The sequence below is a fragment of the Duganella sp. AC237 genome (genome assembly GCF_979254035.1).
Window position 1 is genome coordinate 2,000,472 of sequence record NZ_CEEDEW010000003.1, and the last position, 114,786, is coordinate 2,115,257.

89 protein-coding genes, 6 tRNA genes, 6 rRNA genes and 2 pseudogenes (2 of these 103 running past the window's edge) are annotated in these 114,786 nt (G+C 62.6%); 41 read left to right on the forward strand and 62 right to left on the reverse strand.

Annotated features, from left to right (window positions below; all coding sequences use genetic code 11):
* The 8 genes in view from AC0IYS_RS09210 to AC0IYS_RS09245 are tightly spaced (at most 49 nt apart) and all read right to left on the reverse strand, a layout consistent with a single transcriptional unit that may run on beyond the window.
* Nucleotides 1-392, reverse strand: the 5' end (the start) of a protein-coding gene (locus AC0IYS_RS09210) for a glutaminyl-peptide cyclotransferase (protein WP_471704876.1). It extends 397 nt beyond the left edge of the window; the window shows 392 of its 789 coding nt (coding positions 1-392); its start codon is at nt 390-392; its stop codon lies off the left edge, out of view.
* 14 nt (nt 393-406) lie between these two features.
* Nucleotides 407-1,135: a hypothetical protein gene (locus tag AC0IYS_RS09215; RefSeq protein ID WP_471704877.1), complete on the reverse strand. Its 729-nt coding sequence runs from the start codon at nt 1,133-1,135 to the stop codon at nt 407-409.
* 49 nt (nt 1,136-1,184) lie between these two features.
* Nucleotides 1,185-1,946: a uroporphyrinogen-III C-methyltransferase gene (gene cobA / locus AC0IYS_RS09220; RefSeq protein WP_471704878.1), complete on the reverse strand. Its 762-nt coding sequence runs from the start codon at nt 1,944-1,946 to the stop codon at nt 1,185-1,187.
* 21 nt (nt 1,947-1,967) lie between these two features.
* The gene (locus AC0IYS_RS09225) at nt 1,968-3,284 is read right to left on the reverse strand and encodes a sulfate adenylyltransferase subunit 1 (protein WP_471704879.1); all 1,317 of its coding nucleotides are present in this window, start codon (nt 3,282-3,284) and stop codon (nt 1,968-1,970) included.
* Nucleotides 3,284-4,213 (reverse strand): sulfate adenylyltransferase subunit CysD, encoded by a 930-nt coding sequence (cysD, locus tag AC0IYS_RS09230; RefSeq protein ID WP_330918842.1) that lies wholly within the window; start codon nt 4,211-4,213, stop codon nt 3,284-3,286. The genes AC0IYS_RS09225 and cysD overlap by 1 nt, the downstream gene beginning before the upstream one ends.
* A gap of 4 nt (nt 4,214-4,217) precedes the next feature.
* Complete coding sequence (locus AC0IYS_RS09235; RefSeq protein WP_471704880.1) at nt 4,218-4,973, reverse strand: phosphoadenylyl-sulfate reductase; 756 nt, start codon at nt 4,971-4,973, stop codon at nt 4,218-4,220.
* 19 nt (nt 4,974-4,992) lie between these two features.
* Entirely contained in the window at nt 4,993-5,592 is a 600-nt protein-coding gene (locus AC0IYS_RS09240; protein WP_471704881.1) for a DUF934 domain-containing protein, read from the reverse strand.
* The gene (locus AC0IYS_RS09245; RefSeq protein ID WP_471704882.1) at nt 5,585-7,285 is read right to left on the reverse strand and encodes a nitrite/sulfite reductase; all 1,701 of its coding nucleotides are present in this window, start codon (nt 7,283-7,285) and stop codon (nt 5,585-5,587) included. The genes AC0IYS_RS09240 and AC0IYS_RS09245 overlap by 8 nt, the downstream gene beginning before the upstream one ends.
* Nucleotides 7,286-7,437: 152 nt before the next feature.
* On the opposite strand from AC0IYS_RS09245, the gene AC0IYS_RS09250 reads away from it, so the two are divergent.
* The 3 genes from AC0IYS_RS09250 to AC0IYS_RS09260 all read left to right on the forward strand — a co-directional run bounded on the left by AC0IYS_RS09250 (nt 7,438) and on the right by AC0IYS_RS09260 (nt 10,297).
* Nucleotides 7,438-8,379, forward strand: a complete 942-nt coding sequence (locus tag AC0IYS_RS09250; RefSeq protein WP_471704883.1) for a CysB family HTH-type transcriptional regulator — start codon at nt 7,438-7,440, stop codon at nt 8,377-8,379.
* Between the two features lie 15 nt (nt 8,380-8,394).
* Nucleotides 8,395-9,048 carry a class I SAM-dependent methyltransferase gene (locus AC0IYS_RS09255; protein ID WP_090315329.1) on the forward strand — a complete coding sequence of 218 codons (654 nt, stop codon included), beginning with the start codon at nt 8,395-8,397 and terminating at the stop codon, nt 9,046-9,048.
* A gap of 184 nt (nt 9,049-9,232) precedes the next feature.
* A complete protein-coding gene (locus tag AC0IYS_RS09260; protein WP_471708831.1) occupies nt 9,233-10,297 on the forward strand; it encodes a porin in 1,065 nt (354 codons plus the stop codon).
* Here the strand turns inward: AC0IYS_RS09260 and AC0IYS_RS09265 are convergent.
* The 3 genes from AC0IYS_RS09265 to AC0IYS_RS09275 all read right to left on the reverse strand — a co-directional run bounded on the left by AC0IYS_RS09265 (nt 10,294) and on the right by AC0IYS_RS09275 (nt 13,801).
* Nucleotides 10,294-11,484, reverse strand: coding sequence for a PAS domain-containing sensor histidine kinase (locus tag AC0IYS_RS09265; protein WP_471704884.1), 1,191 nt, complete (start codon nt 11,482-11,484; stop codon nt 10,294-10,296). The two genes, AC0IYS_RS09260 and AC0IYS_RS09265, sit on opposite strands and share 4 nt — an antisense overlap.
* Before the next feature lie 114 nt (nt 11,485-11,598).
* Nucleotides 11,599-12,360 (reverse strand): LytR/AlgR family response regulator transcription factor, encoded by a 762-nt coding sequence (locus AC0IYS_RS09270; protein ID WP_471704885.1) that lies wholly within the window; start codon nt 12,358-12,360, stop codon nt 11,599-11,601.
* Between the two features lie 76 nt (nt 12,361-12,436).
* Nucleotides 12,437-13,801, reverse strand: coding sequence for a sensor histidine kinase (locus AC0IYS_RS09275; protein WP_471704886.1), 1,365 nt, complete (start codon nt 13,799-13,801; stop codon nt 12,437-12,439).
* A 531-nt stretch (nt 13,802-14,332) separates the two neighbouring features.
* On the opposite strand from AC0IYS_RS09275, the gene AC0IYS_RS09280 reads away from it, so the two are divergent.
* From AC0IYS_RS09280 to rrf (AC0IYS_RS09300), 5 genes are all read left to right on the forward strand, one after another.
* Nucleotides 14,333-15,861 (forward strand): 16S ribosomal RNA (locus tag AC0IYS_RS09280).
* Between the two features lie 79 nt (nt 15,862-15,940).
* Nucleotides 15,941-16,017: transfer RNA gene (locus AC0IYS_RS09285), tRNA-Ile, on the forward strand.
* 24 nt (nt 16,018-16,041) lie between these two features.
* Nucleotides 16,042-16,117: transfer RNA gene (locus AC0IYS_RS09290), tRNA-Ala, on the forward strand.
* 230 nt (nt 16,118-16,347) lie between these two features.
* Nucleotides 16,348-19,220: ribosomal RNA gene (locus AC0IYS_RS09295) — 23S ribosomal RNA — on the forward strand.
* A 132-nt stretch (nt 19,221-19,352) separates the two neighbouring features.
* Nucleotides 19,353-19,465 (forward strand): 5S ribosomal RNA (gene rrf, locus AC0IYS_RS09300).
* The 16S, 23S and 5S rRNA genes sit together here with 2 tRNA genes alongside, the layout of an rRNA operon.
* A 70-nt stretch (nt 19,466-19,535) precedes the next feature.
* On the opposite strand, the pseudogene AC0IYS_RS09305 reads toward rrf (AC0IYS_RS09300), so the two are convergent.
* Nucleotides 19,536-20,158 (reverse strand): annotated as a pseudogene (locus AC0IYS_RS09305) (ABC transporter permease); the annotation flags it as partial.
* Between the two features lie 146 nt (nt 20,159-20,304).
* On the opposite strand from AC0IYS_RS09305, the gene AC0IYS_RS09310 reads away from it, so the two are divergent.
* Nucleotides 20,305-20,571, forward strand: coding sequence for a LysR substrate-binding domain-containing protein (locus AC0IYS_RS09310; protein WP_471708832.1), 267 nt, complete (start codon nt 20,305-20,307; stop codon nt 20,569-20,571).
* Here AC0IYS_RS09310 and AC0IYS_RS09315 read toward each other — a convergent pair.
* Nucleotides 20,568-21,086: a porin family protein gene (locus AC0IYS_RS09315; RefSeq protein ID WP_471704887.1), complete on the reverse strand. Its 519-nt coding sequence runs from the start codon at nt 21,084-21,086 to the stop codon at nt 20,568-20,570. The genes AC0IYS_RS09310 and AC0IYS_RS09315 overlap by 4 nt on opposite strands.
* A gap of 85 nt (nt 21,087-21,171) precedes the next feature.
* Entirely contained in the window at nt 21,172-22,068 is an 897-nt protein-coding gene (locus tag AC0IYS_RS09320; protein ID WP_471708833.1) for an AraC family transcriptional regulator, read from the reverse strand.
* Nucleotides 22,069-22,256: 188 nt separating this feature from the next.
* Between AC0IYS_RS09320 and AC0IYS_RS09325 the strand changes: the two genes are divergently transcribed.
* Entirely contained in the window at nt 22,257-22,538 is a 282-nt protein-coding gene (locus tag AC0IYS_RS09325; RefSeq protein WP_463451955.1) for an SDR family NAD(P)-dependent oxidoreductase, read from the forward strand.
* Between the two features lie 18 nt (nt 22,539-22,556).
* Here the strand turns inward: AC0IYS_RS09325 and AC0IYS_RS09330 are convergent, their stop codons facing one another.
* A complete protein-coding gene (locus AC0IYS_RS09330; protein ID WP_471704888.1) occupies nt 22,557-23,171 on the reverse strand; it encodes a TetR/AcrR family transcriptional regulator in 615 nt (204 codons plus the stop codon).
* 80 nt (nt 23,172-23,251) lie between these two features.
* On the opposite strand from AC0IYS_RS09330, the gene AC0IYS_RS09335 reads away from it, so the two are divergent.
* The 6 genes from AC0IYS_RS09335 to rrf (AC0IYS_RS09360) all read left to right on the forward strand — a co-directional run bounded on the left by AC0IYS_RS09335 (nt 23,252) and on the right by rrf (AC0IYS_RS09360) (nt 29,947).
* Nucleotides 23,252-24,460 carry a YbfB/YjiJ family MFS transporter gene (locus tag AC0IYS_RS09335; RefSeq protein WP_471704889.1) on the forward strand — a complete coding sequence of 403 codons (1,209 nt, stop codon included), beginning with the start codon at nt 23,252-23,254 and terminating at the stop codon, nt 24,458-24,460.
* Nucleotides 24,461-24,813: 353 nt separating this feature from the next.
* A 16S ribosomal RNA gene (locus tag AC0IYS_RS09340) occupies nt 24,814-26,342 on the forward strand.
* Nucleotides 26,343-26,422: 80 nt separating this feature from the next.
* A tRNA-Ile gene (locus tag AC0IYS_RS09345) sits at nt 26,423-26,499 on the forward strand.
* A 24-nt stretch (nt 26,500-26,523) separates the two neighbouring features.
* Nucleotides 26,524-26,599 (forward strand) — tRNA-Ala (locus AC0IYS_RS09350).
* 230 nt (nt 26,600-26,829) lie between these two features.
* Nucleotides 26,830-29,702 (forward strand): 23S ribosomal RNA (locus AC0IYS_RS09355).
* Nucleotides 29,703-29,834: 132 nt separating this feature from the next.
* Nucleotides 29,835-29,947 (forward strand): 5S ribosomal RNA (gene rrf / locus AC0IYS_RS09360).
* Between the two features lie 132 nt (nt 29,948-30,079).
* On the opposite strand, the gene AC0IYS_RS09365 is transcribed toward rrf (AC0IYS_RS09360), so the two are convergent.
* A complete protein-coding gene (locus tag AC0IYS_RS09365; protein ID WP_471704890.1) occupies nt 30,080-30,862 on the reverse strand; it encodes a trehalose-phosphatase in 783 nt (260 codons plus the stop codon).
* 308 nt (nt 30,863-31,170) lie between these two features.
* On the opposite strand from AC0IYS_RS09365, the gene AC0IYS_RS09370 reads away from it, so the two are divergent.
* Nucleotides 31,171-32,100: an exopolyphosphatase gene (locus tag AC0IYS_RS09370; RefSeq protein WP_471704891.1), complete on the forward strand. Its 930-nt coding sequence runs from the start codon at nt 31,171-31,173 to the stop codon at nt 32,098-32,100.
* 48 nt (nt 32,101-32,148) lie between these two features.
* Here the strand turns inward: AC0IYS_RS09370 and AC0IYS_RS09375 are convergent, their stop codons facing one another.
* Nucleotides 32,149-33,402 carry a nitronate monooxygenase gene (locus AC0IYS_RS09375; RefSeq protein ID WP_471704892.1) on the reverse strand — a complete coding sequence of 418 codons (1,254 nt, stop codon included), beginning with the start codon at nt 33,400-33,402 and terminating at the stop codon, nt 32,149-32,151.
* 147 nt (nt 33,403-33,549) lie between these two features.
* Entirely contained in the window at nt 33,550-34,035 is a 486-nt protein-coding gene (locus AC0IYS_RS09380) for a YajQ family cyclic di-GMP-binding protein (protein WP_209720217.1), read from the reverse strand.
* A 149-nt stretch (nt 34,036-34,184) separates the two neighbouring features.
* On the opposite strand from AC0IYS_RS09380, the gene murB reads away from it, so the two are divergent.
* On the forward strand, nt 34,185-35,213 hold the full coding sequence (murB, locus tag AC0IYS_RS09385; RefSeq protein ID WP_471704893.1) for a UDP-N-acetylmuramate dehydrogenase: 1,029 nt from the start codon (nt 34,185-34,187) through the stop codon (nt 35,211-35,213).
* Nucleotides 35,214-35,286: 73 nt separating this feature from the next.
* On the opposite strand, the gene ppnP is transcribed toward murB, so the two are convergent.
* The 15 genes from ppnP to AC0IYS_RS09460 all read right to left on the reverse strand — a co-directional run bounded on the left by ppnP (nt 35,287) and on the right by AC0IYS_RS09460 (nt 54,289).
* Nucleotides 35,287-35,601: a pyrimidine/purine nucleoside phosphorylase gene (gene ppnP / locus AC0IYS_RS09390; RefSeq protein WP_471704894.1), complete on the reverse strand. Its 315-nt coding sequence runs from the start codon at nt 35,599-35,601 to the stop codon at nt 35,287-35,289.
* Entirely contained in the window at nt 35,598-36,668 is a 1,071-nt protein-coding gene (locus AC0IYS_RS09395) for a diguanylate cyclase (protein ID WP_471704895.1), read from the reverse strand. Before AC0IYS_RS09395 ends, ppnP begins: the two co-directional genes overlap by 4 nt.
* 34 nt (nt 36,669-36,702) lie before the next feature.
* Complete coding sequence (gene cheB, locus AC0IYS_RS09400; RefSeq protein ID WP_471704896.1) at nt 36,703-37,767, reverse strand: chemotaxis-specific protein-glutamate methyltransferase CheB; 1,065 nt, start codon at nt 37,765-37,767, stop codon at nt 36,703-36,705.
* Entirely contained in the window at nt 37,764-40,115 is a 2,352-nt protein-coding gene (locus tag AC0IYS_RS09405; RefSeq protein ID WP_471704897.1) for a hybrid sensor histidine kinase/response regulator, read from the reverse strand. The genes cheB and AC0IYS_RS09405 overlap by 4 nt, the downstream gene beginning before the upstream one ends.
* Complete coding sequence (locus AC0IYS_RS09410; protein ID WP_471704898.1) at nt 40,112-40,807, reverse strand: chemotaxis protein CheW; 696 nt, start codon at nt 40,805-40,807, stop codon at nt 40,112-40,114. Before AC0IYS_RS09410 ends, AC0IYS_RS09405 begins: the two co-directional genes overlap by 4 nt.
* A 12-nt stretch (nt 40,808-40,819) precedes the next feature.
* The gene (locus AC0IYS_RS09415) at nt 40,820-42,070 is read right to left on the reverse strand and encodes a CheR family methyltransferase (RefSeq protein ID WP_471704899.1); all 1,251 of its coding nucleotides are present in this window, start codon (nt 42,068-42,070) and stop codon (nt 40,820-40,822) included.
* Nucleotides 42,067-42,528, reverse strand: coding sequence for a chemotaxis protein CheW (locus AC0IYS_RS09420; RefSeq protein ID WP_471704900.1), 462 nt, complete (start codon nt 42,526-42,528; stop codon nt 42,067-42,069). The genes AC0IYS_RS09415 and AC0IYS_RS09420 overlap by 4 nt, the downstream gene beginning before the upstream one ends.
* 15 nt (nt 42,529-42,543) lie before the next feature.
* The gene (locus AC0IYS_RS09425) at nt 42,544-44,358 is read right to left on the reverse strand and encodes a methyl-accepting chemotaxis protein (protein WP_471704901.1); all 1,815 of its coding nucleotides are present in this window, start codon (nt 44,356-44,358) and stop codon (nt 42,544-42,546) included.
* A 42-nt stretch (nt 44,359-44,400) separates the two neighbouring features.
* Complete coding sequence (locus AC0IYS_RS09430) at nt 44,401-46,215, reverse strand: methyl-accepting chemotaxis protein (protein WP_471704902.1); 1,815 nt, start codon at nt 46,213-46,215, stop codon at nt 44,401-44,403.
* Nucleotides 46,216-46,360: 145 nt separating this feature from the next.
* On the reverse strand, nt 46,361-47,593 hold the full coding sequence (locus tag AC0IYS_RS09435) for an argininosuccinate synthase (protein ID WP_315221499.1): 1,233 nt from the start codon (nt 47,591-47,593) through the stop codon (nt 46,361-46,363).
* A gap of 40 nt (nt 47,594-47,633) precedes the next feature.
* On the reverse strand, nt 47,634-48,560 hold the full coding sequence (argF, locus tag AC0IYS_RS09440) for an ornithine carbamoyltransferase (RefSeq protein ID WP_471704903.1): 927 nt from the start codon (nt 48,558-48,560) through the stop codon (nt 47,634-47,636).
* A gap of 123 nt (nt 48,561-48,683) precedes the next feature.
* Nucleotides 48,684-51,602: an ATP-binding protein gene (locus AC0IYS_RS09445; RefSeq protein ID WP_471704904.1), complete on the reverse strand. Its 2,919-nt coding sequence runs from the start codon at nt 51,600-51,602 to the stop codon at nt 48,684-48,686.
* Nucleotides 51,603-51,738: 136 nt separating this feature from the next.
* A complete protein-coding gene (gene rsgA, locus AC0IYS_RS09450) occupies nt 51,739-52,653 on the reverse strand; it encodes a ribosome small subunit-dependent GTPase A (RefSeq protein ID WP_471704905.1) in 915 nt (304 codons plus the stop codon).
* A complete protein-coding gene (locus tag AC0IYS_RS09455) occupies nt 52,650-53,021 on the reverse strand; it encodes a 4a-hydroxytetrahydrobiopterin dehydratase (protein ID WP_471704906.1) in 372 nt (123 codons plus the stop codon). Before AC0IYS_RS09455 ends, rsgA begins: the two co-directional genes overlap by 4 nt.
* Complete coding sequence (locus AC0IYS_RS09460) at nt 53,018-54,289, reverse strand: M48 family metallopeptidase (RefSeq protein ID WP_471704907.1); 1,272 nt, start codon at nt 54,287-54,289, stop codon at nt 53,018-53,020. Before AC0IYS_RS09460 ends, AC0IYS_RS09455 begins: the two co-directional genes overlap by 4 nt.
* Before the next feature lie 64 nt (nt 54,290-54,353).
* On the opposite strand from AC0IYS_RS09460, the gene orn reads away from it, so the two are divergent.
* The 3 genes from orn (at nt 54,354) to AC0IYS_RS09475 (ending at nt 57,045) form a co-directional block, all read left to right on the forward strand.
* A complete protein-coding gene (gene orn / locus AC0IYS_RS09465) occupies nt 54,354-54,950 on the forward strand; it encodes an oligoribonuclease (protein ID WP_471704908.1) in 597 nt (198 codons plus the stop codon).
* 65 nt (nt 54,951-55,015) lie between these two features.
* Entirely contained in the window at nt 55,016-55,999 is a 984-nt protein-coding gene (locus AC0IYS_RS09470; RefSeq protein WP_471704909.1) for a DUF1176 domain-containing protein, read from the forward strand.
* 131 nt (nt 56,000-56,130) lie between these two features.
* A complete protein-coding gene (locus AC0IYS_RS09475) occupies nt 56,131-57,045 on the forward strand; it encodes an alpha/beta hydrolase (RefSeq protein ID WP_471704910.1) in 915 nt (304 codons plus the stop codon).
* Nucleotides 57,046-57,214: 169 nt separating this feature from the next.
* Here the strand turns inward: AC0IYS_RS09475 and AC0IYS_RS09480 are convergent, their stop codons facing one another.
* Nucleotides 57,215-58,546, reverse strand: coding sequence for an Nramp family divalent metal transporter (locus AC0IYS_RS09480; protein WP_471704911.1), 1,332 nt, complete (start codon nt 58,544-58,546; stop codon nt 57,215-57,217).
* 100 nt (nt 58,547-58,646) lie between these two features.
* Nucleotides 58,647-59,354: a UPF0149 family protein gene (locus AC0IYS_RS09485; protein ID WP_471704912.1), complete on the reverse strand. Its 708-nt coding sequence runs from the start codon at nt 59,352-59,354 to the stop codon at nt 58,647-58,649.
* 135 nt (nt 59,355-59,489) lie between these two features.
* Here AC0IYS_RS09485 and AC0IYS_RS09490 point away from each other — a divergent pair, with 135 nt between their 5' ends.
* From AC0IYS_RS09490 to AC0IYS_RS09500, 3 genes are all read left to right on the forward strand, one after another.
* Entirely contained in the window at nt 59,490-60,539 is a 1,050-nt protein-coding gene (locus AC0IYS_RS09490; RefSeq protein ID WP_471708834.1) for a serine/threonine protein kinase, read from the forward strand.
* 57 nt (nt 60,540-60,596) lie between these two features.
* Complete coding sequence (locus AC0IYS_RS09495; RefSeq protein WP_471704913.1) at nt 60,597-62,516, forward strand: NPCBM/NEW2 domain-containing protein; 1,920 nt, start codon at nt 60,597-60,599, stop codon at nt 62,514-62,516.
* Nucleotides 62,517-62,660: 144 nt separating this feature from the next.
* Complete coding sequence (locus AC0IYS_RS09500; RefSeq protein ID WP_471704914.1) at nt 62,661-64,961, forward strand: coiled-coil domain-containing protein; 2,301 nt, start codon at nt 62,661-62,663, stop codon at nt 64,959-64,961.
* 50 nt (nt 64,962-65,011) lie between these two features.
* On the opposite strand, the gene AC0IYS_RS09505 is transcribed toward AC0IYS_RS09500, so the two are convergent.
* Entirely contained in the window at nt 65,012-65,383 is a 372-nt protein-coding gene (locus AC0IYS_RS09505; RefSeq protein ID WP_471704915.1) for a hypothetical protein, read from the reverse strand.
* Nucleotides 65,384-65,432: 49 nt separating this feature from the next.
* On the reverse strand, nt 65,433-66,491 hold the full coding sequence (locus tag AC0IYS_RS09510) for a DUF475 domain-containing protein (protein ID WP_471704916.1): 1,059 nt from the start codon (nt 66,489-66,491) through the stop codon (nt 65,433-65,435).
* A gap of 108 nt (nt 66,492-66,599) precedes the next feature.
* Here AC0IYS_RS09510 and AC0IYS_RS09515 point away from each other — a divergent pair, with 108 nt between their 5' ends.
* The 4 genes from AC0IYS_RS09515 (at nt 66,600) to AC0IYS_RS09530 (ending at nt 73,593) form a co-directional block, all read left to right on the forward strand.
* Nucleotides 66,600-67,043: a divergent PAP2 family protein gene (locus AC0IYS_RS09515; protein ID WP_471704917.1), complete on the forward strand. Its 444-nt coding sequence runs from the start codon at nt 66,600-66,602 to the stop codon at nt 67,041-67,043.
* 317 nt (nt 67,044-67,360) lie between these two features.
* Nucleotides 67,361-68,560, forward strand: coding sequence for an efflux RND transporter periplasmic adaptor subunit (locus tag AC0IYS_RS09520; RefSeq protein ID WP_471704918.1), 1,200 nt, complete (start codon nt 67,361-67,363; stop codon nt 68,558-68,560).
* A gap of 12 nt (nt 68,561-68,572) precedes the next feature.
* The gene (locus AC0IYS_RS09525) at nt 68,573-71,845 is read left to right on the forward strand and encodes an efflux RND transporter permease subunit (protein WP_471704919.1); all 3,273 of its coding nucleotides are present in this window, start codon (nt 68,573-68,575) and stop codon (nt 71,843-71,845) included.
* A 326-nt stretch (nt 71,846-72,171) separates the two neighbouring features.
* The gene (locus AC0IYS_RS09530) at nt 72,172-73,593 is read left to right on the forward strand and encodes an OmpP1/FadL family transporter (RefSeq protein ID WP_471704920.1); all 1,422 of its coding nucleotides are present in this window, start codon (nt 72,172-72,174) and stop codon (nt 73,591-73,593) included.
* Between the two features lie 116 nt (nt 73,594-73,709).
* Here the strand turns inward: AC0IYS_RS09530 and AC0IYS_RS09535 are convergent, their stop codons facing one another.
* From AC0IYS_RS09535 to AC0IYS_RS09550, 4 genes are all read right to left on the reverse strand, one after another.
* Nucleotides 73,710-74,174, reverse strand: a complete 465-nt coding sequence (locus AC0IYS_RS09535) for a hypothetical protein (protein ID WP_471704921.1) — start codon at nt 74,172-74,174, stop codon at nt 73,710-73,712.
* A 150-nt stretch (nt 74,175-74,324) separates the two neighbouring features.
* A complete protein-coding gene (locus tag AC0IYS_RS09540) occupies nt 74,325-74,687 on the reverse strand; it encodes a hypothetical protein (protein ID WP_471704922.1) in 363 nt (120 codons plus the stop codon).
* Between the two features lie 77 nt (nt 74,688-74,764).
* Nucleotides 74,765-76,171 (reverse strand): L-cystine transporter, encoded by a 1,407-nt coding sequence (locus tag AC0IYS_RS09545; protein ID WP_471704923.1) that lies wholly within the window; start codon nt 76,169-76,171, stop codon nt 74,765-74,767.
* A 259-nt stretch (nt 76,172-76,430) separates the two neighbouring features.
* Nucleotides 76,431-77,594 (reverse strand): sensor histidine kinase, encoded by a 1,164-nt coding sequence (locus AC0IYS_RS09550; protein WP_471704924.1) that lies wholly within the window; start codon nt 77,592-77,594, stop codon nt 76,431-76,433.
* 301 nt (nt 77,595-77,895) lie between these two features.
* Between AC0IYS_RS09550 and AC0IYS_RS09555 the strand changes: the two genes are divergently transcribed.
* On the forward strand, nt 77,896-78,681 hold the full coding sequence (locus AC0IYS_RS09555; protein WP_471704925.1) for a transporter: 786 nt from the start codon (nt 77,896-77,898) through the stop codon (nt 78,679-78,681).
* Nucleotides 78,682-78,693: 12 nt separating this feature from the next.
* On the forward strand, nt 78,694-80,238 hold the full coding sequence (locus tag AC0IYS_RS09560; RefSeq protein WP_471704926.1) for a methyl-accepting chemotaxis protein: 1,545 nt from the start codon (nt 78,694-78,696) through the stop codon (nt 80,236-80,238).
* Here the strand turns inward: AC0IYS_RS09560 and AC0IYS_RS09565 are convergent.
* The 3 genes from AC0IYS_RS09565 to AC0IYS_RS09575 all read right to left on the reverse strand — a co-directional run bounded on the left by AC0IYS_RS09565 (nt 80,235) and on the right by AC0IYS_RS09575 (nt 85,008).
* Nucleotides 80,235-80,813 (reverse strand): PEP-CTERM sorting domain-containing protein, encoded by a 579-nt coding sequence (locus tag AC0IYS_RS09565; protein WP_471704927.1) that lies wholly within the window; start codon nt 80,811-80,813, stop codon nt 80,235-80,237. The genes AC0IYS_RS09560 and AC0IYS_RS09565 overlap by 4 nt on opposite strands.
* 53 nt (nt 80,814-80,866) lie before the next feature.
* Nucleotides 80,867-83,110 (reverse strand): phosphocholine-specific phospholipase C, encoded by a 2,244-nt coding sequence (locus AC0IYS_RS09570; protein ID WP_471704928.1) that lies wholly within the window; start codon nt 83,108-83,110, stop codon nt 80,867-80,869.
* A gap of 233 nt (nt 83,111-83,343) precedes the next feature.
* The gene (locus AC0IYS_RS09575) at nt 83,344-85,008 is read right to left on the reverse strand and encodes a methyl-accepting chemotaxis protein (protein WP_471704929.1); all 1,665 of its coding nucleotides are present in this window, start codon (nt 85,006-85,008) and stop codon (nt 83,344-83,346) included.
* A 290-nt stretch (nt 85,009-85,298) separates the two neighbouring features.
* Here AC0IYS_RS09575 and AC0IYS_RS09580 point away from each other — a divergent pair, with 290 nt between their 5' ends.
* Entirely contained in the window at nt 85,299-86,459 is a 1,161-nt protein-coding gene (locus tag AC0IYS_RS09580) for a DUF418 domain-containing protein (RefSeq protein ID WP_471704930.1), read from the forward strand.
* Between the two features lie 77 nt (nt 86,460-86,536).
* Here the strand turns inward: AC0IYS_RS09580 and AC0IYS_RS09585 are convergent, their stop codons facing one another.
* Nucleotides 86,537-87,133 carry an IMPACT family protein gene (locus AC0IYS_RS09585; protein ID WP_471704931.1) on the reverse strand — a complete coding sequence of 199 codons (597 nt, stop codon included), beginning with the start codon at nt 87,131-87,133 and terminating at the stop codon, nt 86,537-86,539.
* Between the two features lie 135 nt (nt 87,134-87,268).
* Between AC0IYS_RS09585 and AC0IYS_RS09590 the strand changes: the two genes are divergently transcribed.
* A complete protein-coding gene (locus tag AC0IYS_RS09590; protein ID WP_471704932.1) occupies nt 87,269-89,221 on the forward strand; it encodes a helicase-related protein in 1,953 nt (650 codons plus the stop codon).
* On the opposite strand, the gene AC0IYS_RS09595 is transcribed toward AC0IYS_RS09590, so the two are convergent.
* Nucleotides 89,222-89,683, reverse strand: coding sequence for a hypothetical protein (locus AC0IYS_RS09595; RefSeq protein WP_471704933.1), 462 nt, complete (start codon nt 89,681-89,683; stop codon nt 89,222-89,224). It abuts the gene before it with no gap.
* Between the two features lie 5 nt (nt 89,684-89,688).
* A complete protein-coding gene (locus AC0IYS_RS09600) occupies nt 89,689-90,396 on the reverse strand; it encodes a hypothetical protein (RefSeq protein ID WP_471704934.1) in 708 nt (235 codons plus the stop codon).
* A gap of 147 nt (nt 90,397-90,543) precedes the next feature.
* On the opposite strand from AC0IYS_RS09600, the gene tssF reads away from it, so the two are divergent.
* From tssF to AC0IYS_RS09630, 6 genes are all read left to right on the forward strand, one after another.
* On the forward strand, nt 90,544-92,505 hold the full coding sequence (tssF, locus tag AC0IYS_RS09605; protein ID WP_471704935.1) for a type VI secretion system baseplate subunit TssF: 1,962 nt from the start codon (nt 90,544-90,546) through the stop codon (nt 92,503-92,505).
* Nucleotides 92,469-93,455, forward strand: a complete 987-nt coding sequence (gene tssG / locus AC0IYS_RS09610; RefSeq protein WP_471704936.1) for a type VI secretion system baseplate subunit TssG — start codon at nt 92,469-92,471, stop codon at nt 93,453-93,455. The genes tssF and tssG overlap by 37 nt, the downstream gene beginning before the upstream one ends.
* 236 nt (nt 93,456-93,691) lie before the next feature.
* Nucleotides 93,692-95,323, forward strand: coding sequence for a diguanylate cyclase domain-containing protein (locus tag AC0IYS_RS09615; protein WP_471704937.1), 1,632 nt, complete (start codon nt 93,692-93,694; stop codon nt 95,321-95,323).
* 62 nt (nt 95,324-95,385) lie between these two features.
* The gene (locus AC0IYS_RS09620; RefSeq protein WP_471704938.1) at nt 95,386-96,945 is read left to right on the forward strand and encodes a helicase HerA-like C-terminal domain-containing protein; all 1,560 of its coding nucleotides are present in this window, start codon (nt 95,386-95,388) and stop codon (nt 96,943-96,945) included.
* 138 nt (nt 96,946-97,083) lie between these two features.
* Entirely contained in the window at nt 97,084-98,211 is a 1,128-nt protein-coding gene (locus tag AC0IYS_RS09625) for an acyltransferase family protein (RefSeq protein WP_471704939.1), read from the forward strand.
* Nucleotides 98,212-98,469: 258 nt separating this feature from the next.
* On the forward strand, nt 98,470-101,202 hold the full coding sequence (locus AC0IYS_RS09630) for a TonB-dependent receptor (protein WP_471704940.1): 2,733 nt from the start codon (nt 98,470-98,472) through the stop codon (nt 101,200-101,202).
* Nucleotides 101,203-101,277: 75 nt separating this feature from the next.
* Here the strand turns inward: AC0IYS_RS09630 and AC0IYS_RS09635 are convergent, their stop codons facing one another.
* The 3 genes from AC0IYS_RS09635 to AC0IYS_RS09645 form a co-directional block, all read right to left on the reverse strand.
* Nucleotides 101,278-102,132, reverse strand: a complete 855-nt coding sequence (locus tag AC0IYS_RS09635) for a hypothetical protein (protein ID WP_471704941.1) — start codon at nt 102,130-102,132, stop codon at nt 101,278-101,280.
* Between the two features lie 104 nt (nt 102,133-102,236).
* The gene (locus AC0IYS_RS09640) at nt 102,237-103,166 is read right to left on the reverse strand and encodes a glycosyltransferase family 2 protein (RefSeq protein WP_471704942.1); all 930 of its coding nucleotides are present in this window, start codon (nt 103,164-103,166) and stop codon (nt 102,237-102,239) included.
* A 7-nt stretch (nt 103,167-103,173) separates the two neighbouring features.
* A complete protein-coding gene (locus AC0IYS_RS09645; protein WP_471704943.1) occupies nt 103,174-104,637 on the reverse strand; it encodes a lipopolysaccharide biosynthesis protein in 1,464 nt (487 codons plus the stop codon).
* Nucleotides 104,638-104,878: 241 nt separating this feature from the next.
* On the opposite strand from AC0IYS_RS09645, the gene AC0IYS_RS09650 reads away from it, so the two are divergent.
* Entirely contained in the window at nt 104,879-106,069 is a 1,191-nt protein-coding gene (locus tag AC0IYS_RS09650; protein ID WP_471704944.1) for a zinc-dependent alcohol dehydrogenase, read from the forward strand.
* Between the two features lie 8 nt (nt 106,070-106,077).
* A complete protein-coding gene (locus AC0IYS_RS09655; protein ID WP_471704945.1) occupies nt 106,078-106,647 on the forward strand; it encodes a hypothetical protein in 570 nt (189 codons plus the stop codon).
* A gap of 137 nt (nt 106,648-106,784) precedes the next feature.
* Here AC0IYS_RS09655 and AC0IYS_RS09660 read toward each other — a convergent pair whose 3' ends face one another.
* The 5 genes and pseudogenes from AC0IYS_RS09660 to AC0IYS_RS09680 form a co-directional block, all read right to left on the reverse strand.
* Nucleotides 106,785-107,114 carry a cupin domain-containing protein gene (locus AC0IYS_RS09660; protein ID WP_471704946.1) on the reverse strand — a complete coding sequence of 110 codons (330 nt, stop codon included), beginning with the start codon at nt 107,112-107,114 and terminating at the stop codon, nt 106,785-106,787.
* Nucleotides 107,115-107,136: 22 nt separating this feature from the next.
* Nucleotides 107,137-107,379 carry a hypothetical protein gene (locus tag AC0IYS_RS09665; protein ID WP_471704947.1) on the reverse strand — a complete coding sequence of 81 codons (243 nt, stop codon included), beginning with the start codon at nt 107,377-107,379 and terminating at the stop codon, nt 107,137-107,139.
* A 55-nt stretch (nt 107,380-107,434) separates the two neighbouring features.
* Entirely contained in the window at nt 107,435-107,710 is a 276-nt protein-coding gene (locus AC0IYS_RS09670) for a type II toxin-antitoxin system RelE/ParE family toxin (RefSeq protein WP_471704948.1), read from the reverse strand.
* Nucleotides 107,685-107,888 carry a type II toxin-antitoxin system RelB family antitoxin gene (gene relB / locus AC0IYS_RS09675; protein WP_471704949.1) on the reverse strand — a complete coding sequence of 68 codons (204 nt, stop codon included), beginning with the start codon at nt 107,886-107,888 and terminating at the stop codon, nt 107,685-107,687. The genes AC0IYS_RS09670 and relB overlap by 26 nt, the downstream gene beginning before the upstream one ends.
* A gap of 126 nt (nt 107,889-108,014) precedes the next feature.
* Nucleotides 108,015-108,253, reverse strand: a pseudogene (locus tag AC0IYS_RS09680) (NADPH:quinone oxidoreductase); the annotation flags it as partial.
* A gap of 152 nt (nt 108,254-108,405) precedes the next feature.
* Here AC0IYS_RS09680 and AC0IYS_RS09685 point away from each other — a divergent pair.
* Nucleotides 108,406-110,061 carry a YncE family protein gene (locus tag AC0IYS_RS09685; RefSeq protein WP_471704950.1) on the forward strand — a complete coding sequence of 552 codons (1,656 nt, stop codon included), beginning with the start codon at nt 108,406-108,408 and terminating at the stop codon, nt 110,059-110,061.
* 200 nt (nt 110,062-110,261) lie between these two features.
* Here AC0IYS_RS09685 and AC0IYS_RS09690 read toward each other — a convergent pair whose 3' ends face one another.
* The 7 genes from AC0IYS_RS09690 to tolB form a co-directional block, all read right to left on the reverse strand.
* Nucleotides 110,262-110,738, reverse strand: a complete 477-nt coding sequence (locus tag AC0IYS_RS09690; protein WP_471704951.1) for a hypothetical protein — start codon at nt 110,736-110,738, stop codon at nt 110,262-110,264.
* A 333-nt stretch (nt 110,739-111,071) separates the two neighbouring features.
* Nucleotides 111,072-111,554, reverse strand: a complete 483-nt coding sequence (locus AC0IYS_RS09695; protein WP_471704952.1) for a hypothetical protein — start codon at nt 111,552-111,554, stop codon at nt 111,072-111,074.
* A gap of 317 nt (nt 111,555-111,871) precedes the next feature.
* Nucleotides 111,872-111,947, reverse strand: a tRNA-Lys gene (locus AC0IYS_RS09700).
* 13 nt (nt 111,948-111,960) lie between these two features.
* Nucleotides 111,961-112,036: transfer RNA gene (locus tag AC0IYS_RS09705), tRNA-Lys, on the reverse strand.
* 57 nt (nt 112,037-112,093) lie between these two features.
* On the reverse strand, nt 112,094-112,849 hold the full coding sequence (gene ybgF, locus AC0IYS_RS09710) for a tol-pal system protein YbgF (RefSeq protein ID WP_463451892.1): 756 nt from the start codon (nt 112,847-112,849) through the stop codon (nt 112,094-112,096).
* Nucleotides 112,850-112,956: 107 nt separating this feature from the next.
* Nucleotides 112,957-113,487 carry a peptidoglycan-associated lipoprotein Pal gene (gene pal, locus AC0IYS_RS09715; protein WP_471704953.1) on the reverse strand — a complete coding sequence of 177 codons (531 nt, stop codon included), beginning with the start codon at nt 113,485-113,487 and terminating at the stop codon, nt 112,957-112,959.
* Between the two features lie 38 nt (nt 113,488-113,525).
* Nucleotides 113,526-114,786, reverse strand: the 3' portion of a protein-coding gene (gene tolB / locus AC0IYS_RS09720) for a Tol-Pal system beta propeller repeat protein TolB (protein ID WP_471704954.1). The gene runs 5 nt beyond the window's last position; 1,261 of the gene's 1,266 nt are visible here — the last part of the coding sequence; its start codon lies off the right edge, out of view; the stop codon is at nt 113,526-113,528.

Sequence of the window (114,786 nt, forward strand, 5' to 3'; positions counted from 1 at the left end):
CCCGGATAGGCGAACTGGTTGCGCAGGTCGAAGGTGGCGAGGTCGAACACGAAGCCGGTCTGCGATTGCCAGGTGATGCCGACCAGCGTGTCCTTCCAGACGGTCAGGCCTTCGCCGAAGTACTGCGGCGGGATGTCCTTGCTTTGCAGGACCTTGCCGGTCTCCAGATTCACCTTGCGGATCGATGATTTGCCGTTCAGGCCCGTACTCTCATACAGAAAACCGTCGCGGTACAGCAGGCCCTGGGTAAACGCCTGCGGGTCGTGAGGATAGCTGTGCACGACCTTGAAGTCATAGGTCGGTATCGAGGGCGCGGCTAGCGCGCCGGCGGCCGACACCAGGGAAAGCAGCAGGGAAAGCAGGAGCGGGGTTTTAATACTGTTTATTTGCACAATTCGTTTCACTATCAGGCTACCGTTGAACTCTGTAATTCGACCATCGCGTCGAGGGTGGTGCCGGGCGTTGCGAATTCCGCCTCGACGCAGGCGCGCGCCTCCGGCGAGACGATCATGTCGACCGCGTTGCGGCGCATCGCTTCCGCCGCGTCCACTTCCCCGCAACCGGCCAGCAGTTCGAGCAGCAGGCGCACTTCGGCCATGTAGTTGTAGACCGTCGCCAGCAGGTCGGACATGCCTTCGTCGGTGAGCAGCTGGAGCTGGGCGACGTGGGCGTTGACTTCGCCCGCGTAGGCCGCGAGGTGCTTTTCCGGTTCGGGCAGATAGCTGCGCGCCAGCGGATAGTCGCCGCAGGCCATCATCGATGTCAGCGCCGAGTTGGCGCATTCCGCCGCCAATTCGGCCGGCAGCTGCTTGAACAGCAGCCAGGTATTTTGCAAGTCACCCAGCTTGTCGTTGATGGCGCGGATGTCGTTGAAGAGGATAGCGTCGCCGCCGTCGGCCAACAGGCGGTCCGTGAGGCGCTGGCGCAGTTCGACCAGCGCTTGCCGCGCAGGCAGGTGTTCCTCGGCCAGTTTGGCCCAGGCGCTCAGCACATAGGACAGCCGCAGCGGAGCGACTTCCGTGTCGCGCACGGACGTGGCGTCGAACAGCCAGATATAGTCCTTCAGGGCCGCATCGAACTCGCCGGCGGAATGGGCACCCCAGGCGCGCTCCAGAACTTCATGAACATTATCCATTACTACCTCTTATGAGATGAATGGACATTCTATTACGGATTTCGGGGAATCAGGCGCCAAGCTGGGGGGCTATTGCGCCGCTGATCTCCGCTTCGAGGCGTTGGTGCGAGCGGCTTTGCATGGCATCCCCCAGCATCACCAGCACCGGACCGTGGGCTTCGCCCAGGCCCAGGGCCAGCGCTGCGATGGTCAGGCGGCGGATGCGCTGGTCCGGACGGCTGCAGTTTTCGATGACGACGACCGGGGTGTCGGGACGGTGTCCGTGCGCCAGCAGGCGTTCGGCGGTGGCAATGGCTTCGCGCCCGCCCATGTACTGCACCAGGGTGTCGGTGTCGGGGATGGCGTCGTGGTGCGCTTCGTCGGGCGCCGTCGACGAGGTGAAAAAGGCCACGCTGCGGGCCACGCCGCGCTTGGTCAGCGGTTGCTTGCTGGCGGCGGCGGCGGCGACGGCGGTGGTGATGCCGGGGACGATTTCGACCTCGATGCCGGCTTCCTCCAGCGCGCGCAATTCCTCGTCGGCGCGGCCGAACAGCATCGGATCGCCGCCTTTGAGGCGCACCACCAGCGCATGGCGTTGCGCGTTGTCGACCAACTGTTGGTTGATGACCTGCTGCGCGGTGGAGCGCTGGCCACTGCGTTTGCCGACCGAGATTTTCTCGGCCTGCGGGCATAGCTCGAGCATCTCCGGGGTCACCAGCGCGTCGTGCAGTACGACGTCGGCTTGCGCCAGCAGACGCGCGCCGCGCATGGTGATCAGGTCCTGGGCGCCGGGGCCGGCGCCGATCAAATAGACTTTTCCGAGAGATGCCATTGCCATACCGTTATTACCGCTTTATTCCGAAAGGCGAATCATACCCGCCGCGACGGTCTGGTGGGTCACTTCGTCGATCAGGATAAAGGCGCCGGTGGCACGGATGTCGGCGTAGGCATCGGCCGCCAGCGGCTGCTGGACGGTCAGGCCGATGCGGGCGATGTCGTTCAGCTTCAGGCCATCGGCGTCATGTCGCTGCTGCGTGTTGATGTCCAACAGCGACTCGATGCCGGTGATCTTGGCCGAGGTTTGCTTGGTGCCGTGTTTGATCCAGTACTTGCGGCGCTGGTCGAGCGGCTCGTCGGACATCCAGCAGACGTCCGCCTTCAAGGTCTTGAGCAGGGTCGCCGGCTGTTCGACATTGACCAGCAGGTCGCCGCGCGAGATGTCCAGGTACTCGTTCAGCAGCAAGGTGATCGACTGCCCGACCACCGCCGACTGGTGCGAGCCTTCCAGCGTGACGATGTCCTTGACGGTGGCGCTCTGTCCGGATGGTTGCACCACCAGCTTGTCGCCGACGCTGACCTTGCCGGCCTCGATGCGGCCCATGTAGCCGCGGAAGTCGTTGGCTTCGTGGCCGTTGTGGCGCGCCACCAGCTGCACCGGGAAGCGGAACGGCGCGTTGTGCGATTCATCGTAGACCGACAGCGATTCGAGCAGCTCGATCAGGGTAGGGCCTTTGTACCAGCTCAGTTTTTCGCTGGCGTCGACGACGTTGTCGCCGCTCAGGGCCGACAGCGGAATCGGCGTGATGTCCTTCAGGCCCAGGGTGGCGGCGAATTCGCCGTAGGCCTTGACGATGCGGTCGTAGATCGCCTGGTCGTAGTTCACCAGGTCCATCTTGTTGACGGCGACGACCACGTGCTCGATCTGCAGCAGGTGGGCGATGGTCGAGTGGCGCTTGGTCTGGATCAGAAGATCGACGCCGCCGTCCTCGCGCAGCTTCACTTTCGAGACGTCGATCAGGATGATGACGGCATCGGCGGTCGAGGCGCCCGTCACCATGTTGCGGGTGTACTGCTCGTGGCCCGGGGTGTCGGCGATGATGAACTTGCGCTTCGGCGTGGCGAAGTAGCGGTAGGCCACGTCGATGGTGATGCCTTGTTCGCGTTCGGCTTCCAGCCCGTCGGTCAGCAGCGACAGGTCGACGGCGTCGCCGACGGTGCGCTTGTGCTTGGAGCGCGACATCGCGTCCAGCTGGTCGGCGAAGATGCCTTTGCTGTCGAACAGCAGGCGGCCGATCAAGGTGGATTTGCCGTCGTCGACGGAACCGGCGGTGATGAAGCGTAAAAGTCCGCGCTCGGTCTGGGTTTCTACATTGGTGGTGCTAGCGTTCATCAGAAGTATCCTGCTTTTTTACGTTTTTCCATCGAAGCCTCGGAGGTCTGGTCGTCCATCCGGGTGGCGCCGCGTTCGGTGATCTGGGTGATGGCGGTTTCGGCGATGATCGCCTCGACCGTCGCCGCGTCCGACGATACGGGGCAGGTGCAGGAAATGTCGCCCACGGTGCGGAAGCGCACCACCTGGGTCTCGACGGTCTCGCCTTCGCGCGGCGGGGTCAGGTCGGTCAGCGGCACCAGCAGGCCGTTGCGCGGAATGACCTGGCGCTCGTGGGCGAAGTAGATCGGCGGCAGTTCCAGCTTTTCGCGGGCGATGTACTGCCACACATCGAGTTCGGTCCAATTCGAGATCGGGAACACGCGCATGTTTTCGCCCGGGTGCACGCGGGTGTTATACAGGTCCCACAGTTCCGGGCGCTGCGATTTCGGGTCCCACTGGCCGAATTCGTCGCGGAAGGAGAAGATGCGCTCCTTGGCGCGGGCCTTTTCCTCGTCGCGGCGCGCCCCGCCGATGCAGGCGTCGAAGCCATGTTCGGCGATCGTCTCGAGCAGGGTGACCGCTTGCGCGGCGTTGCGCGAATCGGTTTGCGGATTACGCAGGCGCACCGTGCCTTTTTTGATCGAGTCCTCGACCGAGCCGACGATCAGTCGCTCGCCCAGTTCGGCCACGCGCTTGTCGCGGAAGGTGATCACCTCGGCGAAATTGTGGCCGGTATCGACGTGCACCAGCGGGAACGGGAATTTACCGGGGCGGAAGGCCTTCTCCGCCAAACGCAGCAAGACCACCGAGTCTTTACCGCCCGAGAACAGCAGGGCGGGGTTGCTGCATTCGGCCGCCACTTCGCGCAGGATGTGGATCGCTTCCGATTCCAGGGCGTCGAGGTGGCGCGCATTCACGTGTACGTTGTTTTCAACTAAAGCGTTCATTGGACTAGCCTATTATTTTTGTGGCGCGCATGAAGTCATCTTCTGCTGCCACGGATTTAATACGTATGAGCTTACCATCGACCATATGCAGGCCGCATTCCTTGGAGTCCGGGTTTTCCCACCACCAGCGGCCGGCCCGCACGTCCTCGCCCGGTTCCACCGCGCGGGTGCATGGCGCGCAGCCGATCGACGGATAGCCTTGATCGTGCAGCGCATTGTACGGTACGCCGTTGTCGCGGATGTAGTTCCACACGTCTTCCTCCGACCAATCGGCCAGCGGATTGAACTTGGTCATGCCGTGCGCCGGATCGTCCTCCTGCACGTGCAGCTCGGCGCGGGTGGCCGACTGCGCGCGGCGCTGGCCGGTCACCCAGGCTTTTTTGCCGGCCAGGGCGCGGCCCAGCGGCTCGACCTTGCGGATGCGGCAGCACTCGCGGCGCATTTCAATGCTGTCGTAGAAGGCGTTGAGGCCATTCTGCGCGACGTAGGCATCGACCGCTTCCGGCTGCGGCTTGTACAGGGCGATCTCGTAGCCGTCATAGTGCGACTTCACCTTGTCGAGCATTGCCAGTGTTTCGTCATGCAGGCGGCCGGTTTCGAGCGAGAAGATCCCGATATCCAGTTTGGATTTCAGGATCAAATCGGTCAGCACCATGTCTTCGGCCGCCAGGCTGGAGGCGAAGACCGCCGGGGAAAAATCGCTGGCGATGCGCGACAGCGTGGCGCTGCTGTCGGCAATCAGCTTGCTCAGGTCAGACATTCAAACTCCAATCATGCAATCAGATACCGGCGCCGTCGTTGTTGGCCGCCGGCGCGGCGGCGCCCGAGGTACGGGCGTGGCGGCGGTACAGCGGCAGCTTCTGGTCCACGGACGCCTGGTAGGTTTCCGAGAAATCGGACAGGCCCTTGAGCGCATCGTGGATGCTGCGGTCCGGACGCGTGGCGTAGGCGTTGAAGCCGACGCGCTGCATCTGGAACAGCTGGTCGCGCAGCACGTCGCCGATGGCGCGCAGTTCGCCGGTCCAGCCCAGGCGGATGCGCAGGTTGTAGGCGATCGAGTAGCCGCGGCCGTCGGTGAATTTCGGGAAGTCGACGGCGATGACGGCGAACTGCGACAGGTCGTCCTTGATCGCTTCCGGACGTTCATCGCTGGCGATCCAGACGCCGATCTCGCCGGCGGCGGCGCGCGCGGCCAGCAGCTCGCGCTGCACCAGCCACAGGCTTTGCGGCACGATTATTTTGCCTGCCGGGACTTCCACGGTGGCCGGGTCGATCTGCGGCGCGCCTTCGACCGGCTCGGCCAGGCGCAGCACCAGCCAGTCGTCTTCCACGACTTCACGGCCCTTGATGATCAGATTTTTAGAAACAGCGTCAGACATATTCATCCTCTCCTACCAGGCGACCCGACTTTTCGGGGATCGGCGTGGCGTATACAAATTCCTTGAACGGTGCGACGCCCAGTCGCTGCGCGCAGGCGGCGAACGATTCGTCCTCGAAGCGCTCGCGCACATAGACCTGCAGCAGGCGGGCGATCACTTCCGGCATTTGCAGCGCAGAGAACGACGGTCCGATGATCTTGCCGATGGCCGAGTGGTTGCCCTGCGAGCCGCCGATCGACACCTGATACCATTCGCTGCCGTCCTTGTCGACACCGAGCACGCCGATGCTGCCAACGTGGTGGTGGCCGCAGGCGTTGATGCAGCCGGAGATATTCAGTTCGATCTCGCCGATGTCGTGCTGGTAGTCGATGTCGTCGAAGCGCTCGGCGATGGCGGCGGCGATCGGGATCGACTTGGCGTTGGCCAGCGAGCAGAAGTCGCCGCCCGGGCAGCAGATCATGTCGGTCAGCAGGCCGATGTTCGGCGTCGCCAGGCCCTTGGCCTTCACTTGCTGCCACAGGGTGAACAACTGCGACTGCTCGACGTCGGCCAGCACGATGTTCTGCTCGTGCGTGACGCGCAGTTCGCCGAAGCTGTATTTGTCCGACAGGTCGGCCATGAAGTCGATCTGTTCGGCGGTGGCGTCGCCAGGCGGAACGCCGGTCTTTTTCAGCGACAGCACCACGGCCGCGTAGCCGGGCTGCTTGTGCGGCTTGACGTTGCGGTTGACCCAGTTGGCGAAGGCCTTGTTGCCGGCCGCTTCCGGCGCGGCGGTGACGTCGCTGTCGTCCAGCTGCTTGTAGGCCGGCGGCTGGAAGTAGTCGATCACGCGCTGCATCTCTTCGACGGTCAAGGTTTCCGGACCGTCTTTGAGATCGACCCATTCGGCTTCGACCTGGCGCGTGAATTCCTCGACGCCGATGGCTTTCAGCAGGATCTTGATGCGGGCCTTGTACTTGTTGTCGCGGCGGCCGTACTGGTTATACACGCGCATCACGGCTTCGGTGTAGGTCAGCAGGTGCTGCCACGGCAGGAATTCGCGGATCACGCTGCCCAGAATCGGGGTGCGGCCCATGCCGCCGCCGGCCATGAACTTGAAGCCGATCTCGCCGGCCTCGTTGCGCACCACGGTCAGGCCGATGTCGTGCACGGCGATGGCGGCGCGGTCTTCGACGGCGCCGTTGATGGCGACCTTGAACTTACGGGGCAGGGCGATGAATTCGGGGTGGAAGGTCGACCACTGGCGCAGCACTTCCGCGTAGGGGCGCGGATCGATGATCTCGTCGGCGGCGACGCCGGCGTACGGATCGGACGTGGTGTTGCGGATGCAGTTGCCCGAGGTCTGGATGGCGTGCATCTCCACCGAGGCCAGGTCGCTGAGGATGTCCGGGGTCTGTTCCAGCTCGACCCAGTTAAACTGGATGTTCTGGCGGGTGGTGAAGTGGCCATAGCCGCGGTCGTACTTGCGGGCAATGTGGGCGAACATGCGCATTTGCTTGGACGACAACAAACCGTAAGGCACGGCGATGCGCAGCATGTAGGCGTGACGTTGCATGTACAGGCCGTTCTGCAGGCGCAGCGGCACGAATTCGGCTTCCGTCAGCTCATCGGAGAGGCGGCGCCGTACCTGGTCGCGGTACTGTGCGATGCGTTCACGCACGATAAGATGGTCGTACTGGTCGTATTGATACATATTCTTCCTAGATAGTAGCTTGCTAGAATCCCCACACTAGCGCTAATAGTAATAAACTTCGTCTTTATTCCAAACGACTTAGTCTTTATTTGCTTATATAAGGATTGGGCATAAGCATGGACGCTAATAATTTTAAGATGGGCCAAGACTAGATGAATCTCCACCAACTGCGCTTCGTGCGCGAGGCCGTGCGCCAGAACTACAACCTGACCGACGCCGCCAAGGCCCTTTTTACGTCGCAGCCGGGCGTCTCGAAGGCGATTATCGAACTGGAGGAGGAGCTCGGCGTCGATATCTTCACCCGCCACGGCAAGCGCATACGCGGCCTGACCGAGCCGGGAAGGCTGGTGTTGCAGTCGGTGGAGTTGATTATGCAGGAAATCGACAGCCTCAAGCGAATCGGCAAGGAATACGCGGCCCAGGACAGCGGCAGCTTCACCATCGCCACCACGCACACGCAGGCGCGCTACACCTTGCCGAAGGTGGTGCAAGCCTTCATGCTGAAGTTTCCCAAGGTGCGCTTGTCTTTATTGCAAGGCAATCCGCAGCAGATCGCCGAAATGGTCCAGCGCGACCAGGCCGACCTGGCGATCGCCACCGAATCCATCGCCGGCATTGCCGGCCTGATAACGTTGCCTTGTTATCAATGGGAGCACGTGGTGGTGGTGGCGCCGGACCATCCTTTGCTTAAATCGAAGCAGGTGACCCTGGAAGAAATTGCCGCATTCCCGATCATCACGTACGATGGCGCCTTCGCCGGCCGCAGCAAGATAGACCACGCGTTTTCCCTGCGCGGGCTGAAGCTGGACGTGTTGCTGGAAGCCATAGACGCCGATGTGATCAAGACCTATGTGGAGTTGGGCATGGGGATTGGTATCATAGCGGGGATGGCCTATGACGCCGAGCGCGACAAGAACCTGCGCGCCATCCCTGTCGGCCATCTGTTCGGCATGAATGTGTCGCGGGTGGCGGTCAAGCAGGGCGCCTATCTGCGCAGCTATATATATACCTTTATTGAACTGCTGGCCCCCACGCTCAACCGCAAGTTGATCGAGCAAGCCATGAGCGGTGAAAAAGAGCACTACGAACTGTAACTAGAAAGCACTACCATGATTACCAATCAGTTGGCACAATTCTATGCCGTCAATGCCGACAACTACGACCAGGTCTACGCGCGCGAAGAGCGCTTCGACGATCTGGACGACCTGCAGGAAATGGTCGCCGAGCTGTTCCAGGGTCACAAGGTGCTGGAACTGGCCTGCGGCACCGCCTATTGGACCGATTTGATCGCCGAGGTGGCCGATTCCGTCCACGCCACCGATCTGCTGCCGGAAATGATCGCGCTGGCCGAGACGCGCGGCCTGGACGAGGACGTCGTGACCTTCGGCGTGATGGACGCGTTCAATTTGCCCGACGACCTGGAAGGAAAATATACCGCCGTGTTCGCCGCCGGGCTGTGGACCCACGTCAAGCGCGAGGACCAGGAGAAGTACCTGAAGACCCTGCGCGCCAAGCTGGGCAAGGATGTGATGCTGGTATTGCTCGACGAATCGTATGTCGATGGCGATACGATGGTGTTCGCCCGCACCGACCTGGAAGGCAACACTTTCCAGATCCTGACGGCGGACGACGGCCAGCGCTACGAGGTGATGCACAATTACCTGACCGACAGCACCCTGCGCAAGCGCTTCGCGGCGTCGGCCAAGCAGATTCGCATCGAGCGTCTGCAGTACTACTACCTGCTGAGCTGCAAGCTAAAATAAGCGGTTCGAAGGTTGATAGAGGATCAACGCTGCCGCGTTACCTTTTTTCTCATGAGTGATGTTGATTTACAACAAATTGGTGTTGTCACATTGTTGAAGTAATTGATAGGCATGATTCGCCCCGTGCAGCTTTCTTTCAACCTTCAGTAGAGAACATCAAGTGAAAAAACTTACTCTGGCAGCAATGATCATCGGCGGTTTCGCAGCGCAGGCGCAAGCTCAATCGAACGTCACGATCTACGGTATCGTCGATGCCGGTATCGTCAGCGAGCGCGGCGGCTCGGCCGGCAGCGTGACCAAAGTCACCAGCGGTATCGGCAGCCAGTCGCGTCTGGGTTTCCGCGGCACCGAAGACCTGGGCAATGGCCTGTCGGCGATCTTCCAGATCGAAACCGGCCTGAAAGTCGATGATGGCACCCTGGACAATGCCAACAACGCACTGTTCAACCGTCAGGCCTTCGTCGGTCTGCGCAGCAAGGAAGCCGGTACCCTGACCCTGGGCCGCCAGTACACCATGCTGTACAACGCCATGAGCCAGGTGGCCGACCCGTTCGGCGCCGGCTACGCTGGCTCGATCAAGAACTTGTTCCCGGCCGCCGGCGCCAACACCCGCGTCAGCAACGCCGTCGTCTACGCCACCCCGGTGTTCGCGGGCTTCAGCGCCGAAGCGCTGTACGCGCTGGGCGAGCAGGCCGGCAGCAACGAAGCGGGCCGTCAGTTCGGTCTGGGCCTGAACTACGGACAAGGCCCGCTGAACGCGCGTCTGGTCTACAACAACCGTAACAACGACACCGTCGCCGTCGGCACCACCCCGGCAGCGAACCGCGACTCGGGCCGCAACACCCTGTTCGCCGCCAATTACGACTTCAAAGTCGTCAAGGCTTACTTCGCCTACGGCGCCGACAAGGGCCTGAACAGCGCCGCGCTGCCGGTGGCCAACGCCTATGGCTACGCTGTCGCGCCACGCGCCAGCCTGGACAGCAACGACATTCTGATCGGCGTACAAGTGCCGGTTGGCAGCGGCACCATCATGGCGTCGGCGATCCGCAAGAACGACAAGACCCGCTTCAACCAGGATGCCGATCAGTGGGCCGTGGGTTACCTGCATGCGCTGTCGAAGCGTACCGGCGCGTACATCGCCTACGCCAAGATCAAGAACAAGAACGGCGCCGGCTACACCGTGGGTAACAACAACGAAGCCGGTACGGGCGACAAAGCCTTCAACGTTGGCGTGCGTCACTCGTTCTAAGCAGGATCGAAGGCGCTTTCCTGAGACCGCAGCGGCAACCGGATGATGATCCGGGTGCCGCCGTCGCTGAGGATGGAAATGTCGCCTTGCAGTGCCCAGACCCGTTCGCGCATCCCGATCAGGCCGAAGGACGATGCCTTGTCCATGTCCTGTTCGGCGATGCCGCGACCGTCGTCGTGGATCGAAATTTGCAGCGACGAATCCGAGCGTCGCAGCGACAGCTCGACGTTTTGCGCCTCCGCGTGGCGCGTGATGTTGGTCAGCGCTTCCTGCGCGATGCGGAAGATGGCCGTGCTGTAGGCGTCATCGAGTATCAGATCCTCTTCATTCGCGTGCAACCGGCAAGAGATGCCGTAGCGCGACACGAATTCCTGGCGCAGGCTTTCGAGCGCAAAATACAAACCACCCTCGTCGAGCGCGCGCGGCCTTAGATTGCTGGCGATGCGCCGCAGCGATGTGATGGCCGACATCAGCAGATCGTCCATGCCCGCCTGCAGCTTGCGCGCGGCCGGATCGCCGCTCGACTTCTGTTGCAGCAGCGCCAGATCGACCCGCAACGTCGCCAGCAACTGGCCCAGATCGTCGTGCAGTTCGCGGGCGATGTGCTTGCGTTCCTCTTCCCGTATCGTTTGCAGCGCCGCCGACAGTTCGCGCAACTGCGAGTACGACTGTTCGAGCTGTTCTTGCACCTGCTTGCGCTCGGTGATGTCGCGCAGGATGATGGTGTAGATCTGGTGGCCGTTTTCCGACAGCGATGAGATCGAGCCCTCGAGCGGGAAGTGCTGGCCGTTGGCCTTCGTGCCGGTGACCGCGTAGTCGCTTGCGCGCCGCCCCTTCATGCGCAGGCGGATGCCGGTCGAGCCGAAGTAATGCGGGGATGCGTTGCCGCCGGTCTGGCGCTGGTCGCGCGGAATGAATTGCTGGAGCGGTACGCCTTCCATGGCTTGCACCGTGGTGCCGAACATGGCCGCGGCCGATGGGTTGGCCTGCAAAATGTGCTGGTGCTCGTCGGTGATGATGATGGCGTCGCTGGCGTGCTGGATAATGCCCCGGCTGCGCTTGTGCGCAGCGGAGGCGGCGCTGGAACAGAACCAGCCGAGGCGCCACGACAAGCGGGCGAACAAGGCTGCGCCGACGCTGATGGCGGGCAGCTTGAATAACGATCTGGCTTGGCCGGGCGTTTTCATGCGGCATCCCTCAGCCGGAGAGGGCGGCTGCAACCGATACAGTAGCGCAATCTCTTTTCAATCCTGTTGACGTGTCTCAAGCGGACGCCGGGCGCCGGCGTCCATGGATCGTCGTCACATCTGCTTGAACAAATGCAGGAAACTGCGGCTTACTTCAAGCTTGTCCGACTTACCCTTAATCATAACGAGATGACGGCCGCGGATGTCGCGCGTTACGCCTTCGATGGCGTTGACGTTGACCAGGGTAGCGCGGTGGATTTGCCAGAACAGCGCCGGATCGAGCTCCTCGGCCAGGTCGCGCACCGGCTTGCGGATCAGCGCCTCGTAGCGCTCGGTCTGCACGCAGGTGTATTTTTCGTCGGAGCGGAAGAACAGGATTTCCTCGACCGGAATCATGCGCAGGTCCTGGCCGATGCTGGCCTGTATCCACTGCAAATAAGCCGGCTTGGGCGCGGTGATTTTCTCGGCCAGTTGCGACAGCATCGCCGTCACGCTGGCGTTGACGTCGGCCGCCGGCTTGCTCAGGCGCGTCTTGAGGCGGTCGACGGTGATCTGCAAACGCTCGGGCTCGGGCGGCTTGAGCACGTAGTCGACGGCGCCGCGCTCGAACGCCTCGACCGCGTAGGCGTCGTAGGCGGTCACGAACACGATGTGGCTTTTGTTGCCGATCACGGTGGCCGCTTCCATGCCGGTCTTGCCGGGCATGCGGATATCGAGGAAGGTGAAGTCCGGCTTGAGCTGGTCGACCAGTTCGATCGCCTCGTCGCCGTTCTTGGCCTCGCCGATGATCTCCAGTTCGGGCCAGACCTGGCCCAGGCGCATGCGCAGTTGGTCGCGCATCAAACGTTCGTCATCGGCAATGATTGCTGTAGGCATGGGTGGTTTCAGCTTATTAAGTGTGAATGGTTATTTGGTTAATTATTCAACGAATCCGCGCAATAATCAATTGCTCTTATTTTGGTTCGTGCTTGGGTTCTTTATTGGCCAGCTGATACGGCACCTCGATGGTGGCGACGACCCCGCTCGGGCTGTTGGCCGCGATGAGCAGCTGTCCCTGGTCGCCGTGCAGCAGTTTCAGACGCTCGCGGATGGTCATCAGGCCCAGTCCGGTGCCGTCGCTGGGCACCGCGCCAAAGCCCAGCCCGTCGTCGCTGACGATGACGCGCAGTTTATTATGGGCCACGTCGGCGCGTACTTTGAGCGTGCCGCCCTGGGGCTTGGCTTCGAGGCCGTGCTTGATGGCGTTTTCCACCATCGACTGCAACATCATCGGCGGGAACGCGGCGCTGCGCAGGCCGTCGGGGATGTCGAAGTCGACCGTCAGCCGCTCTTCCATGCGCATTTTCAGCAGGTTCAGATAGGCCACCACCATGTCGGCTTCGCGGCCGAGGTTGGTGATCAGCGCGTTGTCGCGCATTTGCGGCAGCACCGCGCGCAGGTATTTGATCAGGCTGCGCTGCATGGCGGAGGCGCGCGGCGGGTCTGTCTCGATCAGGTGCTCGACCGACGCCAGCGTATTGAACAAGAAGTGCGGCTCGACTTGCGCCTGCATCATCTGCATCTTCGCTTCGCTCAGCTGGCGCTGCATGGATTCGCGCTCGACCGCCGCGTTGGCGGTCTGGGTTTCCGCTTCGGCGCGTTTTTTGCTGCCCATCAGCGCCTTGATGCCGAACAGGGCCAGCACCAGCAACGTGACGAAGCTGCGGAACCAGGTCGATGCCTGACCGTGGTAGCGGGCGACTTTTTGTTCGGCCGCGTCGTCGACCGCTTCTTCAATGGCGTTGGATAATTCTTCGCCGATTTGTGGCGGCAGGTCGATGTGGACCTCTTCGCCAGGCAGGGTGGGCAGGGCGGGGACGGCCGGGGTGATCGTTTTGTCGGGCTTGCCGGGTTTGACATTCGGCGTGGCTGGCGGAGCAGGTTCGGCGGGCGCCTCGGGCTCGGCGGGAGGTGCCGGCTCGGTCGCGGGTGCCGGTTCGGCGCGCGGAACGCCGTTCTCGTCGACACTGCTGTCGGCTTTGTCGGCATCTTTGTTGCGCTTGCCGCGCATATTGAAGCGAATGCCGCTGTCGTCGATCACGATATTGGTGTCGGCGCCTTTGCGTTTTTTGTCACTGCGGACCACTTCCTCTTGAACCGGGCTCGACGAAAATAGCTCATCTTGCAGAATCGAGCCGGCGATCAGCATCAATACGGCGAACACCAGGAACTTCCACCACGACAGCTGGGTCACCCAGGTGGCGGTCGCATCGAAGCCGCGATGCAGCCAGGCGGCGGCGGTCTTCAGGGTGTCTTGCGTTTTGGGCATAGGAAACATGTAAGGCTTTCACTCTGGAGTATGAGTTTTGTGACGATGCAACTGTAACGGTGATGGCGGCGATGCGCCATGCCCATGCGACAGTCTGCAAGAAATAGGGACTGGACGGCGTGGAGAGGGGAACAGAAAAAGCGCTTGCCAAGCCTGTGGGCGCTTTGCTATAGTTCGCCTCCTCGCAAAACGACGCATGCAAATGCAGAGTGAAACGAGAAAAGAAGAAGTGGCTGAGGGGTTGACGAAATAAGCGAAACGCTTCATACTCTTTCTTCTGCGCTGACGAACAAAACGATTTGTCAAGCGTGCAAGCAGTACCAGTATCACCGAATACACGTTCTTTAAAAATTAACAGTCGATAAGTGTGGACGTTTGATGAAAGTGCACGCGGAGCTTCGGTTCCGCGATACTTAAAATATCAAATGTTCACAAGAAGTAATGAAATAGGCGCTACGAAAGTAGTGGCCTGTCAGTATTTTGAGTGAGCGACCTCTTAGTAATAAGAGTGCCGGTAAAACGGCAAAAGTAACAGAGATTAAACTGAAGAGTTTGATCCTGGCTCAGATTGAACGCTGGCGGCATGCCTTACACATGCAAGTCGAACGGCAGCGCGGGGCAACCTGGCGGCGAGTGGCGAACGGGTGAGTAATATATCGGAACGTACCCTGGAGTGGGGGATAACGTAGCGAAAGTTACGCTAATACCGCATACGATCTAAGGATGAAAGTGGGGGATCGCAAGACCTCATGCTCCTGGAGCGGCCGATATCTGATTAGCTAGTTGGTAGGGTAAAAGCCTACCAAGGCATCGATCAGTAGCTGGTCTGAGAGGACGACCAGCCACACTGGAACTGAGACACGGTCCAGACTCCTACGGGAGGCAGCAGTGGGGAATTTTGGACAATGGGCGCAAGCCTGATCCAGCAATGCCGCGTGAGTGAAGAAGGCCTTCGGGTTGTAAAGCTCTTTTGTCAGGGAAGAAACGGGTCTTTCTAATACAGAGGCCTAATGACGGTACCTGAAGAATAAGCACCGGCTAACTACGTGCCAGCAGCCGCGGTAATACGTAGGGTGCAAGCGTTAATCGGAATTACTGGGCGTAAAGCGTGCGCAGGCGGTTTTGTAAGTCTGTTGTGAAATCCCCGGGCTCAACCTGGGAATGGCAATGGAGACTGCAAGGCTAGAGTTTGGCAGAGGGGGGTAGAATTCCACGTGTAGCAGTGAAATGCGTAGATATGTGGAGGAACACCGATGGCGAAGGCAGCCCCCTGGGTCAAAACTGACGCTCATGCACGAAAGCGTGGGGAGCAAACAGGATTAGATACCCTGGTAGTCCACGCCCTAAACGATGTCTACTAGTTGTCGGGTCTTAATTGACTTGGTAACGCAGCTAACGCGTGAAGTAGACCGCCTGGGGAGTACGGTCGCAAGATTAAAACTCAAAGGAATTGACGGGGACCCGCACAAGCGGTGGATGATGTGGATTAATTCGATGCAACGCGAAAAACCTTACCTACCCTTGACATGGATGGAATCCCGGAGAGATTTGGGAGTGCTCGAAAGAGAACCATCACACAGGTGCTGCATGGCTGTCGTCAGCTCGTGTCGTGAGATGTTGGGTTAAGTCCCGCAACGAGCGCAACCCTTGTCATTAGTTGCTACGAAAGGGCACTCTAATGAGACTGCCGGTGACAAACCGGAGGAAGGTGGGGATGACGTCAAGTCCTCATGGCCCTTATGGGTAGGGCTTCACACGTCATACAATGGTACATACAGAGCGCCGCCAACCCGCGAGGGGGAGCTAATCGCAGAAAGTGTATCGTAGTCCGGATTGTAGTCTGCAACTCGACTGCATGAAGTTGGAATCGCTAGTAATCGCGGATCAGCATGTCGCGGTGAATACGTTCCCGGGTCTTGTACACACCGCCCGTCACACCATGGGAGCGGGTTTTACCAGAAGTAGGTAGCTTAACCGCAAGGAGGGCGCTTACCACGGTAGGATTCGTGACTGGGGTGAAGTCGTAACAAGGTAGCCGTATCGGAAGGTGCGGCTGGATCACCTCCTTTCTAGAGTGGCACTGAGTTAGCAATAACTCACTCATCAAGCGTTCACACTTATCGACTGTCAATATAAAGAACAGCATTTGGGGCTGTAGCTCAGCTGGTTAGAGCACCGTGTTGATAACGCGGGGGTCGTTGGTTCGAGTCCAACCAGCCCTACCAGTTTTACCCTAGTAGTAAATCTCAGGGGGATTAGCTCAGCTGGGAGAGCACCTGCTTTGCAAGCAGGGGGTCGTCGGTTCGATCCCGTCATCCTCCACCAAGAGTTCAAATGTAAGGGTAAGCCTTTAGATTTGATCTTTTAGAGATCAAGTGCTGTACGTTCTTTAACAATCTGGAAGAAGTAAGTAAATTTTTATTGATCGCGACACCGACAGGTGACGCGATGGGTAATGATTGTATGTATCAACAAACGCAACAACGTAGTACTTCTTATTCCTATAAACGCTCCTTGTAGACGCGCGGTCAGCGGCGCAGGGGCTAACGTTATAGGGACAAGTGAATAAGTGCACATGGTGGATGCCTTGGCGATTACAGGCGATGAAGGACGTAGTAGCTTGCGATAAGCTGCGGGGAGCTAGCAAACAAGCTTTGATCCGCAGATTTCCGAATGGGGAAACCCGGCCTTTTAGGTCATTGCATACTGAATACATAGGTATGCAAAGCGAACGCGGCGAACTGAAACATCTAAGTAGCTGCAGGAAAATAAATCAACCGAGATTCCCAAAGTAGTGGCGAGCGAAATGGGAAGAGCCTGCACGTTTTAGCATGACGCATAACAGAATCCTCTGGAAATAGGAGCCATAGCGGGTGATAGCCCCGTATGTGAAATGCGATGTGTGGAACTAAGCGTGCGACAAGTAGGGCGGGACACGAGAAATCCTGTCTGAATATGGGGGGACCATCCTCCAAGGCTAAATACTCGTAATCGACCGATAGTGAACCAGTACCGTGAGGGAAAGGCGAAAAGAACCCCGGGAGGGGAGTGAAATAGATCCTGAAACCGTGTGCATACAAACAGTAGGAGCGGACTTGTTCCGTGACTGCGTACCTTTTGTATAATGGGTCAGCGACTTACATTCAGTGGCAAGGTTAACCATATAGGGAAGCCGTAGAGAAATCGAGTCCGAACAGGGCGATAGTCGCTGGGTGTAGACCCGAAACCAAGTGATCTACTCATGGCCAGGATGAAGGTGCGGTAACACGCACTGGAGGTCCGAACCCACTAATGTTGAAAAATTAGGGGATGAGCTGTGGGTAGGGGTGAAAGGCTAAACAAACTTGGAAATAGCTGGTTCTCTCCGAAAACTATTTAGGTAGTGCCTCAAGTATCACCATCGGGGGTAGAGCACTGTTATGGCTAGGGGGTCATCGCGACTTACCAAACCATTGCAAACTCCGAATACCGATGAGTGCGAGCTTGGGAGACAGACGTCGGGTGCTAACGTCCGGCGTCAAGAGGGAAACAACCCAGACCGCCAGCTAAGGTCCCAAAGATTGGCTAAGTGGAAAACGAAGTGGGAAGGCTAAAACAGTCAGGATGTTGGCTTAGAAGCAGCCATCATTTAAAGAAAGCGTAATAGCTCACTGATCGAGTCGTCCTGCGCGGAAGATGTAACGGGGCTAAGCCAGTCACCGAAGCTGCGGATATGCGTAAGCATATGGTAGGAGAGCGTTCTGTAAGCCTGCGAAGGTGTCTTGTAAAGGATGCTGGAGGTATCAGAAGTGCGAATGCTGACATGAGTAGCGATAATGGGGGTGAAAAGCCCCCACGCCGTAAGCCCAAGGTTTCCTGTTCAACGTTCATCGGAGCAGGGTGAGTCGGCCCCTAAGGCGAGGCAGAGATGCGTAGCTGATGGGAAGCAGGTTAATATTCCTGCACCGTCGTATGATGCGATGGGGGGACGGATCGCGGAAGGTTGTCCAACTGTTGGAATAGTTGGTTGCTGCTTCATAGAAGGCGCTTAGGCAAATCCGGGCGCGTAATTCAAGGGAGTGGGACGAGAGACTTAGGTCTCGAAGCAATCGGAAGTGGTTCCAAGAAAAGCCTCTAAGCTTCAGTCATACGAGACCGTACCGCAAACCGACACAGGTGGGCGAGATGAGTATTCTAAGGCGCTTGAGAGAACTCGGGAGAAGGAACTCGGCAAATTGGTACCGTAACTTCGGGAAAAGGTACGCCCTTGTAGCTTGGCTGATTTACTTCAGTAGGGTGAACGGGTTGCAATAAACTGGTGGCTGCGACTGTTTAATAAAAACACAGCACTCTGCAAACACGAAAGTGGACGTATAGGGTGTGACGCCTGCCCGGTGCTGGAAGATTAAATGATGGGGTGCAAGCTCTTGATTGAAGTCCCAGTAAACGGCGGCCGTAACTATAACGGTCCTAAGGTAGCGAAATTCCTTGTCGGGTAAGTTCCGACCTGCACGAATGGCGTAACGATGGCCACACTGTCTCCTCCCGAGACTCAGCGAAGTTGAAGTGTTTGTGATGATGCAATCTACCCGCGGCTAGACGGAAAGACCCCATGAACCTTTACTGTAGCTTTGCATTGGACTTTGAATCAATCTGTGTAGGATAGGTGGGAGGCTTTGAAGCGGGGACGCCAGTTCTCGTGGAGCCAACCTTGAAATACCACCCTGGTTCATTTGAGGTTCTAACCTTGGCCCGTTATCCGGGTCGGGGACAGTGCATGGTAGGCAGTTTGACTGGGGCGGTCTCCTCCTAAAGTGTAACGGAGGAGTTCGAAGGTACGCTAGGTACGGTCGGACATCGTGCTAATAGTGCAATGGCATAAGCGTGCTTAACTGCGAGACTGACAAGTCGAGCAGGTACGAAAGTAGGACATAGTGATCCGGTGGTTCTGTATGGAAGGGCCATCGCTCAACGGATAAAAGGTACTCTGGGGATAACAGGCTGATTCCTCCCAAGAGTTCATATCGACGGGGGAGTTTGGCACCTCGATGTCGGCTCATCACATCCTGGGGCTGTAGCCGGTCCCAAGGGTATGGCTGTTCGCCATTTAAAGTGGTACGTGAGCTGGGTTTAAAACGTCGTGAGACAGTTTGGTCCCTATCTGCCGTGGGCGTTGGAAATTTGAAGGGGGCTGCTCCTAGTACGAGAGGACCGGAGTGGACAGACCTCTGGTGTACCGGTTGTCACGCCAGTGGCATTGCCGGGTAGCTAAGTCTGGAAGAGATAACCGCTGAAAGCATCTAAGCGGGAAACTTGCCTTAAGATGAGATTTCCCAGAGCCTTGAGCTCTTTGAAGGGTCGTTCGAGACCAGGACGTTGATAGGTCAGGTGTGGAAGTGCAGTAATGCATTAAGCTAACTGATACTAATTGCCCGTACGGCTTGTCCCTATAACCTTAGCAGGTTATGGTGAATAAGAAGTGCGTTGAGGCGTTCGTTGATACACAACTTCATTACCCCATTTACTTACTTCTCCAGATTCTGAGCAACGTTCACAAGAACGCGGCTCGTACAAGTCAATGCCTGATGACCATAGCAAGTTGGTCCCACCCCTTCCCATCCCGAACAGGACCGTGAAACAACTCTGCGCCGATGATAGTGCTGCAACCAGTGTGAAAGTAGGTTATCGTCAGGCTAGTTATATTAAAAAGCCCCTTCCAGTGATCTGGTCGGGGCTTTTTTTCGTCCATACGACGCGCAAATCCTTATCGTTCCCGACTTTGTGTGATGCGGTCCAATATGATCGCCAACAACACCACGCATAAGCCGCTTTCGAATCCCAATCCGGCGTCCAGCTGCTGGATGCCGCTTAATACCTCCCTGCCCAAGCCACCGGCGCCGACCATCGACGTGACGATCACCATCGACAAGGCCATTATGATGGTTTGATTGATGCCGCCCATCGGCGCCGGCAAGGCCAGCGGCAATTGCACCTTGACCAGCAACTGCCAGCCACTGGCGCCAAACGCCTGCCCGGCCTCCAGTTGTTCCTGTCCACCTGCAAAATCCCGATGGTGGTCAGCCGCACCGCCGGCGGCATCGCGAAAATCACAGTGGCGATGATGCACGGCACGCGACCGAGACCGAACAGCATCACCGCCGGGATCAGATAAATAAAGGCCGGCATGGTCTGCATGAAATCCAGCACCGGGCACAGCACCGCGTGCACATGCCAGTTCCTCGCCGCTAAAATTCCAAGCGGCACGCCCAAGGCCAGGCTGATCAATGTAGCCGACAAGGTCAGTCCCAAGGTGACGATCATCTGCGGCCAATAGCCCAGCACCGCGATCAACAACAAGGACAATCCCGCAAAAACCGCGAAGCGCCAGGTTGTGATCGATGAGCAAACGGACCGCCGCGTTGACCGCATCTCCCAGCGGCAAATATTGATGGAGTTGTTCGAACATCTCAGCCCCTGGCGCTGGCGCGTGAGCAGGCTGCGGCCGGCGATGTAGCGCGGGAAGGAGGCGCCGGCTGGCGGCGTCGCGCCATCGTGTGGATATTCCGAGCCTGACCCTGGGCAATTACCCGTTGCTGATCCAGGCGGCGGTCGCTGGACGCCGGGTGGCGCTGGGCTGGCGCCCACTCGTGGATGAGCTGGTGCGCGACGGCCAGTTGGTCACGCTGCCGGCGCCGGCACTGAGCACACCGCGCGGCTACTTCCTGGTGCGCCCCCACGGCCGCGAGCCGTGGGAAGCGCTCGACAGCCTGAGCGAGTGGATCGTGCGCGGTTGCGCCTAGAAATTGAAGCGCGCGCCGAACGAGAACAGCGACACTTCGGTTTTGGTCAAGTAGCTGGCGTCCACGCCAATCGACCATTGGCGGCTGAAGGCGTAGCTGACGCCGACGCCAACCATCGGATCGGTTTCATCGCGGTCGGGCAGGTCGCTGCGGTTGCCCTGCATCGAGGTGCGGCCGATGCCGGCGCGGCCGAACAGGCTGACGCGCTCGTTGAGGGGCACGGTGCCCTGGACGGCGATGCCGTAGGTGCGATCCGGGTAGTAGCCTGCCTCGGTGAACATGCCGCGGAACGGATTAAGGCTCAGGCCCCGGGTATAGACGTCAAAGCCGAAGTTGGGGCTGTACTGGTAGCCGATCGCGCCGCCGACCGAAAAGTCACTGCTGTTGTCCACGTATTTGGACGAGACCGAGGCGCGTCCGCCGGAGACGCCGAGATAGACGCCGGGTTCGAACGGGGCCGCAAACGATGGGCCGGCAACGGCAAGCGCGGCCGCCGCGATGATCAAGAGTCGCATATAGTTCCTTAAAGGTGAGACTGTAAATGGCGGCATTGGTTTATTTGCAATGCCATCCGCCCCGCATCCTACCCTCAAATTATCTTTACGGCAACCTTGCCGTTTCCGCCGGCTGGGGCGCCAGCATGCGGCGCATCGCCTCGGCTTCCTCGCCGGGACTGCGGCCGAAGTAGCGTTTGAATTCGCGGCTGAACTGCGACGGACTTTCGTAGCCGACCTTGGCCGACGCCGCCTGCGCCGTGATGTCGCTGCGCGCCATCAGCAGCCGCGCCTGGTGCAGCCGGGCCGACTTCAGATACTGGATCGGTGAGCAGTGCGTCACCGATTTGAAGTGCACGTGGAATGCCGGCACGCTCATGCTGGCCTCGGCCGCCAGCATGCCGACATCCATGTCCGCCGCGCAATCGGCGTGGATGCGGCGCAGCGCCTTGGCGATCCGGCCAAACTGGCCCTGGCTGGTCAGCGCGGCGCGCATCGCCGCGCCTTGCTCGCCCATCAGCACGCGGAAGCAGATTTCACGCACGATGGCGGGACCGAGCACGCGTGCCTCCAGCGGCGAGTTCAGCGCCTCCATCAGGCGCAACACGGTTTCGCGCAGGCGTTGGTCCATCCGCGTGGTCATCATTCCCTTGGGCATGGCCGGCACTTCGTTGGCCGTCTGGTCGATGGCAAACATCAGGTCGGCCAGCGTGGTGCGGTCGACGCGGATGACCAGACCCATGAACGGTTCCTCGACCGACGCCTCGGTGGCGCTGAGGAACGGCGTGGGAATGGCCACCACCAGGTAATGTTCGGCGTCGAACTGCAGCACGTCGTCGCCGAAGTGGGCGCGCTTGCGGCCCTGCAGCACGATGGCGATGCACGGGTCGGACATGGCCGGCGCCTTGGTCACGCTTTCCGTGGCGCGGGTCAGGCGCACGTCTTCGAGCGCCGTCTCGGTGTAGCCGTCGTGCTTTGCCAGACTGGTGTGCAGAGCGATCATGCGTTCCAATTAATTTCTCCAAGCGTACAGTAATGAATAGGAATGATCCATCAAACCGGCGGCCGTGGCTACGGGACTATTGACGATGTATAGGATTAGGCAAGAAACACATAGGCATGTGCATTCGCAGCATCGCCGGATGTTCGTATGATGCAGTCTGGTTTTATTGCCATTGAAAGGACCGCATCATGACTGCTACACACACCAATCGAAAGGTGATACTGATTGCTGGCGCCAGCCGGGGCAGCGGTCCTGCCACCGCGCGCCAGTTGGCCGGCGAGGGCCATCACGTGGTGCTGGGGGCGCGGCGCTCCGCCAAGTTGCATGCGCTGGTGACGGAGATCCGCAGCGCCGGCGGTTCGGCGGAGTGGTTCGCACTGGACGTCTCGCGGCCGGAGGAAATGCGCGAATTCCTGGCGTTTGCCGAAGACGTCCACAAGCGTATCGACGTCGTCATCAATAATTGCTGAGGACGTGGTGCCGCTCGCCTAGGCAGCTTTCGGCGTAAACAGTATTTGCAACAGCGTGTCGGCCGTGGCCTGAAGTTCTTCGGGCGCGTGGTAGATGCGTTCCATCACCACATTGCCGCGTGTGAACGTGACCAGCAAACGTGTGGCGTCCTTAGGCGGCAGGCGCAGCCGCGCGACGGCGTCGGGCGCCGACAGCCGTTCCTCCAATACCTCCCCCAATCCTTCCAGCATGCCGCGCAAGGCCTGGCGCACCGCGTCGTCCATCGCTGTTTCGTCGGTGGCTATTTTGGTCGTCAGGCAGCCGCGCGTGGACGAGGAGGGCGTATCGTCATGTTGGGGGATGGGTTGCGACATCGAACCGATGACGTAACCGAAGAAATCGCGCAGCGCCTCGACGGGATCGTCCGCCAGCATCCGTTCCCGCGCCGCCGCCAGATAGCGTTGCTTGTAACGGGCGAACGCCAGCAAAAAGATCGATTGCTTGTCGCCATAAGCGTTATAAAGCGACCCGCGCAGCACGCCGGTGGCCTGCGCCAAGTCCTGCATCGAGGTCGAGGCGTAGCCCTGTCGCCAGAAAACGTGCATCGCGCGCTCCAGCGTTTCTTCTTCGTTGAATTGTTTTATGCCTGACATGGAGCGGATTATCGCCATTCTTGACAGTGGTGTCAAGTTTGACTATGCTGTCAAACATGATGGACGACTAAGGATCGTTGATGAATCACGCAGAAGACAAGGGCGCCGCCGGCCGCGCTATATTCGCCGGCTTGTGCGCCAGCCTGGTGGGTATCGGCCTGGCACGCTTCGGCTATACGCCGCTGATACCGCCGCTGATCGAGGCGCACTGGTTTGCCGCGCAGGACGTGGTCTATCTCGGTGCGGCCAATCTGGTCGGTTATCTGGTGGGTGCATTGATCGGGCGCCCGCTGGCTGCGCGGTTGACGGCGCGGTCGACGCTGCGTGTGATGATGATGCTGGCTTCGCTGGCGTTCTTTGCCTGCGCGTTTCCATTGTCGGTGAGCTGGTTCTTTGTCTGGCGCCTGTTGTCGGGGGTATCGGGCGGCATCATCATGGTGCTGGTGGCGTCGACCGTGTTGCCGCATGTGCCGGTCGAGCGCAGGGGTATGGCGAGCGGGGCAATATTCCTGGGTGTGGGCGTCGGCATCGCGGCGTCGGGCACGGTGGTGCCGATGTTGCTGGGTGTCGGCCTGCGCGAGACGTGGTTGGGACTGGGTGCGCTGGCGCTGGTGCTGAGTATCGCAAGCTGGTTTTGCTGGCCGCATGCCGGGCACGCCCATGCCGCCGCTGCTCAAGGCGCGGAGCCGGCCGCGCCCATAGCCAGCGCGCGCTTCGATCTGAACGTACTATACGTCCAGTATGCCTTGATGGCGATTGGTCTGGTTCCGCTGATGGTGTTCCTGGTCGACTATGTGGCGCGCGGTTTGGGATGGGGGACGCATACGGCGGCCCTGTTCTGGGTCGCTTACGGCATCGGCGCGATTGCCGGCCCGATGGTGTATGGGGCATTGACCGATCGCATCGGCCCTACGCGCACCGGCCAGTTGGCGCTGTGTCTGCAGGCGGCAGTGATCGGGTTGATGATGTTGTCCCACAATCATTTTGTGCTGATCGCGGCGACCGTTGTCGTCGGCTCCTTCCCGCCCGGCATCGTGCCGATTGTGCTTGGCCGCGTCCATCAGCTACTGCCCGGCGATGCGCATCGCCAGAGCGCCGTGTGGAGTCGCGCCACGACGGTGTTTGCGTTGTTCCAGGCGTTGGCCGGGTATGGCTATTCCTACCTGTTCGCGCAGAGCGGCGGCGACCACCGTTTGTTGATGGGAATTGGGGCCGTGGCGTTGTTGGTGGCGGCACTTGCGGATGGTGTGAAGAAAGTTCTTGCCAAGCCCGGAGGGGCTTTGCTATAGTTCGCCTCCTCGCAAAACGACGCACACAAAACAAGGTGTTGCAGAGTGAAACGAGAAGAAAAAGAAGGTTGACGAAACGGTCTAAACGATTCATACTCTTCCTTCTTCGCTGACAGACAAAACGATTTGTTAGCGACGCAGTACCAAACAAAGTTCTTTAAAAATTAACAGTCGATAAGTGTGGACGTTTGATGAAAGTGCACGCGGAACCTCGGTTCCGCGATACTTAAAATATCAAATGTTCACAAGAAGTAATGAAATAGGCGCTACGAAAGTAGTGGCCTGTCAGTATTTTGAGTGAGCGACCTCTTAGTAATAAGAGTGCCGGTAAAACGGCAAAAGTAACAGAGATTAAACTGAAGAGTTTGATCCTGGCTCAGATTGAACGCTGGCGGCATGCCTTACACATGCAAGTCGAACGGCAGCGCGGGGCAACCTGGCGGCGAGTGGCGAACGGGTGAGTAATATATCGGAACGTACCCTGGAGTGGGGGATAACGTAGCGAAAGTTACGCTAATACCGCATACGATCTAAGGATGAAAGTGGGGGATCGCAAGACCTCATGCTCCTGGAGCGGCCGATATCTGATTAGCTAGTTGGTAGGGTAAAAGCCTACCAAGGCATCGATCAGTAGCTGGTCTGAGAGGACGACCAGCCACACTGGAACTGAGACACGGTCCAGACTCCTACGGGAGGCAGCAGTGGGGAATTTTGGACAATGGGCGCAAGCCTGATCCAGCAATGCCGCGTGAGTGAAGAAGGCCTTCGGGTTGTAAAGCTCTTTTGTCAGGGAAGAAACGGGTCTTTCTAATACAGAGGCCTAATGACGGTACCTGAAGAATAAGCACCGGCTAACTACGTGCCAGCAGCCGCGGTAATACGTAGGGTGCAAGCGTTAATCGGAATTACTGGGCGTAAAGCGTGCGCAGGCGGTTTTGTAAGTCTGTTGTGAAATCCCCGGGCTCAACCTGGGAATGGCAATGGAGACTGCAAGGCTAGAGTTTGGCAGAGGGGGTAGAATTCCACGTGTAGCAGTGAAATGCGTAGATATGTGGAGGAACACCGATGGCGAAGGCAGCCCCCTGGGTCAAAACTGACGCTCATGCACGAAAGCGTGGGGAGCAAACAGGATTAGATACCCTGGTAGTCCACGCCCTAAACGATGTCTACTAGTTGTCGGGTCTTAATTGACTTGGTAACGCAGCTAACGCGTGAAGTAGACCGCCTGGGGAGTACGGTCGCAAGATTAAAACTCAAAGGAATTGACGGGGACCCGCACAAGCGGTGGATGATGTGGATTAATTCGATGCAACGCGAAAAACCTTACCTACCCTTGACATGGATGGAATCCCGGAGAGATTTGGGAGTGCTCGAAAGAGAACCATCACACAGGTGCTGCATGGCTGTCGTCAGCTCGTGTCGTGAGATGTTGGGTTAAGTCCCGCAACGAGCGCAACCCTTGTCATTAGTTGCTACGAAAGGGCACTCTTAATGAGACTGCCGGTGACAAACCGGAGGAAGGTGGGGATGACGTCAAGTCCTCATGGCCCTTATGGGTAGGGCTTCACACGTCATACAATGGTACATACAGAGCGCCGCCAACCCGCGAGGGGGAGCTAATCGCAGAAAGTGTATCGTAGTCCGGATTGTAGTCTGCAACTCGACTGCATGAAGTTGGAATCGCTAGTAATCGCGGATCAGCATGTCGCGGTGAATACGTTCCCGGGTCTTGTACACACCGCCCGTCACACCATGGGAGCGGGTTTTACCAGAAGTAGGTAGCTTAACCGCAAGGAGGGCGCTTACCACGGTAGGATTCGTGACTGGGGTGAAGTCGTAACAAGGTAGCCGTATCGGAAGGTGCGGCTGGATCACCTCCTTTCTAGAGTGGCACGAATCATGTAAATGATTCACTCATCAAGCGTTCACACTTATCGACTGTCAATATAAAGAACAGCATTTGGGGCTGTAGCTCAGCTGGTTAGAGCACCGTGTTGATAACGCGGGGGTCGTTGGTTCGAGTCCAACCAGCCCTACCAGTTTTACCCTAGTAGTAAATCTCAGGGGGATTAGCTCAGCTGGGAGAGCACCTGCTTTGCAAGCAGGGGGTCGTCGGTTCGATCCCGTCATCCTCCACCAAGAGTTCAAATGTAAGGGTAAGCCTTTAGATTTGATCTTTTAGAGATCAAGTGCTGTACGTTCTTTAACAATCTGGAAGAAGTAAGTAAATTTTTATTGATCGCGACACCGACAGGTGACGCGATGGGTAATGATTGTATGTATCAACAAACGCAACAACGTAGTACTTCTTATTCCTATAAACGCTCCTTGTAGACGCGCGGTCAGCGGCGCAGGGGCTAACGTTATAGGGACAAGTGAATAAGTGCACATGGTGGATGCCTTGGCGATTACAGGCGATGAAGGACGTAGTAGCTTGCGATAAGCTGCGGGGAGCTAGCAAACAAGCTTTGATCCGCAGATTTCCGAATGGGGAAACCCGGCCTTTTAGGTCATTGCATACTGAATACATAGGTATGCAAAGCGAACGCGGCGAACTGAAACATCTAAGTAGCTGCAGGAAAATAAATCAACCGAGATTCCCAAAGTAGTGGCGAGCGAAATGGGAAGAGCCTGCACGTTTTAGCATGACGCATAACAGAATCCTCTGGAAATAGGAGCCATAGCGGGTGATAGCCCCGTATGTGAAATGCGATGTGTGGAACTAAGCGTGCGACAAGTAGGGCGGGACACGAGAAATCCTGTCTGAATATGGGGGGACCATCCTCCAAGGCTAAATACTCGTAATCGACCGATAGTGAACCAGTACCGTGAGGGAAAGGCGAAAAGAACCCCGGGAGGGGAGTGAAATAGATCCTGAAACCGTGTGCATACAAACAGTAGGAGCGGACTTGTTCCGTGACTGCGTACCTTTTGTATAATGGGTCAGCGACTTACATTCAGTGGCAAGGTTAACCATATAGGGAAGCCGTAGAGAAATCGAGTCCGAACAGGGCGATAGTCGCTGGGTGTAGACCCGAAACCAAGTGATCTACTCATGGCCAGGATGAAGGTGCGGTAACACGCACTGGAGGTCCGAACCCACTAATGTTGAAAAATTAGGGGATGAGCTGTGGGTAGGGGTGAAAGGCTAAACAAACTTGGAAATAGCTGGTTCTCTCCGAAAACTATTTAGGTAGTGCCTCAAGTATCACCATCGGGGGTAGAGCACTGTTATGGCTAGGGGGTCATCGCGACTTACCAAACCATTGCAAACTCCGAATACCGATGAGTGCGAGCTTGGGAGACAGACGTCGGGTGCTAACGTCCGGCGTCAAGAGGGAAACAACCCAGACCGCCAGCTAAGGTCCCAAAGATTGGCTAAGTGGAAAACGAAGTGGGAAGGCTAAAACAGTCAGGATGTTGGCTTAGAAGCAGCCATCATTTAAAGAAAGCGTAATAGCTCACTGATCGAGTCGTCCTGCGCGGAAGATGTAACGGGGCTAAGCCAGTCACCGAAGCTGCGGATATGCGTAAGCATATGGTAGGAGAGCGTTCTGTAAGCCTGCGAAGGTGTCTTGTAAAGGATGCTGGAGGTATCAGAAGTGCGAATGCTGACATGAGTAGCGATAATGGGGGTGAAAAGCCCCCACGCCGTAAGCCCAAGGTTTCCTGTTCAACGTTCATCGGAGCAGGGTGAGTCGGCCCCTAAGGCGAGGCAGAGATGCGTAGCTGATGGGAAGCAGGTTAATATTCCTGCACCGTCGTATGATGCGATGGGGGGACGGATCGCGGAAGGTTGTCCAACTGTTGGAATAGTTGGTTGCTGCTTCATAGAAGGCGCTTAGGCAAATCCGGGCGCGTAATTCAAGGGAGTGGGACGAGAGACTTAGGTCTCGAAGCAATCGGAAGTGGTTCCAAGAAAAGCCTCTAAGCTTCAGTCATACGAGACCGTACCGCAAACCGACACAGGTGGGCGAGATGAGTATTCTAAGGCGCTTGAGAGAACTCGGGAGAAGGAACTCGGCAAATTGGTACCGTAACTTCGGGAAAAGGTACGCCCTTGTAGCTTGGCTGATTTACTTCAGTAGGGTGAACGGGTTGCAATAAACTGGTGGCTGCGACTGTTTAATAAAAACACAGCACTCTGCAAACACGAAAGTGGACGTATAGGGTGTGACGCCTGCCCGGTGCTGGAAGATTAAATGATGGGGTGCAAGCTCTTGATTGAAGTCCCAGTAAACGGCGGCCGTAACTATAACGGTCCTAAGGTAGCGAAATTCCTTGTCGGGTAAGTTCCGACCTGCACGAATGGCGTAACGATGGCCACACTGTCTCCTCCCGAGACTCAGCGAAGTTGAAGTGTTTGTGATGATGCAATCTACCCGCGGCTAGACGGAAAGACCCCATGAACCTTTACTGTAGCTTTGCATTGGACTTTGAATCAATCTGTGTAGGATAGGTGGGAGGCTTTGAAGCGGGGACGCCAGTTCTCGTGGAGCCAACCTTGAAATACCACCCTGGTTCATTTGAGGTTCTAACCTTGGCCCGTTATCCGGGTCGGGGACAGTGCATGGTAGGCAGTTTGACTGGGGCGGTCTCCTCCTAAAGTGTAACGGAGGAGTTCGAAGGTACGCTAGGTACGGTCGGACATCGTGCTAATAGTGCAATGGCATAAGCGTGCTTAACTGCGAGACTGACAAGTCGAGCAGGTACGAAAGTAGGACATAGTGATCCGGTGGTTCTGTATGGAAGGGCCATCGCTCAACGGATAAAAGGTACTCTGGGGATAACAGGCTGATTCCTCCCAAGAGTTCATATCGACGGGGGAGTTTGGCACCTCGATGTCGGCTCATCACATCCTGGGGCTGTAGCCGGTCCCAAGGGTATGGCTGTTCGCCATTTAAAGTGGTACGTGAGCTGGGTTTAAAACGTCGTGAGACAGTTTGGTCCCTATCTGCCGTGGGCGTTGGAAATTTGAAGGGGGCTGCTCCTAGTACGAGAGGACCGGAGTGGACAGACCTCTGGTGTACCGGTTGTCACGCCAGTGGCATTGCCGGGTAGCTAAGTCTGGAAGAGATAACCGCTGAAAGCATCTAAGCGGGAAACTTGCCTTAAGATGAGATTTCCCAGAGCCTTGAGCTCTTTGAAGGGTCGTTCGAGACCAGGACGTTGATAGGTCAGGTGTGGAAGTGCAGTAATGCATTAAGCTAACTGATACTAATTGCCCGTACGGCTTGTCCCTATAACCTTAGCAGGTTATGGTGAATAAGAAGTGCGTTGAGGCGTTCGTTGATACACAACTTCATTACCCCATTTACTTACTTCTCCAGATTCTGAGCAACGTTCACAAGAACGCGGCTCGTACAAGTCAATGCCTGATGACCATAGCAAGTTGGTCCCACCCCTTCCCATCCCGAACAGGACCGTGAAACAACTCTGCGCCGATGATAGTGCTGCAACCAGTGTGAAAGTAGGTTATTGTCAGGCTAGTTATATTAAAAAGCCCCTTCCAATGATTTGGTCGGGGCTTTTTTTCGTCTGGACGAAACGTTAATGACGTTCCGGAGACGTAGGGCGGATTAGCGAAGCGTAATCCGCCATTGATAATCCGCCCGCAGCTCAGGCATGAGCGATCGCCTCATGCCGGCGTATTCTGCCAAGCAAATACTGCAGACACTCCAGCACCTCGAACTGATGGTGTAAGAAATACCGCGCCGCGCTGTCCTTGCTGCGCCCGATACGCACCGTCAGCCAGGACTCCGGCGCATCGCGGAAGATCTGCTCATCCGCCTCATCCTCGCCGATGTACAGCGCCGTATGTCGCGAGGCATGATCCAGCACCGTATTCAACGTCATGCGCTTGCCCGGCGCGTCCGGCGGCAGCAAATTGATGCCGCTGCGCGCTCCGACCACCACCGGCGCCGGCTCCAGCGCAGCCAGCACTCGTTCAATCTCCCGCATCGTGTGCGGCCGGTCGCGCAGCAGCCGGTAATGCAGCCACAGGGAACAGCCGTGATCGGCGATCAGCAATCCAGGATCGACTTTGTGCAAGCCATGCTCGTCGATCATCTGCCGCAACCAGGCCGCGCAGATATCCCGCGCACGCGGCGCGTCATCCTCCTGGCCGGGCAAGCAACCCGAGCCATGATTTCCAACGAGATAAGCGGGACGCACCGGCAACCGCGCCTCGACATCGTCCAGGCCGCGACCGGTAATGACGGCGACCGGCAGCAAAGCGCACAGGTCGCGGAAGCAACGCTCCAGCGCCGGCTGCATGCGTGCCTGGCTGGGCAGCACGACTGGCGGCGCCAGGGTGCCGTCGAAAGTGAATGCAAGTACCGGCTCGGTCGCGACAAGTTCCGCGAGTGCCCGTTTGCCGGCTAATGAAAGCAAATGAATCATGCCCCTCCTTGTTGCGCGGCGCCTTGTTCCTTGAAAGCGGCGGCCTGCGGGTGATCAGAGGGGTTCGAACTGAACCGTATCGTGGAGGCGGAGAATGCCTTGCCACGGAGCTCGGGCCGACATCGCCCGTTCAAACCCAGTTAAAGAAATTTATCGTACTGCCCGGAATGTCGCATGTCAAACGCGATCCTATTGAACACTTGATGTAGAAATGATTCGACGCAACTATAAGCGTTGCCTTTTGCGCTTTTTGTGCCTTGGGGCATGTATGATGGACGATCGCACTGTTCAACTTTTGAGGTGTATTCATGGCAAATAAATTCCGTCTGGTCACCCGCAGCGATTTCGACGGCCTCGTCTGCGCCGTGCTGCTGAAACACCTGGACATGATCGACGACATCCTGTTCGTGCATCCGAAGGACATGCAAGACGGGAAGATCGCGATCACCGACAACGACATCACGACCAATCTTCCCTACGTGCCGGGCGTGCACATCGCCTTCGACCACCATCTGTCGGAAACCATCCGCAACACCGGCGAGCGCGCCAACCACGTGATCCACCCGGAGGCGCCGTCGGCCGCGCGGGTGGTCTACGATTACTACGGCGCCGAGAAAGCTTTCCCGGTCTCATGGGGCGACATGATGGCGGCGGTCGACAAGGGCGACGCCGCGCGCTTCAACGAACAGGAAGTGCTCAATCCGGAAGGCTGGGACCTGCTGAACTTCCTGATGGACGCGCGCACCGGCCTGGGCCGCTTCCGCGAGTTCCGCATCTCCAACTACAACCTGATGATGGACTTGATCGACGCGTGCAAGAACCATACGATCGAGCAGATCATGGCTTTGCCGGACGTGAAGGAGCGCAAGGACCTGTATTTCGAGCATGCGGAAAAGTGCAAGGACCAGATCCGCCGCTGCGCGCAGGTGCACAAAAACCTGGTGGTGCTGGATCTGCGCAACGAGGAAATCATCTTCGCCGGCAATCGCTTCATCATCTATGCGCTGTTCCCGCAGACGAACATCTCGATCCACGTGCTGTGGGGGCTGAAGAACCAGAACACCGTGTTCGCCACCGGCAAATCGATCTTGAACCGCACGTCGAAAACCAACATCGGCGCCCTGATGCTGGAGTACGGCGGCGGCGGGCACGAGAACGCCGGCACCTGCCAGGTCGACAACGAGCGTTCCGAGGAAGTACTGGGGGCGCTGATCCACCGGATCAATTCCGAAGGATAAAAAAACGGCGCCGAGGCGCCGTTTTTCATGTCCGCGATCCGTCGCCGGTCAGAACTCTTTTTCCGGCAGCGCGATCTGGTTGTCGGTGCTGAACTGGTAGTCCTTGAACACGTGCTCGGCCGACAGCAGCTGGTACTCGCCGTCCGGCTTCTTGTGCGTGGTGTCCTTCAGGCGGTAGGTGTAGTGGCCGCAGGTCCAGCAGTTGAAGTTGCGCATGTGCGTGCACAGGCAGGTCTTGTCCATCACGACGATGTTTTTCTCGTTCGGATGCGCCGCCACTTCGCGGTTGTACGAGTTGATGTAGGCGCAATTGCCGGTCGCGTCCAGCAGGTAGCCGTAGGATTCGCAGCCCGGACGGATGCCGCCGCCGATCGCCGGCGTGCTTTTGAGCATGCGCATCGGATAGCCGGTCGGCGAGATGCCGTTGACGATGATGTCGTCCTCGGTGGCCTTGACGTATTCCTGTTTCACCTTGGCCGGCAGGCCGCATTCGTTGGTGATGGTAAAGCGGGTCGCCACCTGCACGCCCGCCGCGCCCGCTTCGAGGAAGCTCACGGCGTCGCTGCCGGTGAAGATGCCACCGGCCGCGATCAGCGGAATGTCGAGGTTCTCGGTTTTCAGGTAGGCCAGCAGTTCCTTGGTGATCGCCATCAGGTCGTATTCGGCCCAGTCCATGCCGAAGCCCAGGTGGCCGCCGGCCAGCGGGCCTTCGACGATGATGAAGTCGGGCAGGCGGTTCAGCTTGGCGTTCTTGCGCAGGAAGATCTGCAGCGCGCGCACCGACGAAACGATGATGCCCAGCTTGGCTTCGCGGAAGCGCGGATGGTCGGCCATCAAGGCGAACGAGCCGAAGTGCAGGCCGGCCGACAAGGTGATGCCGTCGATGCCGGCGTCCAGCGCCGCGTTCAGGCGCGTGCGCAAGGTTTCGCGCGGACCGTTCATGGTCAGCTTTTCCATGCAGTTCACGAAGATCAGGCCATCGCCTTTTTTCGCCGCCATGGTGGCGCCGATGTGGCGGCGCTGGGCGTCGGCCAGGCGCTCGAGGTCGAACTGCACCACCGACTTGTCCGAATTGTTGATGTTGAACTTGTAGAGCTTGGTTTTATCCTTGACGAAGCTCGTATCGAACTTGCGGTCGGACACGTCTTCGACCATTGCATCGGAGATGTGGCCGATGCCGCCCAGGCGGGCCGCTTCCAGCGCCAGTTCCGAGGTCGAAATGTCCACACCCATTCCGCCGACCATGATGGGCACGTACTCGTTTTTGCCAAATCGCAGGCGGAAATCATCAACACGTTTCATTGCTATCCTTAGACTACCGAGGTTGTTTGCCGGGCGTGGCCCGGCGGTATGCAGGTCGCGCGGCAGCATCGTCGATGGAGGCTCAAGTAATTCTACTCCAAGTGTGCTACCGCTCTGTGACGGCGCGGCAACGCCGCGCGGGCGGGATCAGTCGCGGAAGTTGTTGAACTCGAGCGGCATGTCGGGGACGTCCTTGCGCAGCATGGCCATCGCGGCTTGCAGATCGTCGCGCTTGGCGCCGGTCACGCGCACGGCTTCTCCCTGGATGCTGGCCTGCACCTTCATTTTGCTGTCCTTGATGACGCGCACGATTTTCTTGGCGGCATCGGCCTCGATGCCGTTCTTGATCTTGATGACTTGCTTGACCTTGTCGCCGCCGACCTTCTTGATGTCGCCGTCCTCGAGGAAGCGCACGTCGACCTTGCGCTTGGACAGTTTGTTGGTCAACACGTCGCGCACTTGCTGCAGCTGGAACTCGGAATCGGCGACAACGGTCAGTTCGTTTTCCTTGTGCTCGACGGATGCGCCGGTCCCCTTGAAGTCAAAGCGGGTGGCGATTTCCTTTTGAGATTGCTCGACGGCATTCTTCACTTCGATCATATCTGCTTCGGACACTACATCAAACGACGGCATGGCTATTTCCTTTTCGTGTGGCATGGGGCGCTACCGCTCCCCATCAAAGTCTGACATTTTAACGGACAACCGGCCGGTCACCCCCATACGGGCGCTGGTTTTTTACTTGTTTCGCTCTATAATCGACTAAATTAATCGGTTTTTCCTTCATGCATCCACAGTCTCCCATCCAGCATCAGTTTCCCCTACAGTCCCTCAATACCTTCGGCATCGCCGCGACTGCGCACGCGTATTTGCGCGTGACGAAAACAGAGCAATTGCTCGGTGCTCTTGCCGATGCCGCCTGGGCTGCTTTGCCGCGGCTGGTGTTAGGCGGCGGCAGCAATCTGCTGCTCACCGGGGATTTTCCCGGGCTGGTGCTGCACATCGCGCTCGAGGGCAAGCAGGTCGCCGGCGGCGATGAGCGCAGCCATTTCGTGCGCGCGGCCGCCGGCGAGAACTGGCACGGCTTCGTGCAATGGACCCTGGCGCAGGGCATGGGTGGGTTGGAAAACCTCTCGCTGATACCCGGCACCGTCGGCGCGGCGCCGATCCAGAATATCGGCGCGTATGGGTTGGAGACCAAGGACGTCTTCCACAGCGTGACGGTGTTCGATCCGGTCAGCGCGACGACGTATGCGATGGATGCCGGCGCCTGCCGGTTTGGTTATCGCGACAGCATCTTCAAACAGGACGCCGGGCGCCATTTGATTATTCTGGATGTGACGTTCGCGCTGCCGAAGCAGTGGCAGCCGAATTTGCGGTATGCGGAACTGGCGCAGGCGGTGGCCGAGCAGGGACATGCCACGCCAAGCGCACAGCAAGTGGCCGATACGGTGGTGGCGATCCGCCGCCGCAAACTGCCCGATCCGGCGGTGATCGGCAACGCCGGCAGCTTCTTTAAAAATCCAGTGGTGACGGGCGCGCAGTGCGCGGCGCTGCTGGAGCGTTTTCCGGCTTTGGTGCATCACGTGCAGCCCGACGGCACGGAGAAGCTGGCGGCCGGCTGGTTGATCGATCAATGCGGGTGGAAGGGCAGGAACCTCGGCGCGGCCGGCGTGTATCCAAAACAGGCGCTGGTGCTGGTCAATAACGGCGGCGCGACCGGCGCCGATGTGGTGGCGCTGGCGCGGGCGATCCAGGCGGATGTGCAGGCGAAGTACGGTGTGTTGCTGGAGCCGGAGCCGGTGTTCGTTTAAACCCGCAGGACAGAGGGGTCGTACCCCGTACAGGGTACGACCCCGCGACGGATCGCCGTGCGGGGGTTACGGTTTAGCCGAAATGGCAAACGTAATCGACCGTCTCCACGGTCTCGATGTCGAAGTGCGAATTCGCGGGCACTTTGAATTCCTGCCCTGCGCCGTAAGTCTGCCATTCCGTGGCGCCGGCCTGGCGCACCTTGCACACGCCGCCGGTGATCTCCATGGTCTCCGGCGCGCCGGTGTTAAAGGTCAGGCTCGATGGGAAGATCACGCCGACGCTCTTCTTGCTGCCGTCGGCGAGGATGATATTGTGCGACACGCATTTGCCGTCGAAGTAGATGTTCGATTTCTTGACGACGCTGACTTGATCAAATTGAGCACTCATGCTGCGGTTTTTCCTTGTTGGGATGATGGGGTGGTGGCGCCGGGCAGGTCGTCCGCGCTCATGACGCGGTTGCGGCCTGCGTTCTTCGCGGCGTACAGCGCCTGGTCGGCCATCTCGATCAGATCCTCGATACTCGACTGCGGCGAAGGTATCACGCTCGCCACGCCGATCGACATCGTCACCGATGACAGCTCGGTGTTCGCCTGGGGATTTTCGATGGCCAGGTGTTCCAGGTGGCGGCGGCATGACTCGGCCACGATCAGTGCCCCGGTCAGCGGTGTCTCAGGCAGGATAATGACGAATTCCTCGCCGCCGTAGCGCGCCGCCAGATCGGCGGGGCGCTTCAAATGTTCGGTCAGGACGGCCGCCACCTTCTTCAGGCACAAATCGCCCGCCAGGTGGCCGAAGCTGTCGTTGTACAGTTTGAAGAAATCCACGTCGCACAGCAGCAGGGTCAGTGGCTTCTTGTCGCGCTGCGCGCGCTGCCATTCGACCGCCATGGTCTCGTCGAAGCGGCGCCGGTTGGCGATGCCGGTCAGCGCGTCGAGCGCCGCCAGCTTTTGCAGCTCGATGTTGGCGTCGGCGAGGTTCTTCTGGCTCTCTCGCAGGAAGCGGAACGCCTGGTCCCGCTGCAGGCGGCTGATATGCGCGCCGGAGTGATAGCGCACCCGAGCCAGCAGCTCCAGCTTGTCGGGCAGCTTGACCATGTAGTCGTTGGCGCCCATGGAGAAGCTGTGCGCCTTGAGCTTGGGGTCTTCCTTTGCCGACAGCACGATCACCGGCACATGGCGCAGCGCTTCCTCGTCGCGGTAGATCTTGATCAAGCCGAAACCGTCGATGGTCGGCATCACCAGATCCTGCAGGATCACCGTCGGCTGCAGCTGCAGGGCTGTCTGCAACGCCTGTCCGGCGTCGGTCGTGTAATGGAACTCGATATCCGGCTGGTCGCTGAGCATGCGGCGCACCGCTTCGACGATGATCAACTGGTCGTCCACCAGGAGTACCCGCACTTTGAAGGCGGTCAGCGCCGCTTCTGGATCTGCTGCGAATGCGTTTGCTTCTGACATCGGTGTTCTCTTTAAGTGTCGGCGCCGGTGCGGATCAGCGGCTGCCCAGGGTGCTGCGTAAAACGGGGCCGATCTTCGTCAGCGGTAAAACCATCTGCGCCGCATCCAGTTCGGCGGCGGCGCGCGGCATGCCGTAGACGGCGCTGCTGGCCTGGTCCTGCGCGATCGTGGTGTGGCCGGCGCGGCGCATGGCCAGCAGGCCCTCGGCGCCGTCGCGGCCCATGCCGGTCAGCAGCACGCCGATCGCTTCGCCCTTCCAATGCTGGGCGACGCAATGGAAAAACACGTCGACCGACGGCCGGTAGGCGTACTCCTTCGGATTGGCATCGTACCGTAACCGATAATTTTGATCCAGCGTTAAGTGATCGTTACTCTTGGCGATAAGGACGGTGCCGGCGGCCAGTTCGTCGCCTTCCTCGGCTGCGCGCACCGGCATGTCGAGCTGCTCGCCGAGCCAGCGCGCGAAGTTGTCGGCGAAGTGCTGGTCGATGTGCTGCACCACCACGATGGCGCAGCCGCGCGGCGGCGTCCAGCCGGCCAGCAGCTTGGAGACGGCCATCGGGCCGCCGGTCGAGGCGCCGATCGCCAGCAGCGACGTCACCTGCACCGGCACGCCCGGACCGTCGGCGCTGTGGTGCCAGCCCTGGGCCTGGCCATTGGCCGCGCCGTTCGGCGAGGTTCGCGGCGCCATCGCCTGGGTGCCGCCGCTATGGCGTATCAGCTTGTCCATGGTGCGGATCTTGGCCAGTAATTCGCTGTCGCCGCCGGGCTGGCCCTGCAACACCGGCGTCGCCGTCACGTCCAGCGCGCCGGCGCCGAGCGCGCGGAACACCTGGTTGACGTTGTCCTGCGGGCGGCCGGTCACCACCAGGATCGCGCACGGGCTGTGTTCCATGATCTGCCGGGTGGCCTCGACGCCGTCCAGCTCCGGCATGTTCAAATCCATCAGGATCAGGTCGGGCCGGTTGTCGGCGCACATGCGCACCGCCTCCGCGCCGGTGCGGGCGATCCACAGCACCTGGTGTTCGGCGGTGCTGGCCACCACGCGCCGCAGCGCTTCCGCTGCCATGGCGACATCGTTGGCGATGGCGATCTTCATCTACGGGCATCTCCAATCAAATCGCTGACCGCGTCAAGCAGCGTCTCGTCGTGGAAGCTGCCCTTGGTCAGGTAGTAGTCTGCGCCGGCCGAAAGCCCGCGCGCCCGGTCTTCGGGTCTGTCTTTATAGGAGACTATCATGACTGGCAGCTTATGGAGGTGAATGTCCTTCTTAATAAGCGTGACAAGTTCGATACCGTCCATGCGCGGCATGTCGACGTCGGTGATCACCAGGTCGTAGTCGCCGCTGCGCACCACGTTCCAGCCGTCGATGCCGTCGATCGCGATGTCGACCTGGAAGCCCCTGCCAAGCAGCAGTTTGCGCTCCATTTCGCGCACCGTCAGCGAATCGTCGACCACCAGGATGCGCTTGGTCTTGCGCCGTTCGGCGTGGTCGGACTTGGTCAGTTGATGCAGGCCGCCCTCGTGCAGCAGTTTGTCGATCGACAGCAGCAGGTCCGGCACATCCAGTATCAGCACCGGTTCGCCGTCGTCGAGCAGGGCGGCGGCCGAGATGTCGCGCATCTTGCCGAAGATCGGATCGATGCTTTGCACCGCCAGGCTTTGTTCGCCGCGGATGGTGTCGACCACCAGCGCGTAGCGGCGCGCGCCGGTGCCGATGACAACCACCGCCAACTCGCCGCTGCCGGCGTCGGTGTCGCCCAGTTCCAGCACCTGCGAGGCCGAGACCAGGCCCAGATGCTCGCCGCCGTAGTCGAAGAACTGCTTGTTCTCCAGCGTGTGGATGGCCGATTGCGGTATCTTGACCACCCGTTCGACCTGGGCGATCGGCATGGCGTAGGCTTCGCCCTTGACGTCGACCACCAGCGCCCGCACGATGGACTGGGTCAGCGGCAGCGTGATGAAGGTGCGGAAGCCGACGCCGAGCTCCGATTCGATGCGCACGGTGCCGTTTTGCGAGCGGATGGTTTCGTGGACGATGTCGAGGCCTACGCCGCGCCCGGAAATTTCGGTGGTGCTTTCCTTCAGGCTGAAGGCCGGCAGGAACAGGAATTCCAGCAGCTCGGCCGACGACAGCGAGCCGGCCATCTGCGCACTGGCCATCTTGCGCTCGATCACCCGGCGGCGGATTTTCTCCAGGTCGACGCCCCGGCCGTCGTCGCTGATCTCGATACTGAGCATGCCGGCGCGGTGCTTCGCCTCCAGCACGATGGTGCCGGTGCCCGGCTTGCCGGCCGCGATGCGCGCCGACGCCGTGTCCATGCCGTGGTCGATGGCGTTGCGCAGCATGTGGTTGAGCGGACTTTCGATCCTGGCCAGGATGTCGCGGTCGACCAGCGTGTCCTCGCCGACGATCTCCAGCCGCACATCTTTGCCCAAGGTACGCGCAAGGTCGCGCACCATGCGCGGGAAGGACTGCACGCCGTCGCGAAACGGCCGCATGCGCATGGTCAGCACCTCGTCCACCATCCCTTGCGAGACGGCCAGCAGGCGGCGCTCGTAGGCTTCGATGTCGGCGATGTGCTCGAGCACGAACTGCTTGAGCGGATGGGTCTTTTGCAGCGCCACCAGCGACTGTTCCTTCAGCTTGGCGTCGGTGCTGTTGGAGATCGCCTCGTGCAGCTGCTCGATGACGGAGAAAAGGCTGCTTTGGTTGCGCTTGAAGCGCTGCATGCTCTGCACGAACGGATGCATCTGGTGCGCGTTGATGCGCGACTCGCTGGCCAGCGAGAGCAGCTTGTCGAAGTTTTGGGCCGCCTTGGGCGCGGCGTGCGCGCGCGCGGCCGGCGCGGCGGGCGGCTCGTCCGGCGGTGGCGCGGGAATCTGTGCCGCAAGCGGGGCGGGGACTGGCGCCGGAGCAGGCGGGAACGCCGCCACCGGCAGCTCGCCGGGCGGGAAGTGCGGCGCCGCGGTCACCGGCGCCGAGATGGGCGGCAGCAGGCCCGCCTCCATTTGCAGGTTGACCGGCTCGGGAAGGAAGGCGATGGTGGTGATGGCGTCGAGCGTGCTCGTGACGTGCGCGGCGTTGGCGGCCAGCCAGGGGTCAAGGCCGCTGTCCTGGAGGCGTGACAGCTGCAATATGAGGTCGACGCCGGCCAGCAGCACGTCGACCCGGTTGGGCGTCAGGGCCAGCTTGCCGTGTTGGGCGGCGACGAAGGCGTCCTCCATGCGGTGCGCCAGCTGCACCACCACTTCCAGGCCGACGATGGCGGCGGCGCCCTTGATCGAGTGGGCGGCGCGCATCATCGATTCGACCGTGCCGGCGTCCTTCAGGCGCTCCATGGCCAGCAGGCCGTCGGTCAGGATCTGGGTCTGGCTGTCCGCCTCCATGCGGAACAGGTCCATCATGGAGAACTGGCTCAGGTCTCCGTTGTTATCCTGGCTCATCGCAGCGTCCTCGCAAGCTGGTAGCCGATCAGGGCCGCATCGAGCATCCCGATATGCATGTCCTGATGCGACAGCACGCCGGACAGGAAGCGGCTCAGGCCCTTGTTGATGGTGGCGGCCGGCGCCTGCACGGTGGCGGAGGCGTAGCGCATGATGCCGTGCAGGTCTGCGACCGGCAGCGCGTACGACTGGTCCTCCCAGCGGATCAACAGCAAACGCGCGAAGGTGTGGCGGTGGGTCGCGGCCTCGCCTTCGCTGTCGTCGATGCCCAGCAGCGCCGCCAGCGACATGCAGGGGTGCAGCGTGCCGCCGACGTTGACGATGCCGATCAGTCCCCGCGCGGCGCGGTGCGGCAGCCGGTGCGGCTTCGCCTGCGGCGCCACCGAGACGAACAATTTGGTCGGCAACGACAACCATTCGCGGCCGACGCGGAACACCAGGCACGACGTGTCCAGCGCTTGCGTGTCGGTGGCGGCCTGGCGGAAGTGCGTGGCCCAGTCCTTTTTGTAGTCGTCGCCGACGAGCCGTTGCAGGTTGCGCTGCGCGGCGCCGGCGTAGACGTCGCAATTGCGGCAGTGGACGTACTGCTCCAGCTTTTCGCAACTCTGGTCGCCGACCACGCCGATGCGGTTCCAGCAGTCTTCGATGGCGACCGGCGGGGCGGGCAGGGTGGGATGGGTGGTGATCGTCATGTGTGGGCGCCCTTATGATGCCTGATGGCGTTTGTAGATGCGCGCCGCGCGTGCCTTCAGCGCGGCGGCGGTGGCCGTGTCGCTTTTGGTTTCGGCCAGCAGGGCCAGATGGCATAGCGCTTCGTAGTGGTCCGGCTGCAGATAGATGCAACGCTTCCAGTAGTCTTCGGCCAGCTGCAGCTTCTTGGTCAATTCGTTGAGCAGTCCCAGTATGAAATACGCCTCGGCAGAATCGGGCACTTGCGCCAGATAATCGCGGCACTTGCCCTCGGCTTCCTTGAGTTGACCCAGGTCGGCCAGGCGGCGCGCGTCGGCCAGCAGATCGAGCTTCGGCGCCGCCGTGGCGGCCGGCGCGGCGCTCGGGAGGCGCGCGGAAGAGGGCGGGGGCGTCGGCGGGCGCGCTGGCGTCGACACGGCCGCCGGCGCGGAGCGCGGCGTCGGCCGGGGTGGAGGCGGCATCGCCGGGCGCGCCACCTTGCGCCGCTCAACCTCCGCTTCCCTGGTCAAGCCGAAAGCCTGTGCGTAGGGCAGCGGCGCAAAGCCGTTCTGGCACAGCGACGGCACTTCCGCATAGCCGACGAACAGCAGGCCGTCGCGCCGCAGCAGCTGATCGAGCTTGGCGATGGCCGCTTTGGTGGTCGGCTTGTCGAAGTAGATCAGCAGGTTGCGGCAGAAGATCACGTCGTAGGAGCCGGTGCGTGCGTCCAGGTCCGCTTCCAGTATGTTGCCTTGCTTGAAGCGCACCTGTTTGCGGATATCGTCGTTGATGCGGAACTCGTCGCCCTCGCAGGCTGTGAAATGGCGCTCGCGGAAGCCCAGGTCTTGGTTGCGGAAGGCGTTGCGGCCATACAGGCCGGTCCTGGCGCGCTCGATGCAGCCCTTGCTGATGTCGACGGCGTCGATGATGAAGCGGTCTTGCGGAATGCCGGCATCCAACAGCACCATCGCCATCGTGTAGGGTTCCTCGCCGCCTGCGCACGGCACCGTCAGGATGCGCAGCATGCGCTCCGGCGTGGATGCGAGCCGCGTGGAGAGGTAGTCTGCCGCCGCATGGAAGGCTTGCTGGTCGCGGTAGAACCACGATTCCGGCACCACCACCAGCTCCACCAGCGCCTCCAGTTCCGCCGGCGCGATGCCCTCCAGGTAGGCGCCGGCGTCGCGCGCGCCGGTCACCTCCACCCGCTGGCGGATGGCGCGGTCGACCACGGCCTTGGACAGGCTCAAGCCGGTCGCGGCGTGCAGCATGGCTTGGCCCGGGGTCATGGCAGAGGGTCCGCCGCAGTCTGGAACAGCATGGCGCGCAGCGATGCGGGCAGCAGCTGCTCCAGTTCGACCAGTTGCAGCATGCCGTCGGCATCGCCGGCCACCTGGCCGAGGAACGGCGCGGCCAGCACGCCGCTGTCGGTCAGGCGCGCCTCACCGACTTCCTGTACGCCCAGCACGCGCTCGGCGCGCAGGCCAAGCGGATGGCTGCCTCCCTCCGGCGTGTGGTAGTCGACCACGATGATGCGGGTGTCGAAATAATCCGCGCCGGCGGGCAGGCCGCTGATGCGGCATAAATCGATCACCGGCACCGACTGGCCGTGGTAATCCATCAGGCCGGCCACGGCGTCGGGCGCCAGCGGCAGGTGTTTGAGCTCGATCAGCGGCACCACGCGCACCACGTCGCGCAGGCGCAGGCCATAGCGGTCGGCGCCGATGTGGAAGACGAGCAGTTTCATCGCGCCCGCCCGTTCCTAGACCGCGACGGCGAAGTTGGCCACGCTCGTTTGCAGGTCGCCGGCCGCGTACTGCAACTGGTGCACCGCCTCGCTGGTGGCCTTGAGCGATTCGACCGTCTGCTGAGTGGCGTCGTTCAGCTGCATCATCGTCTCGGAGATCTGCTGCGCGCCGACCGCCTGCGATTGCATCCCCTGCAGCACGGCGTCGAACTGCGGCGCCAGTTTCTGCACCTGGTCCATCACGCCGGAGAGCTGGTCGGTCACCTGGCGCACCTCGCCGACGCTGCGGCGGATCTCCTCGGAGAATTTGTCCATGCCCATCACGCTGGCCGAAACGGCCGACTGCATCTCCTTGAGCATTTGTTCGATGTCCCAGGTCGACACCGACGTCTGGTCGGCCAGGCGGCGTATTTCGGTTGCCACGACCGAGAAGCCGCGGCCGGCGTCGCCGGCCTTCTCGGCCTCGATGGCGGCGTTGAGCGACAGGATGTTGGTCTGGTCGGCAACCTTGGTGATGGTGATCAAAACGCTGTTGATGTTGGACGCCTTTTCCGACAGCGCGGCCAGCTTGGCGTTGATCGAATCGGTGGCCGCGACCATGTGCTGCATGGTGCCGTCCATGCGTTGCAGGTTGTTTTGCGCCTCGGCGGTGGCGCTGGTGGTGTAGTCGGCGACGGCGGTGGCGTCCTCCATCGTCTTGAGCAGATGGATGGTGTTGGCCGAGATCTCCTTGGTGGTGCTGAGGATCTCGACGCTGGTCTGCGCCTGTTCGATGCCGGTCGCCTCCTGCTGCTTGGCCGAGGCGGCGATCTCGGTGGCCGAGGTGGTGACCTGGATGCCGGCCTTCTGCACGTTGTTGAGCAGTCCGCGCAGGTTGTCGAACATGCGGTCGAGCCCATGGCCCAACTGGCCGATGGCGTCGGCGCCGGTGATCTCGATGCGGCCGGTCAGGTCGCCCGAGGCGGCCTTCGACACCACGCCGAGCAGCGAATCGACCTTGGACTTGAGCAGGTTGGTGGCGGCCAGCTCGTTGGCCTGGCTGTCCTGGATCGACTGCGCCATGCGGTTGAATTCGACGGTGACCTTGCCCAGTTCATCGGCCGACAGCACCGGCGCGCGCGCCGACTGGTCGCCGGCGGCGATGCGCCCGACCGCGTGGGTCAGGTTGTTGATCGGTGCTGTGAGCGTGCGCACCAGCAGCCAGGCCACCAGCGCGGCCAGCGCCACGCAGACCACGCCGCCGGCCGACAGCACCAGCCGCATGCTCGCCTGCAGGCTCTCGGCGGCGGCGGTGCGCTCGGCCAGCAGCCGATTTTCCTCGGCGGTCGCATCGTTCATGAATTTGTAGATGCCGCCGATGACCGAATTGGTGCCGGCCAGTTGCGGCGTGCGCCCCATGGCGTCGGCGGCGCCGGGCTTGTCGCCCATCTGCTCGCGCATCGCCAGTTGCGAGGCGATGACGTCCCTGGCCCAGCCATCGGTCATCGATTCGAGTTGTTTGAAGCGCGCCAGCTGCTCCGGGTTGTCGGCCACCAGCTTTTGCAGTTGCCGGACCGAGGCGGGGATGTCGAGCAGCTCCTTGCGCGCCCGGTCGAGCCGCACCGGCGCGCCGGTCAGGTAGTAGCCGCGCGCCTCGACCTGCACTTGCAGCAGGTCGTTGCGCAAGTTGTCGATGGCCTGGATCACCTCCATCGAATGCCGGTCCCACCCGTTGGCGTCCGACAGGCTGTTAAACCGGTTGTAGGCGATCGTCAGCAGCAGCAGGATGATGGCCAGGATGGCGCCGAAGCCCAGATACAGTTTGGTCTTGATGCTTGCGTGCTTCAACATGTCTTCTCCGATGGCCGCGTTGGTCGCGGCATTGTCCCACGCTTAGGCCGCTACGGCAAAGTTGGCGACGCTCGTTTGCAGATCGCCGGCGGCATACTGCAACTGGTGTACCGCCTCGCTGGTGGACTTGAGCGATTCGACCGTCTGCTGGGTGGCGTCGTTCAGCTGCATCATCGTCTCGGAAATCTGCTGCGCGCCGACCGCCTGCGACTGCATCCCCTGCAGCACGGCGTCGAACTGCGGCGCCAGTTTCTGCACCTGGTCCATCACGCCGGAGAGCTGGTCGGTCACCTGGCGCACCTCGCCGACGCTGCGGCGGATCTCCTCGGAGAATTTGTCCATGCCCATCACGCTGGCCGAAACGGCCGACTGCATCTCCTTGAGCATTTGTTCGATGTCCCAGGTCGACACCGACGTCTGGTCGGCCAGGCGGCGGATTTCGGTGGCCACGACCGAGAAGCCGCGGCCGGCGTCGCCGGCCTTCTCGGCCTCGATGGCGGCGTTGAGCGACAGGATGTTGGTCTGGTCGGCAACCTTGGTGATGGTGATCAAAACGCTGTTGATGTTGGATGCCTTCTCCGACAGCGCGGCCAGCTTGGCGTTGATCGAATCGGTGGCCGCGACCATGTGCTGCATGGTGCCGTCCATGCGTTGCAGGTTGTTCTGGGCCTCGGCGGTGGCGCTGGTGGTGTAGTCGGCGACGGCGGTGGCGTCCTCCATTGTCCTGAGCAGTTCGGCCGTGTTGGCCGAGATTTGCTTGGTGGTGCTGAGGATCTCGACGCTGGTCTGCGCCTGCTCGATGCCGGTGGCCTCCTGCTGCTTGGCCGAGGCGGCGATTTCGGTGGCCGAGGTGGTGACCTGGATGCCGGCCCGCTGCACGTTGTTGAGCAGTCCGCGCAGGTTGTCGAACATGCGGTCGAGCCCATGGCCCAACTGGCCGATGGCGTCGGCGCCGGTCACCTCGATCCTGCCGGTCAGATCGCCCGAGGCGGCCTTCGACACCACGCCGAGCAGCGAATCGACCTTGGACTTGAGCAGGTTGGTGGCCGCCAGCTCGTTGGCCTGGCTGTCCTGGATGGCCTGCGCCATGCGGTTGAATTCGACGGTGACCTTGCCCAGTTCATCGGCCGACAGCACCGGCGCGCGCGCCGACTGGTCGCCGCCGGCGATGCGCCCGACCGCGTGGGTCAGATTGTTCAGCGGCGTTAGCAGCGCGCGCGTCAGGACCACGCCGACGACGACGGCCAGCAGCACGCAGGCGGCGCCGCCGATGGTCAGCAGCAGGCGCATGGTTTGCTGCAGCTCGTTCGACGCGTTCGAGCGCAGCGCCAGCAGGCGCGTCTCCTCGGCCGACATGTCGCGGATCAGTTGGCGCATGGCGATCATGGTGGCGGTCCCGCCCTGGATGTCGGCGATCGACGCCGCCTGCATCGACATGCCGACCGTCTTGTTCAGCGCGCGCCGCCTGGCCACCAGCGGCTCGATGACGTTGTGCATCCAGTTGTCGAACAGCGGCCGCAGTTTGGCCATGCGCGCCTGCTGCGCCGGATTGTCGCGCGTGAGCAGGGCGACCTTGTCCATCTGCTTGCGCGCCAGCGCGTCGGCGGCGGTGATCGGCGCGGCGATGGTTTCGACGCCGGTCAGCATGAAGCCTCGATTGGCGCTTTGCACCTGCAGCAGCGCGTTGTCGATAGCGGCTACCTCGATCAGCACCTCCTGCGTGTGGCGGTCCCAGTCGCCGGCGGTGGACAGCTTGATGAAATTGGCGAACGCCACCAGCAGCAGCACCAGAATGACGGCGACGATGGCGCCGAAGCCGATGGCGAGTTTTGTCTTGATACCGAGGTCTTTTAACATGCATGCTCCACTACGATGATGCGGTGGGAGCAATGTATCATCTTGCCGCCCTTTGTGGAGGACAAAAAACGGGCCGCTGATTCAGCGGCCCGTTTCGTCATCAAGCGTGGCGTATAAGCTGCGCACCGGCCTGCTGGTTGACTTTTTACTGCCCGCGCTTGAGGCGCGCGTTGGCGGCGATGCGCATGCGCAGCGCGTTCAGTTTGATGAAGCCGCCCGCGTCGGCCTGGTTGTAGGCGCCGCCGTCTTCGTCGAAGGTGGCGATGTTCATATCAAACAGGGAGTCGGTCTTCGAATCGCGCGAGACGACGATCACGTTGCCCTTGTAAAGCTTGATCCTCACCCAGCCGTTGACGGTCGCCTGCGTGTGGTCGATCAGGGTTTGCAGCGCGACGCGCTCCGGCGCCCACCAGTAGCCGTTGTAGATCATCGACGCGTAGCGCGGCATCAGGTCGTCCTTCAGGTGGGCCACTTCGCGGTCCAGGGTGATCGACTCGATGGCGCGGTGGCCCTTGAGCATGATGGTGCCGCCCGGGGTTTCGTAGCAGCCGCGCGACTTCATGCCGACGTAGCGGTTTTCCACCAGGTCCAGACGGCCGATGCCATGCTTGCCGCCCAGGCGGTTCAATTCCGTCAGCACGGTGGCCGGCGACATGCGCACGCCGTTGACGGCGACGATGTCGCCACGCTCGTATTCCAGGTCCAGGTACTCGGCCTGGTCGGGCGCGTTCTCCGGGCTCACGCTCCAGCGCCACATGCTTTCCTCGGCTTCGGCGCTCGGGTTTTCCAGATGGCGGCCTTCGAAGGAGATGTGCAGCAGGTTGGCGTCCATCGAGTACGGCGCGCCGCCGTTCTTGTGCTTCATGTCGATGGCGATACCCGCGTCTTCGGCGTACTTCAGCAGTTTTTCGCGCGACAGCAGGTCCCACTCGCGCCATGGGGCGATCACTTTGACGCCCGGTTTGAGCGCGTAGGCGCCCAGTTCGAAGCGCACCTGGTCGTTGCCCTTGCCGGTGGCGCCGTGCGAGATGGCGTCGGCGCCGGTCTCGTTGGCGATTTCGATCAGGCGCTTGGCGATCAGCGGACGGGCGATCGAAGTGCCCAGCAGGTACTCGCCTTCATACACCGTATTGGCGCGGAACATCGGGAACACGAAGTCGCGCACGAATTCCTCGCGCACGTCGTCGATGTAGATATTCTCCGGCTTGATGCCGAACTTGATCGCCTTGGCGCGCGCCGGCTCCAGCTCTTCGCCCTGACCCAGGTCGGCGGTGAAGGTGACGATTTCGCACTGGTAGTTATCCTGCAGCCATTTGAGGATGACGGAGGTATCGAGGCCGCCCGAGTAGGCGAGGACTACTTTTTTAATATCGCTCATGCTAGTTCCAATGGAGGTGAAATGTATTTTTATATGAAGATCACTGCGCGTCGAGGCGGCCGAGCAGCAGGTATTCGATCAGCGCCTTCTGGATGTGCAGGCGGTTTTCCGCCTCGTCCCAGACCACCGACTGCGGGCCGTCGATCACTTCGGCCGCCACTTCCTCGCCGCGGTGGGCGGGCAGGCAGTGCATGAACAGCGCGTCCGGCGCGGCGCGCGCCATCTTGGCGCCGTCGACGATCCAGCCGTCGAAGGCTTTGATGCGGGCGGCGTTTTCCTCTTCGTAGCCCATGCTGGTCCACACGTCGGTGTTGACCAGGTGCGCGCCCTCGCAGGCGTCGGCCGGGTTGGCGAAGAAGGTGTAGCGGTCGGTCGACACCAGCGACATGTCCATGTCGTAGCCCTTGGGCGTGGAGACGTTGACGTGGAAGCCGAACACTTCGGCCGCCTGCAGCCACGAATACAGCATGTTGTTGGCGTCGCCGATCCAGGCCACGGTCTTGCCGGCGATCGGGCCGCGGTGCTCGTAGAAGGTGAAGATGTCGGCGAACACCTGGCATGGGTGGTGCTCGTTGGTCAGGCCGTTAATCACCGGCACGCGCGAATGGGCGGCGAAGCGCTCGATGATGTCCTGGCCGAAGGTGCGCACCATGATGATGTCGCACATGCGGCTCATCACCTGGCCGGCGTCTTCCACCGGCTCGCCGCGTCCCAGCTGCGAGTCGCGCGTGTTCAGGTAGATGGCGGCGCCGCCCAGCTGGTGCATGCCGGCCTCGAACGACAGGCGGGTGCGGGTGGAGTTCTTCTCGAACACCATCACCAGCGTGCGGTCGATCAGCGGGTGGTAAATCTCGTAGTTTTTGAACTTTCGCTTGATCAGGTGCGCGCGCTCGATGACGTATTCGTATTCGGCCAACGTGAAGTCGGAAAACTGCAGGTAATGCTTGATCGGTTTTTGGATAGGCATAATGACAACTGACAGGTGAACTGGCCCGTGACTGGATGCGCGGCCGGCTGAGCCGAACAATTATAAAGGCAATTCGGCCAAAGGGGCGAATTGCCGCAGATTGTGCTGTCGGCGGGGGCGAATTTAATGGTAGATCCGCTCGGCGGCCGCCCCGGGGGCCGGCGCCGGCGCGGTCAGCGGCAGCTCCAGGGTGAACGTGGTGCCGCCGGGCGCGCTGTGGACCGTGATCTGCCCGCCCAACACCGACGTGACAATATTGTAACTGATCGACAATCCCAGCCCGCTGCCGCCCTGGCCCAGCTTGGTGGTGAAGAAGGGATCGAAGATGCGCGACATGTGCTCCGGCGCGATGCCGGCGCCATCGTCGCCGAACACCAGCGTCACCTTGCCGTCGGCCGGCGCGGCCGCGCGCAGCCACATGCGCCCGCCGCCGGCGCCGTCGCCGTTGCCGCCAGATGCGTCGGCGCCGCCGAACGCGTGCAGCAGGGCGTTGTTGATGAAATTGGCGATGACCTGGCCCAGCGGACCGGGATAGCTGTCCATGGCGATGTCGGCCGGCACCTCGACGTCGATGCGGTGGCCACTGGCGCGCACCCGGTTCATCATCGTGGCGATCACCTCGGTGGCCACCTGCTGCAGGTCGAAGCGGCGGCGCTGCTCGGTGGTGCGGTCGACCGCCACCTGCTTGAAGCTGTTGACCAGGTCGGCCGCGCTGGTGAGCCCGCGCATGACCAGCGCGTGCGCGGCGACGGCGTCCCTCAGGTAGGTGGACAGGTCGGAGCGGCGCAGGCCGGGACCGTCCAGGCGTTTGGCCAGCTCCTCGGTCTTCTGGTGCAAGGTGCTGGCGATCAGCAGGCTGTTGCCGATCGGCGTGTTGAGTTCATGGGCGACGCCGGCCATCAGCGCGCCGAGCGCCGCCAGCTTTTGCTGCGACACCAGCTGCGTCTGCGCGTCCTGCAACTGGCGGTAGGCCTGGGCGTTGTCGAGCGCGATGGCGCCGTAGGCGCACAAGGTGCGGAAGATCAGCCGTTCGCGCTCGCCGTAGGCGCGCGCGCGGGCCGCCTGCACCGTCATCACGCCCAGGGTGCGCTCGCCGACCAGCAGCGGCACGTACAGCGCGCACGACATCAGTTGCGTGCCGGGTGCCAGGAAGATGTCGTCCGGGCCGGCGTCGTCGACATAGATCTCGACGCGCTCGCGCAGGCTGCGCGCGGCATTGGCGCGCGGGTTGTCGACGGCGATGGTGTTGCTCGCCAGCGGCGCGCCGTTCTCGACGCCGAACACGCGGCTCAGGGTGTCGAAGCCGGGGTCGCACAGGTAGATGGCGAAGGTGTTGGCCGGCAGCAGCGCCTGCACGTGGGCGTTGAGCGCGGCGAAGATGGCGGCGGCGTCCAGGTGGGTGGTGATCTCGCGGCCGATCACCGACAGCCGCTCGAGCGTGGCGGTGGTTTGCAGCAGCAGCTTGGCGCGGTGGGCCTCGGACGCTGCCAGCAGCCGGTGGTGCAGGCCCTCGGCGCGGGCGCGCTCGGTCTGGTGGTGCACCTGCATGGCGATGGCGCGGTTGGTGGCCTCCTGGCCGTGGGTCTTGTCGCGCGCGGCGGCCGCCGCCAAGGCCGAGGCGTAGGCCTGGGCGTGGTCGCCGATGCGGGCGTACTGGGCGCCGAGCGCGTCGAGCAGGTCGCCCGGCAGGGTGTAGCCGTCGATGCGCGAAGCCACCGCCAGCGCCCGGTGCAGGTAGTGCAGGGTGGCGTTGGGCTTGGTCATGCCGGGCGGTGCCGGCAGCGGGTGGCGCGCGTGGATTTCCGACAGCACCCGCAGCGCGGCGACGTGGTTGTCCAGGTGGTCCTGGGCGGTGGCCAGTTCGATCGCGTGCCCGGCGGCGGCCAGCGCCTCCTGCGGGCGGTCGAGGTAGCACAGCGCGTGGGCCTGGCCGCGGCGGGCCACGCTGTGCAGGTCGACCTGGCGCAGCGCGGCGGCGCGTTGTTCCAGGCCGCTGAAGGCGTCGAGCGCGGCGGCGTAGTCGGCGCGGTCGAGCGAGAGGTCGCCCAGGAAGTGCAGCGCCGAGGCGTAGCTGCGGCCGGCCGGCAGCGGCGCCAGCACCGACAGGGCTTCGGCCAGCAGTTCGGCGCTGGCGTCGAGCCGGCCCAGGCGGCGCATGGTGTCGGCCGTGTGCGACAGGCAGGCGCCGACGCTGCGCGGCCAGCCGGTCGGACGGGCCAGGTCGAGCGCGCGCTGCAGCCAGTCGAGCGCGGCGTGGTGGTCGTGCAGGATGGCGAAATCGAGGCCGACGTTGACGGCGGCGGTGATGGCCGCGCGCAGCTGGCCGGTGGCGCGCGCGGCCTCGTAGGCGCGGATGAAGTGGCCGGCGGCGGCGCCGTAGTGGCCGCCCTGGCTGGCGCGGGTGCCGAAAAAGTCGCCGATCCACGCGGCCACGCCTTGTTCCATCGGCGCGATCGGCGCGGCCGGTTCCACCGTGGCGCCGGCGTCGGCCACCAGATGGTGCTGGAAGTGCTGGAAGTGGGTGCCCCATCGCCGTTCGGCGGCGCGCATGTCCTCGATGACTGCCCAGCGCGCGATGGTCGCTTCGGCGATGGCGACGCGTTCGGTGTCGCCGGCCTCGCCGGCAATGGCGGCCATGCGTTCGAGATGGGCGATGCCGCCCGGATGGTCGCCGCCGTCGATGGCGACCCAGGCGCGCAGCCAGTGGGTGTCGGCGCAGCCGCGCTGGTCGCCCTGCGCGTGCAATTGCGCGGCGATGGCGGCGGCCTTGGCCTCGGCCTCCGGCAGGCGGCCTTCGAGCCAGTCGGCCTCGGTTTCCACCAGCCGCAGCCGGGCCGCCGTCACGGTTTGCGCCTGCGGACCCAGCGCGGTGGCCGGCAGCAGATCCAGGCCCTCACGGGCGAGGGCGACGGCGCGCGCGCTGTCGCGCTGGCGCAGGTGCCAGGCCAGCGGCACCAGCACCGGCAGGCGGGCCGGCCCGCGCAAGGTCGGCAGGGCGGTTTCCCACTGCGATACTTCGTCGTCGAGCGCAAACATGTCCATCGATGTCCTCGAACCGCGCATCTAAATGTGTTGATGGAAACGCACGTATAATTTCCCTTGGGAATTATAATCGCCAAACCGGATACTGTGTGCGCGGGCCACGCAAAAGGTGGCTCCTATGATGCAAGAGTACTATTTAATACAGCGTTTGCGACGATTCATGCAACAGTTGGCCGTACAGCGTGTGGCGCATCTTGGTGATCTTGCCCTCGGCGACCGCCGCCAGGATGGCGCATTGCGGCTCGATCAGGTGCCGGCAATTGTAATACTTGCAATGTCCAAGGTAGGGCGCAAAATCGACGAAGGCGCGTTCGAGCATGCCTTCGCTGAGGTGGTACAGGCCGAACTCCTGGAAACCGGGCGAATCGATGATGGACGAACCCTCACCCAGTTCGGGCAACTGGTACAGCCGCGTGAAGGTGGTGGTGTGCTTGCCGGTGTCGAGCGCGGCGGAAATTTCCCGCACGGCGATGTCGGCGTCCGGCACCAGGAGGTTGATCAGCGAGGACTTGCCCATGCCCGACTGGCCGATCAGGATCGACGATTGCCCCGCCAGCAGCGGTTTGAGGACCGCCAGCGCCTCGTCCGGGTGCGCCTTGGCCGACACCTCGTGCACCGGGTAGCCGAGCGAGGCGTACGGTTGCAGCCGCTCGCGGGTGCGCGCCAGCGATTCGGTGACGTCGGTCTTGTTGAGGATCAGGCGGGCCTGGATGCCGGCCGCCTCGGCCGCCACCAGCGAGCGTGACACCAGGTCGTCGGCGAAGCCGGGCTCGGTCGCGACGACGATGAACAGCTGCGTCAGGTTGGCCGCCAGCAGCTTGGATTTGTACTGGTCCGAGCGGTACAGCAAGGTCTTGCGTTCTTCGATCTTGTCGATCACGCCCTGGTCGGGCGAGGTCATCGTCACATCGACGATGTCGCCGACGGCGACGTTGGTCTTCTTGCCGCGCGTGACGCATTGCAGCTTGACGCCGCCGGCCTCGGCCAGATAGTGGCGGCCGTGGGCGGCGATGATTGTCGCCTTGAGCTTGGTTGGCGCTTGCTGGCTCATGCGGACGCCTTGGCCAGTTGGGCGAACAGCGCGTCGGCCTTGGCCGCGCAGATGAAGTCGTTGTCCGACAGGCCGCCACGGCCATCGTTGACCGAATGGGTATCGTAGCGCACGGTGCAGTTTTTGTAAGTCACGGTCATTTCCGGGTGGTGGTCTTCGGCGTGGCTCAGGTAGGCCAACGCATTGACGAAGGCCATGGTGCGATAGTAATTGAGAAAGCCGAAGGTGCGGCACAGTTTGCCGTCTTCCAGCGACCAGTCGGGCACGAGCGTTGCAAGACGCGCGGCCTCGTCGGCGGTCAGCGCCTGCTTGGCGGGCCGGCTATGGCCCGCGAGCAGGTCGGGGAGCGTGGTGCGGGAAGTGTTCATGCTGCGGCCGCCGCGTTCAGGTGCCGGATGCGCACGCTCGCCGGCGGGTGGGAATCGTAGAACGCCGAGTGCAGCGGGTCGGGCGTCAGGGTCGAGGCGTTGTCCTCGTACATTTTGACCAGCGCCGACACCAGGTCGCGCGAATCGGTGTGCTTGGCGGCAAAGGCGTCGGCTTCGAACTCGTGCTTGCGCGAGCCGATCGACGTCAGGGGGCTGAACAGGAAGGTGAACACCGGCAGCGCCAGCATGAACAGCAGCAGCACCATGGCGTCGTTGTTCTGGCCCGGCAGCAGCAGCGGATCGACGCCGAGGCCGGTGTAGAACCACACTTGGTTCTTCAGGTAGCCCAGCAGCGCCAGGAAGCCCAGCGAGATGGCGAACATCATGACGATGCGCTTGATGATGTGCTTGAGCTTGAAGTGGCCCAGCTCGTGCGCCAGCACCGCCTCGATCTCCTGCGGTTGCAGGCGCGAGAGCAGGGTGTCGAAGAACACGATGCGCTTGTTGGCGCCGAAGCCGGAGAAGTAGGCGTTGCCGTGGGCGCTGCGCTTGGAGCCGTCCATCACGAACAGGCCCTTCGAGGCGAAGCCGACGCGCTTCATCAAGCCTTCGATGCGCGACTTGAGCGACTGGTCTGCCAGCGGCGTGAACTTGTTGAACATCGGTGCGATGACGGTCGGGAACAGCACCATCATCAGCAACTGGAAGCCGCTCCACACCAGCCACGCGTAGAACCACCACAGGTCGCCCGATTTCTCCATCAGGGTCAGCATGACCCACATCAGCGGCAGGCCGATGGCCGCGCCCAGCAAGGCGCCCTTGACCATGTCGGCGAAGAACAGGCCGCGCGTCATCTTGTTGAAACCGAAACGCTGTTCAAGGCCGAACTGCTTGTAATAGTCGAACGGCAGGTCGATGACGCCCGAGATCAGCGCGAACGCGGCCAGCAGCGCCAGTTGGTAGCCCATGCCGCCGCCGGTCAGTTTAAAGATATCCACCGACAGCCACTGCAGGCCGCCAAGCAAGGTGAAACCGACCAGCACCAAGGTGTTGATCAACAAGGTGAACAGGCCGAACTTGGTGCGCGCGACGGTGTAATCGGCCGCCTTCTGGTGGGCGGCGAGGGGGATCTTCTCGGCGAATTCGGCCGGCACTGCGCCGCGATGGGTCAGCACATGACGGATATGGCGCGAGGCCAGCCAGAAGCGCACGATCAAGGTCAAAATGATGAAAGATACGAACAAAATCGAAAACGCGAGTGAATACATTCTATGCCTGTGAGAAAATGGCGGATTCGGATTAACGTGGGCTCACGCGAGCCAAGAGAGAATTATGTCACAAGCTAACGATTTGCCAGAAGGTTCCGCTCCGGCGGTCATTACCCCGCGCCAGAATGAAATGAATCTGGTCTGGGTCGATATGGAGATGACCGGTCTGGAGCCGGACACCGACCGCATCATCGAAGTCGCCGTGGTCGTCACCGACATGCACCTGAACGTGCTGGCCGAGGGCCCGGTGATGGTGGTGCACCAGAGCGACGCGGTGCTCGACGGCATGGACGCCTGGAACAAGGGCACGCACGGCCGCTCCGGTCTGATCGAGAAGGTCAAGGCGTCGACCGTGACCGAGGCGCAGGCCGAGGAAGAGCTGATCAAGTTCATGAAGCTGTGGGTACCGAAGGGCAAAGCGCCGATGTGCGGCAACACCATCGGCCAGGACCGCCGCTTCATGGTGCGCTACATGCCGAAGCTGGAGGCATATTTCCATTATCGCAACATCGACGTGTCGACGTTGAAAGAGCTGGGCAAGCGCTGGAAGCCGGAGATGGTGGCCGGCTTCAAAAAGCACCAGATGCACACGGCCATGGCCGACATCATCGAATCGATCGAAGAGCTCAAGTACTACCGCGAGCATTTCATCAAGCTGTAAGGGACGCGCGCGTCCATCGGAACAGGTTCGGTTGAACCTGTTTTTTTTCGTCTGAAAGGTAAGTCATGAAGATTTTGCAATGTTTTGTCGCCGCAGCGCTGGCGCTGGTTGGCTCGATGGCCAGCGCCGCCCATTTCACGATCAAGGATTGGGAGGTTGCTTGCGACAACACGCGCGCTTGCGAGGCGGTCGGGTATCAGGCCGATGAGGGCGATAGTGCGCCGGTGGCGTTGTGGCTGGGGCGTGCGGCCGGTCCGAACGGGGCCGTGGCGGCGAAGCTGACCGCGATCAATCAGGATGAGACCGCCGTCGGCCCGCTGACCTTGCGGGTTGGGAAGCTGGCTTTGCCCGGTTTGACCTCGGAGGCCGAGTTGAAACCGGCGCAGATTGCCCAGTTGCTGCCGGCGCTGCTGGATGCGGGGTATGCGGATGTCACCGATGGCAAAACCAAGTGGCGGTTGTCTCTGGCGGGCATGAAGGCGGCATTGCTGAAGATGGACGATTTGCAGGGGCGGGTGGGCACGGTGACTGCACTGGTGAAGCCGGGTACCAAACCCGCCAGCGCGGTATTGCCGGCTGTGCCCGTGCCGGTGCTGCTTGGCCTGCCGCCGGTGGCGGAGCGCAAGCAGGACGCGGCCTTGCTGCCGGTGATCGTCAAGAAGTTGCCGAAAGGTGGTTGTGACGAGCAGCCGGATCTGATTGGCGGCGGTGAGTCGCAGAGCGAAATTTATCGTTTGTCGGCGTCGAAGGTGTTGCTGCTGATTGAATGCGGGCGCGGCGCCTACCAGTCCAGCTTTGCAGTCTGGACGGCCAATGACAAGGCGCCGTACGCGGCCCAGCGGGCGCGGTTGACGGACGCCGACGGCGCGCCGGACAACGAGTTGCTCAATGTATCGTTCGACAAGGGCGAGCTGGGTAGCTTCGCGAAAGGGCGCGGGCTGGGGACTGCAACATGCAGGCGACCTGGCTGTGGACGGCGGAAGGCTTCAAGCTGGCGTCGGCGTCATCGGCGCGCCTGTGCCGTGGCGTGCCGGGTGGTTACATGCTGAGCGAATGGAGCGCGCAGGTCAAATAGGGCGGCTCCATAAGTGATTGAACGCACCGTTCGTTAATGAAACCGAATGTGGGCGGTGCGTAACGCTTCTACACTGGCCGAATTCCAACGAACTCATCCATTGCCATGACCCGCATCCCTCGTTCCTACCTCGCGCTTGCGGTCGCCGTGCCGGTTTTGCTGGCGCTGGCGGCCTGTTCGCCGCTGACGGCGCTTAACGCGCTGTCGCCCGGCGGCGCCTCCGAGCGCACCGCCAATCTGTCGTATGGCGAGGGGCCGCGCCGCATGCTCGACGTCTACCGTCCGAAAGACGCCAACGGCAAGGCGCCGGTGGTGGTGTTCTTCTACGGTGGCAACTGGGTGGCGGGTGAGCGTGCAGACTATGCGTTCGTCGGCCGGGCGCTGGCGTCGCGCGGCATCGTCACCGTGGTCGCCGATTACCGGCTCTATCCCGAGGTGAGCTATCCCGATTTTCTGGACGACGCGGCGCAGGCGGTGGCGTGGGCCGCCAGGCAGGCCGGCCGTTACGGCGGCGATCCCAAGCGCTTGTATGTGATGGGTCACAGCGCCGGCGCGTACAACGCGGCGATGGTGGCGCTCGACGAGCGTTGGCTTAAAAAGCAGGGCATGTCTATCGGGGATCTGCGCGGATGGATCGGACTGGCCGGGCCGTATGACTTTTTGCCGATCGAAAATCCGACCACCAAGCCGGTGTTTCATTTCCCGGATTCGCCGCCGGAATCGCAGCCGGTGCGGCATGTGTCGGCCGCCTCGCCGCCGGCGTTGCTGATCGCGGCGCGCAGCGACAAGCTGGTGGACCCGCAGCGTAACACCGGCCATCTGGCGGAACGGCTGCGCGCCAATCACGTTGACGTCGCAGAGCTTTACTACGACAAGGTCAGCCACACCACGCTGGTCGGCTCGATCGCCGCACCGCTACGCTGGCTGGCGCCGACGTTGGATGATGTGGCCGCGTTTGTGCTGCGCGACGACGATGATTCGGGACGCCAGAACCCATCTGAACCACGTAGGGCGGATTAGCGGGCGAGGCCCGCCAATCCGCCGGGGGCCCATCGAAGGAGCGTCCTCCTGCCGGAGGACTTAAGAGCGAAGCGTAATCCGCCAAGCTCCGTCGGCGGCTCGTGCATGGCGGATTACGGCGTTCCGCCTAATCCGCCCTACGTGTCTCCAAGGTTATATCCCCGCCTCGTTATCCCGCGAACGCTTGCCACACCAGCCAGGCATTCGCGCTGGAGATGACCGCGAACAGGAACCACGACAACGCCGTGGTCCACCAGGCGTTGACGAAGTCGCCCATGATGCGGCGTTGCGACGTCAGGCTGATCAGCGGATACATGGCGAACGGCAGTTGCATGCTCAGCACGACCTGGCTCAGCACCAGCAGCTTGCCGACGGAATGTTCGCCCAACGTCAGCACGCCGATCATGGCCGGGATCAGCGCCAGCCCGCGCGTGAGGGCGCGCCGCTGCCAACACGGAATCTTCATTTTCAGAAAACCTTCCATGATGACCTGGCCGGCGATGGTGCCGGTGAAGGTGGAACTTTGTCCGGACGCCAGCAGCGCCAGCGCGAACAAGGTCGCCGCCAGCGCCGTGCCGGCCACCGGCGCGAGCAGCAGATAGGCGTCGTCGATGTCGAGCACGCGGGTGTTGCCCGGCTCGTGGAAGGCGGCCGCCGCCAGCACCAGGATGGAACCGTTGATCAGCAACGCCAGCAGCAGCGAGACGACGGTGTCGATGCGCGACAAACCGATCGCCTCGCGCTTGGCGCTGGCCTTTTGCGACACCACGCGCGTCTGCACCACCGACGAGTGCAGGTACAGATTGTGCGGCATCACGGTCGCGCCGAGAATGCCGATGGCCAAGTACAGCGGCTCGCGCGACGACAGGGTCGACAGCGACGGCACCAGTCCCGCCACGACGGCGTTCCAGTCCGGCTTGACGAAAATGAGCTCGGTGAACAGGCAGGTGGCCACCGTCAGGATCAACGCCAGCACGATCGCTTCGATCTGGCGGAACCCCTTGCCTTTCAGGCCCAGGATGAGCAGCGTGTCGAGCGCGGTGAGCGCGACGCCGGTCGGCAGCGATACGCCCAGCAGCAGCTTGAACGCCAGCGCGCAGCCGAGCACCTCGGCCAGGTCGCAGGCGATGATGGAAATTTCGGCGAAGCCCCACAAGGTCTTGGCCACCGGCGGCTTGTACTGCTCGCGGCAGTGCACGGCCAGGTCCTTGCCGGTGACGATGCCCAGGCGCATGCTCAGGCATTGCAGCACGATGGCGGCCAGGCTCGACAGCACGACCACGAACAAGAGCTGATAGCCGAACTGCGAGCCGCCCTGGATCGCCGTGGCCCAGTTGCCCGGGTCCATGTAGCCGACCGAGACCAGCAGCCCGGGACCGGCGAAGCGCAGCACTTTTTTCCAGAACGGATCGCCCTCCGGCACGTGGACGGTGCCGGCCACTTCAGACGGGCAGAACGGCGCGGTGGCGGTGGTGGGGAGCTTGAAAGGCAGTGAGAACATGGGCATCCTGATAATGAATGCCCAAATTCTACTTGAGTTGGTGCAACTTTGTCCCTATCCCTTGCGCAGCGAATAGGGACTTAACCACGCAAACGACGGCTTATTCGGCCGCGTCGTTGGCCGCTTCGTCGCCGTGGCACTTCTTGTACTTCTTGCCGCTGCCGCAAGGGCAGTCGTCGTTGCGGCCGACTTTAGGCTCGTCGCGCTTGACGGTGGCCACCGGCGCTTTGCGGCGCGGCACCCAGAATTTGTAGATCAGCGGCAGGTTCGCTTCCAGGTCCTGGGCCAGCTTGTGGGCCTTGACCGGATCTTCGACCAGCGGCAGTTCGTCTTCCTCGATCTCGTCGGCGCCCAGCAGATAGATCGGCTTCATCAGTTCCTGCACGTCCGAATCCCAGATTTCCTGCCACGAGCCCGGGCGCAGCTCCATGCCTTCCCAGAAGCCCCAGCACCAAGCCTCGGCGTCGATCAGCGTCTGGCCTTCGTGCTCGTGCTCGACGAACAGCGGCTCGAATTCCTTCGGCGCCACTTCGAACGTGACCAGCACTTCGTTCATGAAGCGCATGATCAGGTTGAGGATGCGTTCCTCTTCCTTCGGGTTCTTGAACTTCGGAACGTCGGCTTCTTCCTGGCCCCATACGCGCTTGAGCCACTCGGCCGGCATGATGGTTTCCGGGCCGATGGCGATGGCGGTCAGGTAACCGTGCAGCATGTCCATCGTCATCGCGTCCTCGGGGCTGCGCTCCGATAACAGGAAATTGTCTAATTCGTCGAATTCTTTGTCGCTCAGTGGCTGGTCGAGTTGCATGGCTTGCTCTTTTTATTGGGTTGAAGGCGACAGTATACACGCCGCGCCCCTTACAATGCGGGGATGAACCAAGATAACCAAGATCATTTAGACGACGAAGAAGAAGACGCCCGCGCCGCCGCGCTGGCCGCCGCCATGGCCGGGCCGCAGGGCGGAGCCGACGACGGCGACATTGCCGCCGACGACGTAGGCGCCGTGGCCCCGGCGCGCGTGCCGCATCCGTATTCCGCGCTCAATCCCGAATGCGTGCTCGACGCGCTCGACAGCATCGGCCTGCGCGGCGACGGCCGCCTGCTGGCGCTGAACAGCTATGAAAACCGGGTCTACCAGGTCGGCATCGAGGACGCGCTGCCGCTGGTGGTCAAGTTTTATCGTCCGGGACGCTGGAGCGACGCCGCCATCCTCGAGGAGCACGCCTTCACCGAGGAGTTGACCGCGCGCGAGATCCCGGTGGTGCCGGCGCTGGCGCTGGACGGCCGGACCTTGCATCACTTTAACGGCTTCCGCTTTGCCGTCTTCACCCGCCACGGCGGCCGCGCGCCCGAGCTGAGCGATCCGTCGGTGCTGGAGTGGACGGGGCGTTTCATCGCCCGCATCCACGCGGTCGGCGCGGTCAAGCCGTATCTGGAGCGGCCGGCGCTGGATATCGCCACCTTCGGCACCGAGCCGTGCGAATTCCTGCAAACGAATCAATTCATTCCGGCGGATTTGCAAGAGGCGTATGCCAGCGTCTCGCAGCAGGCGCTCGACGGTGTGCGCCGTTCGTACGACAGGGCGGGGGACTTGCCGCAATTGCGTCTGCATGGTGATTGCCATGGCGGCAACGTGCTGTGGACGGATGCCGGGCCGCACTTCGTCGACTTCGACGACAGCCGCATGGGGCCGGCGATCCAGGACCTGTGGATGATGCTGTCCGGCGACCGGGGCGAGCAGGTACGCCAGATGTCCGACATCCTGGCCGGCTACGAGGATTTCTGCGAATTCAACCCGCGCCAGCTGCATCTGGTCGAGGCGCTGCGTACGTTGCGGTTGATTCATTACTCGGCCTGGCTGGCGCGGCGCTGGGACGACCCGGCGTTCCCGGCGGCGTTCCCGTGGTTTAATACGCAACGTTACTGGCAAGACCGCATCCTCGAATTGCGCGAGCAGGTCGCGCTGATGGAAGAGCCGCCGTTGCCTGTCTGAGGGGCTGTTCGCCAATCCGGTGACACCACATTGAAGTTCACTACATTGGAGACCGCAATGCCGGACCGAACGACTTCCCGCTGGCTGCCCCGCCTGGCCTTGGTCGCCTTGTGCTGCGCGGCGGGCGGAGCGCACGCCGCGACCGGGCCGTTGGCGCCGACCGCGCGCTGGAGCGCCTACACCGCCGGCCGCGCGGCCTTGCCACCGATGGGGTGGAGCAGCTGGAACGCGTTCGGCACCGATATCGACGAGGCGAAGATACTGGGCTCGGCGCAACGTATCGTCGACAGCGGACTGGCCGCCAAAGGCTACCGATACATCAACATCGACGACGGCTGGGCGCTGCGACGCCGGATCCCCGATGGCAAGCTGGAGATACGGCCCGACCGCTTCCCGTCCTCGGTGGCGGGCGGCAGCTTCCGTCCATTCACCGACAAGGTGCATGCGATGGGACTGAAGGCCGGTATTTATTCCGACCTGGGCCGCAACACCTGTTCGCAGGCGTATTCCGACAGCGACGCCGACCTGCCCAAGGGGAGCGTGCTCGAGCGCGAAGTCGGCCTGTACGGCCATATCGATCGGGACATTGCGCTGTATTTCGCCGATTGGGGCTTCGACTTCATCAAAGTCGACGGCTGCGGCCTGCGCGCCTATGGCGCCGACAGCCCGAAAGTGCGCTCGGGCCAATACCGCGCGCTGGCGCCGGTGCTGAACCTGGAATCGGTGTCCCGCTCCGACATTCCGGCGGTGCAGGCGGAATTTACCCAGATTAACGCGGCGCTCGCGCGCAGTAATCCGGATGGCGATTTCCTGCTGTCGCTGTGCGTGTGGGGCGCCGCCGATGTGCGGGCGTGGGGCAAAAACTACGGCAACATCTCCCGCACCAGCGACGACATCACGCCATCGTGGGCGCGCATGCTGACCAATTTCGACAGCGCGGCCAGGCGCGAGCTGTACGCCCATCCGGGCAGCTGGAACGATCCCGACATGCTCTACATCGGCAAGGGCGATTTTGACGCCGGCCATCTGGTGGAAGCGAGATCGCATTTCGCGCTGTGGGCCATGTTGAACGCGCCGCTGATGATCGGCGCCGACCTGCGCACCATGCCGCAGGCGCTGATGGAGGTGGTCGGCAACGCCGACATCATCGCGGTCAATCAAGACCCGGCCGGCAACCAGGCCACGCTCGCCTACGACGCCGACGATCTGCAGATCCTGGTCAAGCCGCTGGCCTCGGGGCAAAAGGCGGTGGCGGTGTTCAACCGCGGCGTGGCGACCATCGACGTCGACCTGAACGCCGACCACCTGAAGTTCCGCAAGGACGCGCCAATCACGCTGACCGATCTGTGGACCAAGGCGGACACCACCTTCACCGACACCACCAAAATGCGCGTGGCGCCGCGCGAGACGCGGATCTTCCGTGTCGGCGGCGCGCCGCTGCTGGCGGGCGGCCGCTATCTGTCGGAGCAGCCGGGCAGCGTCAATCCGGCCGTGGACGGCGTGGTCAGGCCGCAGGCCGATCCGATGATCTACCGCTCATCGGCCGCCTGGTCCGGAACCAGGGGCGCCGGCGAACGTCCGATGTATGCCGGCTGGGGCGGCGCGCGCGCCGACAGCACGCCTTACGGCCAGACGCTGCGCATCGCCGGCAAGACCTATGCGGCCGGTATCGGCGTGTTGGCCAATTCCCGGCTGGAGGTGCGCAACGGCGGCTATCGGCTACTCAGCGCGCGGGTCGGCGTCGACGATACCGCCCAGGACCGCAAGCACGATGTCACCTTCATCATTTACGGCGACGGCAAGCTGCTGGCAAAGAGCAAGCCGCTGCGCTGGGGCCAGGCGGCGCAGGCGATGAGCGCCGACGTGGCCGGCGTCAAGGTGATCGAACTGGTGGCGCGCAGCGCCACGGGCGTCAACGAGCAGTTGCCGGTGAGCTGGGGCGACGCCGCGCTGTTGTCGTCTTCGCAAGCAAATTGAGCGGCGCCAGCGGCGGCGGGTACTAAACCGGAATTAACGGGTTTTCCCCCCTCTGCTTGCCGTTCGGCCCGGCTGTTCCCTGTTTGATAATGAGCGTTCAGAAGTCCCGTCGTGTGCCGGGACGTACCTCTAGCGAGAAATCTCATGCAAGCAGAACTGGCTCAACGCGAAAGCGCAATCGAAGACGTCCAATTGGGCGTGGCTTTTTCCGCCGATACCGTTCCCACCGTCGTCTTGCATGACCCCGACGAACCCGCCTCCAAGGAGCCCACCCCGCGCGCGGCGATGGAAATGAAGGCCATCCAGGAAGCCATCGCCCGCGTCGAGGCCGAGGCCAAGGCCGCCTGCGCCGCCGAAAACCGCGCCCACGCCGAAGCCCGCGCCCGCTCGCTGGCCGAGGACCGCGCCGCCATCGACGCCGCCGCCGCCGCCGTGGCCCAGCAAAACGCCCAGGCCTCGGAAGAGGCCATCGCCGCCAACCGCGACCGCCTCGAATCGCTGCGCGCCGCCGCCCAGGCCAGCGTCGCCCGCCTGGACGCCGTCAAACAGGAAACCGCCGAATTGCGCGCCCGCGTCGAGGCCGACACGCAAATCCGCCTTGCCGCCGAAACGCGCGCCAAGGCCGAGAACGAAAGCCGCCAGCGCGCCTTCGAGCAGATCGCCGCCGAGTCCGAGCTGGCCGAGCAGGCCGCGCGCGCCGCCGAGGAGCTGCAAGCCCAGACCGAACAAGCCCGCCTGCAGGCGGTCGAGCGCGTCGCCGCCGTGCAGGCCGCCAAGGATGAAGTGGTCGGCATCGCCAGCGCCGACGCCCGCGTCGCCACCCTGGCGCGCGAACGCGAGCGCCAGGCCTACGCCGCGCGCCAGACCGCGCAGATGCTGGCCCAGGCCGAGGCCGAAGCACTGGACCTGACCGTGCAGCGCGAACGCGCCGACCAGATCGCGCTCGAATCGGCCTTCAACCGCGCCGCCGCCGAAGTGCGCGCGCTGGAAGAAGCCCGCGCGCTGGCCCATCTGGAGCAGGAGCGTGAGCAGATCGCGCTGGCGAAGGCCGAATCCGAACGCAGCGCCGCGCAGTCGCTGCACCTGCGCCTGCAAACCGAAAAAGAAATCCGTGACGCCGCCATCCACCGCGAACGCCTGGAAATGGTCGCCGCCGCCAGCGCCAAGGCGCGCCGCGACGCCGACGCCAGCATCATGGCCGCGACAGAGGCGCGCATCGAAGTCGATAGCCAGCTGCGCGCCGTCGCGCTGGCCCGCGTGCAGGCCGAGCAGGAAGCCGAGCTGAGCACCCACGCCAGGGTCGAAGCCGAATCGCTGGCGATGGCGCAAGCCAAGCAGCGCCAGGTGGCGGACGAGCTCGCCGCCGAGGCGGCCCGTGTCGAGATGCAGGAACAGCAGCGCGCCGCCGCGCTGGCCGAGGAACGCGCCGCGCTGTCGCGCACGGCCGCCGAACTGGCCGCCAGCGTCAACGCCGCCGAGCAAGCCGAAGTGGCCACGATCGCGCGCCAGGTCGAGACGCAACACCAGTCCGACGCGCTGGCCAAGCAAAAGGCCGAGCAGGCCGAGGTATTGCTGCAAGCCGAACAGGCCCGCGCCGCCGACGAGCAGCAAGCCATCGCGGCGCTGAAGGAGAAGTTGGCGGCCGAGGAGGGCGCCAGCGCCGCCGCCAAGCATCGCGTTGCCGCCGAGCGTGCGCAGACCGAGGCATTGCGTCAGCAGCAGGAAGCCGAGCAGCGCCTGGCCGCCGCCGCCGACAAGCAAGCCGAAGCGGCAAGCATGATCGCCGCGCAAGTGGCGCTGGAAGCCGGGCAGCAAGCCGCCGCAGCCCAGGCGCTGGCCGCGCAAGCGCGACTGGCCGTGGAGTTGGGCGCGGTGCATGCCGAGCGCGCCCGGATCGAGCAGGACAAGGCCGCCGCCGCCGAAGCGCTGCTGCAGGCCGAGCGTGAATTCATCGAGACCGAGCGCGAATCGCTGGCGCTGATCGAGCAGAAGCTGGCGCAACAACGCTTGACGACGGCGTCGGAAGTGCGCGCTTCGAAGGCGATCGCCGGGCGTCTGGAGGCGGAGCAGCAGATCGCCGAGGCGGCACGTCGGCGCGCCGACGCGGAGCAGGCGGAAGCGGATGCGATGGCGCAGCGCGCGCAGGCTGAGCAGGCTGCGGCGCAAGCGGCGGTCGACAAGGCCGCAGGCCAGCAGGCGTTGCTGGAAACGGCCAAGGCGTACGCCAACATGCAGCGCAAAGTGGCCGACACGACGGCCGCGATGACCGCCGCCAAGCAGAAGTTGTTGGATTTGGAAACCCGCCGTCACGGCGCGGTGCAGAAGGCGCTGGATGGCGTGCAGGCCAGGGTGGAAGCGGCCGAAGGCGCCGTGGTGGAAACGCTGGACGCGGCCCGCGCCCGCAAGGAAGCGCGTCAGGCCCAGCCGGTGTGGCGCGCACGCTGATCGCAGTGTGCGCGGGGATGCTTGTCAAACATGCTGAACCAAATCGTGTTTTACTGCTGCACCTGCACCTTGGTGATGTAATACTCGGTCTCGCCGAAACACTGCGTCGGCACGCCCTTGTGCTGCGCGTAGCTCAAAATCACACGCTTGCCGGTGGCGTCGGTCAATTGCTTGGCCACGTTCTCATCGCGCACGCTGAACTCGAACTTCTCCGGTATCGCCCCCGGCATCGAGGTCAGCAAAATCTCCCCTTCCCACGTCTTGCAAATCCAGCCACGGGTGGAAAACTTTTGCAGGTAGCCCGCGCGCTCGCCATCCGAATAGGAAATATGCAACATCGCCCACGTATAGGCGACGAAGACCAGCAGGGTGGCAGCCACCAGGGCGATGAAATACAGAACGATACGCGATGATTTTGTCATAAGTAAGCCGGTTGAATATCCAGGTAAGTCCGCAATGTTTTCAATCTTATCATGCGGGGTGCAGTCGCTTGTGACGGATCGATGACCACAGCGATACGGCGATGAACGCCACCCCGGACAAGCCCGTAAACCACTCCGGAATATGGTATTTGACACTGGCCAGCATGATCAGTGCCAAAATACCGATCGCGTAGTGCGCGCCGTGCTCCAGATAGACGTATTCGTCCAAAGTGCCCTTGTGGACCAGGAACACCGTCAGCGAGCGCACGAACATGGCGCCAATAGCCAGGCCCAGCATGATGATGACGACATCCTTGGTGATGGCGAACGCGCCGATCACGCCGTCAAAGCTGAACGACGCGTCCAGCACCTCCAGATACAGGAAGCCGCCGATGCTGCCGCGCGAGACGGCCGAGACCACGGCGCCGACGCCGGCCTCGGTGGTGTCGCCGTCCTCGGCAGGCGGGTCTTCCTCCAGCAGGCTGCTGATCCAGCCCACCGCCAGATACACCAGCACGCCGACCACGCCGGCCGTCAATACACTGAACTTCTCCGTTTCCGGCACCAGGTAGACGCAGCCGAACACCGCCGCCAGGGCCAGCAGCACGGCCAGGCTCTCGGTGCCGTGCTCGCCCAGCTTGGCCTCGATCCAGCCCAGCCAATGCAGCTCTTTTTCCTCGTCGAACAGGAAATTGAGGAACACCAGCAACAGGAAAGCGCCGCCGAAGGCCGCCACCTGGGCATGCGCGCCGGTCAGGTAGCGCGAGTATTCGTCGGGATTCTTGGTTGCCATGGTCCACACGTCCATCAGGCCCAGGCCGGTGGCCATGGATACGATCAGCAATGGAAACACCAGCCGCATGCCGAACACGGCCACCAGGATGCCGACCGTCAGGAACAGCTTGCGCCAGAATTCGTTCCAGTGGCGCAGCACGGAGGCGTTGACCACGGCATTGTCGAACGACAGCGACACTTCCATGATGCCCAGCACTGTGCAAATCCACAACGCTTGCAGCAGGCCGGAACTGCCGCCGTGGTTGAAGCCCCACCAGCCGGCCAGGGCCAGGAGGATGAAGGTGACGATGAAGGAAATGCCAAAATGTCGCATGATTGTCTTTATTGAAATGATGTGATGTACCGAATTTTAGCTGACTTGCTTCCGCCACTGTGAACCCATCTGCGATAATTGCGCCACAAAAATGCAAAGGAATTCCGGATGGACATCGCTTACCTCGTCACGCCCCTGATTACCTGGGTCACCGTCGGCCCGATCAAGTTTCTAATTAATAGCGCAAAGGCGCGCAAATGGGCCTTTAATTTGGTCGGCAACGGCGGCTTTCCAAGCAATCACAGCGCGGTGGTGTCGAGCATGGCGACCCTGATCGCGCTGCGCGAGGGCATCGGGCATCCGGCGTTCGGCGTTGCCGTGACGTTGTGCTTCATCGTCGTGATCGACGCCAACAGCCTGCGCCAGCACGTCGGCAAGCAGGCCGCCGCAATTAATCGACTGGCGTCGGAGGAGGGGCGGCCCGCCGCCGTTGCCTCCGGCCACACCTGGCTGCGCGAACGCATGGGCCACACGGTGGTCGAGATCATCGGCGGCCTGTGCACCGGCATCGCGATCGCGCACGCCATCCACGCCATCTTCGGGCGGGGTTGATTCCATCCGGGACCGTTGAGATACCTCGGAGGCACGTAGGGAGGATTAGCGCAGCGTAATCCGCCAGGCTCCGTCGGCGGCTCATGGCGGATTACGCGCCGGGCGCTAATCCGCCCTACGTGTCTCCCGGGTTTGCCGGTAGCCCGGGCCGTATTTTTCCGTCCACTTACCGTTCATCCCCCAATTCGGCATTTCAGCCACAAATTCTGCCGTCCGTCGCACGTCGATTGACCTCTGCGAGCCACTCGGGGATACTCTGCGCGCTGTAGTCTGGCTAAAATACTAATAGCACCACGTCCACTATCTCGGAGAACTTTATGTTGCGCAAAACCCTACTCGCTCTCGCCGTCGCTGCAGCCTTGGTTGCATGCGGCAAGTCTGCCAAGGAGCCCGAGAAAGGGGCGGCGGCCTCGGCCACCGCCAAGGCGGAAGGCAAGGGCGACAAGGATGCCAAGAAAGAGCCCGAGGTGGTGTTGCAGATGGCGCAGGAAGATATCCTGGCCGTCGAATCGAACGCGCTCGCTTCCGGCCCGGTGATCACCGGCTCGATCCAGCCAGAGCGCCGCGCCGACCTGCGCGCCGAAGTCGGCGCCGTCGTAATTCAAGTACTCAAGGAAAACGGCGAGGCCGTCAAAAAGGGCGACGTGCTGGTGCGCCTGGACGAGACCTCGATCCGCGACAGCCTGACCTCGGCCGAGGAAGCCTCGCGCGCGGCCCAGCAGTCGCTGGCCCAGGCCGAACGCATGCACGAACGTAACACCACCCTGCGCGCCTCCGGCATGGTCTCGACCCAGGCGCTGGAAGACGCCGAAATCCGCCGCAACAACGCCCTCAGCGACCTGTCGGCGGCCCGCTCGCGCCTGGTGGCGGCGCGCCAGCAGCTGAGCCGCACCACCGTGCGCGCGCCGTTCGACGGCATCGTCAGCGAACGCAAGGTGTCCAACGGCGACACCGCCCAGGTCGGCAAAGAGTTGATCAAAGTGATCGATCCGTCGAGCATGCGTTTCGAGGGCCTGGTCTCGGCCGACAAGATCGGCGAGGTCAAGGTCGGCCAGCCGGTGCTGTTCCGCGTCAACGGCTATCCGGGCCAGAACTTCAGCGGCAAGATCAAGCGCGTCGATCCGGCCGCCAACGCCGTCACCCGCCAGGTCGAGGTGCTGGTCGAATTCGCCGAATCGGCGCAGCCCCGCGTGGCCGGCCTGTACGCCGAAGGCCGGGTCGAGTCGAAATCGTCGTCGTCGCTGATGGTGCCGCCGTCGGCGCTGGTGCAGGCCGGCGACAGCAATTATGTGTGGCGCGTCAAGGGCGGCACCTTGAACAAGGCACAGCTGACCATCGGCGCCCGCGACGAGCGCAGCGGCCGCTGGCAGGTGCTCTCCGGCCTGGCCGCCGGCGACACCATCGTGCGCGTGCCCGGCTCGGGCTTCAAGGATGGCCAGAAGGTCGTGCTCAGCGCGCCGAAGCCGGCGACTTCGGCCACCGCGTCGGCCTCGGCGTCCACCGCGGTAGAAAAATAAGGAATCACCGCCATGTTCTTATCCGATTTCAGTATTAAACGGCCGGTCGCGACCATCGTCCTGATCGTCGCCATGATGTGCCTGGGCCTGATGGCCCTGAGCAAATTGCGGGTCAACCAGAATCCCGACGTCGAAGTGCCGTTCATCGTCGTCATGATCCCGTATCCGGGCGCGTCGCCGGAGACGGTCGAGCGCGAGATCGTCAACCGGCTGGAAAAGTCGTTCCAGTCGATCACCGGCGTGACCGAGGTCAATTCGACCGCGTCCGAGGGCCAGGCGCGCGTGTTCATCAAGTTCGCCTTCAGCAAGAACCTGATCGAGGCGTCCGACGAGATCCGCAATTCGATCGCTTCGGTGCGCTACAAGCTGCCGATCGAGATGCGCGAGCCGATTCTGCAACGCATCGACACCTCGGCCCAGCCGGTCATGCAACTGGCGCTGTCGTCGAGCGTGCAAAGCCACGCCGTCATCTCGCGCCTGGCCGAGGACAAGCTGGCCGACCGCTTCCGCGGCATCGACGGCGTGGCCTCGGTCAACATCGACGGTTCGCTCAAGCGCGAGCTGAGCGTGCTGCTCAAGGCCGAGAAGCTGCGTGAGTATAATGTTTCCGTGGGTGATGTCGTCAACGCCTTGCGCAACCAGAACACCAATGCGCCGGTGGGCAAGGTCAAGGGCGAGCTCGACGAGAAGAGCATCCGCCTGGTCGGCCGCATCGAGCGTCCCGAGGACTTCCAGCAGGTGGTGGTCAAGCGCAATGGCGACGAGCTGGTGCGCCTGGCCCAAGTGGCGACGATCGAGGACGGCTTCGCCGAGATGAGCTCGCTTAGCGTGCGCTCGGGCAAGCCCAACGTCGGTATTTCGATCACCCGTTCCAAGGACGCGTCGACCGTCACGGTGGCGCGCAAAGTCAAGGCGATGGTCGAGGAAATGCGCAAGGAGCTGCCGACCGGCGCCACCCTGGAAGTGACGGAAGATGGCGGCGAGGACGCCGAGAACAGCCTTAACAACGTGATCGAGGCGCTGGTGTTCGGCGCCGGCCTGACCATTTTCGTGGTCTACGCGTTTTTGAATTCGTGGCGTTCGACGATGATCACCGCGCTCAGCCTGCCGACCTCGGTGATCGCCGCCTTCATCGGCGTCTGGCTGTGCGGCTTCACCCTGAACTTCATGACGTTATTGGGCCTGTCGCTGGCGATCGGCGTGCTGATCGACGACGCCATCGTGGTGCGGGAAAACATCGTGCGCCACATGCAGATGGGCGCCGACCGCCGCACCGCCGCGCTCAACGGCACGGCCGAGATCGGCATGGCCGTGGCCGCCACGACCTTCTCCATCATGGCCGTGTTCATTCCGGTGGCCTTCATGCCCGGCATCACCGGCGAGTGGTTCCGTCCGTTCGCCTTGACGGTGACGTGCTCGGTCGCGGTCTCGCTGCTGATCTCGTTCACGCTGGATCCGATGCTGTCGGCCTTCTGGGGCGACCCGCCGGACCACCACACGGCGCCGCGCAAGGGCCTGGGCCGTGTGCTGGAACGCTTTAACAACTGGTTCGACCATCAGGCCGATCGCTACGGCAACGTCATCGCCTGGGCATTACACCACCGCAAAGCGATGGCCGTGCTGGCCGTGCTCACCTTCGCCGGCGCGCTGGCGCTGCAGGCCAAGCTGGGCGGCTTCAGCTTCCTGCCGGCGTCGGATTTCGGCACCATCGCCATCGACGTGCGGGCGCCGTCGTCGGCCAGCCTGGAATACTCGCGCCTGAAGCTGGACCGTGCCGCCAAGGTCGCCTTCACCATCAAGGAAACCAAGCAGACCAACGCCTATGTCAACCCGACCGGCGGACGCATTTACGTTGACATCGGCAAGAAGACCGAGCGCAAGCGTTCGGCCAACGAGATCGCCAAGGAATTGCGCGAGAAGCTGGCCGGGCTGGTCGGCGCCGAGTTCACGGTGCTGGAAGATTTGAGCAACAACGCCAGCAAACCGGTGGAGATCCAGTTCACCGGCGCCGACTCGCGCAAACTGATGGAAATTACCAACGCTTATATGGAGCGGTTGCGCAAGGTGCCGGGCGCGGTCGACGTCAGCCTGTCCGAGCAGGATCCGAAGGACGAGCTGCAGATCGAACTGAACCGTGGCTTGGCGAACTCGATGGGCATCGCCGCCGGCGACGCCGCCCAGGCGTTGCGGGTGGCCTTCGCCGGCATCGAAGTGGGCGACTGGGTCGACCCGACCGGCGAATCGCGCGACGTCGCCGTGCGCCTGGCGCCGGAGGACCGCACCAGCGCCGAGAACATCGAGCGCCTGCCGATCAGCGTGGCCGGCACCAACCAGATGGTGCCGCTCGACCAGATCGCCAGCGTGACGATGGGCAAGGGCCCGTCGACCATCAAGCACAAGGATGGCAAGCGCATCATCTCGGTGAGCGCCAACGCCCAGGGCCGTTCGCCGGGCGAGGTGACCAACGACGCCATGAAACTGGCCAAGGAAATCGACTTCCCGCCGGGCTATGGCCTGTCGCTGGGCGGCGCCGGCAAGGACATGAACGAAGTGTTCAGCCAGATGATGATCTCGCTGCTGGCCGGTATCGGCCTGATGTATTTGATCCTGGTGATGCAGTTCGGTTCGTTCACGGCGCCGATCGCCGTCATGCTGTCGCTGCCGCTGTCCCTGATCGGCGTGGTGCTGGGCTTGCTGATGACCAAGGGCACGATTAACCTGATGAGTTTGATCGGGGTGATCATGCTGATGGGTCTGGTGGCGAAGAATGCCATCCTGCTGCTCGACGCCGCCCGCAAGCGCGAGGAGGAGGGCTACAGCCGCGAGGACGCGTTGATGTACGCCGGCCGCATGCGCCTGCGTCCGATCCTGATGACGACCTTCGCGCTGATCGCCGGCATGTTCCCGGTGGCGCTGGCGTTGGGCGAGGGCGGCGAGTTCTACCGTCCAATGGCGATCGCCATCATCGGCGGCACGATCACCTCGACCGTGCTGACCTTGCTGATGGTGCCGACCTTCTACGACAGCATCGAGATCAACAAGGATAGCCTGGCGGTCAAGTATCACCGCCGGGTCGACCACTGGACCGGCCGCTTCGGCGTATGGGGCACGGCGCTCGCGTTCGTTCAGACGGCGATCGAGGTGCTGCTGTTCCTGACCTTGATCCGCTTCGTCTACCGCTCGCTGATGTGGGTGGTCGGCAAGGTCACCGGCAAGCGCGGCGGCACGCCGCCGACCGTGGCGCCGAACGTGTCGCTCAACAAGAGCGCCTTCGATCCGCAATAACTGCGGGGGTCAAGTCTGACATTCGGACACGGTCTCCGCCGTAAGGTCACGCTACGGACCAGTTCGTGTCCGAATGACAGACTTGACCCCGGAGTTGGAGTTGAAAAAAGGGCTTCGGCCCTTTTTTTCGTCTGGAATGCAGAGCAGGTGCTCGGTTTCAAGGTGAAAATTAGTGTTTGCCCTCTAGTAACACACCTTACGGCAAAGTTTATTAATGTAGTAAGCTGCTGGCCTTCCTGCACCAAATCCGTCCCGACCGGGTTGATTTGCTGTCGGACCAGAAAAAACCTGGCGCAAAGTCGCCGACTACAATGAGAGACTCCACCATGCAACGCAAACACCTTCCCCTGATTATCGCCGCCGCCCTGAGCCTGATGACCACCGGCGCCAACGCTTCCGGCTACCGTTTCGGTTCGCAGAGCGTGTCCGCCCAAGGCACCGCCGACGCCAGCGGCGCCGAAGCCAACGACCCGTCGACCATCTTCTACAATCCTGCCGGCATGTCGCGCCTGGAAGGCACGCAGATCAGCGCCGGCGCCACCGTCGTGGTGCCGCATTCGACCTATACCGATAGCGGCTCGACCCGTTTCACCGGCTCGCGCACCGGCGGCACCCAGGCCAACGACTACGCGCCTGATTCCGTGACCGCGCCGTCGCTGTATGCGACCAGGAAGTTGAACGACCAATGGGCGGTCGGCCTGGGCCTGTTCGTGCCGTACGGCGCCAAGCTGAACTACGGCAGCACCTGGAACGGCCGCTACGCGCTGACCGACGTGCTGGTCGAGGCGATCACGCTCAATCCATCGGTGTCGTTCAAGCTGAACCAGCAGCACTCGTTCGGCTTCGGCATCGACGCGGAACACATGAAGGCCGAACTGGGCCAAGCCGTCGACGTGCCGGGCACCATCGCCGCGCTGCGCACACCGGCCAACGCCGCGCAAGGCGCCGCGCTGATCCGTCAGATCACCGCGCTGGGCGGCAATCCTGCGCTGCTGGCGACCGCCGGCGACGGCCGTGGCGAGAACGAGGTCAAGGATTGGGGCTTCGGCTTCAACCTGGGCTACATGTTCACGCTGGACGAGAACACCCGCTTCGGTCTGAGCTATCGTTCGTCGATCAGCCACAAGATGAAGGGCAGCACCATCTGGGACTTCTCGAACGTGACCACCGACCGCGTTGTCAATGGCGTGCTGGCCAGTGCGTCGAACCGCGTGAACTCGGCCGCGTTGGTGTCGCTGCGCACGCCGGAGACCTTGTCGGCCAACGTCTTCCACCAGTTCGATTCCAAATGGGCCGGTATGGCCGACGTGACCTGGTCGCGTCATAACCGTCTGGGCAACCTGGACATCGAGTTCCCGGGCACGACCGAAGGCGCCGAGGTGATCCGTCAGCAGTGGAAAAACACGGTGCGCGTGGCGCTGGGCGGCAACTACGCCTACAACGAGAACGTGACCTTGCGCGCCGGTGTGGCGTTCGACGAGTCGCCGGTGCAAAACGCCGAGCTGCGCCACCCGGCGCTGCCGGACAGCGACCGCATGCAGTATTCGCTGGGCATGAACTGGAAGCTGGACCAGCGTTCGTCGATCGACCTGGCGTACAGCTATGTGGACTTCAAGGACGCGCAGGTGAACTACACGAACCAGTGCAACACCTTGTCGCGCACCTGCACCGGCAATGGCGAGACCACGCGCGGCACCTACAATACGCACCTGTCGCTGATCGGCATTTCGTACAACTACAAGTTCTGATCAACACCTAGCCCTCACGACGGTGTGTTTGCCGTCAACAACAATGCCGTCCAGCTCAGCTTGGACGGCATTTTTGCTTTTAGGCCAGCCGAAACGGCTGGAACCGCTCGGCGCCGTCAGGGGCGTGCGTGGCCGTTGATTTTTAAGTCGGTGAGCATGCCGATGTACAACGTGCCTTCGCAAGTGGCCGGCGCCCGGCGATGCGGCGCGTCGGCCACCTCGTCATGCCACGACAAAGAAACGTGATCGCTGGTGACAATGGCCTGGTTTGGCGCGCGCGTTAGCACACGCCAATCAATCGCCGGGGCGTAGGTGCTGGCGATCAGCGCCGCACGGCAGGAGACGAGCGCCTTTTCCATCATCACTTTCCTGGTCTTTTCGGCAGTGGGAAAGACCAGGCTGTAAAGCATGACAATACAGCCGGCGCATGCCAGTGGGACGAAAAACAGACCCAGCGCCAGTGCCGGCGCTCGGAGCGCCGGCTTGCACAAGGTCACGTTGTCGTCGGATACCTGGCCGTGGCGGTGTGTGCGCGCCTTGATGTAGAAAATCGTGCGAAGCGCGCGGTGAAGGAGCGACATGTTGGCCTTTGCCTGATTGGCGGTGAGGTGTCTCGCGCCATTCTAGGACTATTTGCCTGGAGAAATCTCCCCAATTGTTACGTATGATCCATACGCAACACTTCACAATTGCCACCCGCTCATGCCGCATGGCTTGCGCCGACGCTGAGCTTACTGGCCCGGTGGCGTGGTGGAGCCGCCGCTGCCGGTGCCGCCGGTGCCGCCGCTGCTGCCTGCGCCGCCGGTTCCGGCGCCGCTGCCGCCGCTGCTGGTGCCGCCGGCGCCCGTGCTGCCGGCACCGCCGCTGGTGCCGCTGCCACTACCCGTTCCACCCGAGCCGGCGCCGGTGGCGCCCGGTGTGGTGGCGTCCGGTGTCGGGCTGGGGGTGGTCGATGGCGTTGCCGGGGTCGTGCTTTCCGGTGTCGCCGACGGGGTTTGTGGCTGGTCGGCCGGGCGCTTGTTGCAGCCGGCCAGCAGCGCGACCGCGAAGGCCGCGCCCAAAACTACTTTGGTGGTTGTGTGCAGAGAAGTCATCATTCTTTCCTTTCAAAAAAAACGTCAGGGAAAAATTTAGACAGCGCGTGCGCGCGGGCGGTTCCCGCGATTTTCGGTCAGGCTGTTTTGCGCTCGCTGTCGCTGTCGACCGGCAAGTCGGCGTCGCTGTTGAAGACGCCAAGGTCGGTCTCGCCAAGCACCCGGCTGGTGACGGTGCCAGCGGTAATTGAACCACTGACGTTTAGCGCGGTGCGGCCCATGTCGATCAGCGGTTCGATCGAAATCAGCAGTCCGGCCAGCGCCACCGGCAGGTTCATCGAGGATAGCACGATCAGCGCGGCGAACGTCGCACCGCCGCCGACCCCGGCTACGCCCACCGAGCCGATGGTGATGATGGCCAGCAGCGGCAGGATGAAGTGGACGGTAAACGGGTCGATGCCGACGGTGGGGGCGATCATGACAGCCAGCATGGCCGGGTAGATGCCGGCGCAGCCGTTCTGGCCGATGGTGGCGCCGAACGAGGCGGCGAAGTTGGCGATGCCTTCCGACGTGCCCAGGCGCAGCGTTTGCGTCTGCACGCTCATCGGGATGGCGCCGGCGCTGCTGCGCGAGGTGAAGGCGAAGGTCAGCACCGGCAGGATTTTCTTGACGAAGCGCACCGGGTTCAAGCCGGCGCCGGTGACGATCAGCAGGTGCACCACGAACATCAGCAACAGCGCGCTGTACGAGGCCAGCACGAAGTCGATCAGGTGCAGGATGTCGGTATAGCTGGAGGTCGACACCACCTGCGCCATCAGCGCGAACACGCCGTACGGCGTCAGACGCAGCACCAGGGTGACGATGCGCATGACGATGGCGTGCGCGACCTTGATGAAGTTGTCGAAGGAGGCAAAGATGTCCGGCTTCTTGTCGTGGATGCCGGTGGCGGCGATGCCGATGAAGACGGCGAAGATCACCACGGCGATGGTCGAGGTCTTGCGGGCGCCGGTCAGGTCGAGGAAGGGATTGGCGGGGATGAAGCTGAGCAGCATGCTCGGCAGCGAGATCGCCTGCGCCGCTTCGACCTTGCCTTGCAGGTAGACGCCGCGCGCGATGTCGGCCGCCGAGGCGGTCAGGCCGACGGCCGTCAGGTGGAACAGCTTGGCCATCAGGATGCCGATGCCGGCCGCGATCAGGGTGGTGACCATCAGGGTGCCGATGGTCAGCGCGCTGATCTTGCTCAGCGAATCCATGCCCTTTAATTTGAGGATGGCGGCGATGATCGAGACCATGATCAGCGGCATGATGATCATTTGCAGCAGCTTGACGTAGCCCGAGCCGATGATGTCGAGGTATTCGCCGGTGGTTTTCAACTCGGCCGAGCCGGCCCCGTAGATCGCCTGCAGCGCCGCGCCCAGCACGATGCCCAGCCCCATGCCGGTGAACACGCGCACCGAAAAGGACGCGTGCTTGCGCTGCTGCGCGTAGAGCACACCCAGCAAAACCACCGCCGCCAGCAAGTTCAACCCCACGTTTATCGCCATTGCCCACCCTTTGCCACAAATTAGACAGATTACCCGCCACCACACATTCCCTTGCATCAAGCAGAAAATGCTGAGCGGTCGGTCATTTTATATGCGTTTCTCGATATAAACGAGGCCGTTATCCCGCATAAAGCGAATATTTAGCTATATGGCTATACGTTTTTTTCATAAGCGGCCCCGGTGCCCGTCGGCCGCGTCTGTTACCCGTAGCGCAACGGCGAGCACGATCCATGCCAAGCTCTTCGAGAAATCGACTCATTCAGGATTTGAACCAGATATCAAACCGCGTCGTCCCATCCCCGGTCGCCGCCAGCCGATAAGCGAAGCCGTGCCGGTTCATCACCTCGCGCACGAACAACAACCCGATCCCCTGGCCACCCTTCTTGGTGGTGAAAAACGGCGTGAACAACTGCCGCGCCGGTATCTTGCCCAGGAGGTTGCCCGAATCAGTGACCGACAACCCCACGCCATCCGCTTCATTTTTCAGCGCGAACGCGATAAACCGCTCGCCGAGCGCCGCTTCCTCCACCGCCTCCATCGCGTTCTTGACCACGTTTAGCAGCGCCTGCTCGATCAAATGCCGGTCCAGCCCTACGGCCGGCACCTCGTCGCAGCGTTCCCAGCCGATGCGGATGCCACGGGCGCGGCACGGCTCGCGGTACAGATACAAGATGTCGTCCATGATGTCGCGCACGGCGCTGGGACGCAGCTCCGGCGCCGGCATCTTGACCACGCGCGTGAAGCGCTCGATGAACTCGCCGAGGCTGACATTGCGCCGCTTGACGGCGACGATGGCGGTGCTGAAGTCGTCGCCGTCGCGATCGTTCAGCTGGCCGCGGTAGTACAGCAGCGAGTCGAGCACCGAGCCGGTGGCGGCCACGGTATTGTTGACCTCATGCGCCAACACGCGGATCAGCTTGTCGTAGGTATCCTTTTCCGAGCTTTCCAGTTCCTCGGTCAGCTCCTCGATCAACAGAAAGTGGCGGGCGAAGCCGCGATCGTGGAAGTGGCCGCGCTGGGCCCGGTAACGGCGGCCGTCGGCGTCGGTCAGCAACTGGCTATCGCCCAGCGGCAGCAGGTCGAGCTGCGCCAGCAGCACGGTGCGGTTGTCGAGTTCCAGCAGCAGCTCGCCGGCCTGCACTTGCTGGCCGAGCTTGGCCTGGACCTTGGCGACGCGCGTCTGGATCGGGCTGGCGACCAGCGCTTCGTGAATCGGGATGACGATGCCGGAGGCGTTGATGGTGTTGGCGATATCGCCAACGCGCACTTCGGCGATGCTGGCGCTGTCTGCCGCCACGCTGGGACTGACGGCGTGGTTGATGCCCCAGGCGCCGACGCACAGCGTCGCGAGCAGCGCGGCGATGGCGAGCACGGTGTTGCGGCGGCGGTTGGCGATGATCGTGGGGCTGAGGGCCTGGTCCATAGTGATGCGTGACTGCGTGAGTGTGGTTGTGTCGCCCTCACTATTGCAATCGCCGTGCCACCGGGTTGATTGGTGATTAAATCATATAAATCAATGCGATAGCGACGCCTGCCGGGCTGCGGGCGCGGCGCCCCTTGCCCGGCTTCGCCCACCATCGTCCGGAAACGGACACCCTATTTCACGCAAGTGAGTTACGCGATTGAAGTCATGGCGTAAGTGTGTGCGTGTGGAAATTTACCAACCGTTGATGTAAATCAATGTGTTACGGTTGTGCTCGGAATGTCTTTGTTGGAGAGCCGTCATGACTATCAAAAAAATTGTTGTCGCACTGCTTATGTTGCCTGCGTTCGCCATCGCGGCCGATGATGAGATCGCCACCGACCGGCCGGATTTCGTCGAGTCGAGCAACGTCGTCGGCAAGGGCCGCTTTCAGATCGAAACCAGCTTCGCCGCCGATCGCAACAAGGCCGACGGCGTCAAGGATAAAGCATACTCGACACCGACCTTGCTGCGCTATGGCATCTCCGACACGTGGGAAATCCGTCTGGAGACGGACGGGCGCATGCGCGCCACCACCACCGACCTCGCCAGTGGCGCGCGCTCGACCGACAGCGGTTATGGCGACGTCTCGCTCGGCGTTAAATGGCATATCGCCGACGAGAACGGCGCGTCGCCGTCGATGGGCGTGCTCGCCCACGTGGACCTCGACACCGGCTCGGCGCCGTTTCGCGCGCAAGGCAAGGGCGGTTCGCTACGGCTGGCCGCCGAGTGGGAATTCGCCGACGACTGGTCGCTCGGCGTCATGCCCGGCCTGGCCTGGCTGCCCAACGACAACGGCGACCGCCACACCACCGGCATTTTCGGCATCGTGCTGGGCAAAGGGTGGACCGATCAGCTGCGTACGTTTGTCGAGTACTCCGATGAGAAGATCGCCCGGGCGCGCGACGGCGGGACCATCAGCACGCTTGACGTCGGCGTGGCCTATCTGCTGACGAAGACTGTGCAAATCGATACGGCACTGTCGCGCGGACTCAACAGCCGAACGCCCGACTGGAGCTGGACCGTCGGCCTTTCCATGAAATTTTAAGCAGGAGTTCCCATGCGGTTGACGATCAGGCAGCGCTTGCTGGTATCCAATGTGGTCACGCTGGCGTTTGTCAGCCTGGTTGGGGTGGTCGGTTACGTGGCGGTGCACGTGCTGGACGGGGCGATCAGTTCCATCAGCACCAACAGCGCGGCGATGAAAGATCAATTGCAGGCCGATATGATGCATGACGCGCTGCGCGCCGATGTGCTGGCCGCGCGTCTTGCCGCCGAGAAGAACGATCCGGCCGAGGTCAAGGGCGTGCGCGAAGACCTGGCCGAGCACATGGCCCTGTTCCGCAAGGGCATCAAGGATATGGAGGCGGCCGACATCGATGCCGAGGTCCGCGCCGCGATCGCGACGGTAAGGCCAGACGTCGAGCGTTACCTGAAGAACACCGAGGAAATGGTCGAGCTGTCGCTGACCAACAAGGATGCGGCGCAGGCCAAGTTCGGCGGCTTCATGGACAGCTTCCGGGTGCTGGAAAAAAGCATGTCGACGCTGAGCGACCTGATCGAGAAGAACTCGGAGTCGGCCAAGGAGGTCGGCGACAGCGCGGTGGCCAACTCGCGCTACCAGATCATCGGGTTTTCACTGCTGGCGGTGATCGTGGCGCTGGTGATCGGCCAACTGATCACCCGCTCGATCATGCAGCCCTTGAACGAGGCGGTCCGGTTCGCGGAGCGCGTGTCGAAAGGGGATCTGTCCGGCAGCATGACGCTCGACGCGGCGGATATCTCTGAGACGGGCTTGCTCAAGCGCGCGCTGTCCAATATGAACGCGAGCCTGCACACCATCGTCAGCCAGGTGCGCAGCGGCACCGACGCCATCGCGCTGGCGTCGAGCGAAATCGCCACCGGCAATATGGATCTGTCGTCGCGCACCGAGTCGCAGGCCAGCTCGCTCGAGGAGACGGCATCGTCGATGGAGGAGTTGACGTCGGCGGTGAAGCAAAATTCCAGCAACGCGGGCCAGGCCAACGATCTGGCGTCGTCGGCGGCCAGCGTGGCCAGCAAGGGCGGGGCGGTGATGACGCAGGTGGTCGAGACGATGGGCGCCATCAACGCCTCGTCGCAGAAGATCGTCGACATCATCGGCGTGATCGAGGGTATCGCGTTCCAGACCAATATCCTGGCCTTGAACGCAGCCGTGGAAGCGGCGCGCGCGGGCGAGCAGGGCCGTGGCTTCGCGGTGGTCGCCTCCGAGGTGCGCAGCCTGGCGCACCGGTCCGATTCGGCCGCCAAGGAGATCAAGCAGTTGATCGACGCGTCGGTGGCGCAGGTGGGGGCGGGCAGCGTGCTGGTCGGCCAGGCCGGCGGCACGATGGACGAGATCGTCAACGGCATCGGCCGCGTCAGCACCATCGTCGGCGAGATCGCCACCGCCAGCCGCGAGCAGGAACTGGGGATCGAGCAGATCAATCAAGCCATCGGCAGCATCGACAGCACCACGCAGCAGAACGCCGCGCTGGTGGAACAGGCCGCGGCGGCGGCCGGCGCCCTGCAGGCGCAGGCCGACCAGCTGGCCGAAGCGGTGAAGGTCTTCCGGCTGTCGCGTTAGGACCGGCGCAGCCGCACGACGCCGATGAGTCCCATTCCGGCCAGCAGCAGCGTGAGCGGGCCAGGCTCGGGCACCGGCGACGCGCTCTGGAAGCTCAGGTCGTCCATCACGTACGACCCTTGAAAGCCGCTCGAGACCACGATCGCATCGATGGTGCCATTCCAGCCGGCGTCCAGGTAGGCCGGCACGTCCGACAGTTGCAGCAGCGCCGAGCTGGCGACCAGCTGGTTTCCCTTATATAAATCAAAGCGCACGCTGCTGTCGCCGTATCCCGAGAACCAGGCGCCGTTGAAAACGGTTGGCGCCAGGAAGCGGATGGTGCTGGCGACCGGCCCGCCGTCGATCCAGTCCGTCGTCACCCTGCCAGTGCCCGAATGCGGGGTGAACGGCGCCTGCTCGCCGGTGAACACCGACAGGCCGGATGCCGACCAGTCCAGTCCGCCGTAGTTGTCGGGTACGTGGGCGTAGCCGTCGGGACCGACGATGTCGTCGAAGGTGAGCACACCGGCCGAGGCCAGGGATGTGGACAGCGCGATGACGGCGCTGAAGGCCAATTTGCGGATGATGGAATGCATGAATGTCCTGTTGAAGTAAGTTAGAAAACAGCGCGGCCGGCCGCGCCGACTGCTTAAGCCTGGCCCAGGGCCGGATCGCTGACCGTGTGCCGGCCGGTTTCGACGCGGCCGGCGAAGCGTCGCAGGTAGTCGGGCTGGCCCGACACCGTGGCGCTGAAGTCATACCAGCAGCCGTTGCCCGCCACCGGAATGCGCAGCACGAGTTCGCCGCGCGGCGCAACCGTGTGGAGCTGCCTCAGCGACGCATAGGCGTTCGCGTTCAGGTTGAACGTGCAGGCGGCGGCGCCCGCATTGACAAGGCGGACCACCAGCTCCGCCGTGGTGGCGTCGCAGCGCACCTGCACGTCCGGGCGCGGCTGGCCGGCCGCGACGGCGCGCAGCGCGCTGCCGGTGAAGTGGCGGTGGTAGCCGTTCGGCCCCAGCACCCACAGGTCATAGGCGCCGCCGACCGCCGGCGTCCAGGTATCCGACAGCGATTTGCCCGGCTCGACGGCGTAGCGGCGCGGCACCGCAGCCAGGTTCTTGCGGTCGTACACATGGAAGACCGCAGCCTGGCGGCCGGTATTGACGAAGCCCAGGGCGACCCGCACGGCGTTCATCGTGGCGCCGGGCTGCACCTCGCAGGTAGTGGCCAGCTCGTAGGGCAGCGCGCGCGACGGCCGGGTGCCGGCGGCCTGCGCCGGCATGCTCGGCGAGGCCGGGGGCCGGATCTGCGACAGCCGCTGTTGCGCGGCGCGCAGGGCGTCGGCCTGGCTTTTGTTCTTTTTACCCGACAGCTGCGGCAGCGCCTCGGAATTGGGCGTGGCAAAGTTGAAGGCGCTCGTCAAATCGCCGCAGACGGCGCGGCGGTAGGCGCTGATGTTCGGCTCCTGCACGCCGAAACGCGCTTCCAGGAAACGCAGCACCGAGGTGTGGTCGAACACCTGGGAGTTGACCCAGCCGCCACGGCTCCACGGCGAAATCACGAACAGCGGCACCCTCGGACCGGGGCCGTAGACGCGGCCGTCCGGGGCGGGCTGGCCCGCGCTGCCGGCCGGTTTCGGATAGTTATGGTATTCGGGCGACAACTGCGCCTGGGGCAGCGTGGTCTTGCCGGCGTACCCGCCCTGGCCGTCGGGCGACGGCGCGGACGGCGAGGGCGCATGGTCGAAATAGCCGTCGTTCTCGTCGTAGGTGACGATCAGCACGGTCTTGCTCCAGACCTCGGGGTTGGCCGTCAGGGCGTCCAGCACCTCCTGGACGAACCACGCGCCTTGCACCGGGCTCGACGGGCCGGGATGCTCGCAATAAATCGACGGCGCGTTGACCCACGATACCTGCGGCAGCTTGCCTTCGCGTATGTCGCGCTTGAACGCGTCCAGGTACTGCTCGGGCTGGGTGCCGGGCAGGGTGTTGGCGACGCCCTTGTACAGCGGGTTGCCGGCGTTGTCGGTGGCGGCATCGTAGGCGCGGTAAGGCAGTGCCTGGCCGGTGTCGGTGTAGGGGCGGCCGGGCGCGCCGCCGCTGGAGACGGGGTAGCCGGACGCGATGTTGGCGCGCCGGAATTGCCGGAACGCGCCCAGCATATTGTCGCCCCATTCGTCCGGCATGTTCTGGTAGCTCATCCAGCGCACGCCGGCGGTTTCGAGGCGCTCGGCGTAGGTGGTCCAGGTGTAGCCGGTGTTGACGCCGCCAGGCAGGCCGTCGATCGCGTCCCATTCGTTGCTGACGAAGGCGGTGCCGGTGGGCACCGCGCCATTGGTGCCGGTCAGGAAGAACGAGCGGTTGGCATCGGTCCCCGTGTGCATCGCGCAGTGGTAGGCGTCGCACAAGGTGAACGCATTGGCCAGCGCGAACTGGAACGGAATCTCGGCTTCCTTGAAAAAGCCCATCGAAATCGGGTTTTTGTAGCGCGGCCACTGGTCCATGCGGCCGTGGTCCCACGCCAGCTGGCTGTCGAGCCAGTCGTGCGGCGTGCCGCTGGCGCGCTGCGCGTTGCCGGTGCTGCCGTCCAGATGGAAGGGCGACATGACGGTGCCGTTTGCCGCGCGCTGTTGCCAGACGTTGCGGCCCTCGGGCAAGGGGATCGGGAAACGGTCGCCGAAGCCGCGTACGCCGGCGAGCGTGCCGAAATAATGGTCGAAGGCGCGGTTCTCCTGCATCAGGATCACCACATGCTCGACGTCCCGGATGGTGCCGGTCGCATTGTTGGCCGGGATGGCGAGCGCGCGCTGTATCGACGGCGGAAAGGCTGCGTAGGCGCCGGCAGCGATACCCGCGCGGGCGCTGTTGAGGAGGAAGCTGCGTCGTGAGGTCATAGGCTTGGTGTGCGGACGTTGGGGGACACGCGCCGGGGAGGCGCGTTGCTTTGTTGTCTTCGTGTTACCGTTTTGCTGTGCGGCCCCGCTACTTTAGGTCGCAACTGTTACGGCTCAATGACAGACGGCAAGGGGATCCCGGAATTCCAGACACAATCGCTGCGGCTTCACGGCAGTCCGGCGTGCAGGTGGGCACGCCGGGGCGGCGGCGCCGGGCGGCGCCGCCTGGTCGATCACGCGGCGCCGATCCGCGCGAGGTGCTCGTTGTTGTCACGCAGGCGTGGCGCTGCGTGGCGGCGGGCAGGAACGTTGGCGCGACCGGTGGCGGGCGCGGCCGTCTGTAATGGCGCCAGCTTGAAGACGCCCACCAGCTGCGAGAGCTGCTGCGCCTGGTCTTGCTGTGCTTCGGCGGCGGCCGCCGCTTCCTCGACCAGCGCGGCGTTTTGCTGCGTGACGGTGTCCATTTCGGCGATCGCGTGGTTGATTTGCGCGATGCCGGCTTCCTGCTCCTGGCTGGCCATGCTGATCTCGCCCATGATGTCGGTCACCGATTTGACGGCGCCGACGATGCGCTCCATCGTCGCGCCGGCCTGCCCGACCAGTTCCGTGCCGGCGTCGACCTTGGCGACCGAGTCGTCGATCAGCGTTTTGATTTCCTTGGCGGCGGCCGCCGAGCGCTGCGCCAGCGTGCGCACCTCGGAGGCGACCACGGCAAAGCCGCGCCCCTGTTCGCCGGCGCGCGCCGCCTCGACCGCCGCGTTCAAGGCCAGGATGTTGGTCTGGAAGGCGATGCCGTCGATGACGCTGATGATGTCGACGATTTTCCTGGCCGAGCCGTTGATCTCGGCCATGGTGCCGATCACGTTCGACACCACGGCGCCGCCCTCGACCGCGATGGCCGACGCCGAGCGCGCCATGGTGTTGGCCTGGCGGGCGTTTTCCGAATTTTGTTTGACGGTGGCGGTCAGTTCCTCCATCGACGAGGCGGTCTCTTCCAGCGAGCCGGCCTGCTGCTCGGTGCGCGACGACAGGTCCTGGTTGCCGCTGGCGATTTCGGTGGCCGCCGTGACGATGGACTCGGCGCCGCCACGCACCTGGCGCACGATGCCGGACAAGCTGTCGCGCATCGACTGGATCGCGAACAGCAGGCTGTGCGCGTCGCCGCGCGGCAGCGCGATCGCCACCGCCAGGTCGCCGTCGGCGATGCTGGCGGCGATGCCGGCGACATAGGCCGGTTCGCCGCCGAGCTGGCTCAGCAACTGTCGCGAGATGAGCCACGCGCCGCCCATGCCCAGTCCCATCGCCGCCAGCCCCAGCACCAGCATCATGTTGCGGGAATTTTGATAGGTTTCCTCGGCGTCGGCGCGGGCTTTTTCCATCGCATCGCTCTGGTGCGCGATCATCGCGTCCAGGCGTTTCATATAGGTCATCTGCAGTTCACGCGTGTTGGTCAGCATGAATTCGACGGCCTGGTCGACGCCGCCGTCGCGGCGCAAGCGCATCACTTCGCCGATCGAGGCGGCGTACGGCGGATAGGCGGCCTTCAGCGCGTCGAACAGGCCTTGGCCGGTGCCGGACTTGACCATAACGTCGAGTTTTTCGCTGGCGACGACCATTTCCTTGAGCTTGTCGGTGACGATCAGCAGTTCCGTCTCGGCCTTGGCGTTATCGCGGATCAGCAGGCCGTTGCGCAGCGAGCGGGCGATCTTGTTATTGATATTCATCAGGTTCTGGGCTGCCAGCACCTTCGGATAGTTTTCGGTGACGATGGCGTTGGTGCCAGCGTTGAGCGTGCCGAGGTGATGGATGCTCAGGCCGATCATGACGGCCAGCATTGCCAGGATCACACCGAAGCCTATGCGCAGCCGTGTGCTTACCTTGATGTTCGCGTTTTTCATTTCACTTGTCCAATGGTCGAGAGGTCGAACTCGCGCGCCGCACCGGAATGACAGGTGCGGAGACGGTGGCGGGAATGGGGCCGGAGAAAAGGGGGAGATCGCGGGAGGGTTGGGCGATCGGTGCAGCGTGGGATGACCAGAAATATACGCGACAATTTTCCACATGGCAACTTGTTTCGCAATGTACTACTCATCGCTGATCAACCTGCCGGGCTGTGCGGTTGTAGGCGATGGGATCGTTTCTATATAAACTTTGCATTCTGCTCATTTTGCCAAGGTAAATGGAACCGATGAACACCACTTCTTCTCGTCTGGATGTGATCGATGCGTTGCGCGGCTTCGCCATCGTCTCGATCATGCTGCTCCACAATATCGAGCATTTCGACCTCTACTTCTCGCCGGCGGGCATACCCGATTGGCTGAAGCTGGTCGACAAAATGATCTGGGACAGCATGTTTTTCCTGTTCGGCGGCAAGTCCTACGCCATCTTCGCGCTGCTGTTCGGAATGACCTTTTACATCCAGTGGCATAGCCGCGAGCAGCGCGGCGAGGACTTCCGCCCCCGCTTCGCGTGGCGCCTGGCGTTGCTGCTGGCGTTCGGTCTGGTCAATTCAATGTTTTACCACGGCGATATTCTGAGCATTTATGCGGTGCTGGGTCTGGCGTTGATCCCCGTCGCGCGATTGCGGAGCGGCACGGTGCTGGCGATCGCCGTGCTATTGCTGCTGCAACCTTATGCATGGCTTGAGTTTTTCCAGGCATTACCAAATCCTGACGAGAAACTTGTCGACCCGGCGTCGTGGGCTTATTTTGGCAGGGCAAATGAATATATGGCGCATGGCTCGGCGGCGACGGTATGGTGGGGAAACCTGACCAACGGTAAAGTTGGGGTTATTCGCTGGAGTTGGGAAAACGGCCGCGTGTTCCAGATTCCCGCGTTGTTTATGCTGGGTATGCTCGCGGGCAGAAAAGGTGTATTTAAAAGCACCCCGGAAAACCAGCGTTTTTGGTCGCGGACGTTGTGCATCGCCGTGCTGGCGTTTATTCCATTCTATTTGCTGAAGTCTTATCCGGAATCGTGGAATGTCGGCCAGGCGATGCAACGGCCGCTGTTGGTCATTGTGACGTCGTGGTCGAATCTCGCGTTTATGGTGGTGCTGGTATCCGCCTTTACGCTGCTATTTTATTTCTGGCGCTGGCTGGCATTTTTCTCGCCGTTGGGAAGAATGAGTTTGACCAGCTATGTCGTGCAATCGCTGGTCGGCACGTCGATTTATTATGGCTTCGGCTTGGGCATGTATCAGCATACCGGCGCCAGTTATGCGCTGGCGATAGGTATCGTGCTGGCCCTGCTGCAGCGGCAGTTCAGCGTGTGGTGGCTGAAGAGCCATAAGCAAGGGCCGCTTGAAACCCTGTGGCACCGCGCCACCTGGGTGGGTTCTCCCAGGTAGGGCGTGCCAGTTATTGGCGCGAATAGACCAAAATAGAGCTTGCGGCGGGTGGCAGGAGGGTTTCCTTATTCTTCGGGCTACTCGTCGTCGGGATCGGTCCAGAGGATGCGTCCGTGACCCGCCTCATTAAGGCGGATGATAAACGGCGTGGCGGCAATGTCCGCCAGGCTGAATTCGAACCGGACGTCGTCCGCGTGGAATACATTATCCAGGCTGGCGCCGGCCGTTTCGATTTCGCGCCGTATCATTCCTTCCATCGCGTACGGTACGGTGCAGATTAAATGGCGCAGCTTGATAATGGCGATTTTCTCGGCGCTTAATAAAGCCTGCGCTACGCTGTCGGTATAAGCCCGCACCAAACCGCCCGCGCCCAATTTAATCCCGCCGAAATAACGCACGACAGTGGCCAATACGCCCTCCAGATCCTGATGCCTTAAAACATCCAGCATCGGCCGTCCGGCCGTTCCGCTGGGTTCACCATCATCGACCGCCGCCGATTGTCCGCCCGCTAATAATGCCCAGCATACGTGGGCCGCTTGGGGATGTTGCGCCCATAATTCCGCCACCACTTTTTGCGCGGCCGCCCGGTCCGTCATTGGCTGCACGCAGGCAATAAAACGGCTCTTTTTAATCAGCAATTCATGCTGGACGGGGGCGGTAATGGTTTGAGGCATTGCGGTGGTTTCAGGGCTGGCGGGGCGGTCGGAACCGCGTATGGTGCCAGATATCATTGGGAAATACAAAAAACGGGCGCCGGAGCGGCGCGATATAATCTCGCGGTATCGCTCAAACCTGGACGGACCAGCACCATGACAGACATTGCAGATCAAGAAAACGACGACGAACTGATGCGCCAACTCGGCCTGACGGCCAAGGGGTTTATGTTGTCCCGGATGGTAGGGCGTGTGTTTCTGCGCCTGACCGGCATTGTCGAGTATAACGGCACACATTACCCCTACGACCTGGTGCCGGCGCAGGGCGTGCTGGCCAAGCCGTCGAAGTGGCGCAAGATGGATGGCGACGCGCGCTCGGCGTTGCTGCGCGAGCGCGCCAGCGACGCCGTCGTCGCCGAACTGCACGGTTACGTCGGCGACTTCGTCCGCGAAATGGCCGATGCCTGCGACGATTGCGACCTGGACCCGCAGCCTTTCCTGCAAGCGCTGGCCGACATGCAAATCTCCGAGCCGGCCGGCACCGTGTTCGACCGCATCCGCCAGCGGCTGGAGCACGCCGTCGAGCGCGAGATGGAGGAGCAGCACGCCGAGCGCACCCGGCAAAGCATCAACCTGGCCGAATATCCGGCGTCGTTCGACGTCGCCCGCCGCATCAAGCGCAAGTTTATCGCGCTGCTGGGCCCCACCAATTCCGGCAAGACCCACCAGGCCATCGAGGCGCTGGCCAAGGCGCCCAGCGGCGTCTATCTGGCGCCGTTGCGGCTGCTGGCGCTGGAAAACTACGAACGGCTGCAGGGCATGGAGCAGCATGGCAGGCCGCTGGCCGTCAGTCTGGTCACCGGCGAGGAGCGGCGCCTGGTGGCCGGCGCCACCCACGTCGCCAGCACGGTCGAGATGCTCGATACGCGCACGCCGGTCGATGTGGCGGTGATCGACGAGATCCAGATGCTGGCCGACCGCGATCGCGGCTCGGCCTGGACCGCCGCCGTCTGCGGCGCCCCGGCCCACACCGTCTACCTGGTAGGGGCGCCGGAAGCGCGGCGCGCCATCGAAGTGCTGGCCGCGCGGCTGGAATGCGAGCTGGAAGTGCATGTGTTGAAGCGCAAGGGGCCGCTGTCGATGGAGCCGTCCGCCGTGCGCAAGCTGACCAACCTGCGGCGCGGCGACGCTGTCATCTGCTTCTCGCGCCGGGAAGTGCTGATGTGGCGCGACATGGTGACCGAGGTCGGCCTGTCGGTGGCCACCGTCTATGGCAATTTGTCGCCGGAAGTGCGGCGCGCGCAGGCCCAGCGCTTCCGCGAAGGCGCGGCCGACGTGGTGGTGGGAACGGATGCCATCGCCATGGGCTTGAATATGCCAATTGCGCGCATCGTGATGACTACGTCGGTTAAATACAATGGATATGAAGAGGAAGAGATCCCCGCCGCGCTGGCGCGGCAGATCGCCGGCCGGGCCGGGCGCTTCGGCGTGCACGAGGAGGGCCTGGTGGCCGGCTACGACAACGAGACGCACAATGTGATGCGCTCGCTGCTGCAGGAGAAGCCGGTGCCGCTGAAAACCACCGGCTTTGCCGTGGCGCCAACGTTGGAACATTTGCACCGGATTTCATCGGTGACCAACGAACACGGGCTGGCCAAGCTGCTCAAGCGCTTCGTGCACAACATCGATGTGCCGGACGGGTTCTTTTATCCGCGCATCACCGAGGACCAGTTCGAGCGGGCCGCCTGGCTCGATACCTTGCAGTTGACGGTGGCGGAGAAGTTCGCGCTGTCGCTGGTGCCGATCTCGTCCAAGGTGCATACCTTGCAGCACGCGTGGGAAGGCTGGGCCACCGCGCTGGCGCACAAGAAAATCACGCGCCTCATGCCGGAGCAGAATCCGCTGCACTTTATGAATTTGCAGGAGGTGGAGGACGCTTGCCGGCTGTATTCGGCCTACGCCTGGCTGGCCTATCGCCAGCCGGAGTACTTCCCGGACACGGAATTGGCGCAAAAGCTGTCGCGCGAAGCGTCGGAACGCGTCGATGCGATCTTGCAGGATCAGAACTCGGCCGCCCGCAAGCGTCAGCCGAAGAAATTCCGCCGCTGATCAATCACCCGGTTGCGGGTCGCCGTGCAGCTTGAAGCGGCAGGACAGTTTAAACGGCCGGGTCACGCCTTTGGGGTCGGACACCATCGGCAAGGCGAAGGATTGTTCGTCGAGCAGCTCCAGGGTCCAGGTGGTGGCGCCGAAGAAGTCGAAGTGGATGAGGTTGGGCTCGACCAATTCCAAGGCAGTGAAGGCGCCGGTCGAGTACATCGCGCCCAGCCGCGCGGCGTCGACGATGTCGAGCTGGGGGTCGAGCAGATAGATGCGCAACGTGTCTTCGTGGATGATGTCGTCGGTCAGGAAGATCAGGAAGTGGCCTTTCCAGCACACGGCTGCTTCCAGCACCGCGCCCTCGACGATTTTCCCCGTGGTTTCGCCATAGAGTATGAGTTCGCTGCGCGGCAGGTCGTCGGCGGTCTGCCGGGGGCGGATCGAGAGGTCGTCTGTCGAAAACAGTTTCATGATGGTCACCAGATCGAGCTGACGCCGAAGGCCGCCAGCGCGCCCCCGACGAAAGCGCCCACTGTAACGCAAACCGGCGCGCCGGGGCCGCATGCCAGGCCGGCCAGCGCGCCGCCGGCCATGCCACCGGCGATGCCGGCGCCGTTGATGGCGATTTCCTTGCCGGCCGCCCCCACTTTGTTGGTGGAGGTCGTCACGTTGTAGATCGACAATCCCAGCGACACGAAGATCACGCCGCGCCCCACGTACGAGAGCCGTGACATCGTTTGCGTGACGGCCGGATTGGACTTGCCGGCGGAACTGACGATGGAGGCGTAGACGATGTTGCGCTGCGAGGCGGTCAGGCGGGAGAAGATCGCGCCGGGGCCGTACATGCGGGTGGTCTGGCGGGCCACCAGTTCGTTGAGCGTGTAGCCGCGCGCCTTGATGCGCTGCGCCACCGCGCGGCCCACCGAGGTGCTGCGCGAACGGATGATGGTCATGACGGTATTGCGGGTTAGCTGGGCTTGCGCGGCCGCCTGGGCCCAGGTGATCCTGCCGGTGAAGGCCTCGGTGCGCAGCCGGTCCGCCATGAGCTTGATTTCGCGCGCGTAGGCGATGCGGGCGGAGGCGTCGATGGTCAAATGGGCGCCGGCGTTGGCAAGCTGCGCCTCGAGCGAACGGATTGTCTGCTCAAAGAGTTCCTGGTTCTCATCTTTCGTCGCTGTCGCCATGTCGCTCATCCCTGTCTAGTTATGGTGAAAAAATATGGTGAAAAATAAAGAGGAATTCACAGAGTAGAGCTATCCGGGGCGGGCGAATTGTGGCCGCGCAAGCGACTGCGCTAAGTGTTGCGCGACTAGCGACATGGCGCCTCGTTATTGCTGCATGTCAATAAGTTCATCCGCAGCAATGCGATGATCGACAGCCTGTGCGGTTCGACCATCGCCATCACGGCTGGGGGCGCACGGGTTGTCACGGATGCCACGATGGAAAAATTGCTGCCGTATGTCGAACGTGAACTGGGCCTGCTGCGGCAGGCCGGCGCCGAGTTTGCCGGACGCTATCCCAAGCTGGCCGGCAGCCTGGGGGCGGGCGGCGAGGGCGGCGCCGATCCGCACGTCGACCGGCTGATCCAGGGCGGCGCCGTGCTCAACGCGCGCGTCGGCAAGCTGCTCGACGACGGCTATGCCGGCTTCACCGAAGCGCTGCTCGGCATGCTGTACCCGCATTACCTGAGGCCGATGCCGTCGTGCTCGGTCGCGCGCATCGACCACGGCGGCGCCAGGGCCGGCGAGCCCGCCGGCGTCGGTCTGCTGAGGACTACCGTGCCGCGCGGCACGGCGATGACGGCGTTGGGCCAGGCGAAGGTGGCGTGCCGCTTCCGCACGGTCTACGACGTCGCGGTGGCGCCGGTGGCGATCAGTGCCGCGTGGTTCGAGCCGCACATCGAGGTGCCGCCGGGCTTGCCGCTACCGGCGGACGCCGGCGCGGCGATTTGCATTGCGCTGGAAGGCGTCGGCGCCGCGCTGCGCCCGGCGTTGCATGGACTGTCGACGCTGAGGGTGTTCATCGACGGCGAAGCGTCGCTGCGCGCGGTCTTGCGCGACACCCTGTTCATGCGCGCCGCGGGCGCTTGCGTGGAGGCGGACGGGCAATGGCACGTGCTGTCCGGATCGCCCGTCGCGCCGGTCGGCTTTGCCGACGCCGAAGCGCTGTTGCCCGCCGCCGCCTCCGAGCACGCCGGCTACCGCCTGCTTGCCGAGTACTTCGCCTTTCCCGAAAAATTCGACTTCTTCGACATCGACCTGGACGCGGTACTGGCCGATGTTCCCGCCGGCTGCGCCCGGCTGACCTTGCGGCTGGCGCTAACCGGCTGCCGGCCCGACATGCCCGCCGCGCGCATCCTGCGCGCGCTGCTGGCGGACAACCTGGTGCTCGGCTGCACGCCGATCGTCAACCTGTACGCGCAGCCGGCCACGCCGGTCCGCGTCACCCATGCGCTCAGCAGCTATCCCTTGATGCCCGACCAACTGCCCGGCAGCGGCAGCGAGATCTACAGCGTCGACTCGGTGCACTTGGTGCGGACGGCGCCACAAGGGGACAGCGTGACCGAGTTCTTTCCCTACTACTCGCTGCGCCATGGCGGCGCGCCCAGCCGCAAGGGCCGCTACTGGCTGGCCGGCCGCGATGAGGCGCTGGCCGCCAGCGGCGCCGGCCACGACTTTTCGCTGACCTTGATCGACCATGACTTTTCGCCGTTGCGCAACCAGCCGGCCACGGCGTCGGTGCGCGTCACCTGCACCAACCGCGACCTGCCGCACCACATGGAATACGGACGGCCACGGGGCGACCTGGCCATGGAGGCGGCCGCCGGCGGCTTGCCGGTCCGCGTGCTGCGCCGCCCGACCACCTCGTACCGGCTGAGCGCGAACGGCAATGGCCAGTGGGGATTGATCAGCTATCTGGCGCTCAACCACCGCACGCTGACGCACGAAGGCTTGCCGGCGCTGACGCAGATGCTGCGGCTGTACGCGCGGCGGGACAACGCCGTCTCCCAGCGGCAGATCGACGGCATCGCCGGCCTGTCGCACCGGCCCGCGACCAGGCTGGTGCGGCAAGCGCAAGGCAGCGCGACCCTGCGCGGCACCGAGGTGACCGTCACCCTGGACGAGGAGGCGTACGCCGGCACCGGGCTGCATATGTTCGCGCAGCTGCTCGATTATCTGTTTGGCCTGCACGTTCATCTGAACAGTTACACCCAGCTGGTGATAGTCTCCAGCGTCAATGGAAAGGAGTTGCTGCGATGCCTGCCCCGCAACGGCGCGTTGAGCCTGGCCTGATCGGCGAGCTGCTGGCCGAACCCCACCGCTTCGAATTCTTCCAGGCGGTGCGGTTGATCGCGCTGGCGCGGCAACAGGAAGGCGGCGCCGGTTTGAGCGACGTGCGCTTCCGCAACCGGCTGTCCTTGGGCTTTCCGCCCAGCCAGATCGACAACGTCAGCAGCGACGACAAGGGCATCCGTATAACGCCCGCGTTCATGGGCTTGCTGGGTAGCCAGGGCAGCTTGCCGCTGCACTATTCGGAGCGCATCAACCGCCACGAGAAAGGCAACAGCGACGGCGGACCGAGGGCGTTTCTCGACATGTTCTCGCATCGCGCGCTGGACATGTTCTACGAGGCGTGGGCCCGGCATCGGCCGGAGTGCATGACCACGCCCGACGGCGACGACGCCTTCCTGCGCATGCTGACTTCGCTGTCGGGCGCGCCTTGCGCCGCCGCCGGCGACACCATCGAGCGCGAAACGGTGGCGTTCTATGCCATGCAGATCCGCAGCAGGGCGGTCTCCGCGCCGCTGATGGCCGGCATGTATGCGGAGTACTTCGACGTGCCGTTCGCCGTGGAGCAACTGGTGGGCGAGTGGCAGGACTTGCCGGCAGGCGACCAGGCCCGGCTGGGCATGGCGAATGTCGATCTCGGCGGCGGCGTGTTGCTGGGTCAACGGCTGTATCGTTGCGACGCGCGCGTGCGGTTGCGGATCGGACCGCTGGACCGTGAAGCGTACGACCGCTTCCTGCCCGGAAACAGCGGCGCGCTGCGACTGGCGGCGATGCTGGCGCTGCAATGTGGCGTGGACATGTGCTACGAAGTGCACCTGATCCAGCGCGCGCAGGATGTGCGCGGCTTCAGCCTGGACGAGGCCAACGGCGCGCGGCTGGGCGTGGATACCTGTCTCTACAGCCAGCCGCCTGGTCAGGATCGCGAGGATTTGATGTATTTGTTGCATACATGAAGGGCGCACACGCGACAGTGCGAATTCAATTAAATGCTGGAAACCTCGGCGCTGGCCGTTGCCACGTGCATTGTGGTTGATATGCAACTTAATTACTTTGTGGAACTTATGAAAATGGGATAGACTCGTGCGATTGACGTCGGAGCCCGATTCCTGCCCACGTCCTTCCCCTGGCCCAGACCGTGCCGGACACTCGTAGCCACGCGCTCTCCGCGCATGGTGCGGCAGAGACCGACATGAAACCAGTGGCCCGCATCATCCAGAGTTTTAATTTCAAGATCGCCATGCTGGTGACGGCGATGGTGATGCTCGCCGCGCTCGGCGCCGGCGGCGTGTCGCTGCTGATCGCTGAGACCGAAATGCGCGAGGGTGTCGCCAGACAGCAACTGTCGCTGCTGACCAGCGCGGCCGGCCACATCGACAACGATCTCAAGGCGAAAAAGCTGTTGCTGTTCTCGCTGATGGAAGAGATGCGCGAGCGTGGCACGGCGCCGGGGCAGGTGCAGCGCTTGCTCGAGTCGCGCGAGAGCCTGCGCGGCGAGTTCTTCAACGTGACCGCGTTCGACGTGCAGGGCAATCTCATCGCCAGCCTGAACAGCCGCAATACGCGCCGCATCAACGTCGCCGGACGGCAGTATTTCAAGGATACGCTGGCCGCGCGCGAGGGCGTGGTCTCGGCGCCGTTCGTCAGCGCGCTGTCGGGCAAGCCGGTGATAGCCGTCACCCAGCCGATCGAGGACGAGCAGGGCAACGTCATCATGGTGCTGCTCGGCGCGATCGACCTGCTGCGCCCGTCTTTCTCCGACTATCTCGACTCGCTGAACCGCGGCCAGGGTTATCTGTTCATCGTCGGCGCCGACGGCACCATCATCCATCATCCCGACAAGGCCCGCGTGCTGACCCGGCTGGATCCGGACGGCGCGCTCGGCCAGGCCGTGCTGCACCGTCCCGAGGGCTGGCGCGACGACGTCCTCGACGACGACACCCCGGTGCTGGTGGCGCACACGCTGCTGCGCAAGGTCGATTGGACCATCGCCGCCGTCTACCCGATCCGCAACGCCTTTGCGCCGATGGCGGCGGTGCGCGGGCGTGCGCTGGCGGCGGCGTCGATGATCACCGCGCTGGCCGCGTTCTTCGGCTGGGTCTTGACGAAGGCCTTGATGCAGCCGCTGGCGCACTTGCACAAACAAGTCGAGTCGGTCAATTCCGGCGTCGCCGATATCGACGTGTTCGCCAGCGAACGGCGCGACGAGTTCGGCACGCTGAGCCGCGCGCTGCACTTGCTGTCGCGCCAGCGTCAGGAGGCGCAGGACGCGATGCAGCGCCTGGCCAGCACCGACCCGCTCACCGGCGCCAACAACCGGCGCATGTTCGACCAGTTGCTGCCGGCGGCGATCGCGCGCGCCGGGCGCGCCGGCAGCTATGTTGGCCTGGCCTTCCTGGATATCGATAAATTCAAGCAGATCAACGACACCTACGGCCATGGCGTCGGCGACGCCGTGCTGATCGAGTTCTCCCGCCGGCTGAACGGCGTGGTGCGCCGCAGCGACACGGTGGCGCGGCTGGCCGGCGACGAGTTCGTCATCGTGTTCGAGCAGCTCGGCTCGGCCGCGGAGGGCGCGCCGCTCGGCGACAAGATCGTCGAGGCGATGGTCGCGCCCTTCCATTTCGGCGAGGTCGGCGGCCCGGGGCTGCGCGTGACCGCCAGCGTCGGCATCGCCATCAGCAACGACCCGAGCGCCACGCCGGAGGGCTTGATGCATGCGGCCGACCAGGCGCTGTACGGCGTCAAAAGCGCCGGGCGCAATGGTTACGCCATCAATGTCCACCACGACGCGCGCGTGCTGGCGCTGCGCCGCACGGGCTAAGGCCACCAGCGGGAACGGTTGAGGTATGATGGTTTTTCCTATCATCCCGCAGCAGGACGACCATGCCTACCCCGATTACCATCGCGAAGAACGACACCATCTCCCTGGACATGCTGTCCAACCTGGTCAACCGCCATGGCTGCATCACCGGCGCCACCGGCACCGGCAAGACCGTGACCTTGCAGAAGATCGCGCAGTCGCTGTCGGAGATCGGCGTGCCGGTCTTCATGGCCGACGTCAAGGGCGACCTGTCCGGCATCGCCAAAGCCGGCGCGCCAAGCGAGAAGATGGGCGCGCGCCTTGCCGCGCTCAAGCTGGAGACGCCGCAGTGGGCCGGCTGCCCGGTCACCTTCTGGGACGTGTTCGGCGAAAAGGGCCACCCGGTGCGCGCGACCGTTTCCGACCTCGGCCCGCTGCTGCTGGCGCGCATGCTCAATCTGAACGATACGCAGGAGGGCGTGCTGCAACTGGTGTTCCGTATTGCCGACGACAACGGGTTGCTGCTGCTCGATAGCAAGGACCTGCGCGCCATGCTGCAACACGTCGGCGACAACGCGGCCGACTTCAAGACCAGTTACGGCAACATCAGCGCGGCCAGCATCGGCGCCATCCAGCGCGGCCTGATCGCCATCGAGGAGCAGGGCGGCGACCGGTTCTTCGGCGAACCGATGCTCAACATCGACGACCTGCTGCAGACCGATGCGCGCGGCAAGGGCGTGATCAACATCCTCAGCGCGGACAAGCTGATGAACGCGCCGCGCCTGTACGCGGTGTTCCTATTGTGGATGCTGTCCGAGCTGTTCGAGAACCTGCCCGAGGTGGGCGATCTCGACAAGCCGAAGCTGGTGTTTTTCTTCGACGAGGCGCACCTGCTGTTCACCGACGCGCCCAAGGCCCTGCTGCAAAAGATAGAGCAGGTGGTGCGATTGATCCGCTCCAAGGGCGTGGGCGTGTTTTTCGTGACGCAAAATCCGATCGACATTCCGGACACGGTGCTGGGCCAGCTCGGCAACCGCGTCCAGCACGCGCTGCGCGCCTACACGCCGCGCGACCAGAAGGCGGTCAAGGCGGCCGCCGAGACGTTCCGTCCCAATCCGGCGCTGGATGTCTCGCAGGTGATCACGGAACTGGGCGTGGGCGAGGCGCTGGTGTCCTTCCTCGACGAAAAGGGCGCGCCGCGCATGGTGGAACGCGTCTTCATCCTGCCGCCGGCCAGCCAGCTCGGTCCGCTCGACGCGGCCGAGCGCAAGGCCGCCATCGACGGCTCCATCGTGGCGGGCGTCTATGAAAAGACGATCGACCGCGAATCGGCGTATGAAAAGTTGAACGGCCGCGTGGCGGCCGGCGCCCGCACGGCGCGGGAGGCTCCCGACGCGGCCGCCGGACGCGGGACGGCGCCGGGAGCGCAGCAACCTCAACAGTCACCGGGGCAACCGCCGCAGCCGGCAGAGACCGCCGGCGGCTCGATGTTCGGCGACGTGCTGGGCGGTTTGTTCGGCCAAAGCGGCAAGCGCGACACGGCGGTGCAGGCGATGGTCAAGTCGGCCGTGCGCAGCATCGGCTCCCAGGTCGGCCGGGAAATCATCCGCGGCGTGCTCGGCTCGATCATGAAGAAACGTTAATTCCCTCACCCAACTCGGCAATGCGCGCGCCACCTATATGCCAGCCTCAGCTATGATAGCGACCGGTTGACAACATTGACAGCAATTTAATTGCTCCTCGACATGTTGTTGAATGGTTTTAGCATGGCAAGGAATGGCATGACGTTAGCGTTAAAAGGAGCGATTGGGGCGGAGAAACGTCCGCCATCGCAATTCGGCTTGATCAATCTGTTGAAGGCGGGCGCGGCGCAGCTGATCGTGCTGCATCATCTCGCCTTCTATGGTCCGATGGCCGATCACGTGCGACCGATGTTGCCGGCCCTGATCGGTTGGCTGGGTGACAGCGCGCGCATCGCGGTGCAGGCCTTCCTCGTCATCGGTGGCTTTTTGGCCGCCAAATCGCTCGCGCCCACGGGCCACGCCGGCCTGGCCGACCCCATCGGCGCGATCTGGCGCCGCTACGCCAAGCTGGCGCCGCCGTTCATCGTCGCCACGTTGCTGGCCGCCGCGGCGTCCATGCTGGCAGGCAAGTTGATGGCGCACGATTCGATCTCCGAGCCTGCCACCTTCAGCCAGCTAGCCGCGCACGCGCTGTTGTTGCACGGCGTACTGGGCTATCCATCCTTGTCGGCGGGCGCCTGGTACGTCGCCATCGACTTCCAGCTGTACGCGCTGATGGCGTTGATGCTGTGGTTTGGCGGTCGCCTCGCCGCCGAGCGCCGCCCCGCGTGGTTGATGCCGAGCATGATCGCGCTGGCCGTCACGCTGTCCCTGGTGTACTTCAACCTCGATGCCGACTGGGACAACTGGGCGCCTTATTTCTTCGGCAGCTACGGCCTGGGACTGATGGCCTGGTGGGCCAGCGATCCGCGCCGCAAGCCGGGCGCCGCCGCGTTGCTCGTGGGAATGGCATTTTTGCCGGTAATCGCCGCCCAGGCCCTCGATTTTCGCAGCCGCATCGCGCTGGCGATGGCGGTTGCCTGCGTGTTGGTGCTGTTTGGTCGCGCGAAAACAACATCCAGCGGCCAGGGATGGTCGCTCGTCAATGGCTTGGCGCGGATATCGTATTCCGTGTTTCTGATACATTTTCCGGTATGCCTGCTGGTGAACGCGATGTTCACCCGTTTCGTGCCGCCCGAGCCCGAATTGCAAGCGTTCGGCATGCTCGTGGCGTGGGCCGCCAGCCTGGCCGCCGGGGCCGTGTTCTTCAGCTGCGTAGAGGCGCCGCTGGCCCGTCTGGTACAACGCACGGCGGGCCAGAGCGCCGCGCGCCCGTCGTCCGCCTAAGCGCCGTCAACTTCCGCCGCAGTTACAAAAGCCAATCGATCAACGGTTGGCTTTTTTCATTTTGTTGTTCAGGACAAAAATCCACCGTTGCCAGTTATATGATTTTGGAATATGAATTTGCAAATAAATGATAGATTGGCATTGTTGAGGGGGGCGTAATATAAAAGTCATGCAGCCATGGCAATACAAAAAAGGACTGCAACCACAACACTGGAGACAACAATGACAACGCCTCAGACCCGTATGCGGAAGACTGTATTGGCCGCACTCATCGCCGAAATGGTGATTTCCCTCAGCGCCTCGGCGCAAACGGCCGATCAGCCGGTGATCGATCCTTCTGCGACAGTCGTCGTTAGCGGCATTCGCGCTTCCCTCAGTTCCTCGCTCAACACCAAACGCATGCAGGACGGCGTGGTCGACGCCGTGTCGGCCGAGGACGCCGGCAAGTTCCCCGACACCAATATCGCAGAATCCTTGCAACGCGTGACCGGCGTGCAAATCCAGCGCAATGGCGGCGAAGGCCGCTACATCTCGGTACGCGGCCTGGGACCGGAATTCAACAACGTGCTGGTCAACGGCCGCACGATGACCAGCGACACCGGCGGGCGCGAGTTCTCGTTCGACATGCTGTCGTCCGACCTGATTTCCAAGGTGCTGGTCTACAAGACCTCGCAGGCCTTCCTGCCCGAGGGCGGCATCGGCTCGACCGTGGATATCCAGACCGCGCGTCCGCTGTCGGGCAAGGTGGGGCATTCGACGGTGTTCAACGCATCGAGCTCCTACGACGACAATTCGAAAAAGTACACGCCCAACGCCAGCGGCATGTACTCGTTCGCCAACGAGGCGCGCACCTTCGGCGTGGCCGGCTCGGTGTCGTACACCGACCGCGCGTCCAAGCAGAACAAGGCCATCACCGACGCCTGGAACTACCGCGACGTGTCGATGATCAACGGCGACCTCAACTCGCGCGGCTTGACGATGGCCGACGTTACCACCCGCAAGCTGTATATGCCGCAGAGCTACGGCTTCCAGCAGGAGGAGGAAAGCCGCAAGCGCCTGGTCGGTAACCTGGCCGTGCAATACAATCCGTCGCCGACGTGGAAGCTCAGCGCCGACGCCCTGTACTCGCGTCTGGACCAGAAAAACGATGTGATCGCCGTCAGCGACTGGAACAACCCGGTCCAGCTGGGGGTGAAGTACGACAACAACGACCAGGTGACCAGCTTCCTGCGTCCCGGTTCCAACTTCTTCGCCAACAACCCCGCCATCGCCGGCCCCGGCAAGCTGCTTGGCGAAGCGGCCTCCAACGACATGATCGTCAAGGGTGGCGACCGCCTGTCGATCACCCGCGCCTTCGGCCTGAATTCGAAATGGAAGCTGGGCGACGAATGGCGCCTGGAGGGCGACGTGTCGACCTCGCGCTCGACGTCGGCCACGCCGGACATGTGGGTGGTGGCCGGCATGGTGCCGAAAAACGGCGACGTGCTCAGCTTTAACGGCACGCCCAGCATCACCTTCGGCGACGGCATCGCCGACCCGACGGCGGTGCGCGCGCACGCCGTCTCCAACGGCCAGGTCAACCTGCACGACAAGTTGAAGGAAGGCCGCATGAATCTGTCGTGGGACCACGATATCGGCTTCTTCAAGGGCGCCGACACCGGCGTCGCGTACTCGCAGCGCGAGGTCGGCCGCCTGACCTACAGCAGCGACTCGTGGAACGCCTTCAGCGGCTACCACGTGGGCCTGCCGGCCAGCCTGTTCACGGTGACGCCGCTGGAAAACTTCATCGGCGGCGGCGCCCAGGTGCCGTCGGCGTATCTGCGCTTCGACCCGCACGCCTACATCAATTACCTGAACCAGCCGTCGCTGCTGCCGCAGTCGAACGATCCGGCGCTGTATTCGGACAAGACCAAGTATCCGAACGGCCCGATGGCGATCGACTACACCAAGCCGTCGTCGTGGGCCGTGGAGGAGAAGGTCAAGAGTCTGTTCCTCGACACGCGCTGGGAGGGCAGCGGCTGGTCGGCCAACGCCGGCATGCGCATGGTGCGCGTAAACTCGAGCTCCACCGGCACCAGCCGCGTGCTGCTGTCGGCGGTCAAGAGCCCGAACGACACGACCTTCATTTCGCAGTGGGGACCGTACCAGATCATCACCGTCGACAACAGCTATAACAGCTACCTGCCGTCGGCCAATGTGAAGTTCGACCTGACCAAGGACATGCTGCTGCGCTTTGCCGCCTCCAAGACCGAGACCCGGCCGACGTTGAGCCAGATGAGCGTGGACAATTCGTACGGCGGCCGCTTCGGCGACGTGCAGACCGGCGGCGGCAATCCTTACCTGAAGCCGATGCAGTCGAAGAACTTCGACGTGTCGTATGAATGGTATCTGTCGAAGACCAACTACGTCAGCACCGCGGTGTTCATGAAGAAGGTGTCCGACTTCCTGGAGACCACCTTGCAGGACATGCGGATACCGCAGTTCGACGAAGTGGTGCATGACTCCCGCGTGCGCAACGGCCAGAAAGGCAAGATCAAGGGGATCGAGATCGCCGGCCAGTACGCCTTCGACGACTCGATCATGCCTTGGCTGCAGGGCTTCGGCGTGGCCGCCAACTACACCTACGTGGACGCCAGCGCCGAGCGCGCGGGCGGCGCGCCGGCGTGCGGCTATCCAGGCCTGTCGCCGCAGTCGTACAACGGTTCGCTGTTCTTCGAGAACACCCAGTTCTCGGCGCGCGTGAGCTACAACTGGCGCAACCACTTCTCGGTCGATTGCGGCGGCGGCAGCACCATGCCCCGCAACCGCGCCGCGTATGGACAGACCGATGCCAGCTTGCGCTACAACATCACGCCGAAGATCGCGCTCTACCTCGACGCGATCAATTTGAACAACGCGAGAATGCGCGAGTACGCCAACAACGAGAGCCAGTTCCTGACCCTGGAAGATGTCGGCCGCCGTGTGAACGTCGGCGTGCGCATGGCCTTCTAAAGTCCGCTCCAAACAGAACGGCCGGGTTCCGCATCGCATGCGGGACCCGGCCGTTTTTTCATGGCCGATGCGGCGCTAGCGGCTTAGCAATCGCGGCGGCTCCATCGCATAGGTTTTCGGCAGTAGCGGATGGGCCAGCGTGAAGCAGCGGCCGGCGCTGGCTTTCACCAGCGCGATTTCCTTGGCGAAGTAGCGCGCGGTCAGCGCCTCCAGCGAACCGTCGCGTTTGGCCATCGACAGGCCCGCTTCGAGCCGCTGCGCCAGGCGCGGCGCGTTGGCGCTGACGTAGTACACCACCGGCAACGGGTAATACAGCATCAGACCCGGCGCCAGCGCCAAGGTGTCGACCAGTTGCGCGTGCTCCTTCATCAGGAAATCCGCCTCGACGACGCTGATCGGCAAGTAGTCGAAGCGGCGGCTGACCAGCATGTCGAGCAAGGTGGCGATGTTGCCGCTGTCGACGACCTGGTAGCCGTTGTGGCGCAGCACGGCGTTGTCGACCCAGCCGCGGCCTTGTCCGGCCACCAGTTGTTTTAATTGCGCGGCGGTGTTGATGGCTTTGAATTTCGGCAGGTCGTCGCGGCGCACGATCAATCGGCGGTAGCCCAGCAAGCCGCTCAGGACGGGCGTGCCGATCATGATGGCGCGTTCCTGCGGATCGTCGGCATCCAGATCGCGCCACGGCGAGGCCTGGACGTTCATGCGCTTGCCGGAATGGATTTCGCGCCGGACGCGCGAGGTGCTCATCGTGTCCGTCACGCGCTCGACCGTGAAGGGGCCGTAGGCCGGTATCGTCTTTTGCAGGGCCAGATTGAGCACGGCGGTCTGGTATTGATCGCGCTTCGGGGTCTTGCCCCAGTCCCAGTAGCGGTAGTCCATCGGTTCCGCTGACGCCAGCGCGTCGCGCGGACGCAAGGCCAGCGCGGTCAAGGCCAGTAGCGCGGTTCTGCGTGACGTGCTGGGCGCTGTGCCGGTTGAAAGGTGGGACGTGAATGATGAATGCATGAGGGAAAGTTTAACACCGCGCATCGCCGTCACGCGAATGTTTGCAGCAGCCAGCGCATGGTGCTCAGGCTGACCTCGAAAATCAGCGCCTGCGCCAGATTGGCGCGCTGCTCCAGCTTTGTGACGTTGGGACACGAGGCGACGCGGATCAGGAATCCGGCCAGCATGCGGCGGTAGCGCTGGTTCTCGGCGGCGTTGAACAAATGCGATTGACGGAAATAATTTTCTTTGTGGAAAGCGAGCGTTTCGCGCGCGAGCAGGGCTTCGTTTGTCGTGAGCGCGTAGTCGTGGTGTCGGTAGCGGGCCACGGTGCGGTTGAGGAAGCCGATCTGCGCCGTCTCCCCGAACCGGTACCACATCGCGATGTCGTCCAGGATGCGGTAGCGGACGTCGAAGCGCTCGCCGACGATGACTTCGCGCCGGCACAGGATGGTTTGCGTGCTCATGCCGGTCTGCAGGCCGGCCATGCAGCCCCAGAAGTTACGGCAGCGGTACAGCTCGCCGCCCAGCGGCTCCAGGTAGTCGCGCGCCTTCGAGGTGAACTCCTTGTGCGCGAGGTAGCCGCGCTGCCCGCGCAGCGCCTCGCCGAACGGTTCGAAGTCGGCGAAGAGGATGTCGAGCTCGGGATGCTGTTCGAACACGCGCGTGGCGTGTTCCAGTTTGTCCGGCAGCATCACGTCGTCCTGGTCGCAGAAGGAAATGTAGCGCCCCCTCGCCAGCGACAGCCCGACGTTCTTCGGCAGTGCGGGCGCGCCGGAGTTGACCGCCGTCGAGACGACGCGCACCCGGGTGTCGCGCGCGGCATAGCCGGCCGCGATCTCAGCCGAGGCGTCGGTGGCGCAATCGTTGACGATGATCAGTTCAAGGTCCGCGCAGGTCTGGCCGAGGATGCTGTCGATCGCCTCGGCCAGATAGGCCTGGCCGTTGTAGACGGGCATGATGATGGAGTGTTGTGGCATATCGTTCCTAGCGCCGCGCCGGTTTCGACAGCAGTCGGCGCAGCAGCGGGCGCGCCGCCGCCATCAGGTCCGGCTTGATCTCGTGGTTCAGCAAGATTATCCCCGCCACCCAGCAGGCCAGCGCGGCCGTACCGGCAAGCGCGAGCAGCACCATCGGGCTGGCGCCGTCGAGGCCGGCCGACAGCATCAGCAGCGCCGGACCGGCCACCGTCAGCGCCGTCAGGGCGGCCGAGCGCGCCACGCCGCTTGCGAGCTCGGCGATGCGCATGCCGGTCAGCGCCGCCAGGCTGCGGTACAGCAGCGCGGAACGCAGCAGCGACGTCGCCGCGATGCTCCAGGCCACCGCCTCCAGCCCGAACGGCGCCGCCACGACGATGCCGGCAATGCGTGCCGACACGCCGACGGCCTCCAGCTGTGCGCGCAGCCGTACCTGTCCCATGGCGACGAACAGGTCGCGCGCCATGCTGAAAAGGCAGAACGTGGCGGTCGAGACGCACATGATGCGCACCAAGGGCGCGCTGGCATCCCACTGCGGCCCGTACAGCAGCCGAGTCAGCGGCGTGGCCAGCACGGCCAGCACGGCGAAGAACGGCCACGCCAGCCCGGCCATGCAGGCGACCGTGCGCAGATACAGCCGTTTGACGTCGTGGCCCTCACGGACATTGGCGGCGAACAGTGGCAGGATCACCGGCGTGACCGCGCGCGTGATGAGCATGTTGAAGATGTTCAGGGTGGCCTGGGCCTTGCCGAACAGGCCCACCGCCTCGACATCGATGAGCTTGCCGATGATCATGTCCGGCGCGGCGACGCCGCACTCGTCGATCACGTTCGAGCCTGTCGCATAAGCGCCGAAGCGCAGCAGCTGGCGCATGCCGGTGAGGCCGGGCAGCCAGGGGATGTCGGCCGGGCGGAATGGCAGGCTCACCAGCACCGTCGCCAGGCTGCTGGCGACCGCCGCCCACGCCAGGCTCAGGTAGCCGAAGCCCAGTTCGATCAGCATCAGGCAGACAAGCAGGTTGGTCAGTGCGTTGGCCACGTTGATGCAGTAGAGCGCGCGGAAGCGCAGCTGGCGGCGCAGCACCGGCAGCGTGATGGAGCCGAACGGGATCAGCAGGACGTTGAGGGCCAGCACGCGCAGGACGTCGCCGACACCGGGCTCGTCGTAGAAAGCCGCGGCCGGAGCGCCGGCCAGCGCGAGCAGGGCGGCCATGCTCCAGGAGATCAGCATCGTCAAGGTGTAGGCGGCGCGCAGGTGCTCGGTGCTGAGGTCTTTTTCCTGGATCAGGTATTGGCCGACGCCGAAATCGCGCACCAGCTGGGTGATGCCGACGACCACGGCGCCGATCGAAAAGATGCCGATCTGGCCTGGTGTCAGCAGGCGCGCGATGACCATGCCGCCGGCCATGCCGATCACCAGCACGGTGTACTTCTCGGCGAACGACATCAGCAGGGAACTTTTAATCGCGTTCATTTCAGGTTGTCCGCATGGACGCGGCGGCAGGTTCGAGGGGGCTTTGGCATCTTATGCGGGTTTCGACCCTGGTCCTTTGACCTGGAACGAACTTGGGTGCTCCAGGGCATTGCCGGTTGATTGGTCAAACTCCTACAGGATCGCTATATCACGGCCTACGTTGGCCAACGCGGCGGCGCCTACCATGTACGCAGCGGTGGCCGAAAGGCGGTCGCCGCGCGCCTATACCGAGGAGGATTTCATGCTTGCAATGGACTATCGTGGCCCTTACCGCGTCCGCGCGGTGCAAAAACCTGACCCCGAGATCGAGCATCCCGGCGACGCGATTGTTCGCGTCACACGCTCGTGTATCTGTGGATCGGACCTACATTTGTATCACGGCATGGTGCCGGACACCCGCGTCGGCAGCACCTTCGGCCATGAATTCGTCGGCGAGGTGGTCGACGTCGGCACTGGCGTGCAGCGGCTCAAGGTGGGGGATCGGGTGCTGGTCCCGTTCAACGTGTTCTGCGGCTCGTGTTTCTTTTGCGACCGCGAACTTTTCGGCAATTGCCACAACACCAATCCAGAAGCGACCGCCGTGGGCGGCATCTACGGCTACTCGCACACGGCCGGCGGCTACGATGGCGGGCAGGCCGAACTGGTGCGCGTGCCGATGGCCGACATCGGTCCCACCGTGATACCTTCAGACATCCATGAGGACGACGCGGTGTTGCTGACCGACGCCTTGCCGACCGGCTATCAGGCCGCCGAAATGGGCGATATCAGCGAAGGCGACACGGTGGTGGTGTTTGGCGCCGGACCGGTCGGCATTTTCGCCGCCAAGTCGGCGTGGTTGATGGGCGCCGGGCGGGTGATCGTGGTCGACCATGTGGAGTACCGGCTCGACTTCGTGCGCCGCTACGCGCAGTGCGAGGTGGTCAACTTCCGCGAGGTGGGCGATATGGCGCTGCATATCAAGAAGATGACCGACTGGCTCGGCGCCGACGTCTGCATCGACGCGGTCGGCTGCGAGGCGGCCGGCAGCGCGGCGCAACGCCTGACCGGGCGCTACATGAAACTGCAGGGCGGCTCGGCCACGGCCCTGCACTGGGCCATCAACTCGGTGCGCAAGGGCGGCAACGTGTCCATCGTCGGCGTCTATGGCCCGACCTTCAACGCGGTGCCGATCGGCAACGCCCTCAACAAGGGCCTGACGTTGCGCATGAACCAGGCCAGCGTCAAGCGCCACTTGCCGCGCCTCATCGAGCACATCCGCGCCGGCCACATCGACCCGAAACAGATCATCACCCATCGGGTGCCGCTTGAAGAGGTGTCCGATGCGTATCACATCTTCGCCAAGAAGCTGGATCAGTGCATCAAGACGGTGTTGATTCCGCCCAACGCCACTCCCCGGATCGCCACGACGCCCGCCGGCGTCATCTTGCACTAGGAGGCATCATGCAAAACGACGATAAAGAGTACGGTGAAAACGACGCCAGTCACATCCACCGGCACGGCCACGCGCACGGGCCGCACGGCGACGTCGCGGCGCGCCAAGGTGTGACGCCGCGCGAGCAGATCCCCGGCTGGGGCAGTGATCTCGACCGCGCCAACCGGCCCGGCGTGCCGATGGAGCGGACGCCGCCCCGGCTCGACGGCCCGCTGCGGCCGCCCGAACAGCAGCATAGCGCCGTCGAAGTGCTGGTATCGCCCGAACGGCCCGGTATCACGCCGCTGTACGGCACCAGCGCGCCGCCGCGTGGCCTGAGCGGCATGCTGCGCCGCGCCGCCTTCAAAACCACCGAGAACGATATTCGGCATTGGCTGATGCTGTTGCTGGCCGACCGCGTCGACGCTGTCGAAGGCATCGGTGATGACTTGCGTCAAGGCAGGGTGCCAAATGTGCTCGGCGAAATGGGCATGGCTGCGGAGTGGCGCTACAACAAGGCCGGCGTGGCGAAGAAGGCGGCGATCGGCGCAGCGGTGGTGGGGATTGGTTGGTACCTGCTCAAGCGGCGGCGTGCGTGAGGGGCGATGCCTAGACGCCGATAGTTTTGAAGCTCGTCCACATCACTACAGGCGGATGCGCGTAGCGTAGTCCGCCTGGCGCCGTTGCTGCCCGCAGGCTCGCAGGTCAACGCGACATCTCCTGCCGGTACGATGGCTCAGTGGCGCAGGACGATGGTCAGCAGCGCCACAGATTCGACCAGCGCGCGGACCGCGTGCGGAGCGCCGCCTTCGAGGTACAACATCTCGCCGGCCTTGAGCGTGGTGGGCTGGCCGCGCGTGCTGAACGCGATTTCCCCCGAGAGGCACTGGAAGGTGATCTCGCCCTTGACGTGGTGCTCCGGCATCTCTTTTCCGGCTGGCAGCACCAGCCGGATCAATTCGATCTGCTCGGTCTTGGTGAGCGCGATGGAAGAAAAAGTCGAGACGTCTTCGCCCGCATGTTTCAATGCAATGACTTCTCCGGGTTTCGCATGTTCCAAAGCCATGATGCCCTCCGTGGTTGATGATTTATTTCCATGTTAGCACCGCTTGCGTTGCGCGGCAGGGCAACAGGACGGGGGTATGCATGGGCTCGTGTGGAAATGGTGGACCTGACCCCGGAGCTGCGGTTTGAATGATGCCGGAAGCTTTGACGCGGTCATCAGGCCTCAAAAATAGATCCCGGCTTTTGTCGATCTGCAAATCGTCCAGCGAGCCGTGCTCATCAAATTCCAATTCATAGCCGAACTTGTTCTGTATCGACTTCGGCATCAGCACGGACCTGCGCGCGCGGTCGACGACGGGCACCATGTAACCGGGCTTTGAATCAGGGATACCGCTGGCGCATATGCACGATAGAAAGGATTTCTATCTCGGTTACGCCAACACGATATACAACAACGTAGTTTGAATGGACAACCATTTCACGGGTGCCCGCTACCCTTCCAAGACGATAGAGGTGTGGATGCTGTGGGAGTGTTGAGATGGCCTGATTGATCTTGTTGAACAAGTCAGTGGCTGCTTGCCGGCTACGTTGCGCGATGTAGGCGAGAATCGTCGCCAAATCTGATTCCGCTTCAGCTTGCCATCGGATCGGAAGCATTGTCGTCGCGCTTCGCTTCGATGATCTTGCGAACTGTCGCCATTACTTGTTCGTGAGAGCGGGTGGGGCGCTGATCGTCAAGCGATGCCTGAACCTTCGCACGAAACCACTGGTCGTAGGCTGCAGCCTCTTCAGGTGTTGCGAACTTGGACTCAATTGGAGATGGTTTTTCACTCATGATTTGACGATTATACGGCAGATAGATTGCGCTATGCCGTGACACTCAAATCCGTTGATCGACATCAAAAGAGAGCGAACGAGACCCGATCCGCCGTACTGTCGGCAAGGGGCGGTAAGCGTTCAAAACGTGGCCGAGGACCCCGGCGTCCCCGTGGATCAGAATGCTTTCGCCGACCCTGAACCCCGCGCGCACAACGAGGCCTCATACGCGGTGCCGCCAACCAGTGTCAGGCTCGCTGCCTCCAGATGGCTCAGCGAGGCATGCTTCTTCCCGATGATGCTTTCCGCAGCGACGTGGTACTCGGCATAGCTGCCCGGACCGTCGAATATTTGCGGGGTACACCAGACTTCGTCACCCGGCGCGCGACCGATGTGCTGGTGGCATTGCTCCCATCTTCGCCCTTTGTTTTACGTGCCGGTCTGAAACGTTGCATAAAAGAGTTAAAGGAATAATAAATTCGCTTATTTGCAAGATAAACAATATAATTGCCATACGAAAACCACAGGATCACGATATGAAAGTTGTAGTCTCGCCCGCACAAAAGCTGACCTCGTCCGCAGCATTAATAGCCTTGCTGGCCTTGGCCGGCTGTGGCGGGGGCGGGGGCGGAACAAGTGCCCCGCCGCCGAACGTCGCGCCGAAGGCGGTGCTGGCGCTGGCGGCCGATGCCGGAACCCCTTCGATCGGCGCCGAGGTGGCCCTTAGCGGTGCCGGGAGCACCGATCCGGAGTCGGGCGCGCTGACGTACGCCTGGACGTTGCAGTCCAAGCCTGCCGGCAGCAATGTCGCGCTACCCGCGTCGACCACGGCGTCCGTGAAGTTCACGCCGGATGTCGGCGGCAATTACGTGGTTCGCCTGCGCGTGACCGACGCCGCCGGCGCATCGTCCGAGCAGGATCTGACCGTGACCGCCACCAATCATTCGCCTGTCGCGGTGCTCGACAAGAACGCGCTGACGGTGCTCGCCGGCGCGGTGGTCAAGGTGTCCGGCGCCCTCAGCTACGACGAGGACGCCGATGCGCTCACCTACAACTGGACACTGGATGCCAAGCCGAACGGCTCGGCCGTGGTGCTGGCCGACGTCGCCTCGGCTGGCTTGGCCTTCACGCCGGACGTCGCTGGCACCTACACGCTGTTGCTGAAGATCAGCGATGGCAAGCGTGCCGTCACCACGCGCCTGGAGGTCAAAGTGCTTGCGCAGCAGAGCGGTTCCGTCGCGTTGCCGTTCACGCCGCTCGCCGCGCGCTACAGCAAATCGCTGGATAAAGTGATCATGGTGTCAAGCGGGCCGGACGTGCTGAAGATCGTCGATCCGTTCTCGGGTCTGATCAAGTCGGTGCTGCTGCCTGCTTCGTTCAAGGCGATGAGCCTGAGCGCCGACGGCAAATTGGCCGCCGTGCTGCATGAGGGCGTGGTGACGCTGGTGGACCTGCAGACGGCCAGCGTCGTGCGCAGCAGTCCTACGGGCGGCTCGCATACCGAGGTCGCGCTCACCGACAGCGGCCTCGCGTATCTGTCCGGCCAGACGGGCGGGCAGTGGTATTCGCCCTCCGTGGTCGCGCTCAACGCACGCACCGGCGCGACGATCGCAACCGTGGCCACCGGCTTCGGTTACTTCTACGGCACCGTGCATGGCGTGTATTCCGCCGTCAACCGCAAGGGGTTCTCGGTGTCCGAGGGTTTGTCGCCGGTGGATATCTCGTACTTCACCACGGACGCGGCAAGTAACGCGGTCGTCCTGTACGGTGACTCGCCCTACCATGGCGATTATGCGATCGGCTCGACCTTGTTCCTCTCGGCCAAGGAAGACCTGGTGTTTACCTCGGCCGGCACGTACTTCCGTACCGATACGTTGACTTACGGCGGCAGGCTGGCGCTGACGGGCACGCTCGCGTCGATCAGCCAGTCCGACACGAAGGAGACGCTGGCGATCGCCGCCACCCAGGGTAGCTATCCCGACTACGCGTTGACCTACCCGCAGGCTTACCGCCGTTACACCGGCGACCTGTTGATGTACGACGCAGATTTGAGCTTCCCGATGATCGACGGGCTGCAAAGTTATGGTCGCAGCATTTTCCACAGTGCGGGCGGTAACCATGTGGCCCTGGTGCAGACCACGAGTCCGATTCAGAACGCGAGTGGGGCGAAGTATTATTTGATCTACCGCTAGGGGCGCGCGCTGACAGGTCGGATGTAAACAAGTCCATGAATTAATTCATGGGCTTGTGTTCTGCTTCGGCGATGTGTTCCCTGAGTCGGATTTCTCCTCCTTCAGGATATGCGGAAAAACTCACGCGAAGGCGGCGCCAACGGATTTTCCGGTTTGAGCGTGGCGACCGTGGGGGATGCGAACCGCGACCAACCCAAGGGTTAGAAGGATGACGCCGAGGCGATGAACGAGTGTTGCGCTTCGCTTCTTGAAGCGCGGCGTGGTAGCGATGTGGCGACTTGCGTTCGGGGAGTCTTGTAATGCTGATTTGAAGTCTCGCACACCCCTTCCGGTTGTGGTTTGCCTTCGATGCGGAAATGCCGGAAGAATTTGAACTTTCGACTCACACCTCCAGGGTCGGAAAGGAAGGGCAGGGCAAATTCCTGTTTGTCGAGCAATATCAGGCGCCAAACGTTGCCACCAAAAAAGCGAAACGTCAGTGAATTCGGCGGCAGTAGATTCAGCTCAGCAAACGTGCCGGTGGAGTACCTCGAGCCGAGCACTGCCGAATCGACCAATGTCAAATTAGCGTCGAACATGTAAATTCGCAGCATGTCTTCGTAGGGGATGTCATCAGTGAAGAAGACGACGCTGCAGCCTTGCCATTCCAAGGCCGTTTCCAGCACGGCACCGGTCACGATCAATCCACTTGGCCTACCGTCTAAAAGCAATTCAGATGACGGCAGTTCCGTGTCGGACGGAGGTGACGCCAATCGCGCCGCAAACTTTGAGGTCGGGAGTAATCTCACGAGCGTGGTCTACCAAATAAAGCCAGCACTGAAGGCGGCCAGAGCTCCTCCAGCAAACGCACCTATTGTCACACATACCGGGGCACCAGGGCAGCACGCCAAACCCGCGAGCGCCCCTGCGGCGATGCTCCCACCGATTCCTGCCGCCGTGGTAATAAGCTCGCGTTTGACCGCAGTGGCTTTGTTGGAAGCGTTGAGGATGTTATACGTCGATAGTGCTAGTTACAGCAGAATGACGCCACGGCCCAAGTAAGACAATCGCATCGCATTGCGTGTGACCGAAGGATGAGATCTACCGGCTGACGCCACAACTTCGGCAAAGACGCGATTCTGCTGTGACGGGGTGAGTTTTGCGAAGATCGCACCATTCCCGAACAGCTTCGAAGTTTTTTCAGCGATTAGCGCATTCAGACTACGACCCTCCGCCTTTCTGTACTCTGCGTAAGCGCGGGCGGCAGGAGTGGTGCGTGATCTGATAAGTTGCATGACGACGTTTCGGGTGTCGTGGGCCTGTTCCGCCGCTTGCGCCCAACTCATCTTGCCGCTGACGACTTCGCGGCGCAGACTGTCTGACATGGCTTTTATTTCGCGTGCGTAGATCCGGCGGGCTGTGGAATCGAGCTCTAGATGCATCCCTGCGCTGGCAGTTGTCACTTCGAGCGATTTGATCGCGTTTTCGAACTCTTCTTCGTCGGATCGTTGCATGGTGAATTCCTGTCAGTGGTGTTTGACAAGACTACTGCGTCGTAGAGCGACGGCATTTGAAGGAGCGCAACTGCTCGATGAAGAGAGCCAATGCCTAAGTTAGAGAAATTCGACAATTTGGTCGGAACCGAGGAGCGGTTGTGTTGTTTGATTTCCGACGGATGTTTAGAAAATCAAAGCTTTGCTATCGGGTAATTGCTTGATGAGGGCAGACTATTTGTGCGTTGATGGTGATGGAGGAAAAAAAGCAAAAACAGAGAGCGACCAGACACAAAAAAGCCCACGAACCGAAATTCGTGGGCTTCCTTGATTATTCTTGGTAGGCCGTGCGGGATTCGAACCTGCGACCAACGGATTAAAAGTCCGCTGCTCTACCAGCTGAGCTAACGACCCAAGGGTGCTTCGGTGGTAGGCCGTGCGGGATTCGAACCTGCGACCAACGGATTAAAAGTCCGCTGCTCTACCAGCTGAGCTAACGACCCCCGAAGAAGCGAGATTATAGGGGGTATCGGCCCAACCTGTCAAATGCCCTCAGGACATTATTTTCCGCCGAGGCGCTGTTTGGCCGTGACGGCGGCCGAGGACTCCGGATATTGCTTGATCAGGTCCTGCAGCGTCTTCTTGGCGGCCTTGTCCTTCAGCTCGGTCTGGCAGCTGGCGATGTTGAGCATGGCGTCCGGCGCCTTCGGGCTGTCCGGGTAGTTCTTCAGCACTTGCAGCTGCGCGCTGATGGCGCTCTTGCAGTCGCGCTGGGCATAGAAGGCGTTGCCGAGCCAGTACTGCGCGTTGGGCGTGTACACGGAGGCGGGGTACTGGCGCACGAAGTCGGACAGGGCCGTGCCCGCCGCCTTGTAGTCGCCGGCCTTGAACAGTTCCATGGCCGCGCCGTAGTTCTTCTCCTCGTTCGGATCGACCTGGGCGGCCTTGCCGTCGACCGTCACTTCGCGCGGCTCGAGCTTGCGCAGGCGGGTGTCGAGGTCGACGTAGAAATCCTTCTGGCGCTTTTGCGCGTTCGACAGCTCGTTTTGCAGCACTTCGATCTGGCCGCGCAGTTTGTTGAGCTCCTGCATCGTGTTATCGTTTTGCGCGACCAGATCCAGCGCGCTGGACTTGTCGGACTTGGTGTCCAGTCGGGCGTTCATTTCGATGCGCATCGCTTCGACCTTGGCGCGCAGGTCGAGCAGGGCTTTACGGGCTTCGTCGTCGTCGAACAGGCCGGCGTGGGCTTGCATCGGCAGCCACGTCAGCGCGGCCAGCAGGGCGGCGGCGAGGCCGGATTTGGTGAGTTTCTTCATGTCGGGCGCTTTCAGCAAATCAAAATGGAAACGGGGCAGGGCGCGGTTGAATACCGCGCGCCGCCCCGTATTATGCCTGTGACCCGGCAAAAGGGTAGTGCTTTCGATTACTTGTAGACGATGTCAGCACGACGGTTCTGTGCCCATGCCTCTTCGTTCGAACCGGTCGCTTTTGGCTTCTCTTTGCCCAGCGAGACGGCTTCGATCTGCGATTCCGGCACGCCCAGCGTGGTCATGGCTTTGCGCACGGCTTCGGCGCGCTTCTGGCCCAGCGCCAGGTTGTACTCGGAGCTGCCGCGCTCATCGGTATTGCCTTGAACCAGGATCGAACGCGATTTGTTTTTGGTCAGGTAAGCGGAGTGGTTTTCCACCACTGGCTTGCCGTCGGCGCGCACGACGTAGCTGTCCAGGTCGAAGTAGATGCTACGGTTGGCCAGCACGCCTTTTGGATCGTCCAGCGGATCCAGCGATTTGGTTTCCACCGGGGCGACGGTGCGGGTGTCCGATTGCGACGGCGCGGCCTTGTCGGCTGGACGCTCGACGACTGGTGCCGGCTCCGATACTTTGACCGGGGTCGAGCAGGCGGACAGGATGGCGGCGGTGGTGATGACGAAAGCTAAGCTGCTGAGTTTGCGCATTTGATTCTCCTAGTAATAATAGTAAAGACCAGATTTATTTACTGCATGAATGGACCCCAGGTGGGCTCCTTGATGTTGCCCGCCTGCGTGGTCAGGCGTTGCTTGACACGTCCGTCGACGGACACCACGGCCAGCGATTTGCGGCCACCGGCTTGCGTGGCGTACATGATGTATTTGCCGTTGGGGGCGAAGCTCGGCGATTCGTCGCTGGTGGTGTCCGACAGGCGCTGCTCCTGGCCGCTGGCCAGGTCCAGCACGTACAGCTGGAAGTTGCCGTCGCGGCGCGAAATGTAGGCCAGGGTCTTGCCGTCCGACGAGATGCGCGGGCTGGTGTTGTAGGTGCCGCTGAAGGTCACGCGCTTGGCTTCGCCGCCGTCGGCGCTCATGCGGTAGATCTGCGGGCCGCCGCTGCGGTCGCTGGTGAAGTAGATGCTCTGGCCGTCGGCCGAGAATTGCGGCTCGGTGTCGATGCCGTTGCTGTTGGAGACGCGGCGCAGGCCGCTGCCGTCGGTGTTGACCGTGTAGACCTGGGTGTGGCCGTCCTTCGACAGCGCCACGGCCAGTTTATTGCCGGCCGGCGACCACGACGGCGCCGAGTTGCTGCCCTTTTCGTTGGCGACCACGGTGCGGGCGCGGGTGACCAGGTTTTGCACGTAGACCACCGGCTTTTTCTGCTCGAACGAGACGTAGGCGACCTTGGTGCCGTCCGGCGACCACGATGGCGAGATGATCGGTTCGTTCGAGCGCAGCGCCAGTTGCTCGCCTTCGCCGTCGGCGTCGGCCACCAGCAGTTGATAGTTGCGGCCTTCCTGCTTGACGTAGGAGATGCGGGTGGCGAAAGCGCCACGGATGCCGGTGAGCTTGAAGTAGACGTCGTCGGCGATCAGGTGCGCCGACAGGCGGGTGAACTGCGCCGTGACGGCTTTGTCTAAATTGGAGATCTTGGCTTGCTTGACGGTGTCGAGCAGCTTGTAGCGCACGTCGTAGCGGCCATCGGCCAGCGCATCGACCGTGCCGACGACGAGCGCATCGGCGCCCTTGGATTTCCAGGCGCTGTAGTCGATGTTGTTGACGTCACTGATGACGCCGGCGTCGATCACTTTGAAGGCGCCGCTGCGCTCGAGGTCGGCCTTGATGATCTCGGAGATTTTTTGCGGCGATACGCCTTCGTTGGCGAAACCGGCCACGGCGACCGGGATCTGGTTGCTGCCGACACCGGAAATTTCGATGCGCATCTGCGCCTGGGCCGCGCCCATGGTGGCCGCAATGGTCAGGCCGGCGTAAAGGAGGGTCAGTTTT

What these genes read in the sequence shown, in the direction of transcription:
- AC0IYS_RS09215 (WP_471704877.1), bottom strand. Translation starts at nt 1,135, where the DNA reads ATGGATAATGTTCATGAAGTTCTGGAGCGCGCCTGGGGTGCCCATTCC.
- cobA (WP_471704878.1), bottom strand. Translation starts at nt 1,946, where the DNA reads ATGGCATCTCTCGGAAAAGTCTATTTGATCGGCGCCGGCCCCGGCGCC.
- AC0IYS_RS09225 (WP_471704879.1), bottom strand. Translation starts at nt 3,284, where the DNA reads ATGAACGCTAGCACCACCAATGTAGAAACCCAGACCGAGCGCGGACTT.
- cysD (WP_330918842.1), bottom strand. Translation starts at nt 4,213, where the DNA reads ATGAACGCTTTAGTTGAAAACAACGTACACGTGAATGCGCGCCACCTC.
- AC0IYS_RS09235 (WP_471704880.1), bottom strand. Translation starts at nt 4,973, where the DNA reads ATGTCTGACCTGAGCAAGCTGATTGCCGACAGCAGCGCCACGCTGTCG.
- AC0IYS_RS09240 (WP_471704881.1), bottom strand. Translation starts at nt 5,592, where the DNA reads ATGTCTGACGCTGTTTCTAAAAATCTGATCATCAAGGGCCGTGAAGTC.
- AC0IYS_RS09245 (WP_471704882.1), bottom strand. Translation starts at nt 7,285, where the DNA reads ATGTATCAATACGACCAGTACGACCATCTTATCGTGCGTGAACGCATC.
- AC0IYS_RS09250 (WP_471704883.1), top strand. Translation starts at nt 7,438, where the DNA reads ATGAATCTCCACCAACTGCGCTTCGTGCGCGAGGCCGTGCGCCAGAAC.
- AC0IYS_RS09255 (WP_090315329.1), top strand. Translation starts at nt 8,395, where the DNA reads ATGATTACCAATCAGTTGGCACAATTCTATGCCGTCAATGCCGACAAC.
- AC0IYS_RS09260 (WP_471708831.1), top strand. Translation starts at nt 9,233, where the DNA reads ATGATCATCGGCGGTTTCGCAGCGCAGGCGCAAGCTCAATCGAACGTC.
- AC0IYS_RS09265 (WP_471704884.1), bottom strand. Translation starts at nt 11,484, where the DNA reads ATGAAAACGCCCGGCCAAGCCAGATCGTTATTCAAGCTGCCCGCCATC.
- AC0IYS_RS09270 (WP_471704885.1), bottom strand. Translation starts at nt 12,360, where the DNA reads ATGCCTACAGCAATCATTGCCGATGACGAACGTTTGATGCGCGACCAA.
- AC0IYS_RS09275 (WP_471704886.1), bottom strand. Translation starts at nt 13,801, where the DNA reads ATGTTTCCTATGCCCAAAACGCAAGACACCCTGAAGACCGCCGCCGCC.
- AC0IYS_RS09315 (WP_471704887.1), bottom strand. Translation starts at nt 21,086, where the DNA reads ATGCGACTCTTGATCATCGCGGCGGCCGCGCTTGCCGTTGCCGGCCCA.
- AC0IYS_RS09320 (WP_471708833.1), bottom strand. Translation starts at nt 22,068, where the DNA reads ATGATCGCTCTGCACACCAGTCTGGCAAAGCACGACGGCTACACCGAG.
- AC0IYS_RS09325 (WP_463451955.1), top strand. Translation starts at nt 22,257, where the DNA reads ATGACTGCTACACACACCAATCGAAAGGTGATACTGATTGCTGGCGCC.
- AC0IYS_RS09330 (WP_471704888.1), bottom strand. Translation starts at nt 23,171, where the DNA reads ATGTCAGGCATAAAACAATTCAACGAAGAAGAAACGCTGGAGCGCGCG.
- AC0IYS_RS09335 (WP_471704889.1), top strand. Translation starts at nt 23,252, where the DNA reads ATGAATCACGCAGAAGACAAGGGCGCCGCCGGCCGCGCTATATTCGCC.
- AC0IYS_RS09365 (WP_471704890.1), bottom strand. Translation starts at nt 30,862, where the DNA reads ATGATTCATTTGCTTTCATTAGCCGGCAAACGGGCACTCGCGGAACTT.
- AC0IYS_RS09370 (WP_471704891.1), top strand. Translation starts at nt 31,171, where the DNA reads ATGGCAAATAAATTCCGTCTGGTCACCCGCAGCGATTTCGACGGCCTC.
- AC0IYS_RS09375 (WP_471704892.1), bottom strand. Translation starts at nt 33,402, where the DNA reads ATGAAACGTGTTGATGATTTCCGCCTGCGATTTGGCAAAAACGAGTAC.
- AC0IYS_RS09380 (WP_209720217.1), bottom strand. Translation starts at nt 34,035, where the DNA reads ATGCCGTCGTTTGATGTAGTGTCCGAAGCAGATATGATCGAAGTGAAG.
- murB (WP_471704893.1), top strand. Translation starts at nt 34,185, where the DNA reads ATGCATCCACAGTCTCCCATCCAGCATCAGTTTCCCCTACAGTCCCTC.
- ppnP (WP_471704894.1), bottom strand. Translation starts at nt 35,601, where the DNA reads ATGAGTGCTCAATTTGATCAAGTCAGCGTCGTCAAGAAATCGAACATC.
- AC0IYS_RS09395 (WP_471704895.1), bottom strand. Translation starts at nt 36,668, where the DNA reads ATGTCAGAAGCAAACGCATTCGCAGCAGATCCAGAAGCGGCGCTGACC.
- cheB (WP_471704896.1), bottom strand. Translation starts at nt 37,767, where the DNA reads ATGAAGATCGCCATCGCCAACGATGTCGCCATGGCAGCGGAAGCGCTG.
- AC0IYS_RS09405 (WP_471704897.1), bottom strand. Translation starts at nt 40,115, where the DNA reads ATGAGCCAGGATAACAACGGAGACCTGAGCCAGTTCTCCATGATGGAC.
- AC0IYS_RS09410 (WP_471704898.1), bottom strand. Translation starts at nt 40,807, where the DNA reads ATGACGATCACCACCCATCCCACCCTGCCCGCCCCGCCGGTCGCCATC.
- AC0IYS_RS09415 (WP_471704899.1), bottom strand. Translation starts at nt 42,070, where the DNA reads ATGACCCCGGGCCAAGCCATGCTGCACGCCGCGACCGGCTTGAGCCTG.
- AC0IYS_RS09420 (WP_471704900.1), bottom strand. Translation starts at nt 42,528, where the DNA reads ATGAAACTGCTCGTCTTCCACATCGGCGCCGACCGCTATGGCCTGCGC.
- AC0IYS_RS09425 (WP_471704901.1), bottom strand. Translation starts at nt 44,358, where the DNA reads ATGTTGAAGCACGCAAGCATCAAGACCAAACTGTATCTGGGCTTCGGC.
- AC0IYS_RS09430 (WP_471704902.1), bottom strand. Translation starts at nt 46,215, where the DNA reads ATGTTAAAAGACCTCGGTATCAAGACAAAACTCGCCATCGGCTTCGGC.
- AC0IYS_RS09435 (WP_315221499.1), bottom strand. Translation starts at nt 47,593, where the DNA reads ATGAGCGATATTAAAAAAGTAGTCCTCGCCTACTCGGGCGGCCTCGAT.
- argF (WP_471704903.1), bottom strand. Translation starts at nt 48,560, where the DNA reads ATGCCTATCCAAAAACCGATCAAGCATTACCTGCAGTTTTCCGACTTC.
- AC0IYS_RS09445 (WP_471704904.1), bottom strand. Translation starts at nt 51,602, where the DNA reads ATGGACATGTTTGCGCTCGACGACGAAGTATCGCAGTGGGAAACCGCC.
- rsgA (WP_471704905.1), bottom strand. Translation starts at nt 52,653, where the DNA reads ATGAGCCAGCAAGCGCCAACCAAGCTCAAGGCGACAATCATCGCCGCC.
- AC0IYS_RS09455 (WP_471704906.1), bottom strand. Translation starts at nt 53,021, where the DNA reads ATGAACACTTCCCGCACCACGCTCCCCGACCTGCTCGCGGGCCATAGC.
- AC0IYS_RS09460 (WP_471704907.1), bottom strand. Translation starts at nt 54,289, where the DNA reads ATGTATTCACTCGCGTTTTCGATTTTGTTCGTATCTTTCATCATTTTG.
- orn (WP_471704908.1), top strand. Translation starts at nt 54,354, where the DNA reads ATGTCACAAGCTAACGATTTGCCAGAAGGTTCCGCTCCGGCGGTCATT.
- AC0IYS_RS09470 (WP_471704909.1), top strand. Translation starts at nt 55,016, where the DNA reads ATGAAGATTTTGCAATGTTTTGTCGCCGCAGCGCTGGCGCTGGTTGGC.
- AC0IYS_RS09475 (WP_471704910.1), top strand. Translation starts at nt 56,131, where the DNA reads ATGACCCGCATCCCTCGTTCCTACCTCGCGCTTGCGGTCGCCGTGCCG.
- AC0IYS_RS09480 (WP_471704911.1), bottom strand. Translation starts at nt 58,546, where the DNA reads ATGTTCTCACTGCCTTTCAAGCTCCCCACCACCGCCACCGCGCCGTTC.
- AC0IYS_RS09485 (WP_471704912.1), bottom strand. Translation starts at nt 59,354, where the DNA reads ATGCAACTCGACCAGCCACTGAGCGACAAAGAATTCGACGAATTAGAC.
- AC0IYS_RS09490 (WP_471708834.1), top strand. Translation starts at nt 59,490, where the DNA reads ATGGCCGGGCCGCAGGGCGGAGCCGACGACGGCGACATTGCCGCCGAC.
- AC0IYS_RS09495 (WP_471704913.1), top strand. Translation starts at nt 60,597, where the DNA reads ATGCCGGACCGAACGACTTCCCGCTGGCTGCCCCGCCTGGCCTTGGTC.
- AC0IYS_RS09500 (WP_471704914.1), top strand. Translation starts at nt 62,661, where the DNA reads ATGCAAGCAGAACTGGCTCAACGCGAAAGCGCAATCGAAGACGTCCAA.
- AC0IYS_RS09505 (WP_471704915.1), bottom strand. Translation starts at nt 65,383, where the DNA reads ATGACAAAATCATCGCGTATCGTTCTGTATTTCATCGCCCTGGTGGCT.
- AC0IYS_RS09510 (WP_471704916.1), bottom strand. Translation starts at nt 66,491, where the DNA reads ATGCGACATTTTGGCATTTCCTTCATCGTCACCTTCATCCTCCTGGCC.
- AC0IYS_RS09515 (WP_471704917.1), top strand. Translation starts at nt 66,600, where the DNA reads ATGGACATCGCTTACCTCGTCACGCCCCTGATTACCTGGGTCACCGTC.
- AC0IYS_RS09520 (WP_471704918.1), top strand. Translation starts at nt 67,361, where the DNA reads ATGTTGCGCAAAACCCTACTCGCTCTCGCCGTCGCTGCAGCCTTGGTT.
- AC0IYS_RS09525 (WP_471704919.1), top strand. Translation starts at nt 68,573, where the DNA reads ATGTTCTTATCCGATTTCAGTATTAAACGGCCGGTCGCGACCATCGTC.
- AC0IYS_RS09530 (WP_471704920.1), top strand. Translation starts at nt 72,172, where the DNA reads ATGCAACGCAAACACCTTCCCCTGATTATCGCCGCCGCCCTGAGCCTG.
- AC0IYS_RS09535 (WP_471704921.1), bottom strand. Translation starts at nt 74,174, where the DNA reads ATGTCGCTCCTTCACCGCGCGCTTCGCACGATTTTCTACATCAAGGCG.
- AC0IYS_RS09540 (WP_471704922.1), bottom strand. Translation starts at nt 74,687, where the DNA reads ATGACTTCTCTGCACACAACCACCAAAGTAGTTTTGGGCGCGGCCTTC.
- AC0IYS_RS09545 (WP_471704923.1), bottom strand. Translation starts at nt 76,171, where the DNA reads ATGGCGATAAACGTGGGGTTGAACTTGCTGGCGGCGGTGGTTTTGCTG.
- AC0IYS_RS09550 (WP_471704924.1), bottom strand. Translation starts at nt 77,594, where the DNA reads ATGGACCAGGCCCTCAGCCCCACGATCATCGCCAACCGCCGCCGCAAC.
- AC0IYS_RS09555 (WP_471704925.1), top strand. Translation starts at nt 77,896, where the DNA reads ATGACTATCAAAAAAATTGTTGTCGCACTGCTTATGTTGCCTGCGTTC.
- AC0IYS_RS09560 (WP_471704926.1), top strand. Translation starts at nt 78,694, where the DNA reads ATGCGGTTGACGATCAGGCAGCGCTTGCTGGTATCCAATGTGGTCACG.
- AC0IYS_RS09565 (WP_471704927.1), bottom strand. Translation starts at nt 80,813, where the DNA reads ATGCATTCCATCATCCGCAAATTGGCCTTCAGCGCCGTCATCGCGCTG.
- AC0IYS_RS09570 (WP_471704928.1), bottom strand. Translation starts at nt 83,110, where the DNA reads ATGACCTCACGACGCAGCTTCCTCCTCAACAGCGCCCGCGCGGGTATC.
- AC0IYS_RS09575 (WP_471704929.1), bottom strand. Translation starts at nt 85,008, where the DNA reads ATGAAAAACGCGAACATCAAGGTAAGCACACGGCTGCGCATAGGCTTC.
- AC0IYS_RS09580 (WP_471704930.1), top strand. Translation starts at nt 85,299, where the DNA reads ATGAACACCACTTCTTCTCGTCTGGATGTGATCGATGCGTTGCGCGGC.
- AC0IYS_RS09585 (WP_471704931.1), bottom strand. Translation starts at nt 87,133, where the DNA reads ATGCCTCAAACCATTACCGCCCCCGTCCAGCATGAATTGCTGATTAAA.
- AC0IYS_RS09590 (WP_471704932.1), top strand. Translation starts at nt 87,269, where the DNA reads ATGACAGACATTGCAGATCAAGAAAACGACGACGAACTGATGCGCCAA.
- AC0IYS_RS09595 (WP_471704933.1), bottom strand. Translation starts at nt 89,683, where the DNA reads ATGAAACTGTTTTCGACAGACGACCTCTCGATCCGCCCCCGGCAGACC.
- AC0IYS_RS09600 (WP_471704934.1), bottom strand. Translation starts at nt 90,396, where the DNA reads ATGGCGACAGCGACGAAAGATGAGAACCAGGAACTCTTTGAGCAGACA.
- tssG (WP_471704936.1), top strand. Translation starts at nt 92,469, where the DNA reads ATGCCTGCCCCGCAACGGCGCGTTGAGCCTGGCCTGATCGGCGAGCTG.
- AC0IYS_RS09615 (WP_471704937.1), top strand. Translation starts at nt 93,692, where the DNA reads ATGAAACCAGTGGCCCGCATCATCCAGAGTTTTAATTTCAAGATCGCC.
- AC0IYS_RS09620 (WP_471704938.1), top strand. Translation starts at nt 95,386, where the DNA reads ATGCCTACCCCGATTACCATCGCGAAGAACGACACCATCTCCCTGGAC.
- AC0IYS_RS09625 (WP_471704939.1), top strand. Translation starts at nt 97,084, where the DNA reads ATGACGTTAGCGTTAAAAGGAGCGATTGGGGCGGAGAAACGTCCGCCA.
- AC0IYS_RS09640 (WP_471704942.1), bottom strand. Translation starts at nt 103,166, where the DNA reads ATGCCACAACACTCCATCATCATGCCCGTCTACAACGGCCAGGCCTAT.
- AC0IYS_RS09645 (WP_471704943.1), bottom strand. Translation starts at nt 104,637, where the DNA reads ATGAACGCGATTAAAAGTTCCCTGCTGATGTCGTTCGCCGAGAAGTAC.
- AC0IYS_RS09650 (WP_471704944.1), top strand. Translation starts at nt 104,879, where the DNA reads ATGCTTGCAATGGACTATCGTGGCCCTTACCGCGTCCGCGCGGTGCAA.
- AC0IYS_RS09655 (WP_471704945.1), top strand. Translation starts at nt 106,078, where the DNA reads ATGCAAAACGACGATAAAGAGTACGGTGAAAACGACGCCAGTCACATC.
- AC0IYS_RS09660 (WP_471704946.1), bottom strand. Translation starts at nt 107,114, where the DNA reads ATGGCTTTGGAACATGCGAAACCCGGAGAAGTCATTGCATTGAAACAT.
- AC0IYS_RS09665 (WP_471704947.1), bottom strand. Translation starts at nt 107,379, where the DNA reads ATGCCGAAGTCGATACAGAACAAGTTCGGCTATGAATTGGAATTTGAT.
- AC0IYS_RS09670 (WP_471704948.1), bottom strand. Translation starts at nt 107,710, where the DNA reads ATGCTTCCGATCCGATGGCAAGCTGAAGCGGAATCAGATTTGGCGACG.
- relB (WP_471704949.1), bottom strand. Translation starts at nt 107,888, where the DNA reads ATGAGTGAAAAACCATCTCCAATTGAGTCCAAGTTCGCAACACCTGAA.
- AC0IYS_RS09685 (WP_471704950.1), top strand. Translation starts at nt 108,406, where the DNA reads ATGAAAGTTGTAGTCTCGCCCGCACAAAAGCTGACCTCGTCCGCAGCA.
- AC0IYS_RS09695 (WP_471704952.1), bottom strand. Translation starts at nt 111,554, where the DNA reads ATGCAACGATCCGACGAAGAAGAGTTCGAAAACGCGATCAAATCGCTC.
- ybgF (WP_463451892.1), bottom strand. Translation starts at nt 112,849, where the DNA reads ATGAAGAAACTCACCAAATCCGGCCTCGCCGCCGCCCTGCTGGCCGCG.
- pal (WP_471704953.1), bottom strand. Translation starts at nt 113,487, where the DNA reads ATGCGCAAACTCAGCAGCTTAGCTTTCGTCATCACCACCGCCGCCATC.